The organism is Amycolatopsis sp. ATCC 39116, assembly GCF_000231075.2.
Lineage (GTDB): Bacteria > Actinomycetota > Actinomycetes > Mycobacteriales > Pseudonocardiaceae > Amycolatopsis_E > Amycolatopsis_E tucumanensis.
Map to the genome: position 1 here is coordinate 55,858 of NZ_AFWY03000003.1, position 110,029 is coordinate 165,886.

At 72.4% G+C, this 110,029-nt stretch carries 116 protein-coding genes, 1 tRNA gene and 2 pseudogenes (2 of these 119 running past the window's edge); 76 read left to right on the plus strand and 43 right to left on the minus strand.

The window, feature by feature from the left end:
• From dnaJ to AMY39116_RS0305095, 16 genes are all read left to right on the plus strand, one after another.
• A protein-coding gene (gene dnaJ / locus AMY39116_RS0305020; protein WP_020416603.1) for a molecular chaperone DnaJ crosses the window boundary here: on the plus strand, window positions 1-624 show its 3' portion. Its footprint begins 540 nt before the window's first position; only the last 624 of its 1,164 coding nucleotides appear in the window; the start codon falls outside the window, past its left edge; it ends in the stop codon at window positions 622-624.
• Window positions 624-1,376, plus strand: coding sequence for a 16S rRNA (uracil(1498)-N(3))-methyltransferase (locus AMY39116_RS0305025; RefSeq protein ID WP_020416604.1), 753 nt, complete (start codon window positions 624-626; stop codon window positions 1,374-1,376). Before dnaJ ends, AMY39116_RS0305025 begins: the two co-directional genes overlap by 1 nt.
• A gap of 360 nt (window positions 1,377-1,736) precedes the next feature.
• Window positions 1,737-2,096, plus strand: a complete 360-nt coding sequence (locus tag AMY39116_RS0305030; protein ID WP_020416605.1) for a histidine triad nucleotide-binding protein — start codon at window positions 1,737-1,739, stop codon at window positions 2,094-2,096.
• 90 nt (window positions 2,097-2,186) lie between these two features.
• A complete protein-coding gene (locus AMY39116_RS0305035; protein ID WP_027935652.1) occupies window positions 2,187-3,281 on the plus strand; it encodes a PhoH family protein in 1,095 nt (364 codons plus the stop codon).
• A gap of 2 nt (window positions 3,282-3,283) precedes the next feature.
• Window positions 3,284-3,832, plus strand: a complete 549-nt coding sequence (gene ybeY / locus AMY39116_RS0305040; protein ID WP_017981232.1) for an rRNA maturation RNase YbeY — start codon at window positions 3,284-3,286, stop codon at window positions 3,830-3,832.
• Window positions 3,833-3,843: 11 nt separating this feature from the next.
• The gene (locus AMY39116_RS0305045) at window positions 3,844-5,181 is read left to right on the plus strand and encodes a hemolysin family protein (RefSeq protein ID WP_020416607.1); all 1,338 of its coding nucleotides are present in this window, start codon (window positions 3,844-3,846) and stop codon (window positions 5,179-5,181) included.
• The gene (locus AMY39116_RS0305050) at window positions 5,174-5,506 is read left to right on the plus strand and encodes a hypothetical protein (RefSeq protein WP_020416608.1); all 333 of its coding nucleotides are present in this window, start codon (window positions 5,174-5,176) and stop codon (window positions 5,504-5,506) included. Before AMY39116_RS0305045 ends, AMY39116_RS0305050 begins: the two co-directional genes overlap by 8 nt.
• The gene (era, locus tag AMY39116_RS0305055) at window positions 5,503-6,396 is read left to right on the plus strand and encodes a GTPase Era (protein ID WP_020416609.1); all 894 of its coding nucleotides are present in this window, start codon (window positions 5,503-5,505) and stop codon (window positions 6,394-6,396) included. The genes AMY39116_RS0305050 and era overlap by 4 nt, the downstream gene beginning before the upstream one ends.
• A 73-nt stretch (window positions 6,397-6,469) precedes the next feature.
• On the plus strand, window positions 6,470-7,192 hold the full coding sequence (locus tag AMY39116_RS0305060; RefSeq protein WP_020416610.1) for an RDD family protein: 723 nt from the start codon (window positions 6,470-6,472) through the stop codon (window positions 7,190-7,192).
• A gap of 4 nt (window positions 7,193-7,196) precedes the next feature.
• Entirely contained in the window at window positions 7,197-7,610 is a 414-nt protein-coding gene (locus tag AMY39116_RS0305065; RefSeq protein WP_020416611.1) for a DUF2752 domain-containing protein, read from the plus strand.
• A 12-nt stretch (window positions 7,611-7,622) separates the two neighbouring features.
• A complete protein-coding gene (recO, locus tag AMY39116_RS0305070; protein ID WP_039791214.1) occupies window positions 7,623-8,378 on the plus strand; it encodes a DNA repair protein RecO in 756 nt (251 codons plus the stop codon).
• Between the two features lie 37 nt (window positions 8,379-8,415).
• On the plus strand, window positions 8,416-9,234 hold the full coding sequence (locus AMY39116_RS0305075) for an isoprenyl transferase (RefSeq protein ID WP_020416613.1): 819 nt from the start codon (window positions 8,416-8,418) through the stop codon (window positions 9,232-9,234).
• On the plus strand, window positions 9,231-9,635 hold the full coding sequence (locus AMY39116_RS0305080; RefSeq protein ID WP_017981240.1) for a hypothetical protein: 405 nt from the start codon (window positions 9,231-9,233) through the stop codon (window positions 9,633-9,635). The genes AMY39116_RS0305075 and AMY39116_RS0305080 overlap by 4 nt, the downstream gene beginning before the upstream one ends.
• Before the next feature lie 623 nt (window positions 9,636-10,258).
• Window positions 10,259-11,269, plus strand: coding sequence for a permease (locus AMY39116_RS0305085; protein WP_020416614.1), 1,011 nt, complete (start codon window positions 10,259-10,261; stop codon window positions 11,267-11,269).
• The gene (locus AMY39116_RS0305090) at window positions 11,266-11,625 is read left to right on the plus strand and encodes a hypothetical protein (protein WP_020416615.1); all 360 of its coding nucleotides are present in this window, start codon (window positions 11,266-11,268) and stop codon (window positions 11,623-11,625) included. Before AMY39116_RS0305085 ends, AMY39116_RS0305090 begins: the two co-directional genes overlap by 4 nt.
• A gap of 12 nt (window positions 11,626-11,637) precedes the next feature.
• A complete protein-coding gene (locus tag AMY39116_RS0305095) occupies window positions 11,638-12,360 on the plus strand; it encodes a TIGR03943 family protein (protein WP_020416616.1) in 723 nt (240 codons plus the stop codon).
• Between the two features lie 125 nt (window positions 12,361-12,485).
• Here AMY39116_RS0305095 and AMY39116_RS0305100 read toward each other — a convergent pair whose 3' ends face one another.
• The 4 genes from AMY39116_RS0305100 to AMY39116_RS0305115 all read right to left on the minus strand — a co-directional run bounded on the left by AMY39116_RS0305100 (window position 12,486) and on the right by AMY39116_RS0305115 (window position 14,903).
• A complete protein-coding gene (locus AMY39116_RS0305100; RefSeq protein WP_027935653.1) occupies window positions 12,486-13,454 on the minus strand; it encodes an IS481 family transposase in 969 nt (322 codons plus the stop codon).
• A gap of 123 nt (window positions 13,455-13,577) precedes the next feature.
• Window positions 13,578-13,994 carry a nuclear transport factor 2 family protein gene (locus AMY39116_RS0305105; RefSeq protein ID WP_020416618.1) on the minus strand — a complete coding sequence of 139 codons (417 nt, stop codon included), beginning with the start codon at window positions 13,992-13,994 and terminating at the stop codon, window positions 13,578-13,580.
• Between the two features lie 100 nt (window positions 13,995-14,094).
• Complete coding sequence (locus AMY39116_RS0305110; RefSeq protein ID WP_026152974.1) at window positions 14,095-14,523, minus strand: Fur family transcriptional regulator; 429 nt, start codon at window positions 14,521-14,523, stop codon at window positions 14,095-14,097.
• A complete protein-coding gene (locus AMY39116_RS0305115; RefSeq protein WP_020416619.1) occupies window positions 14,520-14,903 on the minus strand; it encodes a metalloregulator ArsR/SmtB family transcription factor in 384 nt (127 codons plus the stop codon). Before AMY39116_RS0305115 ends, AMY39116_RS0305110 begins: the two co-directional genes overlap by 4 nt.
• Window positions 14,904-15,076: 173 nt before the next feature.
• Between AMY39116_RS0305115 and AMY39116_RS0305120 the strand changes: the two genes are divergently transcribed.
• The gene (locus tag AMY39116_RS0305120) at window positions 15,077-16,462 is read left to right on the plus strand and encodes a glycine--tRNA ligase (RefSeq protein WP_020416620.1); all 1,386 of its coding nucleotides are present in this window, start codon (window positions 15,077-15,079) and stop codon (window positions 16,460-16,462) included.
• Window positions 16,463-16,523: 61 nt separating this feature from the next.
• On the opposite strand, the gene AMY39116_RS42240 is transcribed toward AMY39116_RS0305120, so the two are convergent.
• Both AMY39116_RS42240 and AMY39116_RS0305130 read right to left on the minus strand, forming a co-directional pair.
• Complete coding sequence (locus AMY39116_RS42240; RefSeq protein WP_020416621.1) at window positions 16,524-17,033, minus strand: GNAT family N-acetyltransferase; 510 nt, start codon at window positions 17,031-17,033, stop codon at window positions 16,524-16,526.
• Complete coding sequence (locus tag AMY39116_RS0305130; protein WP_020416622.1) at window positions 17,030-17,578, minus strand: helix-turn-helix domain-containing protein; 549 nt, start codon at window positions 17,576-17,578, stop codon at window positions 17,030-17,032. The genes AMY39116_RS42240 and AMY39116_RS0305130 overlap by 4 nt, the downstream gene beginning before the upstream one ends.
• A gap of 51 nt (window positions 17,579-17,629) precedes the next feature.
• Between AMY39116_RS0305130 and AMY39116_RS0305135 the strand changes: the two genes are divergently transcribed.
• From AMY39116_RS0305135 to AMY39116_RS0305180, 10 genes are all read left to right on the plus strand, one after another.
• Window positions 17,630-18,448, plus strand: a complete 819-nt coding sequence (locus AMY39116_RS0305135) for a hypothetical protein (RefSeq protein ID WP_020416623.1) — start codon at window positions 17,630-17,632, stop codon at window positions 18,446-18,448.
• 68 nt (window positions 18,449-18,516) lie between these two features.
• The gene (locus AMY39116_RS0305140) at window positions 18,517-19,434 is read left to right on the plus strand and encodes an ABC transporter ATP-binding protein (protein ID WP_020416624.1); all 918 of its coding nucleotides are present in this window, start codon (window positions 18,517-18,519) and stop codon (window positions 19,432-19,434) included.
• A complete protein-coding gene (locus AMY39116_RS0305145; protein ID WP_020416625.1) occupies window positions 19,431-20,159 on the plus strand; it encodes an ABC transporter permease in 729 nt (242 codons plus the stop codon). The genes AMY39116_RS0305140 and AMY39116_RS0305145 overlap by 4 nt, the downstream gene beginning before the upstream one ends.
• A 14-nt stretch (window positions 20,160-20,173) precedes the next feature.
• Window positions 20,174-21,289 carry a sensor histidine kinase gene (locus tag AMY39116_RS0305150; RefSeq protein WP_020416626.1) on the plus strand — a complete coding sequence of 372 codons (1,116 nt, stop codon included), beginning with the start codon at window positions 20,174-20,176 and terminating at the stop codon, window positions 21,287-21,289.
• Window positions 21,286-21,891: a DNA-binding response regulator gene (locus AMY39116_RS0305155; RefSeq protein ID WP_020416627.1), complete on the plus strand. Its 606-nt coding sequence runs from the start codon at window positions 21,286-21,288 to the stop codon at window positions 21,889-21,891. The genes AMY39116_RS0305150 and AMY39116_RS0305155 overlap by 4 nt, the downstream gene beginning before the upstream one ends.
• Before the next feature lie 25 nt (window positions 21,892-21,916).
• Complete coding sequence (locus AMY39116_RS0305160) at window positions 21,917-22,549, plus strand: YdcF family protein (protein ID WP_020416628.1); 633 nt, start codon at window positions 21,917-21,919, stop codon at window positions 22,547-22,549.
• A 212-nt stretch (window positions 22,550-22,761) separates the two neighbouring features.
• Window positions 22,762-24,012 (plus strand): deoxyguanosinetriphosphate triphosphohydrolase, encoded by a 1,251-nt coding sequence (locus AMY39116_RS0305165; RefSeq protein WP_020416629.1) that lies wholly within the window; start codon window positions 22,762-22,764, stop codon window positions 24,010-24,012.
• A 397-nt stretch (window positions 24,013-24,409) separates the two neighbouring features.
• Window positions 24,410-24,718: a DUF1963 domain-containing protein gene (locus AMY39116_RS0305170; protein WP_020416630.1), complete on the plus strand. Its 309-nt coding sequence runs from the start codon at window positions 24,410-24,412 to the stop codon at window positions 24,716-24,718.
• 93 nt (window positions 24,719-24,811) lie between these two features.
• Complete coding sequence (locus AMY39116_RS0305175) at window positions 24,812-25,924, plus strand: serpin family protein (protein WP_020416631.1); 1,113 nt, start codon at window positions 24,812-24,814, stop codon at window positions 25,922-25,924.
• Window positions 25,925-25,934: 10 nt separating this feature from the next.
• Entirely contained in the window at window positions 25,935-27,719 is a 1,785-nt protein-coding gene (locus AMY39116_RS0305180; RefSeq protein WP_020416632.1) for a glycosyl transferase, read from the plus strand.
• Here the strand turns inward: AMY39116_RS0305180 and AMY39116_RS0305185 are convergent.
• Window positions 27,716-28,159 carry a MarR family winged helix-turn-helix transcriptional regulator gene (locus AMY39116_RS0305185; protein WP_020416633.1) on the minus strand — a complete coding sequence of 148 codons (444 nt, stop codon included), beginning with the start codon at window positions 28,157-28,159 and terminating at the stop codon, window positions 27,716-27,718. The genes AMY39116_RS0305180 and AMY39116_RS0305185 overlap by 4 nt on opposite strands.
• 65 nt (window positions 28,160-28,224) lie before the next feature.
• Here AMY39116_RS0305185 and AMY39116_RS0305190 point away from each other — a divergent pair, with 65 nt between their 5' ends.
• Together AMY39116_RS0305190 and AMY39116_RS0305195 are read left to right on the plus strand one after the other, a co-directional pair.
• Window positions 28,225-29,403: an MFS transporter gene (locus tag AMY39116_RS0305190; RefSeq protein WP_020416634.1), complete on the plus strand. Its 1,179-nt coding sequence runs from the start codon at window positions 28,225-28,227 to the stop codon at window positions 29,401-29,403.
• Between the two features lie 212 nt (window positions 29,404-29,615).
• Window positions 29,616-30,185: a carboxymuconolactone decarboxylase family protein gene (locus AMY39116_RS0305195; RefSeq protein ID WP_020416635.1), complete on the plus strand. Its 570-nt coding sequence runs from the start codon at window positions 29,616-29,618 to the stop codon at window positions 30,183-30,185.
• Here the strand turns inward: AMY39116_RS0305195 and AMY39116_RS0305200 are convergent.
• Window positions 30,145-31,128, minus strand: a complete 984-nt coding sequence (locus AMY39116_RS0305200) for an RNA polymerase sigma factor SigJ (RefSeq protein ID WP_020416636.1) — start codon at window positions 31,126-31,128, stop codon at window positions 30,145-30,147. The genes AMY39116_RS0305195 and AMY39116_RS0305200 overlap by 41 nt on opposite strands.
• Window positions 31,129-31,141: 13 nt before the next feature.
• Here AMY39116_RS0305200 and dnaG point away from each other — a divergent pair, with 13 nt between their 5' ends.
• From dnaG to lexA, 4 genes are read left to right on the plus strand one after another with little or no spacing between them, the layout of a single operon-like run.
• Window positions 31,142-33,028 carry a DNA primase gene (gene dnaG, locus AMY39116_RS0305205; RefSeq protein ID WP_020416637.1) on the plus strand — a complete coding sequence of 629 codons (1,887 nt, stop codon included), beginning with the start codon at window positions 31,142-31,144 and terminating at the stop codon, window positions 33,026-33,028.
• Window positions 33,029-33,031: 3 nt separating this feature from the next.
• Window positions 33,032-33,553: a hypothetical protein gene (locus AMY39116_RS0305210; protein ID WP_020416638.1), complete on the plus strand. Its 522-nt coding sequence runs from the start codon at window positions 33,032-33,034 to the stop codon at window positions 33,551-33,553.
• 15 nt (window positions 33,554-33,568) lie between these two features.
• Window positions 33,569-34,324, plus strand: a complete 756-nt coding sequence (locus tag AMY39116_RS0305215; RefSeq protein ID WP_020416639.1) for a trans-aconitate 2-methyltransferase — start codon at window positions 33,569-33,571, stop codon at window positions 34,322-34,324.
• 17 nt (window positions 34,325-34,341) lie between these two features.
• Entirely contained in the window at window positions 34,342-35,001 is a 660-nt protein-coding gene (gene lexA, locus AMY39116_RS0305220) for a transcriptional repressor LexA (protein WP_020416640.1), read from the plus strand.
• Window positions 35,002-35,096: 95 nt separating this feature from the next.
• Here the strand turns inward: lexA and AMY39116_RS0305225 are convergent.
• Window positions 35,097-35,169 (minus strand) — tRNA-Asn (locus tag AMY39116_RS0305225).
• Window positions 35,170-35,312: 143 nt separating this feature from the next.
• On the opposite strand from AMY39116_RS0305225, the gene AMY39116_RS0305230 reads away from it, so the two are divergent.
• The 6 genes and pseudogenes from AMY39116_RS0305230 to AMY39116_RS0305255 all read left to right on the plus strand — a co-directional run bounded on the left by AMY39116_RS0305230 (window position 35,313) and on the right by AMY39116_RS0305255 (window position 39,543).
• On the plus strand, window positions 35,313-35,555 hold the full coding sequence (locus AMY39116_RS0305230; protein WP_020416641.1) for a hypothetical protein: 243 nt from the start codon (window positions 35,313-35,315) through the stop codon (window positions 35,553-35,555).
• A gap of 348 nt (window positions 35,556-35,903) precedes the next feature.
• Window positions 35,904-36,317, plus strand: a pseudogene (locus tag AMY39116_RS48045) (FAD/NAD(P)-binding protein); the annotation flags it as partial.
• A 799-nt stretch (window positions 36,318-37,116) separates the two neighbouring features.
• Window positions 37,117-37,707, plus strand: a complete 591-nt coding sequence (locus tag AMY39116_RS47350) for a hypothetical protein (protein WP_020416643.1) — start codon at window positions 37,117-37,119, stop codon at window positions 37,705-37,707.
• Window positions 37,704-38,807 carry a glutamate--cysteine ligase gene (locus AMY39116_RS47355; protein WP_020416644.1) on the plus strand — a complete coding sequence of 368 codons (1,104 nt, stop codon included), beginning with the start codon at window positions 37,704-37,706 and terminating at the stop codon, window positions 38,805-38,807. The genes AMY39116_RS47350 and AMY39116_RS47355 overlap by 4 nt, the downstream gene beginning before the upstream one ends.
• Window positions 38,808-38,818: 11 nt before the next feature.
• Complete coding sequence (locus AMY39116_RS0305250) at window positions 38,819-39,283, plus strand: hypothetical protein (protein WP_157358421.1); 465 nt, start codon at window positions 38,819-38,821, stop codon at window positions 39,281-39,283.
• A 56-nt stretch (window positions 39,284-39,339) separates the two neighbouring features.
• A complete protein-coding gene (locus AMY39116_RS0305255) occupies window positions 39,340-39,543 on the plus strand; it encodes a LuxR C-terminal-related transcriptional regulator (RefSeq protein ID WP_020416646.1) in 204 nt (67 codons plus the stop codon).
• A gap of 382 nt (window positions 39,544-39,925) precedes the next feature.
• Here the strand turns inward: AMY39116_RS0305255 and AMY39116_RS0305260 are convergent, their stop codons facing one another.
• The 8 genes from AMY39116_RS0305260 to AMY39116_RS0305295 all read right to left on the minus strand — a co-directional run bounded on the left by AMY39116_RS0305260 (window position 39,926) and on the right by AMY39116_RS0305295 (window position 49,867).
• Window positions 39,926-40,828, minus strand: a complete 903-nt coding sequence (locus AMY39116_RS0305260; protein ID WP_020416647.1) for a sugar phosphate isomerase/epimerase — start codon at window positions 40,826-40,828, stop codon at window positions 39,926-39,928.
• A gap of 20 nt (window positions 40,829-40,848) precedes the next feature.
• Complete coding sequence (locus AMY39116_RS0305265; protein ID WP_020416648.1) at window positions 40,849-41,769, minus strand: multicopper oxidase domain-containing protein; 921 nt, start codon at window positions 41,767-41,769, stop codon at window positions 40,849-40,851.
• A 25-nt stretch (window positions 41,770-41,794) separates the two neighbouring features.
• Window positions 41,795-43,366 carry a chitobiase/beta-hexosaminidase C-terminal domain-containing protein gene (locus AMY39116_RS0305270; protein ID WP_020416649.1) on the minus strand — a complete coding sequence of 524 codons (1,572 nt, stop codon included), beginning with the start codon at window positions 43,364-43,366 and terminating at the stop codon, window positions 41,795-41,797.
• Between the two features lie 88 nt (window positions 43,367-43,454).
• Window positions 43,455-47,009 (minus strand): ThuA domain-containing protein, encoded by a 3,555-nt coding sequence (locus AMY39116_RS0305275; protein WP_020416650.1) that lies wholly within the window; start codon window positions 47,007-47,009, stop codon window positions 43,455-43,457.
• Window positions 47,010-47,053: 44 nt separating this feature from the next.
• Window positions 47,054-47,272: a response regulator transcription factor gene (locus AMY39116_RS0305280; RefSeq protein ID WP_017981277.1), complete on the minus strand. Its 219-nt coding sequence runs from the start codon at window positions 47,270-47,272 to the stop codon at window positions 47,054-47,056.
• A gap of 770 nt (window positions 47,273-48,042) precedes the next feature.
• Window positions 48,043-48,735 carry a hypothetical protein gene (locus tag AMY39116_RS0305285; protein ID WP_020416651.1) on the minus strand — a complete coding sequence of 231 codons (693 nt, stop codon included), beginning with the start codon at window positions 48,733-48,735 and terminating at the stop codon, window positions 48,043-48,045.
• Complete coding sequence (locus AMY39116_RS0305290) at window positions 48,732-49,532, minus strand: ATP-binding cassette domain-containing protein (protein ID WP_020416652.1); 801 nt, start codon at window positions 49,530-49,532, stop codon at window positions 48,732-48,734. The genes AMY39116_RS0305285 and AMY39116_RS0305290 overlap by 4 nt, the downstream gene beginning before the upstream one ends.
• A complete protein-coding gene (locus AMY39116_RS0305295) occupies window positions 49,529-49,867 on the minus strand; it encodes a PadR family transcriptional regulator (protein WP_027931529.1) in 339 nt (112 codons plus the stop codon). Before AMY39116_RS0305295 ends, AMY39116_RS0305290 begins: the two co-directional genes overlap by 4 nt.
• Before the next feature lie 75 nt (window positions 49,868-49,942).
• Between AMY39116_RS0305295 and AMY39116_RS0305300 the strand changes: the two genes are divergently transcribed.
• Both AMY39116_RS0305300 and AMY39116_RS0305305 read left to right on the plus strand, forming a co-directional pair.
• Entirely contained in the window at window positions 49,943-51,445 is a 1,503-nt protein-coding gene (locus tag AMY39116_RS0305300) for a PAS domain-containing protein (protein WP_020416654.1), read from the plus strand.
• Between the two features lie 5 nt (window positions 51,446-51,450).
• Window positions 51,451-52,071 (plus strand): hypothetical protein, encoded by a 621-nt coding sequence (locus AMY39116_RS0305305; protein WP_020416655.1) that lies wholly within the window; start codon window positions 51,451-51,453, stop codon window positions 52,069-52,071.
• Here AMY39116_RS0305305 and AMY39116_RS0305310 read toward each other — a convergent pair.
• The 4 genes from AMY39116_RS0305310 to AMY39116_RS0305325 are packed head-to-tail and all read right to left on the minus strand — an operon-like array spanning window position 52,058 to window position 55,719.
• Window positions 52,058-52,657 carry an MSMEG_1061 family FMN-dependent PPOX-type flavoprotein gene (locus AMY39116_RS0305310; RefSeq protein WP_020416656.1) on the minus strand — a complete coding sequence of 200 codons (600 nt, stop codon included), beginning with the start codon at window positions 52,655-52,657 and terminating at the stop codon, window positions 52,058-52,060. The two genes, AMY39116_RS0305305 and AMY39116_RS0305310, sit on opposite strands and share 14 nt — an antisense overlap.
• On the minus strand, window positions 52,654-53,676 hold the full coding sequence (locus AMY39116_RS0305315) for an iron chelate uptake ABC transporter family permease subunit (RefSeq protein WP_020416657.1): 1,023 nt from the start codon (window positions 53,674-53,676) through the stop codon (window positions 52,654-52,656). The genes AMY39116_RS0305310 and AMY39116_RS0305315 overlap by 4 nt, the downstream gene beginning before the upstream one ends.
• Window positions 53,673-54,704 (minus strand): iron ABC transporter permease, encoded by a 1,032-nt coding sequence (locus tag AMY39116_RS0305320; protein ID WP_020416658.1) that lies wholly within the window; start codon window positions 54,702-54,704, stop codon window positions 53,673-53,675. The genes AMY39116_RS0305315 and AMY39116_RS0305320 overlap by 4 nt, the downstream gene beginning before the upstream one ends.
• 4 nt (window positions 54,705-54,708) lie before the next feature.
• Window positions 54,709-55,719: an iron-siderophore ABC transporter substrate-binding protein gene (locus AMY39116_RS0305325; RefSeq protein WP_020416659.1), complete on the minus strand. Its 1,011-nt coding sequence runs from the start codon at window positions 55,717-55,719 to the stop codon at window positions 54,709-54,711.
• A 194-nt stretch (window positions 55,720-55,913) separates the two neighbouring features.
• On the opposite strand from AMY39116_RS0305325, the gene AMY39116_RS0305330 reads away from it, so the two are divergent.
• Entirely contained in the window at window positions 55,914-56,321 is a 408-nt protein-coding gene (locus AMY39116_RS0305330) for an ATP-binding protein (RefSeq protein ID WP_020416660.1), read from the plus strand.
• Here the strand turns inward: AMY39116_RS0305330 and AMY39116_RS0305335 are convergent.
• The gene (locus AMY39116_RS0305335; protein WP_020416661.1) at window positions 56,246-57,241 is read right to left on the minus strand and encodes a LysR family transcriptional regulator; all 996 of its coding nucleotides are present in this window, start codon (window positions 57,239-57,241) and stop codon (window positions 56,246-56,248) included. The two genes, AMY39116_RS0305330 and AMY39116_RS0305335, sit on opposite strands and share 76 nt — an antisense overlap.
• 80 nt (window positions 57,242-57,321) lie before the next feature.
• Here AMY39116_RS0305335 and AMY39116_RS0305340 point away from each other — a divergent pair, with 80 nt between their 5' ends.
• From AMY39116_RS0305340 to AMY39116_RS0305355, 4 genes are read left to right on the plus strand one after another with little or no spacing between them, the layout of a single operon-like run.
• Window positions 57,322-58,527 (plus strand): MFS transporter, encoded by a 1,206-nt coding sequence (locus tag AMY39116_RS0305340; protein ID WP_020416662.1) that lies wholly within the window; start codon window positions 57,322-57,324, stop codon window positions 58,525-58,527.
• A gap of 10 nt (window positions 58,528-58,537) precedes the next feature.
• Window positions 58,538-59,140, plus strand: a complete 603-nt coding sequence (locus tag AMY39116_RS42250) for a hypothetical protein (protein WP_063710135.1) — start codon at window positions 58,538-58,540, stop codon at window positions 59,138-59,140.
• 21 nt (window positions 59,141-59,161) lie between these two features.
• Complete coding sequence (locus AMY39116_RS42255; protein ID WP_020416664.1) at window positions 59,162-59,485, plus strand: roadblock/LC7 domain-containing protein; 324 nt, start codon at window positions 59,162-59,164, stop codon at window positions 59,483-59,485.
• Window positions 59,486-59,518: 33 nt separating this feature from the next.
• A complete protein-coding gene (locus AMY39116_RS0305355) occupies window positions 59,519-59,911 on the plus strand; it encodes a hypothetical protein (RefSeq protein WP_027935656.1) in 393 nt (130 codons plus the stop codon).
• Here AMY39116_RS0305355 and AMY39116_RS42260 read toward each other — a convergent pair.
• Both AMY39116_RS42260 and AMY39116_RS0305365 read right to left on the minus strand, forming a co-directional pair.
• Window positions 59,908-61,110: an FAD-binding protein gene (locus tag AMY39116_RS42260; protein WP_020416666.1), complete on the minus strand. Its 1,203-nt coding sequence runs from the start codon at window positions 61,108-61,110 to the stop codon at window positions 59,908-59,910. The genes AMY39116_RS0305355 and AMY39116_RS42260 overlap by 4 nt on opposite strands.
• A complete protein-coding gene (locus AMY39116_RS0305365; protein ID WP_020416667.1) occupies window positions 61,110-63,155 on the minus strand; it encodes a DUF6351 family protein in 2,046 nt (681 codons plus the stop codon). The genes AMY39116_RS42260 and AMY39116_RS0305365 overlap by 1 nt, the downstream gene beginning before the upstream one ends.
• Before the next feature lie 220 nt (window positions 63,156-63,375).
• Here AMY39116_RS0305365 and AMY39116_RS0305370 point away from each other — a divergent pair, with 220 nt between their 5' ends.
• From AMY39116_RS0305370 to AMY39116_RS42265, 7 genes are all read left to right on the plus strand, one after another.
• A complete protein-coding gene (locus AMY39116_RS0305370) occupies window positions 63,376-64,155 on the plus strand; it encodes an ABC transporter ATP-binding protein (RefSeq protein ID WP_027935657.1) in 780 nt (259 codons plus the stop codon).
• Window positions 64,148-64,855 (plus strand): ABC transporter ATP-binding protein, encoded by a 708-nt coding sequence (locus tag AMY39116_RS0305375; protein ID WP_020416669.1) that lies wholly within the window; start codon window positions 64,148-64,150, stop codon window positions 64,853-64,855. The genes AMY39116_RS0305370 and AMY39116_RS0305375 overlap by 8 nt, the downstream gene beginning before the upstream one ends.
• The gene (locus tag AMY39116_RS0305380) at window positions 64,855-65,733 is read left to right on the plus strand and encodes a branched-chain amino acid ABC transporter permease (RefSeq protein WP_020416670.1); all 879 of its coding nucleotides are present in this window, start codon (window positions 64,855-64,857) and stop codon (window positions 65,731-65,733) included. The genes AMY39116_RS0305375 and AMY39116_RS0305380 overlap by 1 nt, the downstream gene beginning before the upstream one ends.
• Complete coding sequence (locus AMY39116_RS0305385; RefSeq protein ID WP_020416671.1) at window positions 65,730-66,788, plus strand: branched-chain amino acid ABC transporter permease; 1,059 nt, start codon at window positions 65,730-65,732, stop codon at window positions 66,786-66,788. Before AMY39116_RS0305380 ends, AMY39116_RS0305385 begins: the two co-directional genes overlap by 4 nt.
• A 10-nt stretch (window positions 66,789-66,798) precedes the next feature.
• A complete protein-coding gene (locus AMY39116_RS0305390) occupies window positions 66,799-68,103 on the plus strand; it encodes an ABC transporter substrate-binding protein (RefSeq protein ID WP_020416672.1) in 1,305 nt (434 codons plus the stop codon).
• Window positions 68,104-68,179: 76 nt separating this feature from the next.
• Window positions 68,180-68,773: a TetR/AcrR family transcriptional regulator gene (locus AMY39116_RS0305395; RefSeq protein ID WP_017981298.1), complete on the plus strand. Its 594-nt coding sequence runs from the start codon at window positions 68,180-68,182 to the stop codon at window positions 68,771-68,773.
• 379 nt (window positions 68,774-69,152) lie between these two features.
• The gene (locus AMY39116_RS42265; RefSeq protein WP_157358422.1) at window positions 69,153-69,557 is read left to right on the plus strand and encodes a hypothetical protein; all 405 of its coding nucleotides are present in this window, start codon (window positions 69,153-69,155) and stop codon (window positions 69,555-69,557) included.
• Between the two features lie 75 nt (window positions 69,558-69,632).
• Here the strand turns inward: AMY39116_RS42265 and AMY39116_RS0305405 are convergent, their stop codons facing one another.
• Window positions 69,633-70,193: a hypothetical protein gene (locus AMY39116_RS0305405; protein ID WP_020416674.1), complete on the minus strand. Its 561-nt coding sequence runs from the start codon at window positions 70,191-70,193 to the stop codon at window positions 69,633-69,635.
• Between the two features lie 85 nt (window positions 70,194-70,278).
• Between AMY39116_RS0305405 and AMY39116_RS0305410 the strand changes: the two genes are divergently transcribed.
• On the plus strand, window positions 70,279-70,701 hold the full coding sequence (locus AMY39116_RS0305410; protein WP_020416675.1) for a PPOX class F420-dependent oxidoreductase: 423 nt from the start codon (window positions 70,279-70,281) through the stop codon (window positions 70,699-70,701).
• Window positions 70,702-70,991: 290 nt separating this feature from the next.
• Here the strand turns inward: AMY39116_RS0305410 and AMY39116_RS42270 are convergent, their stop codons facing one another.
• Together AMY39116_RS42270 and AMY39116_RS0305420 are read right to left on the minus strand one after the other, a co-directional pair.
• Window positions 70,992-71,912 (minus strand): MBL fold metallo-hydrolase, encoded by a 921-nt coding sequence (locus tag AMY39116_RS42270; RefSeq protein WP_051123481.1) that lies wholly within the window; start codon window positions 71,910-71,912, stop codon window positions 70,992-70,994.
• Between the two features lie 92 nt (window positions 71,913-72,004).
• A complete protein-coding gene (locus AMY39116_RS0305420; RefSeq protein WP_020416677.1) occupies window positions 72,005-72,190 on the minus strand; it encodes an antitoxin in 186 nt (61 codons plus the stop codon).
• Window positions 72,191-72,380: 190 nt separating this feature from the next.
• On the opposite strand from AMY39116_RS0305420, the pseudogene AMY39116_RS0305425 reads away from it, so the two are divergent.
• A pseudogene (locus AMY39116_RS0305425) lies at window positions 72,381-73,181 on the plus strand (family 16 glycosylhydrolase); the annotation flags it as partial.
• Window positions 73,182-73,281: 100 nt separating this feature from the next.
• Window positions 73,282-73,902, plus strand: coding sequence for an SDR family NAD(P)-dependent oxidoreductase (locus AMY39116_RS0305430; RefSeq protein ID WP_039791219.1), 621 nt, complete (start codon window positions 73,282-73,284; stop codon window positions 73,900-73,902).
• 9 nt (window positions 73,903-73,911) lie between these two features.
• Here AMY39116_RS0305430 and AMY39116_RS0305435 read toward each other — a convergent pair whose 3' ends face one another.
• On the minus strand, window positions 73,912-74,523 hold the full coding sequence (locus AMY39116_RS0305435; RefSeq protein ID WP_020416680.1) for a pentapeptide repeat-containing protein: 612 nt from the start codon (window positions 74,521-74,523) through the stop codon (window positions 73,912-73,914).
• Window positions 74,524-74,587: 64 nt separating this feature from the next.
• Here AMY39116_RS0305435 and AMY39116_RS0305440 point away from each other — a divergent pair, with 64 nt between their 5' ends.
• Complete coding sequence (locus AMY39116_RS0305440) at window positions 74,588-75,679, plus strand: Tat pathway signal protein (protein ID WP_157358424.1); 1,092 nt, start codon at window positions 74,588-74,590, stop codon at window positions 75,677-75,679.
• Window positions 75,680-75,829: 150 nt separating this feature from the next.
• Window positions 75,830-76,465, plus strand: a complete 636-nt coding sequence (locus AMY39116_RS0305445; protein ID WP_020416682.1) for a GNAT family N-acetyltransferase — start codon at window positions 75,830-75,832, stop codon at window positions 76,463-76,465.
• A gap of 6 nt (window positions 76,466-76,471) precedes the next feature.
• Here AMY39116_RS0305445 and AMY39116_RS0305450 read toward each other — a convergent pair whose 3' ends face one another.
• Window positions 76,472-77,050, minus strand: a complete 579-nt coding sequence (locus tag AMY39116_RS0305450; protein ID WP_020416683.1) for a TetR/AcrR family transcriptional regulator — start codon at window positions 77,048-77,050, stop codon at window positions 76,472-76,474.
• A 91-nt stretch (window positions 77,051-77,141) separates the two neighbouring features.
• Between AMY39116_RS0305450 and AMY39116_RS0305455 the strand changes: the two genes are divergently transcribed.
• Both AMY39116_RS0305455 and AMY39116_RS0305460 read left to right on the plus strand, forming a co-directional pair.
• Entirely contained in the window at window positions 77,142-77,588 is a 447-nt protein-coding gene (locus tag AMY39116_RS0305455; RefSeq protein WP_020416684.1) for a DUF1772 domain-containing protein, read from the plus strand.
• Window positions 77,589-77,614: 26 nt separating this feature from the next.
• Complete coding sequence (locus AMY39116_RS0305460; protein WP_235716062.1) at window positions 77,615-77,995, plus strand: DoxX-like family protein; 381 nt, start codon at window positions 77,615-77,617, stop codon at window positions 77,993-77,995.
• A gap of 40 nt (window positions 77,996-78,035) precedes the next feature.
• On the opposite strand, the gene AMY39116_RS0305465 is transcribed toward AMY39116_RS0305460, so the two are convergent.
• Complete coding sequence (locus AMY39116_RS0305465; protein WP_020416686.1) at window positions 78,036-78,605, minus strand: hypothetical protein; 570 nt, start codon at window positions 78,603-78,605, stop codon at window positions 78,036-78,038.
• Window positions 78,606-78,794: 189 nt separating this feature from the next.
• Between AMY39116_RS0305465 and AMY39116_RS0305470 the strand changes: the two genes are divergently transcribed.
• The 3 genes from AMY39116_RS0305470 to AMY39116_RS42280 are packed head-to-tail and all read left to right on the plus strand — an operon-like array spanning window position 78,795 to window position 80,613.
• The gene (locus tag AMY39116_RS0305470; protein ID WP_020416687.1) at window positions 78,795-79,526 is read left to right on the plus strand and encodes a DUF2071 domain-containing protein; all 732 of its coding nucleotides are present in this window, start codon (window positions 78,795-78,797) and stop codon (window positions 79,524-79,526) included.
• Window positions 79,526-80,212 (plus strand): class I SAM-dependent methyltransferase, encoded by a 687-nt coding sequence (locus tag AMY39116_RS42275; protein WP_020416688.1) that lies wholly within the window; start codon window positions 79,526-79,528, stop codon window positions 80,210-80,212. The genes AMY39116_RS0305470 and AMY39116_RS42275 overlap by 1 nt, the downstream gene beginning before the upstream one ends.
• Before the next feature lie 14 nt (window positions 80,213-80,226).
• Window positions 80,227-80,613 carry a hypothetical protein gene (locus AMY39116_RS42280; RefSeq protein WP_157358428.1) on the plus strand — a complete coding sequence of 129 codons (387 nt, stop codon included), beginning with the start codon at window positions 80,227-80,229 and terminating at the stop codon, window positions 80,611-80,613.
• Here AMY39116_RS42280 and AMY39116_RS0305485 read toward each other — a convergent pair.
• Together AMY39116_RS0305485 and AMY39116_RS42285 are read right to left on the minus strand one after the other, a co-directional pair.
• Window positions 80,576-81,262, minus strand: a complete 687-nt coding sequence (locus AMY39116_RS0305485) for a response regulator transcription factor (RefSeq protein ID WP_039791221.1) — start codon at window positions 81,260-81,262, stop codon at window positions 80,576-80,578. The two genes, AMY39116_RS42280 and AMY39116_RS0305485, sit on opposite strands and share 38 nt — an antisense overlap.
• Window positions 81,255-82,328, minus strand: coding sequence for a sensor histidine kinase (locus tag AMY39116_RS42285; RefSeq protein ID WP_020416691.1), 1,074 nt, complete (start codon window positions 82,326-82,328; stop codon window positions 81,255-81,257). The genes AMY39116_RS0305485 and AMY39116_RS42285 overlap by 8 nt, the downstream gene beginning before the upstream one ends.
• A 132-nt stretch (window positions 82,329-82,460) precedes the next feature.
• On the opposite strand from AMY39116_RS42285, the gene AMY39116_RS0305495 reads away from it, so the two are divergent.
• Together AMY39116_RS0305495 and AMY39116_RS0305500 are read left to right on the plus strand one after the other, a co-directional pair.
• Window positions 82,461-83,138 carry a hypothetical protein gene (locus AMY39116_RS0305495; protein WP_020416692.1) on the plus strand — a complete coding sequence of 226 codons (678 nt, stop codon included), beginning with the start codon at window positions 82,461-82,463 and terminating at the stop codon, window positions 83,136-83,138.
• A gap of 38 nt (window positions 83,139-83,176) precedes the next feature.
• Window positions 83,177-83,839 carry an HAD family hydrolase gene (locus tag AMY39116_RS0305500; protein WP_039791243.1) on the plus strand — a complete coding sequence of 221 codons (663 nt, stop codon included), beginning with the start codon at window positions 83,177-83,179 and terminating at the stop codon, window positions 83,837-83,839.
• Window positions 83,840-83,933: 94 nt separating this feature from the next.
• Here AMY39116_RS0305500 and AMY39116_RS0305505 read toward each other — a convergent pair whose 3' ends face one another.
• Entirely contained in the window at window positions 83,934-84,515 is a 582-nt protein-coding gene (locus AMY39116_RS0305505; protein ID WP_020416694.1) for a hypothetical protein, read from the minus strand.
• Entirely contained in the window at window positions 84,512-85,072 is a 561-nt protein-coding gene (locus tag AMY39116_RS0305510; RefSeq protein ID WP_020416695.1) for a GNAT family N-acetyltransferase, read from the minus strand. The genes AMY39116_RS0305505 and AMY39116_RS0305510 overlap by 4 nt, the downstream gene beginning before the upstream one ends.
• A 263-nt stretch (window positions 85,073-85,335) precedes the next feature.
• On the opposite strand from AMY39116_RS0305510, the gene hisS reads away from it, so the two are divergent.
• Window positions 85,336-86,622 carry a histidine--tRNA ligase gene (hisS, locus tag AMY39116_RS0305515; RefSeq protein WP_020416696.1) on the plus strand — a complete coding sequence of 429 codons (1,287 nt, stop codon included), beginning with the start codon at window positions 85,336-85,338 and terminating at the stop codon, window positions 86,620-86,622.
• Between the two features lie 517 nt (window positions 86,623-87,139).
• Here the strand turns inward: hisS and AMY39116_RS0305520 are convergent.
• From AMY39116_RS0305520 to AMY39116_RS0305545, 6 genes are all read right to left on the minus strand, one after another.
• Window positions 87,140-88,276: an epoxide hydrolase family protein gene (locus AMY39116_RS0305520; RefSeq protein WP_020416697.1), complete on the minus strand. Its 1,137-nt coding sequence runs from the start codon at window positions 88,274-88,276 to the stop codon at window positions 87,140-87,142.
• Window positions 88,277-88,306: 30 nt separating this feature from the next.
• Window positions 88,307-90,379: a xanthine dehydrogenase family protein molybdopterin-binding subunit gene (locus AMY39116_RS0305525; RefSeq protein ID WP_020416698.1), complete on the minus strand. Its 2,073-nt coding sequence runs from the start codon at window positions 90,377-90,379 to the stop codon at window positions 88,307-88,309.
• Entirely contained in the window at window positions 90,376-91,347 is a 972-nt protein-coding gene (locus AMY39116_RS0305530) for a xanthine dehydrogenase family protein subunit M (RefSeq protein ID WP_020416699.1), read from the minus strand. The genes AMY39116_RS0305525 and AMY39116_RS0305530 overlap by 4 nt, the downstream gene beginning before the upstream one ends.
• Window positions 91,344-91,847 carry a 2Fe-2S iron-sulfur cluster-binding protein gene (locus AMY39116_RS0305535; RefSeq protein ID WP_020416700.1) on the minus strand — a complete coding sequence of 168 codons (504 nt, stop codon included), beginning with the start codon at window positions 91,845-91,847 and terminating at the stop codon, window positions 91,344-91,346. Before AMY39116_RS0305535 ends, AMY39116_RS0305530 begins: the two co-directional genes overlap by 4 nt.
• A 41-nt stretch (window positions 91,848-91,888) precedes the next feature.
• Entirely contained in the window at window positions 91,889-92,380 is a 492-nt protein-coding gene (locus tag AMY39116_RS0305540; RefSeq protein ID WP_020416701.1) for an anthrone oxygenase family protein, read from the minus strand.
• Between the two features lie 76 nt (window positions 92,381-92,456).
• A complete protein-coding gene (locus AMY39116_RS0305545; RefSeq protein WP_235716063.1) occupies window positions 92,457-93,068 on the minus strand; it encodes a TetR/AcrR family transcriptional regulator in 612 nt (203 codons plus the stop codon).
• Window positions 93,069-93,124: 56 nt separating this feature from the next.
• Between AMY39116_RS0305545 and AMY39116_RS0305550 the strand changes: the two genes are divergently transcribed.
• The 6 genes from AMY39116_RS0305550 (at window position 93,125) to AMY39116_RS0305575 (ending at window position 101,270) form a co-directional block, all read left to right on the plus strand.
• Window positions 93,125-93,835 (plus strand): GntR family transcriptional regulator, encoded by a 711-nt coding sequence (locus AMY39116_RS0305550; RefSeq protein WP_020416703.1) that lies wholly within the window; start codon window positions 93,125-93,127, stop codon window positions 93,833-93,835.
• Window positions 93,836-93,896: 61 nt separating this feature from the next.
• Window positions 93,897-94,703, plus strand: a complete 807-nt coding sequence (locus AMY39116_RS0305555) for an N-acyl homoserine lactonase family protein (protein ID WP_020416704.1) — start codon at window positions 93,897-93,899, stop codon at window positions 94,701-94,703.
• A gap of 13 nt (window positions 94,704-94,716) precedes the next feature.
• Window positions 94,717-95,994 carry a hydroxyacid-oxoacid transhydrogenase gene (locus tag AMY39116_RS0305560; RefSeq protein WP_020416705.1) on the plus strand — a complete coding sequence of 426 codons (1,278 nt, stop codon included), beginning with the start codon at window positions 94,717-94,719 and terminating at the stop codon, window positions 95,992-95,994.
• A 4-nt stretch (window positions 95,995-95,998) separates the two neighbouring features.
• The gene (locus tag AMY39116_RS42290) at window positions 95,999-96,367 is read left to right on the plus strand and encodes an FmdB family zinc ribbon protein (protein ID WP_020416706.1); all 369 of its coding nucleotides are present in this window, start codon (window positions 95,999-96,001) and stop codon (window positions 96,365-96,367) included.
• Window positions 96,364-99,189 (plus strand): FAD-binding and (Fe-S)-binding domain-containing protein, encoded by a 2,826-nt coding sequence (locus AMY39116_RS0305570; RefSeq protein WP_020416707.1) that lies wholly within the window; start codon window positions 96,364-96,366, stop codon window positions 99,187-99,189. Before AMY39116_RS42290 ends, AMY39116_RS0305570 begins: the two co-directional genes overlap by 4 nt.
• 479 nt (window positions 99,190-99,668) lie before the next feature.
• Window positions 99,669-101,270, plus strand: a complete 1,602-nt coding sequence (locus AMY39116_RS0305575; protein ID WP_020416708.1) for a sigma-54-dependent Fis family transcriptional regulator — start codon at window positions 99,669-99,671, stop codon at window positions 101,268-101,270.
• 87 nt (window positions 101,271-101,357) lie between these two features.
• On the opposite strand, the gene AMY39116_RS0305580 is transcribed toward AMY39116_RS0305575, so the two are convergent.
• Entirely contained in the window at window positions 101,358-101,702 is a 345-nt protein-coding gene (locus tag AMY39116_RS0305580) for a DoxX family protein (RefSeq protein WP_020416709.1), read from the minus strand.
• Window positions 101,703-101,816: 114 nt separating this feature from the next.
• On the opposite strand from AMY39116_RS0305580, the gene AMY39116_RS0305585 reads away from it, so the two are divergent.
• The 3 genes from AMY39116_RS0305585 (at window position 101,817) to AMY39116_RS0305595 (ending at window position 105,710) form a co-directional block, all read left to right on the plus strand.
• Window positions 101,817-103,316 (plus strand): aldehyde dehydrogenase family protein, encoded by a 1,500-nt coding sequence (locus tag AMY39116_RS0305585; protein WP_027935662.1) that lies wholly within the window; start codon window positions 101,817-101,819, stop codon window positions 103,314-103,316.
• A gap of 11 nt (window positions 103,317-103,327) precedes the next feature.
• On the plus strand, window positions 103,328-104,437 hold the full coding sequence (locus AMY39116_RS0305590; RefSeq protein WP_020416711.1) for an NDMA-dependent alcohol dehydrogenase: 1,110 nt from the start codon (window positions 103,328-103,330) through the stop codon (window positions 104,435-104,437).
• Between the two features lie 337 nt (window positions 104,438-104,774).
• Window positions 104,775-105,710: a hydroxymethylglutaryl-CoA lyase gene (locus AMY39116_RS0305595; protein ID WP_039791245.1), complete on the plus strand. Its 936-nt coding sequence runs from the start codon at window positions 104,775-104,777 to the stop codon at window positions 105,708-105,710.
• A gap of 479 nt (window positions 105,711-106,189) precedes the next feature.
• On the opposite strand, the gene AMY39116_RS0305600 is transcribed toward AMY39116_RS0305595, so the two are convergent.
• Together AMY39116_RS0305600 and AMY39116_RS0305605 are read right to left on the minus strand one after the other, a co-directional pair.
• Window positions 106,190-107,734 carry a long-chain-fatty-acid--CoA ligase gene (locus AMY39116_RS0305600; RefSeq protein ID WP_020416713.1) on the minus strand — a complete coding sequence of 515 codons (1,545 nt, stop codon included), beginning with the start codon at window positions 107,732-107,734 and terminating at the stop codon, window positions 106,190-106,192.
• Window positions 107,735-107,846: 112 nt separating this feature from the next.
• Window positions 107,847-108,476, minus strand: coding sequence for a TetR/AcrR family transcriptional regulator (locus AMY39116_RS0305605; RefSeq protein WP_235716064.1), 630 nt, complete (start codon window positions 108,474-108,476; stop codon window positions 107,847-107,849).
• 94 nt (window positions 108,477-108,570) lie between these two features.
• On the opposite strand from AMY39116_RS0305605, the gene AMY39116_RS0305610 reads away from it, so the two are divergent.
• A protein-coding gene (locus AMY39116_RS0305610) for an acyl-CoA synthetase (RefSeq protein ID WP_020416715.1) crosses the window boundary here: on the plus strand, window positions 108,571-110,029 show its 5' portion. Its footprint extends 89 nt past the window's final position; the window shows 1,459 of its 1,548 coding nt (coding positions 1-1,459); it begins with the start codon at window positions 108,571-108,573; its stop codon lies off the right edge, out of view.

Here is a 110,029-nt window from a genome sequence, read left to right on the forward strand (position 1 = left end):
TTCCTCGGCCAGGTCGTCACCTCGCGGCCGTGCCCGGTGTGCCGCGGCTTCGGCGAGGTCATCACCGACCCGTGCCGCCAGTGCGGTGGCGACGGCCGGGTGCGCGCCCGCCGTTCGGTGACCGCGAAGATCCCGGCCGGTGTCGGCGACGGGATGCGGATCCGGCTGTCGGCCCAGGGCGAGGTCGGCCCCGGTGGCGGCCCGGCCGGCGACCTCTACATCGAGGTCGACGAGGAGCCGCACGAGGTGTTCGTGCGCGAGGGCCACGACCTGCACTGCAACCTGCGGATCCCGATGACGGCGGCCGCGCTGGGCGCCACGGTGCCGCTGGAGACCCTGATCGACGGCGAGTACGAGCTGTCGGTGGACCCGGGCACCCAGTCGGGCACCGAGCTGGTGCTGGCGGGGATGGGCATGCCGCGGCTGCGCTCGTCCGGGCGGGTCGACGGGCGAGGTGACCTGCACGTCCACGTGGACGTCGCGGTGCCGACCAAGATCGACGAAGCCCAGCGCGAGCTGTTGCAGCAGCTGGCCCAGCTGCGCGGCGAGGAGGCCGGGGTGACGTCCAACGGGCGGCACCAGGGCGGGCTGTTCTCGAAGCTGCGCGCCAAGAGCCACAAGTAATGCCGTCCACCACGCCGCCGGTGTTCCTGGTCGAGGAGCTGCCGGCGGGTTCGCGGTTCGCGTTGTCCGGCGAGGAGGCCCGCCACGCGGCGACCGTGCGGCGCATGCGCGCGGGGGAGCGGCTGGTCGCCTCCGACGGCCGGGGTTCCGCCGCGGAGTGCGTGATCGCGGAGGTCCGGCCGGGCCGTGAACCGGTGCTGGACCTGGAGGTGTCCCGGCGGTGGACGGAGGCCGCGCCCGCGCTGCGGGTCGTGGTGGCGCAGGCGCTGGCCAAGGGCGACCGCGGCGAGCTGGCCGTGGAGCTGGCGACGGAGGCCGGCGCGGACGAGATCCTGCCGTGGCGGGCCGAGCGCAGTGTGGTGCGCTGGGAGGAGGGCCCGCGCGGGGCGAAGGCGCTGGCCCGCTGGCAGAACACCGCCCGCGCGGCGGCCAAACAGGCCCGGCGGGCGTGGGTGCCGCCGGTGCGCGAGCCGGTGAGCACGGCCGAGCTGGCGGCGGTGGCGGCCAACGCGGCGTGCGCGGTGGTGCTGGAGGGCAGTGCTTCGCGGCGGCTGACCGAGCTGTCGTTGCCCGCCGCCGGTGATCTGCTGCTGGTGGTCGGCCCGGAGGGCGGCATCACTGACGGCGAGGTGGACGCCCTGACGTCGGCGGGCGCGATCGGGGTCCGGCTGGGACCGACGGTGCTGCGCACGTCCAGTGCGGCCGCGGTGGCCCTGGGCGCACTCGGCGCGATGACTTCCCGCTGGGCCTGACCGTCACGCGCTGTCGTCGCCGGACCGGGCGAACCGTGGAACCGGTCACCTCGGCGGAACATCACGGAAACCGCACCGCAAGCGGCTCAACGGCTGATTCGCGTACCGCCCGTCTTCGAAACCTGGAAAAAATTGGGTGTCGACTGTGGCGCGCCGGGCATCGCACCCATTACCCTGACCCACACGACACCTGGGGTCGCCCCCGGGTGCCCAAAGCCCCGCCGGACACCTCCCCCCTCGGTCCGGCGGAGCCGCGGAGGCGGTGGAGCGACCCCCAGGCTCCACCGCCCCGCGGCGTCTACCGCGAGTCGCGACTTCCCTTGCGCCACCGCACTTCCCGCACGCGATAGGGTTCGGCGCATGAGTGATGCCGAGACGCTGTTCGAGCGGATCATCGCCGGTGAGATCCCGAGCGAGAAGGTGTACGAAACTGAAACGACATTCGCGTTTCGGGATATCCAGCCGCAGGCTCGCGTGCACGTGCTCGTGGTGCCGAAGAAGCGTTACCGGAATGTCGCCGAGCTGGCCGCGGCCGATCCGCAACTGCTCTCCGACGTGCTGACGACCGCCGCGAAGGTCGCCGAACTCGAGGGCATCGCCGAGTCCGGCTACCGAGTGGTCTTCAACACGGACAGTGACGCCGGTCAGACCGTCTTCCACGTGCACGCGCACGTCCTCGGCGGAGAACAGCTCGGGTTCTTCGGGCGAGTCGCGAAGTAACCGACTGCGCGCGCCCCGCCCGGCCCGCTAGCATCGATGGGGTAAGCAGGAAGAGAGCAGCGGAAACGCAGAAGGCAGGCCCGAGGACACTTGGCCGGAACCGCACAGGGTGGAGCCGCCCGATCGGACGTTCCCGAGAGCGCCGGGGACGTCACTGAGACCACCGGAACCGCACGGAGCACGCGCAGCGCCCAGTCCCGGTTCCCCATTCCGGACGGCGCGGTGCTGACGCTGCTCGGATCCCGCGACGAGAACCTGCGGGTGGCCGAGGAACTGCTGGCCGCCGACGTCCACGTCCGGGGCAACGAGGTCACCCTCACCGGGGAGCCCGCGGACGTCGCGTTCGGCGAGCGCGTGTTCGCCGAACTGGTCGCGCTGGCCGGGCGCGGCCAGCAGGTCGGCCCGGACACCGTCCGCCGCACCGTCGGCATGCTGTCGGCAGGCGGCGCGGAGTCGCCGGCCGAAGTGCTCAGCATGGACATCCTGTCCAGGCGCGGACGCACCATCCGACCCAAGACGCTGAACCAGAAGCGCTACGTCGACGCCATCGACAAGCACACGATCGTGTTCGGGGTCGGCCCGGCCGGCACCGGCAAGACCTACCTGGCGATGGCGAAGGCCGTGCAGGCGCTGCAGGCCAAGGCGATCACCCGGATCATCCTCACCCGCCCCGCGGTCGAGGCCGGGGAGCGGCTCGGCTTCCTGCCGGGCACGCTGTCCGAGAAGATCGACCCGTACCTGCGGCCGCTGTACGACGCGCTGCACGACATGGTCGACCCGGACTCGATCCCGCGCCTGATCCAGGCGGGCACGATCGAGATCGCGCCGCTGGCCTACATGCGCGGCCGCACCCTCAACGACGCGTTCATCATCCTCGACGAGGCGCAGAACACCACGCCCGAGCAGATGAAGATGTTCCTCACCCGGCTCGGCTTCGGCTCGAAGATCGTGGTGACCGGCGACATCACGCAGGTCGACCTGCCGAGCGGGCAGAAGTCGGGCCTGCGAGTGGTGCGTGAGATCCTGGAAGGCGTGGAAGACTTGCATTTCGCCACGCTGACCAGCTCCGACGTGGTGCGCCACCGGCTGGTCGGGGACATCGTGGACGCCTACGAGAAGTGGCAGGCCGAGCAGGACGCCGAGCGCGGCACCGGCACCGGGAACGGCTGGCGGGGCCGGCACTGAGCATGACCATCGAGATCGCGAACGAGTCCGGCGTCGCGGTGGACGAGACGTCGATCGTCTCGGCCGCGCGCTTCGCGCTGGACCGCATGGAGGTCAGCCCGCTCGCCGAGCTGTCGGTGGTGCTGGTGACCCTGGACGTTATGTCCGACCTGCACGAGCGGTGGATGGACCTGCCCGGTCCCACCGACGTCATGGCCTTCCCGATGGACGAGCTGGACGCCGCCCGCCGCCCCGACGCCGGTGACCCGTCGCCTGCGCTGCTCGGCGACATCGTGCTGTGCCCGGCCTTCGCCAGGGACCAGGCCCGCACCGCCGGTCACTCGCTGCTCGACGAGCTGCACCTGCTGACCGTGCACGGCGTGCTGCACCTGCTCGGCTACGACCACGCCGAGCCCGCCGAGGAACGCGAGATGTTCGGGCTGCAGAAGCGGATCCTCGCCGACTTCCAGGCCGCCGTCGCGGAGGCGAGGCGCCGCGACGCGCAGCGCACGGCCGACGACCGGCTGCTGGGGGCAGCGGGCCTGGACGGCCCCGCCGACGCCGAAAGCTGAGGCTGCCGGAGATGGCGAGTTCGGCCGCTCTCCTGGTGATCGCCGTGGCGCTGGTGCTGCTCGGCGCGGTGCTGGCGGCCGCCGACGCGGCCGTGAGCACCGTGTCCAAGGCCCGCGCGGAGGGGCTGGTCCGGATGGGCCGGCCCGGCGCCCGCCAGCTGGCCATGGTGATCGACGAGCGGCGCAGGCACATCAACCTGCTGGTGCTGCTGCGGCTGGGCTGCGAGCTGACCGCGACGGTCCTGGTCACCGTCGTGTTCCTGCGGTGGATCAAGCCGGAAGCGCTGGCGCTGGTGGTGGCCGCGCTGGTCATGGTGCTGGTCAGCTACGTCCTCATCGGCGTCGGGCCGCGCACCATCGGCCGCCAGTACCCGTACCGCGTCGGCACGGTCATCGCCTGGCCGGTGCGGGTCCTCGGGTCGATCCTCGGGCCGCTGTCCCGGCTGCTGATCATCCTCGGCAACGCGATCACCCCCGGCCAGGGCTTCCGCGAAGGCCCGTTCACCACGGAAATCGAGCTGCGCGAGCTGGTCGACCTTGCCGAGGAACGCGGTGTGGTTGAGCCGGGCGAGCGGCAGATGATCCACTCGGTGTTCGAGCTCGGCGACACGGTGGCGCGCGAGGTGATGGTGCCGCGCACCGAGATCATCTGGATCGAGCAGACCAAGAGCGTCCGGCAGGCGCTCGCGCTGTCGTTGCGCACCGGGTACACGCGGCTGCCGGTGATCGGCGAGTCGGTGGACGACATCGTCGGCGTGGTCAACATCAAGGACCTGGTCCGGGCGCAGCTGGAGGGCGGCGAGGCCAAGCCGGTGTCGGACCTGATGTACCCGGCCAGCTTCGTGCCCGACTCCAAGCGGCTGGACGACCTGCTGCGGGAGATGCAGGTGTCGCACAACCACCTGGCGATCGCGGTCGACGAGTACGGCGGCACCGCCGGCCTGCTGACCATCGAGGACATCCTGGAGGAGATCGTCGGCGAGATCACCGACGAGTCCGACCTGGAGGAACGGCCGCCGGTCGAGCACCTCGACGACCGGACGGTCCGGGTGTCCGCGCGGCTCGGCGTCGGCGACCTCGGCGAGCTGTTCGGACTGGAACTGGAGGACCACGACGTGGAAACGGTCGGCGGTCTGCTCGCCCAGCGGCTCGGGCGCGTGCCGCTGCCCGGCGCCGAAGCCGAAGTGGACGGCCTGCGGCTGCACGCCGAGGGCGGCAAGGACCGCCGCGGCCGGATGCGGATCACGACCGTGGTCGTGCAGGCGGAGAGCGACGAGCTGGCCGGACGTAGGGTGCGTACCGGGAACGGTGACCACGACGAGGCCGACAGGAGTGTGGACCATGCCTGACCTGGACCCGGAGGACGAGAAGATCGTCATCCTCGCCCGATCCGCGCGGGCGCGGAACTCCGCCGCCGAGGGCGCCGCGGTGCGCGACACCGACGGCCGCACCTACGCGGCCACCACGGTCGACCTGCCCTCGTTCAAGATCACCGCGTTGCAGGCGGCGGTCGCGGCGGCGGTGTCCAGCGGGGCGGAAGGCCTGGAGGCGGCCGCGGTCGTCACGGCCGAGCCGTTCGTGGCCGAGGCGTCCGTGCAGGCGGTACGCGATCTGGCGAAGACGGCGACGATCCTGCGGGCCGATCCGTCCGGGACAGTGCGGGAAGTCCTGTGACCCACCGCTCCGGTTTCGCCTGCTTCGTCGGCCGTCCCAACGCCGGCAAGTCCACCCTGACCAACGCGCTGGTCGGCACCAAGGTCGCGATCACCTCGAGCAAGCCGCAGACCACCCGGCACGCCATCCGCGGCATCGTCCACCGCGACGACGCCCAGCTGGTCATCGTGGACACGCCCGGCGTGCACAAGCCGCGGACCCTGCTCGGGCAGCGGCTCAACGACGTCGTGCGCGAGACGTGGTCCGAAGTGGACGTCGTCGGGTTCTGCGTGCCCGCCGACGAGAAGGTCGGCCCCGGCGACCGCTACATCGCGAGCGAGCTGCGCAAGGTCGCCAAGCGCACGCCGGTCATCGGGATCGTCACCAAGACCGACGTCGCCAAGCCGGAGCAGATCGCCGAGCAGCTGCTGGCGCTGCAGGACGTGCTGGACTTCGAAGAGCTGATCCCGGTGTCCGCCGTGGACGGTTTCCAGGTGAAGCAGCTGGAGGACCTGCTGGTCGCGCGGCTGCCGGAGGGTCCGCAGCTCTACCCGGACGGCGACCTGACCGACGAGCCGGAGCAGACGCTCGTGGCGGAGCTGATCCGTGAGGCGGCGCTGGAGGGCGTGCGCGACGAGCTGCCGCACTCCATCGCGGTGACCGTCGAGGAGATGCTGCCGCGCGAGGACAAGCGGGACCTGCTCGACATCTACGCCACGGTGTACGTCGAGCGGCCCAGCCAGAAGGGCATCATCCTGGGCCACCAGGGCGAGCGGATGAAGGCCGTCGGGGCACAGGCGCGGCAGCAGATCCAGAAGCTGCTGGGCACGAAGGTCTACCTCAACCTGCACGTGAAGGTCGCCAAGGACTGGCAGCGCGACCCGAAGCAGTTGCGCCGCTTGGGTTTCTGACGGTTCCGTCTGCCCTCGGAGGGCCACCGGGTACGCTGCCGCCCGACGTGATCCACTCCGAGGGGGAAATCCAGTGACCAATCCCTATGGGCAGCCGCCGGGGCAGCAGCCCTACGGGCAGTACCCGCAGACCGGCCCGCAGCCCTACGGCCAGCCGTCCGGCGGGTTTCAGCAGCCATACCCGCAGCCCGGCTACCCGGCGTACGGGCCGCCGCAGGGCTATCCCGGCCAGCCGCCATATGGCCAGCCCCAGTACGGCGCCATCCCGCCGATGCCGGGCCAGGCGCACATCGTCGTGCCGGGGTCGCAGATCCAGTTCCGGCACACGCCGCCGCTGGTGCTGGCGACGATGGGCAGCCGCTTCCTCGCCCGGCTCGTGGACGGGCTGATCATCGGCGTGCCGCTGACGATCCTCGTGCTGATCCTGCAGCTCGCCGTGCTCGCCGGCGACCCGAGCACGTGGTGGATCTTCCTCCTGTTTCTGCCGCTCACCTCGCTGTCGGTGCTGGTGTACGAGGGCGCGATGCTCGCCACGCGCGGCGCGACGGTCGGCAAGAACGTGGCGGGCATCCGGATCGTCACCGAGCAGTCGGCGGGACAGCCGGGCGCGGGGATCGGCGGCGGGCCCGCGTTCACCCGGCTGGCCACGATGGTGCTGCCGGGCCTGATCCCGTGCGTCGGCGGTCTGGTCGAGCTGCTGGTGGTGCTGTCGCCGTTCTTCGACGAGCAGGCGCGCCAGGGCTGGCACGACAAGGCCGCGAAGACTTACGCGATCTCGACGAAGGCGCTGTACTGAAGGCATGGGCGAACGGTCGTGGCGGAGCGTGCGGGCCACGCCCGCCGTGGCCGCCGCCGGTCTCGCGGCCGGGGTGGCGCTGGGCACCGGCGTGCTCCGGATCCCGTGCTGGTTCCACGCGCTGACCGGCCTGGACTGCCCGTTCTGCGGCGGCAGCCGGGCGCTGGGCGCGTTGTTGCACGGCGATGTGGTCGCGGCCCTGTCGTACAACGCGTTCGCGCTGGTGGTGCTCCTCCCGCTGGCGGTGGCCACGCTGGTCGCGGCGCTCCGGTGGGAGGCCGGGCTGGCGGGCAGGTGGTGGCCGCCCGGAGCGCGGGGACGGTGGCTCACGCTGGCCGTCGCCGGTGCCGCGCTCGTGTGGTGGGCAGGGCGGAACCTGCCGTTCGCGCCGTTCACCGGGTTGTCCGCGTACGCGTGAGACCATGGGGACGTGAGTCTTTATCGCGACACCGGCGTGGTGCTGCGGGTCCACAAGCTGGGTGAGGCGGACCGCATCATCACCTTCCTCACGCGGCGGTACGGCAAGGTCCGGGCCGTCGCGAAGGGGGTGCGCCGCACGACGTCGCGGTTCGGGGCGCGGCTGGAGCCGTTCGGGCACGTCGACGTGCAGTTCTACACCGGGCGCACCCTGGACGTGATCACGCAGGTCCAGACGGTCGACGCGTTCGCGTTGCCGCTGGTGGGCGACTACCAGCGCTACACGGCGGCCAGCGCGATCGCCGAGACCGCCGACCGGCTCACCGTCGAGGAGGGCGAGCCGGCGATGCGGCTGTACCTGCTGGTCGTGGGGGCGTTGCGGGCGCTCGCCGACGGTCAGCGGGACGCCTCGCTGGTGCTGGACGCGTTCCTGCTGCGGGCGATGGCGTTCGCGGGCTGGGCGCCGGCGATCACCGAGTGCGCGCGGTGTGGCCTGCCCGGCCCGCACACCGCGTTCAACGTGCAGGCGGGCGGCCTGCTGTGCGGCAACTGCCGGGTGCCGGGGTCGGTGCATCCGGCGCCCGAGGTGCTGGTGCTGCTGGAGTCGCTCCTGCACGGCGACTGGGACGTCGCGGAGGCCTCGGTCGCCGGGACCAGGCGGGACGCCAGCGGCATCGTGGCCGCTCACCTGCAGTGGCACCTGGAGCGGCAGCTGAAGTCGTTGCCGCTCGTCGAGAGGCGTGCCAGGGAGCTCCAGCCGGGCAAGTAGGGTCGGAAGCCGCAACCCGAGGCAGTGGGAGGATCAGGTGCGGCTCAAGGCACGTGCGGCGCGTTCGGCGGCAGTGGAACTGCGGGCCCCGGACCCGCACCCGTCCGGCGCGAAGCCGCCGGCGATCCCCGCCGAGCTGGTGCCGAACCACGTCGCACTGGTCATGGACGGCAACGGCCGCTGGGCCAACCAGCGCGGCCTGCCGCGAATCGAGGGGCACAAGCGCGGCGAGGCCGTGATGATCGACGTCGCCAGCGGGGCCGTCGAACTGGGCGTCAAGTGGCTGTCGGTGTACGCGTTCTCGACGGAGAACTGGAAGCGAAGTCCCGACGAGGTGCGGTTCCTGATGGGCTTCAACCGGGACACCATCCGCCGCCAGGTCGACTACCTGGGCTCGATCGGCGTCCGGATCCGGTGGGCCGGGCGCGCGCCGCGGCTGTGGCGCAGCGTCATCAAGGAGCTGCAGGCGGCCGAGGAGAAGACCAAGCACAACACGTTGCTGAACATGACGATGTGCGTGAACTACGGCGGGCGCGCGGAGATCGCCGACGCGGCCCGCCAGGTGGCGCGGCTGGCCGCCGAGGGCAAGATCAACCCGGACAAGGTGGACGAGCGGATGCTCGCGAAGTACATGTACCAGCCGGAGATGCCGGACGTGGACCTGTTCCTGCGGCCCTCCGGCGAGCTGCGGACGTCGAACTTCATGCTCTGGCAGTCGGCCTACGCCGAGTTCGTGTTCCAGGACACGCTGTTCCCGGACTTCGACCGGCGCCAGCTGTGGGCGGCGTGCGAGGAGTACGCGCGCCGGGACCGCCGGTTCGGCGCCGCGGTGGACGCGGCGAAGGGGGCGTCGTGAACACGGAGGCGGCGGACACCGCGGAGCTGCTCAGCCGGGCCCGGGAGGCGCTGGAGACGTACCTGGAGGTCCACGTCGACGACGACGGCGCGTTGACGTTTTCGCACAATGGCGTGCCCTGCGTGATCCAGTCGACGCAGCTCGCCGAGGGCCTCACGGTGCTCAGCCTGACCTGCGTGGTCGGCTGGGACCTGCCCGACGACCCGGCCTTCGCGGCGAAGGCGGCCGAACGCGCCGGGCAGGGCCTGTTCGGCACGCTGGGGGTGCAGCACGCGGAGCGTGGGCTGGACCTGACGCTGCGGTACGCGTTCCCCGCGCAGGGGCTGGAGATCTCCGCACTGGGAACCCTGCTGATGCTGGTGGTCTCGACGGCTTCGCAGCTGCGCGCCGAGCTGACGTAGGCCCCGGCTGCGCGGTTGAGTGGTTGCGCGGCTCGGGCGGCTCGGGGTTGGGACATGAGGCTGCGGGAACGCCGGGCGGCGAGAAGGCCGGACCGTGGGACCGCCGGGCGCGGGAACACCGGGCGGCAGGACCACCGGGCGCGGGAACACCCGGCGGCAGGACCACCGGGCGCGGGAACACCCGGCGGCAGGACCACCGGGCGCGGGAACACCCGGCGGCAGGACCGCCGGGTGCGGGAACACCGGGCGGCGGGAAGGCCCGACCGTGGGACCGCCGGGTGGCCGGCCGCCCGGGGTTGGCACGCGGATGGCGCGAACGCAGGGTGGGGGAAGCGCGGTCGGGGTTCGGGCAGTGGAGCGTCGCAGCCTGGGGCTGCGGCATTAGCACCGCAGGGTGGATCCCGGACCGGTGAAAGGGCTGGCTGGGCTGCGCTACTGCACACCGCCCCCGCTCACCACCCGCGACTCACCAACCACCCACCTCCCTCCGCCCCACCCCCACCTCACCAACCCGCCACTCGCACCCGCACGACTGGCCACTTCAAGCGCCTCAGCGCACGAGATGACCCACTCGTCGACCCAACCGAGGCATCCTGTCGCCGGTGCCTGGCAGTATCGGCCCGGTGAGCGAAGTACTGGACCGGACCGAGCCCGAGGGCAAGCGGCGTCGCGGGCGGATCACCTCCATCGAGGTGCTCTGCGCCCTCCTCGTCGTCGCCGTGCTCGGGCAGGGCTGGCTGCGTGACGTGCTCGACGTGCCCGCCCTGCGGACCGGCTCCACGGTGTTCGTCGCGGTGTGCGTGCAGGCCCTGCCGTTCCTCGTGCTCGGCGTGCTGATCAGCGGGGCAATCGCGGCGTTCGTGCCTGCCCGCGTCCTGCGGCGGGTCATCCCGCGCAACCAGGCGGGCGCCGTGGGCGTCGCGGGGCTCGCCGGGGTCGCCCTGCCCGGCTGCGAGTGCGCGTCCGTCCCGGTGGCGCGCCGCCTCATCGGGCAGGGTGTGGCACCTGCCGCCGCGCTCACCTTCCTGCTCGCCGCGCCGGCCGTGAACCCCGTCGTGCTCGTCGCCACCGCGGTCGCCTTCCCGGGGCAGCCCGAGATGGTGCTCGCCCGGTTCCTCGCCTCCTTCGCGACCGCCGTCGTGATGGGCCTGCTCTGGGCGAAGTGGGGCAAGCTCGACTGGATCGTCCAGCGCGCCCTCGAGCGCCTGCCCGAGGGCGGCAACCGGTGGCGCATCTTCACCGAGACCGCCCGCGCCGACCTGGTCGAGTCGGCCGGGTTCCTGGTGCTCGGCGCCCTCATCGCCGCCGCCATGAACGTCCTCGTGCCCGCGGCGTGGTTCGAGGTCCTGAGCAACCAGATCGTGCTGGGCGTGCTCGTCATGGCCGTCCTCGCGGTGGTGCTCGCCCTGTGCAGCGAGGCCGACGCGTTCGTGGCCGCCTCGCTCACCGCGCTGCCGCTGCTGCCGCGGCTGGTGTTCCTGGTGGTCGGCCCGGCCATCGACGTGAAGCTGTTCGCCCTGCAGGCAGGCACCTTCGGGCGGTCTTTCGCGGTACGGTTCGCCCCGGTGACGTTCGTCGTGGCGACCGCCTGCGCGGTGATCGTCGGGGTCCTCGTCCTGGGAGGTGCGAGATGATCCAGCAACAGCCGCGGACCGGCCTCGCCGTCGCGTCGGCCGCGCTCGGCGCCGTCGGGATCGTGATGGCCATGTCGGTGTGGGTCACGTGGGCGTTCGTCCGGCCGCGGGCCGGGGACGCGCTGCCCTCGCCGCTGGCCGTGGTGCTCACGTTGGTGCTCGGCGCGCTGTGGGTCCTGATCCTGGTGCTGGCGGTGCTGGCCGTCCTGTTCGGCGTCCTGGGCCGCGACGCCGCGGGCGGGCTGGCGCGCGCCGGGATCGTGTTCGGGTCGCTCGCCGCGTTGCTCGCGCTGGCCGGCGCCGTCGCGTTCGTGGTGTCCGCGGCCGACTGGCTGACCGTCGTCCCGACACGGTAGGGGAGGAACCAGGTGCGTCGCGAAACGCAGAACATCCTGCTCGTGCTGCTCGGCGGGGCGCTGTTGAAGATCGGCGTCAACGGCGATTACCTGCGCTACGTCAAGCCCGCCCAGCAGCCGTGGGTGGTCGCCGGGGGAGCGGTCATCCTGCTGCTCGGCGCGGTCGCGATCGTGCGGGACGTGCTGGCCGCGCGCCAGGCCAGGACGGTCACCGCGGGCCACGACCACCACCACCCGGCGCGGTCGGCGTGGCTGCTGGTCGTCCCGGTGCTGGCGGTGTTCCTCGTCGCGCCGCCCGCCCTCGGTTCCGACTCGGTCATCCGCACCTCGGCGGGCGCGCCCCGCTCGGCCGTCGCCCAGGACGCCGCCGCCTTCCCACCGCTTCCGGCCGGCGACGTGGTGCCGCTGACCCTCACCGAGTTCGTGACGCGAGCCGGCTGGGATTCCCGCGGCTCCCTCAACGGCCGGACGGTCCGGCTGAGCGGTTTCGTCGTGCACGGCAAGGAAGGCGTGCTGCTGGCGCGAATGGTGATCCGGTGCTGCGCGGCCGACGCGGCGCCGATGACGGTCCGCCTGACCAGCCCCCAGGCGGCCCGCTACCCCGACGACACGTGGCTGGAGGTGACCGGGCAGGTGGTCCCCGGCACGGCCGTCGCCGCGAACGGCTACACGCCGGACGTCACGGTCACCGCACTCCAGCCGATCCCCGCACCCCAGGACGCCTATGAGTACTAGACGAGTGACGCCGAGCTCGATCAGTGGCCGCAGGCGACCAGGGATCGGGCGGCAGGCCGGTGCAGACCAGGTGCATCGATCTCGGCCCGCCGTCACCGTCTCCCCACACCGCCCAGACCGCGGACCTAGCTGTAGTGCCCAGTGAGGTTGTCGACGCGCGTGATGGGTGGTTGGCCGTTGAGGGCGGTGTGGGTGCGGTGGTGGTTGTAGTGGTGGAGGAAGTCGGGTAGTGCGTTGGCTCGTTGTTCTGAGTTGGTGAAGGGTTGGGCGTAGGCCCATTCTTCGGCGAGGGTGCGGTTGAAGCGTTCGGCTTTGCCGTTGGTTTGGGGTCGGTAGGCGCGGGTGAAGCGATGGCTGGCCCCGATGTCGGCCAGCGCGGTGCGGAAGGCGAGCGAGCGCCGGTAAGCCAGGGCGTTGTCAGTCATGACCCGCTCAATGGCGGGGATGCCGTGGGCGGCGAAGGCCTGTGCGGCGCGGCGGAGGAAGGCGGCGCAGGTGGTGGCGGTTTCGTCGGGGTGGATCTCGGCATAGGCCAGCCGGGAGTGATCGTCGACGGCGCAGTGCACGAACTCAAACCCGACCCGGGGTGCGCGGCGGGCGGCCTTGTGCTGATCACTGCCGCGACCGTGAGCCCACCATCCGCCACCTTCGCGGAGCCGTCCGAGTTTTTTCACATCGACATGCACCAGCTCGCCCGGCCGGTCCCGCTCATAATGGCGGATCGGCTCGCCGGTGGGCCGGTCCAGCCAGGCCAGCTTGGGCATGCCGCGCCGCACCAGGATGCGGTGCACCGTCGAGGCAACCATGCCGAGGATTCCCGCGATCCGCGCGGGACCGAGCCGGCGGTCCTGCCGCAGCCGCAGGACCTCCTGCTCCACCTCGGCAGAAACCCGAGTGGGCGAGGTGTGCGGCCGGCTGGTCCGATCGGCCAGCCCGGCCTGGCCCTCCTCGCGGAACCGGCGCACCCACTTATGCCCGGTCGCCCGCGACACCCCCATCTCCGCCGCCACATGCGCCACCGGCCGCCCCGCCGCGACACGCTCGACCAGCAACCGCCGCCCATACTCCGTCAACCGGGCATTACGGTGAGACACGAAGACCTCCGTTCGTGCGGGAAAGGCGTCAAGCACCTTCACCCCACACGGAGGTCTTCACCTTGATCAACCCGACACACCGACCACACCGTCAACAACGTCCATGATCCCTACACCTAGCGTCTAGCCCAGGTCGGGCGGCTCGCCGCCGGTGTGCGCGAACAGCTTGTTCACGATCTTCCAGTTGCCGCCGATGCGCGCCAGCGACAGGTAGTCGAGGAAGGAGACCGTTCCCCAGTAACCTTCCTCGGCCACGGTCACGAACGCCGCGTCGCCGGTCTGCTGCACCGAGAGGATCCGCGAACGGTAGTGCCCGGTGTCCGCCGGTGCGCTCGCGACCATCTCGGCCAGCTCCGAGACCGGAACGTCGTAGCGTTCGCCACCCAAGGAGCCGAACATGCGGGCATCCTCGTGGAAGGACTCCCGCACCTTGTCGGCGTTACCCGTCGCCTCACCGTTCAGGCACAGCTGGACGGCCCGGCAGATCGCGTCGTAGTCGTCGACCGTCGTCGCGGTGGTTTCGCTGATTGCCTGAGCCATGCGTCGTCCTCCTCACCGGAGTCATCAGGAGGCGCAAAGAAAAAACGCTACGCCTCGACGGGCCCGGCACCAGGCCGTCCCCCGGCGGTGTGGCCGGGACCTAACTCCCCAGGCGCTTGGCGCAGTCGGTGCAGGTGCCCACGATCTCGACGGTGTGCCGGATGTCCGAGAAGCCGTTGCCGGAGGCGACCTTCTCCGCCCAGCGCTCCACCGCCGGGCCCTCCACCTCCACCGTGAAGCCGCAGTGGCGGCACACCAGGTGATGGTGGTGGTGCGTCGAGCAGCGGCGGTAGATCGCCTCGCCCGACTCGGTCCGCAGGACGTCGACCTCGCCGGCCTCGGACAGCGACTGCAGCGTCCGGTAGACCGTGGTCAGCCCGATGCCGTCACCACGTTTGCGCAGCTCGTCGTGCAGTTCCTGCGCCGACCGGAAGTCGTCGACCTCCGACAGCAGGTCGACCACGGCCGCGCGCTGCTTCGTCGACCGGCGGCCGGGCACCGGGGCCCGGCGAACGTCGCTACTCGTCATGAACCCTCCTGGACGTGGGCCACCGCGTCCATCACGATGTGCGCAAGATGATCGTCCACGAGCCGGTAGACCACCTCACGGCCCCGGCGCTCACCCCGCACCACCCCGGCCGCCTTCAGCACCCGCAGGTGCTGGCTGATCAACGGCTGCGCCACGTCGAGCGCGTCCACCAGCTCGTGCACGCACCGGTCGGCGTCCCGCAGCTGCAGCACGATCGCGATCCGCACCGGAGCCGACAGCGCCCGCAACAGCTCGCCCGCCTCGGACAACGTCGCCGCGGGCTGGGGCGGCGTGCGTGGCTTCAGCTCGTCGCCGGCGTGGACCTGGTCGGCGTCGTCGGGCAACCCGGGCAGCGCGGCGTCCGGACGAGCCATCGGCATAGCCATCTCCAGCCTCGAGTCGGTCGGTGTCACACCATCCTAGTGGCCAGCCGGTAGTGGTTGCCGTTATCGCCTCCCCGGGGCCCATGTCAAGCCCCGCGCCGGGCCGCGACGACGGCCGGATACGCTGGACGGAACCGATAACCGTCCCCGCATCTGATGGAGAGCGTGGAGTGCCCGCCAACATTGAGACCGTCGTCAGCCTGTGCAAGCGTCGTGGCTTCGTCTTCCCGAGCGGGGAGATCTACGGCGGAACCCGGTCGGCGTGGGACTACGGACCGCTCGGCGTCGAGCTCAAGGAGAACATCAAGCGCCAGTGGTGGCGCACGATGGTCCAGAGCCGTGACGACGTCGTCGGCCTCGACTCCTCCGTGATCCTGCCCCGCCAGGTGTGGGTGGCCTCCGGTCACGTCAACGCCTTCAACGACCCGCTGGTCGAGTGCACCGTCTGCCACCGCCGCTACCGCTCGGACCAGCTGGCCGAGGACTACAGCGCGCGCACCGGCAAGGAGATCTCCGAGGACGACCTGTCCGACGTCCCGTGCCCGAACTGCGGCACCCGCGGCCAGTACACGCCGCCGCGCGAGTTCAACATGATGCTCAAGACCCACCTGGGCCCGGTCGAGTCGGAGGAGGGCCTGGCCTACCTCCGCCCGGAGACCGCGCAGGGCATCTTCGTGAACTTCCTCAACGTGCTGACCACGTCGCGGAAGAAGCCGCCGTTCGGAATCGGCCAGATCGGCAAGTCCTTCCGCAACGAGATCACCCCCGGCAACTTCATCTTCCGCACCCGCGAGTTCGAGCAGATGGAGATGGAGTTCTTCGTCGAGCCGGGCGAGGACGAGCGCTGGCACCAGTACTGGATCGACCTGCGCACCGAGTGGTACACCGACCTCGGCATCAACCGCGACAACCTGCGGCACTACGAGCACCCGAAGGAGAAGCTGTCGCACTACTCGAAGCGCACCGTCGACATCGAGTACCGCTTCGGCTTCTCCGCCGGCCAGGAGTGGGGTGAGCTGGAGGGCATCGCGAACCGCACCGACTTCGACCTCACCACGCACTCCAACCACTCCGGGGTCGACCTGGCCTACTTCGACCAGGCCACGAAGGAGCGCTACCGGCCGTTCGTCATCGAGCCGGCAGCCGGTGTCGGCCGCCCGATGATGGCGTTCCTGCTGGACGCCTACCACGAGGACGAGGTGCCCAACGCCAAGGGCGGTGTCGACAAGCGGACCGTGCTCAAGCTCGACCCGCGGCTCGCGCCGTTCAAGGTCGCGGTGCTGCCGCTGTCCCGCAACGCCGATCTGACGCCGAAGGCGAAGGACCTGGCCGCCGCGCTGCGCCGCAACTGGAACGTCGACTTCGACGACGCCGGCTCCATCGGCAAGCGCTACCGCCGCCAGGAGGAGGTCGGCACCCCGTTCTGCGTCACCGTCGACTTCGACACCCTGGAGGACCAGGCCGTGACGGTGCGGGAGCGGGACAGCATGCAGCAGGAGCGCGTGGCGATCGACAAGGTCGAGGCCTACCTCGCCGCCCGCCTCCCCGGCTGCTGACGGAAAACCCCGGAAAAGCCCTGGTCGCCTCGGTGACCAGGGCTTTTTCATGTCGGCGTCGTCAGATCCGCTTGTAGAAGAACGTCGTCGGTTTCAACGCGCCCGCCGGGTCGGCGGCGTAGTCCGGCACCGTGCCCGCCTCGGTCCAGCCCGCCGCGGCGTACACGCGCGCGGCCGGGCTACCCGTCTCGGTGTCCAGCACCAGCAGCGTGATCCCGGCCGCGCGGGCGCCCCGTTCGGCCTCCGCCAGCAGCGCCCGGCCCAGCCCGCGGCCCCGCGCGTCCCGGTGCACCAGCAGCTTCGCCAGCTCACCGCGGTGCGGCGCGTTGGGCAGCTGCGCCGGCCGGACCTGCACCGTGCCGACCAGCCGTGGGCCGTCCCAGGCCGCCCAGATCAGGACGCGACCCTCGGCCACGTCGCCGGCGAGCCCCTTCCACCAAGCCCCGGCCGACGCGGGGTCGAGCGGGGCCAGAAACCCGACGGACGCGCCGCCGTTCGTGCAGTCCGCGAGCACCTCGCGCAGGGCGGGCACGGCGGCGGCGAAGTCCGCGGTGGACAGTCGCGTGATCACGGCATCACCAGGACCAGCAGGTAGCGGGCCGGTTCCGGGCCGGTACACACGAACCGCGTCGGTCCCCACAGCCGGAACCGCAGGCAGTCGCCGGGTTCGAGCACATGGGTCTCGCCGTCGGCCGTCAGCTCCAGGCGCCCGTCGAGCAGCCACAGGTGCTGCTCCAGGCCCGGCACGGACGGCGCGTCGTACCGGATGTCGGCGCCGGGCCGCAGCGTGCCCTCGACGACCTCCGCCCGCAGCGCCGGGTGCGGCGGCGACACCGACCGCCGCACGAACCCGCTGTCCTCGTCGGTCCACACGCTCTGCGCGGATGCCCGCACCACCTGCGCGCCCTCGGCCTCGACCTCGGTGAGCAGGCGCGACATCGGGCGCTCGTAGACGGTGCACAACTTGCCCAGCAGGGACGCGGTCGGGCTGATTTCGCCGCGTTCCACGCGGGACAGCGTCGAGCGGCTGATCCCCGAGCGGTCGGCGAGGTCGTCGAGCGACCAGCCGCGTTCGGCCCGCAACTCCGCCAGGCGCGCGGCCAGGCGGTCTTCCATGGTTCTCACATCAGAGACTGTATCCCAAATTTGAGAGGAGAGTACTTTGACGTGGTCGCCAGTGACGAGGGGGCGTGGGTGGCAAGCGACGAGCCTCGGCCGGGCCTGGTGCCGGGCCCCAGCCGCAGGGCGGGGACTCTGTTCGCCGCGCTCTACGGTGAGCTGACGCCGCGCCCGGACGGGGTTCCGGTCACCGATCGCGACCCCTACATCCAGTTCCACGACCGGGCGCAGGCGATGGGCTGGCTCGACAACCTGTGGGGCATGAACGACGCCGGCCGCGAGCATCCGCTTGCCGCGCCGGGATCTGCGCTGGTCACCTGGTTCCAGGTGGGAATCGAATCCGTGCCCGGCGACCGGCCCTTACCGGTGCAGCCGTTCCTCCGGTGCGCCGGAGACGTCACGACGCGACTCGGCGAGCTGCGGCTCGATGCGGCACAAGTGCTGCTGCCCGCGAACAGCCTGGACACGTCGGCCCGCGCCGGGCACGCCCGGGCGCCATCGCTGTCCACCGCGGCCTGGTTCGACGACGTGCGGGCAGCGACACCGGTGCTCGTCACCGTGGACAGCGGTCAGAATCCCGTGGTTCCGGTTGTGGCGCAACGGATGCACCGGTGGCTGGGCAGCCTGCCCCAGAACGTCTTCCGGTGCGAGTCCCTGGTCGAGCGGGAACCCGTGCCACCGCCGTTGCCCGACTCGTTCTGGCACGGGCCGCCCCGGCACCGCGTGACGTTCCAGGGGACGCTGGCCGAGTGGTCACTGGACGCGATCGGCTGGCTCGGCGGCTTCCTCGCCGACCTGGCCGCACGGGAGGGCGCGGCTGTTCCCTTGCTGCTCACCGTGAGCGGCGCGACGGCGATCGGACCCTGACACTTGTCACGGCCGGATCATGACGCTCGGCCTGCGAAGCGGGGCCGTGGCGGCGGCACGCTGAGCACATGGACGGAACACAGACCCTGACCCGGGCCGCGGTGCGGCTGACGGGCCTGCGCAAACACTACGGCGAGGTGCGCGCCGTGGACGGTGTCGACCTCACCATCGCGCCCGGCGAGGTCGTCGCGCTGCTCGGCCCGAACGGCGCGGGCAAGTCGACGACCGTCGACATGCTGCTCGGCCTGACCACGCCCGACGCAGGCGAGGTCGCGATCTTCGGCACGACCCCCGCCGAGGCGGTGGCGCGCGGCGCGATCGGCGCCATGCTGCAGGGCGCCGCGCTGCTGGAGGACGCCACCGTCGGCGAGATGGTCGGCATGATCGCGTCGCTGCACCGCAAGCCGATGCCCGTCGCCGAGGCCCTGCGCCGCGCGGGCATCGAGGACCTGGCCAACCGGCGCGGCACCAAGCTCTCCGGCGGTCAGAAGCAGCGCGTGCGGTTCGCCGTCGCCCTGGTCAGCGACCCGGACCTGCTGGTGCTCGACGAGCCGACCGCCGCGATGGACGTCGGCAGCCGCCGCGAGTTCTGGAAATCCATGCACGCCTACACGAACACCGGCCGCACCGTGTTGTTCGCGACGCACTACCTCGAGGAGGCCGAGGAGTTCGCCGACCGGGTCGTGCTCATGCGCGGCGGGCGGATCGTCGCCGACGGCTCGGTCGCCGAGGTCCGCGCGCTGGCGAGCGGGCGGACGCTGCGGGCCGCCGTGCCGGAGGCCACCCCGGCGGCGGTCGCGGAACTGCCCGGCGTCACCGAGTACGAGGTGCGCGGCGGTCGGATCGCGGTGTCCACTTCGGACTCCGACGCCACCCTGCGGGCGCTGCTCGAACGCTTCCCCGGCGCGCACGACGTCGAGATCACCGCGATCGGGCTGGAAGGCGCTTTCCTGACGCTCACCGCCGACGAGGAGAACCACCGATGAGCCTGAAGTTCCTGACCCTGGAGATCCGCCGCGTGCTGCGCGCCCCGCGGTTCCTCATCTTCACCGTGGCGTTCCCCGTCCTGATGTTCCTGCTCTACGTCGGCATCTTCGCGCGCGGCGACCAGGACGCCGTCGCGCCGCTCATGGTCGGCATGACCTCGTTCGGCGCCATGTCGGCGGCGTTGTTCGTCGGCACCCGGGTGGCGGTCGAGCGCAAGGCCGGCTGGCAACGGCAGCTTCGGCTCACCCCGCTGTCCGGTGCCGGTTACCTGAGCGCGAAGGCCGCGACCGGCTTGACGCTCGCGCTCGCGCCGGTGGTCCTCGTACCGCTGGTCGGCGCGCTGACGCAGGGCGTGTCCCTCGGGGCGGGCAGCTGGCTGCGGGTCACCCTGGGGGTGTGGCTCGCCGCGATCCCGTTCGCGCTGATCGGGCTGCTCATCGGCCAGGTCGGCACGGCCGACTCGGTCCAGCCGATCACGCAGCTGGTCATGCTGCCGATGGCCCTGCTCGGCGGCATCTTCATCCCGGTCGAGGCGATGCCGCACTGGCTGCTGCAGATCTCGCACGTGCTGCCCAGCTACTGGATGGCGCAGGTCGGGCGCGGCGCGGTGACCACCGACCTGAGCACGAGCCTCGGGCAGGACGTGCTGTGGCTGGCCGTGTGGACCGCGGCGGTCGGGGTCGCGGTGGTCCGGCGTTACCGTAAGGACTCCGCGCGGGTGTGATGGGGAGAAGCACGGTGGCCGAGGACAGGACGCAGTGGTGGAACGAGCACGCCGCGGGACGGCCCCGCCCGCGGTTCGCGCGCCGCTGGCCGGTCGTCGGGGCCATCTTCTACCTGGCCAGCGCCGTGCCGGTCGGCCAGCGACTCGACCCGCTGCTCGTCGTGCTGCTCGTCGCCTACGGCTTGTGCTACGTGACCTTCCCGTACTTCCTGCTGTCGCACCGGCGGATGCGGGTCCGGCTGCCGTTCGCGGTGCTGATGCTCGTGCTCGGGTGGGCGGTGCTGCTCCAGGGCGCCAGCATCTACATGCTCCTCTACGCCACGCTGGCGATCGCGATGAGCATGCCGGCGGGGTGGGTGCTGGTGTTCGACGGCGCCGCGGTCGCCGGGTGCGGGCTGCTGCTGCTCGTCCACAACGACGTGCGCGGCACGCCGTCGGACATCGGCACGGTCGTCGGCATCACCACGACGATGTTCTTCATGGGACGGCTGGCTCAGACCGTGCGGCGGCTCAGGCGGGCCAACGAAGAGATCGCCGCGCTCGCGGTGAGCGCGGAGCGGGAACGGCTGGCGCGGGATCTGCACGACATCCTCGGCCACAGCCTCACGACCATCGCGGTCAAGGCCGGTCTCGCCCGGCGGCTGATCGAGACCGCGTCCGACGAGGAGCGCGCGGTCACCGAGATCCGCGAGGTCGAGGCGCTGGCACGCAGCGCGCTGACCGACGTGCGCGCGACGGTGTCGGAGTACCGCGAGGTGTCGCTGTCCGCCGAGCTGGTGGGCGCGCGGGCGGCGCTGCGGGCCGCGGAGATCGACGCGGAACTGCCGAGCGCGGTCGACAACGTGCGGCCGGAGCTGCAGAGCGCCTTCGGGTACGTGCTGCGCGAGGCGGTGACGAACGTGCTGCGGCACTCCGGCGCCAGCCGGGTGAAGGTGCGGCTGGGACGGAACTGGCTGGAGATCTCCGACAACGGCCGCGGCACCGAACCGGCCGCGGCGGGCAACGGGTTGCGCGGGTTGACGGAACGGCTGGCCCAGCTGGGTGGCACGCTGCAGGTCCGGGCACGGCCCGGGGAGGGGTTCCAGCTGCGGGCCGAGGTGCCCGCGGCGAAGCCGGTGGAGGTTTCGTGATCCGGGTGCTGCTGGCCGACGACCAGGCGATGGTGCGGGGCGCGCTGGCGACCGTGCTCGGGCTGGAGCCGGACATCGAGGTCGTCGGCCAGGTCGGGTCCGGCGACGAGGTGCTCGCCGCGGCGAAGGAGACCGCGCCGGACGTGGCGCTGCTCGACGTCCAGATGCCCGGCACGGACGGCCTGACCGCGGCCGCCGAGCTGCACGCGGCGCTGCCGTCGTGCCGGATCATCGTGTGCACCACGTTCGGCAGGCCCGGTTACCTGGCGCGGGCGATGGCCGCGGGGGCGGCCGGGTTCGTGGTGAAGGACTCGCCGCCGGAACAGCTCGTCGACGCGGTCCGGCGGGTCCACAACGGACTGCGCGTGGTCGACCCGGCGCTGGCCGCGGAATCGCTGGCGACGGGGGCGAGCCCGCTCACCCCGCGCGAGCACGAGGTGCTGCGCGCGGCCAGCGACGGCGGCACGGTGTCGGACGTCGCGCGGCGGCTGCACCTGTCCGAGGGGACCGTGCGCAACCACCTGTCCGCCGCGATCGGCAAGACCGGCGCCCGCACCAGGGCCGAGGCCGTCCGGTTGGCGGAGGAGCGCGGCTGGCTGTGAGGACCCGTCTGGGAGGATGACCGGGATGGGTGAGCGGGTGAGCTGGGTGCGCCGGGCCGTGCTGGGCACGGTGCTGGTGTTGCTGATGGTGGTCGGTGGGACGGCGTTCCGGGTGTGGCAGGTGGCGCGCGAGGACGACCGCACGCACGCCGACGCGATCGTGGTGCTCGGCGCGGCGCAGTACAACGGGAAGCCGTCGCCGATCTTCCAGGCGCGGCTGCGGCACGCGATGGACCTGTACGAGGAGGGGGTCGCCGACCGGATCGTCACCGCGGGCGGCAACCGGGCCGGTGACGCCTACACGGAGGCCTCGGCGGGGGCGAACTGGCTGGTCGAGCAGGGCGTCCCCCGCGAGGCGACGCTGGCGGTGGGCGAGGGCAGCGACACGCTGGGCAGCCTGCGCGCGGTGGCCGGTGCGTTCGGCGAGCGGGGCTGGCGGACCGCGGTGCTGGTGAGCGACCCGTGGCACTCCCTGCGGGCGCGCACGATGGCCAACGACGCCGGTCTGGAAACCTGGACCTCGCCGACGCACCGCGGGCCGATCGTGCAGACGCGGGAGACGCAGTTCGCCTACATCTACCGCGAGACGGGCGCGCTGCTGTTCTACCGGTTGACCAAGACGCCGGCCGACAACATCGGCGGTACTGGGCTGGGCTGAGGTCCGCGCCCGGCGGTCGCACCGGCTCCGGTCGGCTCCAGGGCTGCCTTGATCCTGTTCTCCCGAAGAGCCCGCAGGCGGGCGCGGCGTCCGCGAGTCCCGTTCCGGCTCATGTTCCAGTCGCCCCCGCACGAGTGGGCATCTCGTGTGTCCTGGTCAGAACCCTGCCCGCGCACCCCGGAAATGTCGGTGGGTGCCCGTAGAGTTGCGGGGTGTACAGCGAGCACGATCAACAGCGGTGGCTCGACGAAGCGCCGAAGCGGGCGGCGCTTCCCGGGTCGCGGCCGGACGGCCGGAGTGCCTTCGCGCGGGACCGGGCCCGCGTGCTGCACTCCGCGGCGCTGCGCCGGCTGGCCGGCAAGACCCAGGTGGTCGGGCCGGGGGAGGGCGCCGAGGTCAGCGGCGTGCCCCGCACGCGGTTGACGCACTCGCTGGAGGTCGCGCAGATCGGGCGCGGCATCGCCGAGGAGCTGGGGGCCGATCCGGACCTGGTGGACACGGCGGGGCTGGCGCACGACATCGGGCACCCGCCGTTCGGGCACAACGGCGAACGGGCGCTCGACGAGGTGGCGCAGTCGTGCGGCGGCTTCGAGGCCAACGCGCAGACGCTGCGCATCCTCACCCGGCTGGAGCCGAAGGTCGACTCGGCTGGGCTGAACCTGACGCGTGCGTGCCTGGACGCGTCCACGAAGTACCCGTGGCCACGGCGGGCGGGCACGGCGAAGTTCGGGGTGTACGCCGACGACCGGGAGGTGTTCGACTGGATGCGGGCGGGCGCGCCGGAGGGCCGCACCTGCCTGGAGGCGCAGATCATGGACTGGGCCGACGACGTGGCGTACTCGGTGCACGACGTCGAGGACGGCGTGCTGTCGGGACGGTTGTCGCTGTCGGTGCTGGCCGACCCGGGGGAGCGGGCGGCCGTGGCGGAGCTGGCGGCCAAGCACTTCTCGCGGTTGTCGGTGTCCGCGCTGGAGGGCGCGGCGCGGGACCTGCTGGACCTGCCCGTGGTGGCGGAGCTGGCGCGCCCCGGGGTCGACTCGACGCCGCACGGGCAGATCGCGCTGAAGCGGATGACGAGCGAGCTGGTCGGCCGGTTCGCGTCCGCCGCGGTCACCGGAACGCGCGCCGAGTACGGCGACGGCCCCCTCACCCGCTACGCCGCGAGCCTGGTGATGCCGGAACGCGTGGCGGCCGAGGTGGCGCTGCTGAAGGCGCTCGCGCTGCGCTACGTGATGAGCGACCCCCGGCGGCTCGCCATGCAGGCCGGCCAGCGCGAACTGCTGGCCGAGCTGGTGACGGTCCTGGCCGAGCGCGCGCCGGAGCCCCTGGAGACCGCGTTCCACCCAGCGTGGCACGCGGCGCCGGACGACCCCGCGAGGCTCCGCGTGGTCATCGACCAGGTCGCCTCCCTGACGGACGCGCAGGCGCACACCTGGCACCGCTGGCACACCGGACGCCACTGATGCCCACCCACGAGGCGCGACTGCGCGCAGTCGCGCGCCGGACACTGCCGCCACCCATCGCCGAACGCTGGACCTCGTTGATCCGGCCTGCCGTACGCCTCCGCCCGGCACAGCGGGGTGACCAGGTGGTCCGCCCTGCCGTCTGCGGGGAAGGCGAGGTCGATCGGCTCGTAGAGCAGTTTCGCGCAGTCGACGGACGCGACGAAGCTCAACGAGCCTTCGCCGGCCCACGCCGGCCACTCGAAGTGGTCGGCGCGGTGGGACAGCCGCCGAGCCGCTGTTGTACTGCCACTTCGCCCCTCCTTCTGTTTCGTCAGCACGTCGGCTCCTTCGAGCCGGGACTTCGGCAAGCGGGACTGGTTCCTTCTTCGACGACCACGCCAACGGCGACACCTTCATGACCGCCCTGGCCGCGACCGTGCCGAGCCCGGCGCACCAGATCGGCGGCTATGCGTTCCCGATCCAGGACGCCGTCGAACTCGACGTCGCCGCGGCGCACCTGCGCGCCGACGTCGTGCGCGACGAGCAGGCGTGGTCGGCGGTGCAGGAGGAGGCCCGCCGCTGGGTCGCGCTCGCCCAGATCGACTCCGACGACGAGACCGGCATGATGTGGGGCGACGCGGGCCGGCTGCACTGGCTGATCCGTCCCGCGGACCTCGCGGCCGGGCGGTTCGACGCGGCGTCGTTCACGTGGCAGTGCGGATGAGTTGTCACCCACCTGCGCCTCCCCGGCCCAGCGCCCCGCACCCGCCCCAGCAGAGCCCCCGGCGCCGCGCTCCGGTCCGGTAGCGTCGGGGTCGTGACCACGCCCGAACGTGACCATCTGCGCTTCAGCCTCGCGGTTCACCGGGTCGTCGCCGGCGCCAGTGGCGACTCGGTGGTCTCGCCGTACTCCATCGCCAGCGCGCTCGGCCTCGCGAGCCAGGCGGCGGACGGCCCCGCCGCCGAGGAGCTGCTCCACCTGCTCACCGGGGGCGACCCGGACATCGCCAAGCAGGCCGACCTCCTCCGCGCCGCCGCCACGCTCGACAACACCACCCGCCAGGAGGACCCGGTCCTCGCCGTCGCCAACACGCTCTGGGCCTGGGACCAGCTGCCGGTCCGCGACACCTTCCTCGCCGACCTCGCGGGCTGGCCGGGCGCGAGCGCGAAGACCGCCCCGTTCGTCAACGACCCCGACCGCGCCCGCCGCGCCATCAACGCAGACGTCGCCGAGACCACCCGCGACCTCATCCCCGAACTGCTGCCCCCGGACTCGGTCGGCGCGGACACCGTCGCCAGCCTCGTCAACGCCCTCTACCTCAAGGCCGCCTGGCAGCACCCGTTCCGCGAGGCCACCACCCGCGACGAGCAGTTCCACAGCCCGGCCGGCCCGCGTCGCGTCCGGATGATGCGCCAGACCGAACGCCTCGGCTACGCGCGCCAGGACGGCTGGCAGGTCGTCGAGCTGCCCGGCGCCGGCGTCACCGCGACCGTCCTGCTGCCAGACGGCGACCTCGCCGCCCAGGAGCCGGACCTCGACGACACCCGGCTGGCCACCCTGCTCGCCGCCCCCAAGCAAGTCCAGGTCGACCTGCGCCTGCCGAAGATCGACCTCGACCGCCCCGCCGACCTCACCGGCGCGCTCAAGCACCTCGGCGTGCGCACCCTGTTCGAGCCCGGCGAAGCCCCGCTCGGCCGCCTCACCCCGGACCCGCGCGCGTTCGTCTCGGCCGTCCAGCACCAGGCGGTCCTCAAGCTCGACGAGCAGGGCCTCGAGGGCGCGGCGGCCACCGCGGTCATGATCCGCACCATGTCCATGGTCACTCCGGTCGACCCGGTCGAGGTGCGCGTCGACCGGCCTTTCCTGCTCCTCGTGCGGCACGCCCGGACGGGTGTGGTCTACTTTTTCGCCCGCGTAGTCGAGCCCTGAGGGTGAAAGAGTGACCGCTTTGCTGCAGGCGCCCGAGACCGTGCCCGAGGTCGGAGAGGAACGGCGCCGGTTCGGCCGCGCCGACGCACTGGTCATCGGCATCTACGTCGTCGCCGCGTTCATCCTCTACGCCGGGTTGTGGGTCAACCTGGGCAGCGGCGGCTACATGTACAACAGCGGCCAGGACCAGAACATGTGGGAGTGGTTCTTCGCGGTCACCGCCCACGCGGTGTTCAACTGGGAGAACCCGCTCGGCACCACCCTGCAGAACTACCCGGACGGCGTGAACCTCATGGCCAACACGGCCATGTTCGGGCTCGGCATCCCGCTGTCGCCGATCACGCAGCTGTTCGGCCCCACCGTGACCTGGGCGATCGCGCTCACCGGCGGCCTGGCAGGCACGTCGATCGCCTGGTACTGGGTGTTCTCGCGGCACCTGGTCACCTCGCGCACGGCCGCCGCGATCGGCGGCGCGTTCTGCGGCTTCGCGCCGGCGATGATCTCGCACGGCAACGCGCACCCGAACTTCGTGGTGCTGTTCCTGATCCCGTTCATCGTGATGCGGCTGATCCGGCTCGCGCAGGGGCACCGGCCCGTGCGCGACGGCATCATCCTCGGCCTGATGCTGGCCTACCAGGTGTTCCTGGGCGAGGAACCGCTGCTGATCATGATGATGGCGTTCGTGTTGTTCGCCGCGGGCTACGCGGTGTCGCGGCCGCGCGAGGCGCTGCGGATGGTCAAGCCCATGGCGGGCGGCCTGACCGTCGCCGCGGTCGTCGCCATCGCCATCGCGATCTTCCCGCTGTGGTGGCAGTTCTTCGGCCCGCAAAGCTACCGCACCCTGGAGCACGGCCCGGTCGGCAACGACACCGCGGCGTTCACCCGGTTCGCGACCGAGTCGATCGCGGGCACCCCCGAGGCCGCCGCCGACGTGTCGATGAACCGCACCGAGGAGAACGCGTTCTTCGGCTGGCCGCTGATCATCCTGATGGTCGTGCTGACCGTGTGGCTGTGGCGCAACGTCGTGGCCCGCGCCATCGCGATCTCGATGTTCCTGATGGCGTGGCTGTCGCTGGGCGTCGAGATGATCGTCAACCACGAGGAGACCGGGATCCCCGGCCCGTGGCGGCTGCTGGCCGAGCTGCCGCTGTTCGACTCGCTGCTCGAATCGCGGCTGGCGATCGGCTGCATCCCGGCCGTCGCGGCGCTGCTCGCGATCGCCACGGACCGCGTGTTCGAGGCGGCGCCGGGCTTCCGCGACCGGAATCTGCCGGTGCGGTTCCTGTGGCTGGGCGCGCTGGCCGCGGTGCTGCTGCCGATCGCGCCGACGCCCTACAAGACCTACATCCGCCCCGAGACCCCGGCCTTCTTCGCCGACGGGGCGTGGCGCCAGTACGTCGGGTCCGGCTCGGTGGTCGTCGTGCCGCTGCCCAACGGCGGCGACGCGCGGGCGCTGCACTGGCAGGTGGAGGCCGACCTGGGCTTCCCGCTCGCCGACGGGTACTTCGTCGGCCCGAGCGGCCCGGACGACAAGCGCGGCCGGTACGGCGCGGTGAACCGCCCGACGGCCGACCTGCTGGCCGAGGTGCGGGACAGCGGCGAGGTGCCGAACGTGACCGTCCAGCAGCGCGCCCAGGCGGTCGAGGACCTGAAGTACTGGAAGGCCGACGCGGTCGTGCTCGCGCCCGTGACCAACGGCAACGCGCTGCACCAGACGGTGGACCAGCTGCTCGGCGGCCAGGCCGTCTACGTGGACGGCGTGTGGGTCTGGGACGTCCGCGCCCTCCGCGGCTAGGAGTCCAGCACCTCACGTGCCAGCCGGTCGAGGTAGCCCGCGAAGCGGCGCCGATCCTCGGCCGGCCAGTGCGCCACCAGCGCCTCGAACACCTGCTCCTGGTGCGCGTGCGACACCGCGAGGAACTCCGCGCCCGCCTCGGTGAGTGACAGCCGCGCGCGGCGGGCGTCCTCGGCGGACGTGTCGCGCCGCAGGTAGCCGTCGCGCACGGCGTCGGCGATCATCCGGCTCGCGACCGAGCGGTCCAGGCCCAGCTGGCGCGCCACGTCGGCGACGGTGACCTCCCCGCGCGGCGCGGCGCTGTGCACGGCTTCCACGACGTACAGGTTCTGCACGGTCGCGGTGCGCGGGGCGGCCTCGTCCAGCCGCTGCGCCACTTCCGGCGCCCAGCGCCGGGACCAGAACCGCACCAGCCGGAACAACGCGCGCCCCGCGGCCATCGAAAACTCCCTCCGTCAGCCGACATCCTTGCATGCGTGCAAAACGCACGCATAATATGTGCGAAATGCACGCAAAGAACCGCGCCTTCGCCGCGCTGCTGCTCGGCATGCTGATGGCCCAGCTCGACACCACCGTCGTCGTCGCGGCGCTGCCCGCCCTGCAGGCCGACCTCGCCGCGGGGACGGCCGTCGCCGGGGTCACCACCGCCTACCTGGTCACGGTCACGTTCGCCACGCTCGTGCTCGGCAGGCTCGGCGACCGCCATGGCCGGCGCGCCGTCTTCACCGGGTCCGTCCTCGTCTTCGCCGCCGCGTCGGCCGCCTGCGCCGTCGCACCGGACATCGCCACGCTCGTCGCCGGGCGAGCCGTCCAGGGCGTCGGCGGCAGCGGGCTCGTCGTCACCGCGATGAGCGCGCTCGGCGAGATGTTCGACCGCGACCAGCTGATCCGCCGCGCCGGGTGGCAGACGGCGGTCTTCGCGCTCGCCTCCGTCGGCGGCCCGCCGCTCGGCGCGCTGCTCGTCGCCGGACCGGGCTGGCGGTGGATCTTCCTGCTCAACCTCCCGCTGTGCCTGATCGCCCTCGCGATCGGTTTCCGCGGCCTGCCGACCGGAACCGGTCGGACCCCGCCGCTGCGACCCGCCGTCCGCGCGATGTTCTCCGATCGCACCACCCGCCGCGCGGTCGTCGTCACCGCGTTGTCCGGGCTCGCGTTGTTCGGGACCTTCACCTACGTCTCCCTGGCCGTCGCGCTGATCGGCGCCACGTCCGCGCTGCTCACCGCGATGACGGCCGGTCAGCTGGTCACCTCGGCGTCCTTCGCGGCGTGGGCGCGCCGGTGGCCGGACCTGCCGGCGTGGGGGCGGCTCGGTTGCGCCAGCGGCGCTGTGGGTCTCGTCCTGCTGGCCCTCGCGCCGCACGCCGGCGTGGCCGTGCTCGTGCCGGGGCTGTTCCTGGCCGGTGCCGCGTTCGGGCTCACCGCGTCGGCGTACACGCTGCTCGTGCAGGCCACCGCGGCGAAGGAAGTGCTGGGCGCGAGCATGGGTGTGCTGGCTTTCGCGCGCCAGGCCGGAGGCGTCGTCGGCACCGCGGGCCTCGGCGCGGTCGCAGTGCTGTGCACCGGCGGTTTCGGCAGCCCGGGGTTGACGATCGCGTTCGCGTGCGCCGCTCTCGCGATGGCCGTGGCGCTCGCCGTCACACCCCGGGAAGCCGTCGACCTGAAGACCTCGAACACGGCGCGGTAGCTCTTGCCGCCGTGGCCGTCCGCGATCGCCCGTGCGGGATCGGAGCCGAGGTACCGGGGCGCCCATGTTCGTCAGCGTTGCCCGGTAGCGCCGGCGGTCGCCGACGATCCGAAGGCCTGTGCCGTCGCCGCGCGGTGACCGGCGCCACCAGCTCGCTGTCACATCTCGCGCGGCCGTCTCGTCCCCTCGGCAGGACCACGAAGGAGGACGACATGCCACGCATCCCCGCGGTGTCCGAAAAGGACGCCGGCCTGCTCACCAAGCTCGTCTACCGCTACGCGCGCAAGCGTTTCGGCGCCGTGCCGGAGCCGTTCGCCGTCGCCGCGCACCGGCCGGCCCTGATGCGCGCCAGCGGGATCCACGAGATGCTCGTCGAGAAGGCGATCAAGCACCTGCCGGTGAACGTGGCCGAGCTCGCCCAGTACCGGACGGCCGTGCGGCTGGGCTGCTCGTGGTGCGTCGACTTCGGCACGATGCTGCAGAAGCACCACGGCCTGGACATCGACCGCCTGAAGAACATCGACGACTACGCCACGTCGGAGCTGTTCACCCGCGCCGAACGCCTCGCCCTCGCCTACGCCGACGCGATGTCCGAGACCCCGGTCGCGGTCACCGACGAGCAGGTCGCCGAGCTGGAGCGCGAGTTCGGCCGGCCCGGGCTGATCGAGCTGACCTACCTGATCGGCCTGGAGAACCAGCGCGCCCGCGTCAACAGCGCACTCGACATCACCGACCAGGGCTTCACGTCGGGGGACGCGTGCCGGGTTCCGCAAGCCGGCTGAGCTTGTCGGGGTTGGCCTGGTCGTAGATCGCGGTGATCAGCCCGTCCCGGACGGTGAACGTCTCCAGGTGCGCGTCCAGCGGCCGGTAGCCGTCGCCGCCCGGGGCGGGCGGCAGGTAGAACCCGAGATCGCCGTTGACCAGCAGCGGACGGCCGCCCGCCAGCGCCTCCGGGCGGTAGAACCGCAGCAGGCCGAGGAAGAAGCGGATGATCTTGTCCGCGCCCACCATGACCTGCACCGTGGTCTTGGCCTTGCCGTCGCTGTCGCCGATGAGCACGACGTCGGGGTGCAGCACCTCGGCCACCGCCCGCACGTCGCCCTTCGCCAATGCCGTCATGAACCGGTCGAGGATCTCCTGCTGCTCGGCCAGTTCCGCGCGCGGCGGCGGCTGCGCGTCGTCCAGCGCACGCCGTCCACGCGACGCGTGCTGCCGCGCCGTCGCCGTGGTGACGCCCAGGATCTCCGCGATCTCGTCGAACGGCACGGCGAACGCGTCGTGCAGCACGAACGCCACCCGCTGCTCGGGCGTGAGCTTGTCGAGCACGATCATCGCCGCCATCCGCACGCCCTCGTCGCGGACGGCGGCCTCCAGCGGGTCGTCCGCGGACGGCGCGCCCAGCGGCGTGACGATCGGCTCCGGCAGCCACTGGCCGACGTACTTCTCCCGCCGCGCGGTCGCCGAGCGCAGCCGGTCCAGGCAGATCCGCCCGACCACCGTGGTCAGCCAGGCCCGCAGCTCGTGGATCTCCGCACGCTTGCGCTCGTCCAGCGCGGCCAGCCGCAGCCACGACTCCTGGACCGCGTCCTCGGCGTCGCTCACCGAGCCGGTCAGCCGGTACGCGACGGCGGTCAGGTGCGCGCGCAGCCCGGCGAACTCCGCGGCGACCCCATCCAGCGTGCTCACACACCCGAGTGTGCCGTACGACCCGGCCCCGCCGGTCACTAGACTGGTCGTCGTGGCAGGCCGGATCCGGGAAAGTGACATCGCGGAGGTGCGCCAGCGCAACCGGATCGACGAGGTCGTGGGCGATTACGTGGCCCTGCGCAACGCCGGCGGGGGAGCGCTGAAGGGGCTGTGCCCGTTCCACGACGAGAAGACCCCGTCGTTCAACGTCCGGCCCACGCACGGCACCTTCCACTGCTTCGGCTGCGGTGAGGGCGGCGACGTCATCAAGTTCCTGATGAAGATCGACCACCTCCCGTTCGTCGAGGCGGTCGAGCGGCTGGCCGACCGCGTCGGGTTCCGGCTCACCTACGAGGGTGGCGGCGGCAGCGTCCAGCGTGACCGCGGCACGCGCAGCCGCATGGTCGAGGCGCACAAGGCCGCCGCCGAGTTCTACGCCGAGCAGCTGCGCACGCCCGAGGCCCAGATCGCCCGCGACTTCCTCGCCGAGCGCGGCTTCGACGAGACCGCGGCCCGCACGTTCACCTGCGGCTACGCACCGGCGGGCTGGGACAAGCTGACGAAGTACCTGCTCAACCGCGGTTTCGAGTTCAGCGAGCTGCTCAAGGCCCAGCTGGTCAAGGAGGGCCGCCAGGGCCCGATCGACCGGTTCCACCGGCGGCTGGTGTGGCCGATCCGCGACCTGTCCGGCGACGTCGTCGGGTTCGGCGCGCGGCGGCTGCACGACGACGACCCGATCCAGGCCAAGTACCTCAACACCAGCGAGAGCCCGATCTACAAGAAGTCGCAGGTGCTGTTCGGGCTCGACCTGGCCAAGCGGGAGATCGCCAAGCGCCACCAGGTGGTCGTCGTCGAGGGCTACACCGACGTGATGGCGATGCACGCCTCCGGCGTGCCCACCGCGGTCGCGTCCTGCGGCACGGCGTTCGGCGAGGAGCACATGAAGGTGCTGCGCCGCCTGCTGATGGACGACGACGCGTTCCGCGGCGAGATCATCTTCACCTTCGACGGCGACGAGGCGGGCCAGAAGGCGGCGCTCAAGGCGTTCGAGGGCGAGCAGACCTTCGCCGGCCAGACCTACATCGCGGTCGCGCCCGACGGCATGGACCCGTGCGACCTGAGGCTCGCCAAGGGCGAGGCCTCGGTGCGCGACCTGGTCGCCCGCCGCACGCCGCTGTTCGAGTTCGCGATCCGCAGCATCCTCAAGGAGTACGACCTCGACTCGGTCGACGGGCAGGTCGCCGCGCTGCAGCGCACCGTGCCGCTGGTCGCGCAGATCAAGGACCGCGCGAAGCGGGACGGCTACGCGACCAAGCTGTCGTGGTGGGTCGGCTGGCAGGACGAGGCCATGGTCGTGCGGCGCGTGCGGGAGAGCGCGGGCGGCGCGGTCCGGACCAACGGGCGCAAGCCGGTGCAGCGGGTCAACGGCGCCCCGGCGGCGGACGTGCCGCGCCCGGACCCGAACGACCCGCGGCTGATGGCGCAGCGCGAGGTGCTCAAGGCCGCGCTGCAGGAGCCGGCGTACGCGGGCCCGGAGTACGACGCGCTGCCCGAGGAGGCCTTCACCCACCCGGCGTACGTGGCGGTCCACCGCGCGGTGCTCAAGGCCGGCGGCACGGGCAGCGGGCTGGCCGGGCCGGCGCTGATCGACGCGGCGACCCCGTACACGCCCGACGGGCCGGTGCGCTCGCTGCTGTCCGAGCTGGCCGTGGAACCGTTGCGCGCCAAGGGCGAGGCCGACGGGCACTACATCGGCAGCATGATCGCCGCGGTGCAGGAGAACCTGGTCGGGCGGCAGATTGCCGAGATCAAGTCGCGGCTGCAGCGGCTGTCGCCGATCGAGGCGGCCGACGACTACCGCGCGTTGTTCGGGGACCTCGTAGCGCTGGAGGAGTACCGGAAGGCGCTCAAGGCGCAGGCCATCGGCGGGCTGGGGTAGGCCGTGCGGTGGCTGCGACGGCTGATCGGCGACCCGCTGCCGGAGGACTTCCCCGGACGCCTGGCCGAGGGGGAGAACGCGATCGGGTCGGCGCCGGTCCGCGGTGGCGGGCACCTGGTGGTCACCGAGCTGGGGCTGTGGATTCCGGTGCCCGATGGCGCCCGGCGGATCGGCTGGCACCTGATCAGCAAGGCGGTCTGGGGTGACGGGGCGCTGACGGTCACCGAGGCCGACGAGACCGGCACGGCAGGCGCCGCGGTGGTGCTGCGCGACCGCGAGCCGGTGCGGTTCGAGCTGCCGCGGCCGGGCAAGGTGCCGTGGCTGGTCCGGCAGCGCGTGGACGGCTCGATCCGGGCGCGCCACCGGGCGGAGCTGACCAGCGGCGGGGTGTGGTTCGTGCAGCGGAAACTGCCCGGGCGCGACGGCGTGGTGCTGCAGGCGCGGCCGGATCCCGGCGTCGACCTCGACGTCGTCGCGGCGATCGCGCGGGAGGCCGCGGAGAAGCTGGCGCCGCCTCAGGCTTAGCAGTACGCTCGTACTGTGTGGGATCCTGCGAAGTACCTCGACTACGCGGACCTGCGGGGACGCCCGTTCTACGACCTGATCGGCCGGATCGACGCGGCTGAGCCTCGGCGGGTCGTGGACCTGGGCTGCGGGCCCGGAAACCTGACGCTGTCGCTGGCCTCGCGCTGGCCAGGGGCGAAGCTGGAAGCGCTGGACAGCTCGCCGGAGATGGTCGAGGCGGCGCGCGCCGCGGGGCTCGATGCGCGGGTGGCCGACGTGCGCGAGTGGTCGCCGGAGCCGGACACGGACGTGGTGGTCACCAACGCGGTGTTGCAGTGGGTGCCGGAGCACCGTTCGTTGCTGCGGCGCTGGGTGGGGGAGCTGCCGTCGGGCGCCTGGTTCGCGATGCAGGTGCCGGGCAACATGGACTCGCCGTCGCACACGCTGGTCCGGGAGGTGGCGGCCCGGCCGGAGTGGTCTGCGCGGGTGGGCGGGCTGCGGGGCGTCGACGCGGTCGACACGCCGGCGGAGTATGCGGAGTTGTTCGCCGACGCGGGGTGTTCGGTGGACGCCTGGGAGACGACGTACGTGCAGCGGTTGAGCGGGCCGGACGCGGTGCTGGAGTGGATCACCGGGACCGCGTTGCGGCCGGTGCGGGCGGCGCTGGACGACGACGAGTGGCAGCGGTTCCGCGCCGAGCTGGCGCCGTTGCTGAACGAGGCCTATCCGCCGCGCGCGGACGGGACGACGTGGTTCCCGTTCCGGCGGGTGTTCGCGGTGGCGCGGGTGTGAGCGTCTAACATCCGCGGGTGGCCTCCTACGACGATCTTTTCGAGCACCTGGACGTGGCGTCACTGCCCGAGCGGCAGCAGCGGATCCTGGTCGCGATCCGCGATTGGGTGAACCGGTACGGGTACGCGCCGAACACGCGGGAGATCGGCGAGGCGGTCGGGCTGCGGTCCTCGTCGTCGGTGTCGAAGCACCTGGCGGCCTTGGAGGAGAAGGGTTTCCTGCGCCGCAGCGCGACGATGTCCCGGCCGATCGACGTGCGGGCGTTCCTGTCCGGTTCGTCGTCGCCTGGTTCCTCGTCGGATGATTCGGTGCCGGTGCCCGTGGTGGGTGACATCGCGGCGGGCACGCCGATCTCGGCGATCGAGCAGCTGGACGACACGCTGACCCTGCCGAGGGAACTGACCGGGCGCGGCACCGTGTTCGGCCTCCGGGTGCGCGGCGACTCGATGATCGACGCGGCAATCTGCGACGGCGACATCGTGGTGGTGCGGCAGCAGTCGGAGGCCCACTCGGGCCAAATCGTCGCGGCGATGATCGACGAGGAGGCGACGGTGAAGGTCTACCGGCGCCGCAACGGCCACGTGTACCTGGAGCCGCGAAACCCAGCGTACGAGGTGATCGACGGCGACCGGGCCGTGATCCTGGGCGCCGTGGTGTCGGTGCTGCGGAGCGTTTGATCTTTTTCTCGGCATGGGGCACGTCACACGCAGGTGGCGTGCCCCTTTTTCGTCGGCCAAGAAAAAACCCCAGGTCGCCTGACCTGGGGTGGAAGCTCCCCCGGCTGGACTCGAACCAGCAACCCTTCGGTTAACAGCCGAATGCTCTGCCAATTGAGCTACAGGGGAACGCTCTGGCCTGCCCGGATCGCTCCGGGCTGACGGGAGAGAACTCTAGCTCATGGGCGATCGCGCTCTGCAAGCACCCCCCGGCAGTTTCGCGCGCCTTGGGGGACAATGAGTGATCGAGCCGGACACACCAGGAGGCGGGCATGAAGACTTTCCTGCTCGGCGCGGCCGTCGGGTACGTGCTCGGGGCGCGGGCGGGGCGTGCGAGGTACGAGCAGATCGTGCGGACCTACCGGGCGGTCGCCGACCACCCCGCGGTCCAGGGCGCGGCTGGCGTCGTGCGCGCCAAGCTCGGCGAGAAGGTGGGTGACAAGCTGCCGTTCGCGCGCTCCCACAGTGGGCCGAACGGCCACCGGGCCCGCGAGCCGAAGGCCACGCAGGCGTAGCGGCTCGTCTGCTGGGTGGCGCGAGGGCTGGGGGCGCCCTGCTGTCACCGGGTCGGGGGGCCGGAGGTCACGCGGGCGTAGCGGGTGGTTGAGGGCCTGGGCGGCGTTCTGTGGTCGCCGGGCCTGCGAGCTGGGGGCTACGCAGGCGTAGCGGCTTGCCTGTCAGGTGGCGCGAGGGCTGGGGGCGCCCTGCTGTCACCGGGTCTGGGATTCGAAGGCTACGCAGGCGTAGCGGCTCGCCCGCCGGGTGAGCTCTGGGCCGACAGCGAGGCCTCACACCTCCACCGAGGAGGGGAGGCTCACCCACCGCTCGGGTTTCGCTCCTGATCGTTTTGGTACCCGGGCCGTATGAGATCACGACGGCCCCTGTCCCTGGCGGTCATCGGCGTCGGGCCTCGGGGGTTGTCCGTGCTGGAACGGCTCGTCGTGCGGCTCGCGGCTGCTCCGCGGCCCGTGACGATCTGGGCGGTCGAGCCGGTCGAGCCAGGGCCGGGACGCGTCTGGCGCACCCGGCAGTCCGGGTGGTACGCCACCAACGCCACGGCCGGTGAACTGACCGCGCACTCCCCGGACAGCCCGTTCCCCGGACGGGACTTCGCGGCGTGGTCGGCCGTCGCGCCGCACGAGTATCCCTCCCGCCGTCACTACGGCGCCTACCTGCGGGAAACGTTCCACCGGCTGTGCGCCGAAGCGCCGGACGGGGTGGAGATCCGGCCTGTCACCACGCAGGTGACCGGCCTGACCCGCACGGCGAGTGGGCTGCGGTTGCGGCTGCCGGACAGGACGATCCTCGCCGACAAGGTCGTTCTGACCACCGGCCACAGCGACCTGGAACCGTCCGAGGAGGACCGGCGGCTCCGGGCGAGCGGCCGGGTCCTGGGGCCGGGCATCGCCGCCGACCTGCCGCTCGACGACATCCTCGCCGGGGAGACCGTCGCGGTTCGCGGGCTCGGCCTCACGTTCTACGACGTCGTCCGGTCGCTGACCCTCGGCCGCGGCGGCCGGTTCACCCGCGCGGACGGAAAGCTGCGGTACGTGCCGAGCGGCGACGAACCGCTGATCGTCGCCGGGTCGCGCAGCGGTCTGCCCTTCCTGGCGCGCGCCCAGGTGCACCGCCCCGACCTCGCCCCGGACCCGGTGCTGCTCACCACCGCCCGCCTGGACCGGTTGCGCACGGCCGCGCTGGACGCGCGCGGCAGCACCAAACTGGACTTCGCCGCCGAGGTCGAACCGCTGATCTGGGCGGAGGTCGAGCACGCTTACTACCGCCGGATCGTCGGCCTCCGCGACGGCGAGGACGAGGCCACGCGCTTCACCGCCGCGTTCCCGGACGTGGTGGACGAGCGCGACCGCGTGGACGAACGCCGCACGGGCAAGGTGCTCGCCGCGTTCGGCCTCACCGACGTGCCGCCCCTGCGACCGGAGGAGCTGGCGCGTCCCTTCGACGGACTGTCCTTTGCGGACCCAGCGGAGTTCCGAGCGCGGCTGCGGGAAGTCCTGGTGCGGGACGTCGCGGAGCAGGCGCGGCCCGGAAGGCAGCCCGGTCAAGGCGGCGCTGGAGATGCTGCGCACCCTGCGGCCCGCGCTGCCCGGGATCGTCGACTTCGGCGGGCTGCTGCCCTCGTCGCACCGCGACTTCCTGTCCCGGTTCGTGCCGGCGAACTTCCTGCTGTCCGCCGGGCCGCCGCCGGACCACGTCGAGCAGCTGGTCGCGCTCCTCGACGCCGGTGTGCTGGACGTCGTCGGCCCGGACGCGCGGATCGACGCCGGGTTCACGATCTCCTCGCCGCGGGTGGCCGGATCGCGGCGGAACGCGGGCACCCTGATCGACGCGCGCGCCCCTGGCCCGGACCTGGCGCGGGACCGCAACCCGCTGCTCCGGCAGATGCTCGCCGACGGGCTGATCAGCGAGTTCGTCAACACCGACCCGGCGACGGGGGAGTTCTTCGCCACCGGCGGGCTCGCGGTCACGCCCGCGCCGTTCCGGGTGGTCGACGCGCGCGGCGAGCCGGCTCCGGACATCCACGCGCTGGGCGTGATCACGCAGAACACCCGGTGGTTCACCCAGGTCGGCACCGGACGGCCCGGCCAGGACAGCCCGTTCTGCCGCGACGCGGACGCGATCGCGGCCGCGATGCTGGGGGCGGCATGACCGTCACCGTGGGCGTCGAGGAGGAGTTCCTGCTGGTCGACCGTCGGAACCGGCTCGCGGCCGCGGCGCCTGCCGTGCTCGCCGGGTCCGACGACGTGGCCGGGGAGCTGCAGCCGGAAATGGTGAGCTGCCAGGTCGAGTCGGTCACGCCGGTGCGCGAGCAGTCCGACGAGCTGCTCGAGTGCCTGCGGGACCAGCGGGCGCGGCTGCGCGACGGCGCGGCAAGCGCCGGTCTGCGGCTGCTGGCCGCCGGGTCCCCGCCGATGAGCGCCGATCCGGTGCGGCTGAGCCCCGGCCGTCGGTACCGGCGGATCGCCGACCACTTCCGCGGGCTGATGAGCACGGCACACGTGTGCGGGTGCCACATCCACCTCGGCGTCCCGGACTCCGACACCGGCGTGCGGGTGATCAACCACGTGCGGCCGTGGCTGCCGGTGCTGCTGGCGGTCAGCGCCAACTCGCCGTTCGCCGAGGGCGCCGACACCGGGTACGCGAGCTGGTGGTACCTGGCGATGTCCCGCTGGCCCAGCGGCGGCCCGCCGCCCTACGCCGCCTCGGCCGGGCAGTACGAGGAGCTGGTCGACGAGATGGCGCGATCGGGCGCGATCATGGACCCGGGGAACCTCTACTGGGACATGCGCCTGTCGCCGCGCCACCCGACGGTCGAGATCCGGGTGTGCGACGTGGCGGCGACGGAACGGGAGGCGGCGCTGCTCGCGGTGCTCGCGCAGGGCCTCGCCGCCACGGCTTTCGCCCGGATCGGGGACGGGGTGGACGCGCCGCGGGTGCCGCAGGAGGTGCTGCGGGCCGACCTGTGGCGCGCGGCGCGGGACGGCCTGGACGGGACCTGCGTCGACCCGGTGGACCGGGTGCTGCGGCCGGTTCCGGTGGTGCTCGCCCGGTTGCTGGACGAGGTGCGGCCGCACCTGGACGGTGGGGCGAAGGAGTTCGCCGAGCAGGCGGTGCCGTCGCTGGTGGCGGCCGGTGGCGGGGCGTCGCGGCAGCGGGCGGCCTTCGAGCGCGGCGGGGTCGGCGCGGTGGTCGAGCTGCTCACCGGTTCCGGGAATTACCCGGAGGTGCCGCGGGGCGGCCCTCGTTAGCCTCGGTGATCGTGTTGTTGCGTACTTTCCAGCCGCTGTCCAGGGTGACCGGCGACCTCGTCGGCGACTGGGACCGCGTGCCGGCCGGGCTGGTGGCGCCGTACCGGGCGATGGTGGCGGCGATGGAGCGAGCCGGGGTCGGCACCGGTGGGCGGCCGCCGGTGTGGGCGTGGCACGGCGAGCTGCGCCTGATCGACGCGATGTTGCTGTTCGACGCCGAGCACGAGCTGAGCCGCGGGTTCGCGACGATCGAGTTCGACGCGCCGGCGGAGCTGGTCGTGGAGTCGGACTACGGGCGGTGGAACGACTTCCTCGCCGCGTCGCTGGAGGGGCGGGAGTGCGCGTGGGAGCTGGGGCCGGTTGTGGGCGAGCCGGTTCAGGTGTGCCTGCCGTACGTGCGGACGTCGTGGGTGCGGGAGGTGCGGCCGCTGCCGACCGGCGGGTGGGACCGGCTCGATCCGGCCGCCGCGGTGTGACGTCTTGTCTTGTTCTGTCATTGACCCGGCGCGGTCCGGGCGATGACGATCGCGGGGTGGCAGAGGTGACCGACCTGCCCCGCGGTGACCTGGTGCTGCTGGGGCTGCTGGCGGAGGGGCTGTCGCCGGAGGAGGTGGGCGGCCGGGTGGGCCTGTCCGGCCGGACCGTGCGACGCCGCATCAGGGCCGTCTGCGACCGCCTCGGCGTGGCGACGCCCATCGAAGCGGTGGTGTGGGCGGTGCGGCGGGAGATGATCTGAGGCGGCGAGCTTGGTGCGGGATGCGGTGGGGGCCCCGTGCTGGGCTGGCGTGGCCGGATGCGCCGGTGTGGGTGGTGCGGCGGGAGATGATCTGAGGCGGCAAGCTTGGTGCGGGGGATGCGGTGGGGGCCCGTGCTGGGCTGGCGTGGCTGGATGCGCCGGTGTGGGTGGTGCGGCGGGAGATGATCTGAGGCGGCGGACTGGGGAGTGGGCCGTGCGGCGGGCGCGGGGGATGCCGTGGGGATCGAACCTCGTGGTGGGGGCCGCGCGGCGCGCGGCTGCCGGCCTTCGTGCCGGGGGCGGCGTGGTCCGGCTCCGGCGGGCCTGCCAAACCCCGCCGGAGCCGGAACCCCCACCGCTGCCGCGGCTACCGCTGCCGCGGTTACCGCAGGCGCAGCGCGGCCAGGTAGTCGTGCATGCGGTCGGCCCGCGAATCGGTCAGCGGGTTGCTCTGGTCGTCGTTCTCGATGATGAACTCGCGCATGCCCAGGCGGGTCGCCCCGCTGAGGATCGTGCGGTAGTCGACCACCCCGGTGCCCAGGTCCGCCAGATTGCCGTTGGCGTCCAGGTCCTTCACGTGCGCCAGCAGCATCCGGCCCCGGTTGGCCCGGATCAGCTCGACGTTCTCCTGCGCGCTCAGCCCCGCCGCGGACGACCACCCCATGTCCAGCTCCAGGTACAGCAACTCGGGATCGGAGCTGTCCAGCAGGATCTGGTAGAAGGTCCGCCCGTCCGGCCCGTGACCGGTGAACTCGCTGGTGTGGTTGTGGTACCCCAGCTTCATCCCCGCCCGGCGGATCCGCTCCCCGGCCCGGTTGAACGCGGGCCCGGCCTCGGCGAAACCCTCCGCCGTGTCTGGCACCCCGCCGGGGCACACGATGTAGCGCTGCCCCAGGATCCGCGCCATCTCGATCAGCTCACCGACCCGCGCCTCGTCGAGGAACTCCGCGTACCCGTGGTGGCTGGACACCGCCCGCAGGCCGTACTTGTCCAGCAGCGGCCGGATCTCCCGCGCGTGCGCCGGATCCGTGCCACCGGGGAATCCGGCGAACTCCAGGTTCCGGTACCCGGCCCGCGCGAGCGCCCGCAGCACCGCCTCCGGCTGGGACATGAACGCGTCCCGCACCGAGTACATCTGCAGCCCGATCCGGCTGTTCGGGATCCGCCGCCCGGGCGATGCGGCTGCCACCGGAGCAGCCCCCACCACCGCCACCCCGGCCGCGGTCGCCGCCACGCCCGCCAGGAACTTGCGCCGGTCGAAGACGACCGGAACTCCACCACACATGACGCTCTCCTTCCCAGAAATCAGTGTTCGTGGACACCGGCCGGCATCGTGCCGTCGGCGTTGCGGACCAGGAACATCCCCGCCATCCCCATGTCCGAGTGGTTCTGGACGTGGCAGTGGTACATCCACATCCCCGGCCCGACCCCCTCACCGGCGATCACCTGGAACCCGAACGACACCCCGGGGTTGAGGTCCTTGATGTCGATCAGCGGGCTCGGGTCGTACTCGCTGGTGCGCATGCCGGTCCGGTTGTCCAGCCAGCGGTGCCCGTGCAGGTGGAAGGTGTGGAAGTTGCTGCCGTGCCCGATCGCGATCCACTCCACCCGCTCGCCGAGGTTCGCCTCGAACGTCGGCGCGTCGTGGTGCGCCCGGTTGTTGATCATCATGTCGTTGAACACCACGGTGAACTGCCGCTTCGGAAGCAGATCGCCCTGCCGCCGCACCACCAGCGCCCCGTACAGGCCCTTGAGCACGCCCTCGGTGCCGTGCTCGGTGCCCATCGCGTGGTCGTGGTAGTGCCAGTAGCCCGCCGTGCCCTCGGCCCACGACCCGTCCGCCCGCCGGTAACCCACGTGACTGCGCCAGGTGTAGCGCCGGGTCTGGCCGGGCATCACCGCGGACCCGTTCATCAGGGTGCCGTCGGAGTTCACGTCGTAGTCGACGCCGTGCGGGTGCAGCGACAGCACCCGGTCGGTCGTGTTGACCAGGTCGATCTCGAGGGTGTCGCCCTCCCACATCTCCAGCACCGGCCCGGGCACCGTCGCCCCGCCGGGCGCGAGCCCGTAGCCGTACAGCTCGTCGGAGATCTTCTCGGCGTACATCGTGATCCGCCGGGTCGTGCCCTGCGCCCGCACCGGGGCGGCCGCCGCGACGCCGGGCACCGACGCGGCCAGCCCGGCCGCCGCGGTGCCGAGCACGGCGCGCCGCGTCATCTTGGCCATGGAAAGGTCCTTTCGTGGAGGGGAGTCACACCATGCGTTCGAACGCCGGGTTCGGCTGCCGCTCCTGCTTCGAGGGGCCGCTCGACGACACGACGGTGAACGTGACGCTGCCGATCTCGCTGGTGTTGCCCGCCTCGTCGGTGGCGCGGTAGCGGACCGTGTGGGTGCCGACGCGGTCGACGACGAACGGCTTGTTGTAGCGGGTGAACACGTTGCCGTCCAAGGAGTACTGGATGCGCGCGACGCCGGAGGCCTCGTCGGTCGCGGCCAGGGTGACCGTCACCGGGCCGACGTAGTCCCACGACCAGTTCTGCGGCCCGGCCAGTTGCACGGTGACCACCGGCGGGGTCAGGTCGCCGGCTTCGGCGATGGTGAACGACAGCATCTGCACGGCGCTGGTGTTGCCGGCCCGGTCGGTCGCGCGGTAGTGCAGCATGTGCGTGCCGACCGCGGTGATGGTCACCGGCTGGCCGTAGCGGACGAAACCGGCGCCGTCCAGGTCGTATTCGATGGAGGCGATCCCGGACTCGGTGTCGGTGGCCGCCAGGACGAGGGTGGCCTTGCCGGCGTAGGAGCCCTCGGTGTTCAGCTCACCGTCCAGGTCGGCGGTCACGAACGGCGCCGTGACGTCGCCGAGCGGATCCACCTTGACCGTCAGGGTTTTCGGCTCGCTGGTGTTGCCGGCCTTGTCGGTGGCGCGGTAGGTCAGGGTGTGCGTGCCGGTGCCCAGCACCAGCGGCTGGCTGTAGGTCGCGTACGCGCCGCCGTCCATTGTGTACTCAATCTTCGCCACGCCGGACTCGCCGTCGGTCGCGGTGAGCGTCACGGTCGCGCTGCCCGCGTAGTTCCCGGCGTCGTTGCGCTCGCCCGCGACGCTGGCGTTCACCACCGGCGCGGTGGTGTCCTCGTTCGGCTGCACGACGTTGATCACCAGCGTCTTGGGGTCGCTGGCGTTGCCCGCCTTGTCGGTGGCGCGGTAGTGCACGGTGTGCGCGCCCGGCGCGGTGATGGTGACCGGGCCGGTGTAGGGGCGGTAGGTGTCGTCGTCGAGCGTGTACTCGACGGTGCCGACGCCGGAGCTGTCGTCCGTCGCGGTCAGGGTGAGGGTGGCGGTGCCGACGTAGTTGCCGTCGGGGTCGGTGGTGCCGTCGACGGTCGCGGTCACCTCCGGTGGCGTGGTGTCCTGCTCGCCGCTCTCGGTGACGATCAGCTCGCCGCTCATCGTGTGCCCGGGCATCGCGCAGTAGTAGCGGTACTTGCCCGGCGTGAGGGTCACCTGCGCCTGGTGCAGCCCGTGCTCGGCGTCCAGGGGGCTGGCGGTGATGTTGAGGTCGACGTCGTGGTTGTAGCCCGGCGTCGAGGTGTCGAAGGTCAGCGTGTGGGTCATGCCGGTGGTGTTGCCGGTCTCGGTGCTGTTCTCGAACACGATGGTCGCCGCGCCCGCGACCGCCGTCGCAGGCGCCGAGGCGTACTCGGTCAGGCTGTCGTCGGCGGTCCAGGTCAGCACCTGTTCCGCCGCCGCGGTGATCGGCACTGGCTCGGCGATCGCGGCGGTGGTCGTGCCGGTGAGCAGGCACAGTCCCGCCGTCGCGGCCACCAGCGCGCCACGCAGAATTCTCATGGGATTCCTCGCAGGGTGGAGCCCGGTGGCGCCGCCGCGGCGGCGCCACCGGGGATCGGGATTGCTAGAGCTGCCGCACCCGGATGTTGCGGAACTCGATCACGTCGCGGTCGCTGTGGTTCTGCAGCCCGATGAACCCGCTGAAGAACTGCCGCAGATCGGTCGGCGGGTCACCGGTGCGCGAGGACTGCTTGCCCGGCGTGTTGTCGAACTCGTTGATCACCACGCCGTTGCGGATGATCGTGTAGTGCTGGCCGGTCACCCGCACCTCGTAGTCGTTCCACACGCCCTTCGGCGTCGGCATCGCCCGGTCCAGCCCCACCTGGGAGAAGTTGTAGACCGAACCGGTCTTCTGCGCATCCCCCGCGGTGTTGTCGTTGATCTGGATCTCCTGTCCACAGTAGATCGCGACCCACGCCTGCGACGTCCGCGCCGAGCCGACCGTGCCGCAGCTGCCCGGCGGGCGTTGCTCCAGCGGGGTCCGCACGTCGGGGAACCGGGTGAACACGCCGCTGTTGGCCCGGTCACCGGCCGGCGCCACGTCGCGGAACTGCAGCCGCACCGAGAAGTCGCCGAACGCCTTGCCGGAGTACCACAGCATGCCCATGCCACCGGCGCTGTGCAGGGTGCCGTCGGGTTGCAGGTCGAACCGGCCGTCCGGCGCCTGGGTCCAGCCGTTCATCGAGGTGCCGTCGAAGAGCCACTCGTAGGCGGTGGACCGGCCCACCTGGGACGCCGAGGCGGCCCGGATCAGCTGGTTGGCCTCCTTGTCGGACAGCAGCCCGAAGCCACGCAGCTTCGTGACCACGTCGGTGGCGTACGTGGTGAACGCGTCGTGGCTCGCCCACGGCCGCTCGTCATCGACCAGGTCGTTGATCGTGCAGCCGAGGCCGATGTTGCGGTTGGGCACCGCGGTTTCGTTGTCCAGGAACCACACCTTCTGCCGGGCGTCCGGCGCCGGGCAGCTGACGGTCACCGGTAGGTTCGCGGTGGCCTTCGTCCCGTCGGCGTAGGTGACCTCCAGCGTCGCGTAGTAGGTGCCGCCGCGCAGGTAGGTGTGCTGGGGGTTGGCCTCGGTGGAGGTGGTGCCGTCCCCGAAGTCCCAGCGCCACGCGACGCCGCCGGCCTTGGCGCTGTTGAACGCCATGGTCATCGGGCCGGCCTGGGTGGTGGTCCCGACGGTCGCCGACTCCGGAGCCGGGGTCGCCGCGCCGCCGTGGTAGGTGATGCGCAGCAGCTTCTGGTTCGGGTCGAGGCTGAAGAAGCCGCCCGCGTAATCCAGCAGGTACAGCGCGCCGTCCGGGCCGAACTTGGCGTCCATCCAGCTCTGCAGGCCGGTGTCGCCACCGCCGCCCTTGATGATCTGCCGCAGGTCCTCGGCGAACGCGGGCGCGCCCTGAGTCGGCACGCGCGCCGGGTCCAGCGTCACCGCGATGCGGTTGTTGCCGTTGGACTCGTCACCGATGAACCACTTGTCCTCCCAGTACGCCGGCCACGCGACGCCGCTGGCGGTGTTCACCTCGGCGCGGTGGTAGGTCGGGCCGGACATCACGGCCTGCCCGCCGCCCTTGAGGTAGGGCTCGGTGTAGGTCGCCTCCGACTCCACATAGGACGGGATGCCGCTGCCGTCCGCGCGCGCCGGGTAGACCGGCCCGCCGCCCTGCGGCGAGTACCAGATCGCGTTGTCCCGCGCGGGCGGGATGTCCACCAGGCCGGTGTTGCGCGGCGAGGTGTTCTTCAGGTTGTCGCAGTCGTACCAGCCGGTGAGCACACTGGCGTCGGTGTTGCTGCGGTCGCGGTAGGGCTGCCGGTTGCCCATGCAGTACGGCCAGCCCTGGTTGCCCGCCGAGGTGATGACGGTGGCCGTCTCGTACTTGGCCGGGCCCAGTTCGGGGTTCGGGGCGCCGGCGTCCGGGCCGACCCAGCCCGCGGTGAGCCAGTCGTGCTGCCGGTCGATCGCCAGGCGGGCGATGTTGCGCACGCCCATCACGTAGATCTCCGGCCGGGTCTTGCCGCCGCCCTCCTCGGCGCCGGTGAACAGGTTGCCCTGCGGGATCGTGTAGGTGCCGTCCGGCTCCGGGTGGATGCGCAGGATCTTGCCGTTGAGGTCGTTGGTGTTGCCCGAGGTGCGGCGCGCGTCCTGGAACGAGACGCCCTGGTACTCGGCGGTCCAGTTGTTGCCGGAGTAGCCGTCGGAGCCGCCGGAGGAGTTGTTGTCGCCGACGCCGATGTAGAGGTTGCCCGCCTCGTCGAAGGCCATGCCGCCGCCGGCGTGGCAGCAGCTGTGGATCTGGGCAGGCCAGTGCAGCAGGTCCTTGCGGGTGGCCTGGTCGATGGTCTGCCGCGCGGCGTCGTAGGTGAAGCGGGACACCGTGCGCTGGCCGATCCGCTTCTCCCGGTCGATGGACTCGTGCGGCATCCAGTAGACGTAGAACCAGCCGTTGCGGGCGAAGTCCGGGTCGAGCGTCATGCCGACGAGGCCTTCCTCGTTCTTGACCAGTTCGTCACCGCTGCCGCGGTTGCCCATCACGGGCAGCGTGGTGAGCAGCTTGACCTGCTTGGTCTTCGGGTCCCACTGGTGGATGGTGCCGCAGCCGAGGCCGACGTTCGAGTCGTTCCAGTCCACGATCGGACCGGACGGGCAGGCGGCCTTGCCGATGTAGAACACCTTGCCGTCGGGGGCGATGGTCAGGCCGTGCGGTTCGCCGATCTGGTCGAGCTGGCCGGGCTGGTTCGGCTTGGTGAGCCGCTCCACGGTGTAGTTCGAGGCGATCGTGGCCTTGCAGTCGCCGCGCACCATGCCGGTGGTCCAGCGGATCGCGCCGAGCAGGTGGCCGCGGAAGAGCTGGTCGGTGGTCCAGCTCTCGACGGTGCGGCCCATGCCGGTGTAGAAGGAGCGGCCGCCGTCGTAGTCGCGGCACCAGGACACCGGGTGGAACGCGCCGTTGCTGCCCTGGCCCGGCTGGTACTTCCACTCCTCGACCTGCGCGATCGTGTGCACCTGGCCGACCGGGTTCGGGCTCCAGTTCAGCCACTGGTCGGAGCGGGTCCAGTTCAGCGGGAGGCCGGCGTTCGCGGGGTGCTGCCGGTCGGTCACGTCGACCACGGCCTGCTGCACCGAATCGGGGCTGGTGGCGGGCCGGGTGCCGATCAGGCCGGTGAACCAGTCCGATGTGGACTGCGCGCGGGCGGCGTCGTGGACGCCGACGAACCCGTTGCCCGCCGCGACGAACGCCTTGAGCGCGTCCTCCTGCGCGGCGCTGAGCGTGACGGAGTTGGCGGACAGGAACACGATCCCGCGGTAACGGGCCAGGTTGGCCGGGGTGAAGACGGCGGGGTCGGCGGCCACGTCGGCCTGGAACCCGCCGGTGCGGCCGAGTTCCTGGACGGCCGCGGCGGCCGTGTTCACGGGGTCGGCCTGGCGGTCGGACGGGCCGTGGAAGACCAGGACCCGGATGGGGTCGGGGGCCTGTTGCTGTTGCTGCGGCGCGGGTGCCGGCGCCGCGAGTGCGGGCAGCACTGGCACGGCGGTGAGCAGGACCAGCCCGCACAACTGGGCCAGCACCCGGCGGAACCGGCGTCTGGACCGGTTCGGTTCGTGGACACGTCGGTAGCGCATACCATCCCTCGCTCGGACTGCGCGGGTTTTCCCCGCGCTCGGGTTCAGATGAGCTTGTGCCGCGCGGCCCAGACCACGGCCTGGATCGGGGCGTGCACGTCCAGCCGGTCGCAGATCCGCCTGATCCGGCGCTGCACCGTGCGTTTGGACAGGTTGAGCCGCCGCGCGACCGCGTCGATCGGCAGGCCGTCGGCGAGCAGGGCGAGGACGGCCAGCTCCTCGCCGGTGAGGACTCTGAGGGGTTGGTCGAGCGTCGCGGTCACTTCACGTCCGCCCGGAGACCGGCCGGCAGCGTGATTCGGGGTCGGATCGACATTGATCTCTGCCCTCCCAGCAGCGGGCTACTGATGCTCTGGGAAACTAACCACTTCTGCGCACGGTAGGAAGATGTCTGTCGCGAACTGGCCACTGGAAGGTCGCGAACAGGAAGAAGTGACTCCGTTCGGACCACAACTTTCGTGGGGCCGAGCGGCGAGGTGGTTCAGTCCTCTCCGCGGACGCCGGTGGCGGAGGGGGAGCGGGCCGAGTGGGGACCAGGGTTCACGGGCGTCGGGCGGGGTGGGCGGGCGGTGGGCGGATTACGGGGCGAACGTCGGCGGTTGCGGCGTCGGGCGGGGTGGGCGGGTGGTGGGCGGATTACGGGGCGAACGTCGGCGGTTGCGGGGTCGGGCGGGGTGGGCGGGTGGTGGGCGGATTACGTGGCGAACGTCGGCGGTCCGGGCGTCGCGCGGGGTGGGCGGGGCGCCGAGGGGTTGACCGGCGAGGTGGTCAGGCCACTTCGTGGGCGGGGCCGGGATGAAGGTGAGGAGTGGGCCGGGTGGCCCGGGCGTCGGGCGGGATGAGTGGGCGCGGGCAGGTTGCGCGGCGAACCGTCGGTGGCCCGGGCGGTCCGGGCCCCGGCACCTCCGGTCGCTCGTCGCGGAACCGCACGAGCGCCGTCACCGGCAGGAGCCGGATGGCCGAATCCGCGCTCGCCCCGGGCGGCCCGGCGTCACGCGGGATGGGCCGGCCACGGTACGCCGGGCCCAGGCCATCAGCGGGGTGCGACGAACTTCAGGTGCGACCGCTGCCGCAGGCGGAGGGATGACGCCACCGCCACCCCGGCCAGCAGCACCACCGCGCACACCACCCCGTGCAGCACCCCGCGCACCAGGTACCCGCTGTCCACGCCGTCGATCGCGTACGTGCCGATCTCCCTGCTGAACCAGAACGGCAGCACGCGCGCCAGTGCGCTGCCCGGGTCGGTCATCATCTGCAGCCCGACCACCACCAGCAGCACCAGCGTCCCCTCGAGTTCGCGGGGCAGGATGGCACTCAGGGCGAGCCCGAAGGGCGCCGAGACGACCACCATGATCGCCATCATCAGCGCCACCGGCCCGTGCCGCACGCCGTCCTGGTCCACCAGGATCAACAGGAAGTACGGCACGGCCAGCGCGACCCCGACCGCCCACAGCGCCGCCAGCCGCCCGACGTACAGGTGGTGGCTGCGGTACCCGGACAACCGCAGGCGCGGCTCGATCTCCCGCGCCGCGCTCCCCGCGAACAACGCCGCCGTGCTCAGCGCCCACCCCAGCCCGAGGCACACGAACCGCACGGACTGGCCCAGGTGGTCGCCCCGCCTGCTGAGGTAGAACGCCAGCGGCAGCACCGCCAGGATGACGAGCACCGACCGGCGCCGCAGCATCTCGCGCAGCGCCATCTCCGCCACGGTGGCGAACCTGGTCATCGGTTCCTCCCGGTCAGGTCGAGCACCAGGTCGACCCGGTCGGCCTGGTTGAGCAGGTGCGTGACCACGACGACGGCCTTCCCGGCGTCGCGCCACCGCCACGCCTGCTCCCAGAAGTCGAGGTAGGTCCCGCGGTCGAACCCCTGGTACGGCTCGTCCAGCAGCAGCACGTCCGGATCGCCCAGACCGGCCAGCACCAGGTTCAGCTTCTGCCGCGTCCCGCCGGACAGGTGCCGTGCCTGCGCCGGCTCGGCCTGCCAGTCGAGCACCGCCGCGCGCGACCGGCCGGACGAGCGCGCCTCCTCCCGCGTCAGGCCGCGGCCCGCGCCGATCAGCACGAAGTGCTCGTCCGGCGTCAGGAAGTCCGCCGTGCCACCGGCCTGCGGGCAGTAGCCCAGCGAGCCGTGCACCCGCACCTCGCCGCCGTCCGCGCCCGCCATGCCCGCACAGATCCGCAGGAACGTGCTCTTGCCGCAGCCGTTGGCGCCCACCACCGCCGCGATCTGCCCGGACCGCACCGTCAGGTCCACATCGGACAGCACGACCCGCTTGCCGTACTTCTTCGTGATCCCCACGGCTTCCAGCAGCACCCGCCCGCCCCGGCGCGGCGCACGGCCGACGCTGTCCACGACCGCCGCCGCGTAGGCTGCGGGCGGGCCGAACACCCGCAGCGGGTGCTCGCCGCTGTCGCGCAGGTGCGTGGCCGCCTCGGCGACCACGTTGCGGCCCACGTCCGGGCTGACACCGTGCCGGTGCAGCTCCCCGGCCAGCGCCGTCAGCCAGTTGTCGACGTTCATCGCGTCGCTCCTTCCCCCAGCACCGCGGCGACGCCGGCGGTGAACTCGCGCCAGTCGGCCCTGGTCAGACGCAGCTTCTCGGCGCCGGCGGCGGTGATCCGGTAGTACTTGCGCGCGGGACCGGCCGAACCCTCCCGCCAGCTCGCGGTGAGCAGCCCGGTCCGCTGCAACCGCAGCAGCACCGGGTACAGCGTGCCGCCCTGGATCGGGCCGAGCCCGGCCGCGTCCAGCGCCTGCGCCAGCTCGTACCCGTAGGACTCGCGCCGCTCGACCAGCGCCAGCACGCACGGGTCCAGCACGCCGCGCAACCACTGGGCCCGCCGCTCCTGATCCACGCCGACAAAGTAGCAGAGCCATCTAGGTTGCGCCGCTACCTACCCGCCCGGCGTCGCGTGAGCTGGAATGTGGAGATGTCGGACCGTGTCGATTTCGAGGCGGTGTTCCGGGCGGGAGCGACGCCGAGTGCGTTGCTGTCCCGGGACTTCGTGATCGTCGCGGTCAACGACGCGTACGAGAAGGTGTCCGGGCGCCCGCGCGCCGAGCTCGTGGGCCACGACGTGTTCGAGGCCTTCCCGGACGACCCGGAGGCCGCCCGCGCGCTGCGCGCCTCGCTGGACCGCGTGCTGGCCACCGCCGAGCGGAACGTGATGGCGCTGCTCAAGTTCGACGTGGCCGTGGCCGGCCGTCCGGACGAGGTCGAGCACCGGTTCTGGAGCCCGGTCAACGTGCCGGTCCTGGACGACGACGGCAGCGTCCGGATGATCCTGCACCGCGTCGAGGAGGTCACCGAGGTCCTCCGCGAACTGGGACTGCCGCGGCAGGACGCGGCCGAGATGCAGGCCGGGCAGGCGGAGGTCTACGCCCGCAGCAAGGAACTGGAGCGCACCAACCAGCGCCTGGCCGCCGCCACGGACATCACCACCGCGATGCTCGCCGACGCGCCACCCGAGGTGGTGCTGCGGCTGATCGCGTTGCGGGCCAAGGAGATCGCCGACGCCGCGAGCGGGGGCGTCCTCCTGCGGGAAGGCGACCGGTTCGCCGTCGCCGCGGAGGCCGGGGACGCCGCCGTGGACCCGGCCGCGCTGGCCGAGGAGGTCCGCCGCACCGGCAGGCCCGGCGTGCGGGTGACCGGCGACGGCGTCGCGGTGGCGGTGCCGCTGCGCCACGAGGAGGAGGTCCGTGGCGTCCTGGTCGTCACGAACCCGCCGGGCCGGAGCGGGCTGGGCAGCCCGGCCATCGTGCCGCTGGAGCCGTTCGCCACGCAGGCCGAGCTGGCGCTGGAACTGGGCGACCGGCGGCGGGACACCGCTCGCCTGCTGCTGCTGGAGGACCGCGACCGGATCGCCCGCGACCTGCAGGGGTCGGTGGTGAGCCGGTTGTTCCAGCTCGGGCTCGAGCTGAGCTCCGCGGCCGAGCTGATCATCCGGGACGAACCGGCGCGGCGCGTGCGCGGTGTGGTCGTCGCCCTGGACGGCGTGGTGCAGGAGCTGCAGAGCGCGGTGTTCCGCACCGCGGGAGTGCGCCCGGACGGGCGGACCTTCCGCGAGCGGATCCAGGACCTCATCGACCACGCCGCCGAGTCGCAGGGGTTCGCCACCACCTCGCGGCTGGACCCCCGCCTCAACGGCGTGCTCGGCGAACGGGCCGAGCAGCACCTGATCGCGGTCCTGTCCGAAGTGCTGGTCGGCGAGGTGCGGGACCGGACTGCGCAGGTGACGGTGTCGGTGGGCGTCCAGCCGCCCCACGTGGTCGGCGAGCTGACGGTCCGCGGGCTCGTCCTGCCCGCCGGCATCGCCGAACTGGGCCTGACCGCGCTGGCCCGGCGCGCGGACCAGCTCGGCGGGTCGCTGACCCTCGACACCGGAGACGGGGAACGGCGCTACACCTGGCGGATGCCGCTCGGGGGATCATGAGTGAGATGAACGCCGACCACCTCGACGACGCCGTCCAGCTCGCGCTCGGCACGCTGCGCACCGCGATCGACGCCGACTGGGACGTTCCCGCGGGCGATCTCGACTGGAGCTGCTGGGAAACCGCCGAGCACCTCTCCGACGACTTCTTCGGCTACGCGGTCCGGCTCGGGCCGCGCACCCCGCCCCGCCACGGGGAGGTGCCCTACCTGTGGCAGCGGCTGCGGCCGGGCGGCCCGTCGAACGCCGTGCACGCGGACCGCTCCGCGGGCCCGGCCGGGCTGCTGCGCGTCGTGGAGGCGAGCGCGGCGCTGCTGACCGCGATGGTGCGCACCACCCCGGCGCACGTGCGGGCCTGGCACGTCTGGGGCGAGGCTGACCCGGCCGGGTTCGCGGCGATGGGGATCGTGGAGACCCTGGTGCACACCCACGACCTGGCGACCGGGCTCGGCCTGGCCTGGGAGCCGCCGGGGGAGCTGTGCGAGCCCGTGCTGCGACGGCTCTTCCCGCACGTCGCCCCGGACGAGCCGTGGCCGACGCTGCTGTGGGCGACCGGCCGGGGCGAGCTGCCGGGACGAGCTCGCCTCAGCGAATGGCGCTGGTACTCCGCGCCACTCACCAGCCCTTGAGCTTCGCCGTCTCCAGCTGGTTCTTCAGCAGCTGACCGCCGGTGGGCAGGTCCGCCTGGTCCGGCCAGGTCGCCGGGTCCCACACGCCGGAGCGGCGGAAGGCGTTGGCGCAGTGCACGAACAGCTCCTCGACCTCGACCACCACGGCCAGCGCCGGCTTCACCCCGCCCTCGGCCAGCTCGCCGAAGAACGGGGCCGAGCGCACGATTGTCGCGCGACCGTTGACCCGCAGCACGTCCTCCTTGCCGGGCACCACGAACAGCATCCCCACGCGCGGGTGCCGCACCAGGTTTCGCATCGTGTCCAGCCGCCGGTTGCCGGGCCGGTCGGCGAAGGCCAGCGCGCGGCTGTCGTCGAAGACCAGGACGCTGCCGGCCGGGTCGCCGCGCGGGGACAGGTCGAGACTGCCGTCCGGCGCGGTCGTCGCGACGAAGTACAGCGTGGCGGCGTCGATGAACTTCCGGCTCAGCCCGTCGATCCCGGCCAGGCCCTTCGCGGCGATCACCGGCGCGGGCGGGCTGACCACCTCGCGCAGTTCCGCCTCGCTGGTGACGACTTCGGCGTCCTCGGGGCGCCAGACGGTCATGAACGTGCTCCTCGGCTCGCGGTGGCCAGCAGGTACAGCAGGTAGGGCGCGCCGACGGCGCCGGTGACGACCCCCACCGGCAGCTGGTGGGCGCCGCTGAGCAGGTGCTGCGCGGCGAAGTCCGCGAGGAGCGTGACCAGCGCGCCGACGAGCGCGGACGGGACCAGCCCGGGACGGCCGGTGCGCAGGACGCGCGTCGCGATCGGCCCGGACAGGAACGCCACGAACGCGATCGGCCCGCCGACCGACGTCGCCACCCCGCACAGCGCGGCCGCCAGCGCCAGCAACGCGAGCCGCACCCGTTCCACCCGCAGGCCCAGCCCCTTGGCGGCGTCGTCGCCGAGCTCCAGCACCGTCAGCGTGCGGCCGAGCAGCAACGCGGCCGGCACGAGCACGACCAGGAACACCGCGGCCATCCGCACCTCGCCCCAGGCGACGCGGTTGAAGCTGCCGGTGATCCACACCAGCGCCTGCGCGGCGATCCGCACGTCCGCGCGGGTCAGCAGGTAGGACATGGCGCTCGCGGCCAGCGCGGCGACCCCGATGCCGACCAGCACGAGCCGGTGCCCGGTGACCCCGCGCCGCCAGGCCAGCGCGTAGATCAGGACCGACGTGGCGAGACCGCCGGTGAGCGCGGCCGCGGGCACGACCAGCCCGGACACGCCGAGGGTGATCAGGCACAGCACCGCGGCCAGCGACGAGCCCGCGGTCACGCCGATGACGTCCGGGCTGGCGAGCGGGTTGCGCAGCAGCCGCTGGAACAGGGCGCCGGACAGGCCGAACGCGAACCCGACCAGCAGGCCGGCGAGCGCGCGCGGCAGGCGCAGCCGCAGCACGATGTAGTCGTCCCGCACGGTGCCGCCGCCGAAGAGCGTGCGCACCACGTCGGGCAGGGCGATCGGGAAGTCCCCGATGGACAGTGCGAGCAGGAAGACCGCGAGCACCGCGACGGCCAGCACGGCGGTGACGGCCGCGGTGCGCCGAGCCGTGCGGCGGTGGACCTCGACGACGCTGGTCATCCACGCACCCGCTTCCGCCGCACCAGCGCGATGAACACCGGCGCGCCGATCGCCGCCGTCACGATGCCGACCTGCAGCTCGCCGGGCTGCGCGAGCACCCGCCCGACGACGTCGGCGGCCAGCAGGACCAGCGGCGCCAGCACCATCGAGTACGGCAGCAACCACCGGTGGTCCGGGCCGGTGATCAGCCGCGCGGCGTGCGGCACCATCAGGCCGACGAAGGCGATCGGGCCTGCCATCGCGGTCGCGGTGCCGCACAGGATCACCACGGCCAGCGCGCACAACGCCCGGCCGGCGTTCACGTGCACCCCGAGCCCGCGGGCCACGTCGTCACCCATCGCCAGCCCGTTGAGGGCGCGCGCGGAGGCCAGCGCCAGCACGAAACCCACGACCAGGAACGGCAGGGCCTGCGTCACGACCGACGAATCGCGGCCGGCCAGCGCGCCCACCTGCCAGAACCGGAACTGCTCGTAGGTGGCGTTGTCGGTGACCAGGATGCCGGTGGTCAGCGACCGGAACGCGGCCTCGCACGCGGCGCCGGTGAGCGCGATCTTCAACGGGGTCGCGCGGTCCCGGCCGAGCGAGCCGATCCCGTAGACCAGGACCGCCGCGAGGCCCGCGCCGAGGAACGCGAACCAGACGTAACCGGTCATCGACTGGATCCCGGCCAGGCTGATGGCGGCGACGATGCACAGCGACGCGCCCGCGTTGACGCCGAGGATCCCGGGATCGGCGAGCGGGTTGCGGGTGACGCCCTGGATGATCGCCCCGGCCAGGCCGAGCGCGGCGCCCGCGAGCACCCCGATCAGGGTGCGCGGGATCCGGACCTCCCACACGATCACGTGATCCGGGTTCGCGGGGTCGTGGTGCAGCAGGGCGTCGACGACAGCCGACGGCGGGAGCCCCTTGGCCCCCACCGCCATGCTGGCCACCACGGCCAGCCCCAGCGCCACCAGCCCGAGGATCAGGCCGAGGCCGAGCGGGGCCCGGCGGCGCTGGGGGAGCGCGGTCGTGGTTTCGCGGAGCACCGGGTCAGCGTGCCAGCGCTTCGGTGATCATCGGCACCACCTTGTCGATCGCGTAGCTCAGGCCCAGCGGGGTCGCGCTGGCGAAGGCCTGCGAGATCGTCTTGTCCGACAGCACGACCACGTGCCCGGCCTTGACCGAGGGCACCGCCTGGAACAGCGGGTCGCTGTCGATCTGGCTCGCGTCGATGCCGATCGGCGAGATCACCGTCAGGTCGGCGTTGAACAGGTCCATCCGCTCCGGCGAGACGGTGATGTAGAAGTCCTTCCCGGCCAGGGCCTGCACCGCGGGCGACTGGGCGAAGCCGAGCCGCTCCATGAACTCGATGCGCGCGCCGCCGTTGACGTAGGCGCCGTAGGAGGTGGCCATCATCGCGCCGACCGCGACGGTCTTGCCCTTGAACTCCGGGTGCGCGTCCGCGGCCTGCTGGAACTTGGCGTCCAGGTCGTTGCGTACCTGCGCGGCCTCGGCGGTCCGGCCGAGCGCCTTGCCGATCATGTCGAGCTGCTGCTGCCAGGTGGTCGCGTAGGCCTCGCCGCCTGCCGGGATGCTCAGCACGGGGACGCCGAGGGCGGACAGCTGGTCGTAGCGGGCCTTGTCGCCGTTGGCGCGGGTGTCCAGGATCAGGTCCGGGTTGAGCGCGGCGACCTGCTCGGCGCTGACCTCCAGCGTGCCGAGCATCGTCGGCGCGGTCGTGTAGTGCTTGTCCTGCGGCATCCACGGCGCGACGCCGTCGCCGCCGATCGGCAGCCAGTCCGCGGCGCCGACCGGCTGCACGCCGAGGGTCAGCGCGACCTCCGCGTCACCCCATCCGAGCGCGACGACCCGTTTGGGCTGCTGCTCGATCGTCACGTCGCCGAACGCGGTCGGGATGGTGACCGGGAACTGACCGCTCGCCGGGGTCGCCGGCTCGGTCGCGCTCTGCTCCGCGGACGAGCCGCAGCCCGCGAGCACGAGGACCGCGCCCAGGAGGAGAGCCAGGAGGGAACCGCGCGCACGCGGCCGGGGGAAACGCATGGGGAAGCCTCTCGGATTAGGTAAGCCGATCCTAAATTAGGTAGGCCTGGGTTCGCAGTCCAGATGGTCGTGATCACAACGGGGGCCAGGGCTGGCGTTTCCGGCCCGGAGGGTGTGCCATGGACACGCCGCGGTTCGGCGAGCGGGGACAATCGCTCGTGACGCTTTGAGCAGACAGGGCGTGGGTGAGCGGGATGGATGACGCGTCGGTGATGGGCGCATTGGTGCTCGACCTGCCGCACACGGTGCCGCCGCTGGTGCGGGTGCGTCAGTGGGTGGCGGCCGAGCTTTCCGACTTGGGCGACGACCGGGTGGTCGCGGTGCAGCTGATCGCGACCGAATTGATCACCAACGTGTACGACCACGGTGGCGGGACCGGCCGGATCCGGCTGTCCCGGGACGCGAACCGCATCCTGGTGGAAGTCGACGACGGTTCCCCGTCGCCGCCCGTGCTGGGGGACGGGGACCCGAGGGCCGTGCGCGGGCGGGGCCTCGTGCTGGTGGACAAGCTGGCCCTGTCGTGGGGCTACCGGCCGCGGGCGGACGGCGGCAAGACGGTCTGGGCGCTCGTCGACTGCGAGACCCTGAGCTGGACTTCCTGACGGATCCAGGACGGGCGCCACACCGGTTCGGGCAGTGGCGCCAGGTTCGCGAAGTGGGCGAGGACCGGCCGCAGACCCGGGTGCGGGTGCGCCGGGACCAGCAGGGAGAGCGGGTAGGCGAGCACCGGGTTCACGACCGGGATGCGGCGCAGGCCGAACCGGGCGGGCCAGGTGTAGCGGTCGCGCGCGCCGACCAGGGTCGCCACCTCGGCGGATTCGGCGAGCGCTTCGAGCAGCACCTCGTCACCGAAGTGCGGTCCCGCCGCGTCGATGCGCAGGCCGAACGCCGTGACCAGCTGGTCGTAGAACTCCGCCCATTCGCTGCGCGGCGCGATGCCGGGCACCCAGATCCGGAGCCCGCGCAGCTCCTCCGGCGTCACCGACGGGGCGTCGGCCAGCGGGTGCCGGGGGCCGGCGAGGAGTTCCAGCGCGGAGTCGAAGACGTGGATCATGCGCACGTCGGCGGGCAGCGCGGCCGGATCGGGGAGGGTGCGGAACGAGGCGTCCACCTCGCCGGACCGCACGGCGGCCGCCGCCACGCGGGGGTCGTCGACCCGCAGCGTCACCACGTCCAGTTCGGTGCCGGGGTGTGATCGCCAGTAGTCGTGCAGGACGACGGCCTGTGCGCTGCGCAGGCCGAGGACGTCGATCCGCAGGGCACGGGAGCCCGGCCGGACGGCGGCGATGCCACGGTCCACGCCCGCGACGACCCCTCGCGCGTGCGGGAGGAACGCCTGGCCGTCCGCGGTCAGCTCCACACCGCGGGCGGTGCGGGTGAACAGGCGGACGCCCAGCTCGCGCTCCAGCGCGGCGATCCGCTTCGAGACCGCCTGCTGGGTCACGCCCAGCTCGTCGGCCGCGTGCTGCAACTGCCCGAGCTCCGCCGCCCGGACGAACGATCGCACTGCCTCGGTGTCCACCGGGCCAGCCTAAGCAGGGTCAACCAACGGTTGTGGCTCGCCGGGCGGCGGTTGTTTGATCCGCATCAGCCCTGCCCGCTGTGATCTGCGGCGTGGAAGCCGATCTTCGCCGGCTGTGGTCGGCCTACGCGATGAGCACGTACGGCACGTGGCTCGCCTTCGGGGCGTTCCCGTTGATCGCGGTGCGGGTGCTGCACGCGCCGGCGTTCGCGGTGTCGTTGCTGGAGGCGGCCGGGCTCGCCGCGGCGGCGGTCTGCGCGCTGCCGCTCGGGTGGTGGGTCGAGCACCGGCCCAAGAGGCCGGTGATGATCGCGACGGACCTGGCCCGGTTCGCCGCGATGGCCAGCGTGCCCGCCGCGTACGCCTTCGATGTGCTGTCCTACGGCCAGTTGCTGGTCGTGTCCGTCGTCGCCGGGACCGCGAACATCGCGTTCACCGCCGCGTCCGGCGCGTACCTGAAACACCTCGTGCCCCGGGCGCGGCTGCTCGCGGCGAACGGGCGGTTCGAGGGCACGAGCTGGGTGGCGACCGCGGCGGGCCCGCCCGTCGGAGGCGCGCTCGTGGCCCTGCTCGGCCCGGTGGTGACGGTGCTGGCCGACGCGCTGAGCTACCTGCTGTCGGCGCTCGGGGTGCTGCGCATCCGCGGCGGTGATGTCGCGGCGCCCCGGGTCGCGCGGTTCCGCGTGGCCGACCTGCTCGCCGGCGCGCGCGTGATCGCACGGGATCCCGTGCTGCGGCGGCTGTTCCTCAATTCGATTCTGGTCAGCGGACTGATCATGGCCACCACGCCGCTCCTGGCGGTCCTCCTGCTCGGCGAGTACCGGTTTTCCGCGTGGGAGTACGGGCTGGCGTTCGGCGTCCCGGCGCTCGGCGGTTTCGCGGGCGCCCGGCTGTCGGCCCGGTTGGCGCGGCGCTACGGGCGGCACCGGGTGCTGACCGCCTCCGGCTGGCTGCGGTCGATCTTCCCGCTGGGGCTGGCGTTCGTGGGCCCTGGCGTGGCGGGGCTCGTCACGGTGATCGTCGTGGAGGGCTTGCTGATCACCTGCATGGGCGTCTTCAACCCGATCCACGCGACGGAACGGCTGCACCGCACGCCGGCGGACCACGCGGCGCGGGTGCTCAGCACGTGGAGCGTGAGCAGCAAGCTGCTGCAGGCCGGGCTGATGGCGGGGTGGGGCGTGCTGGGGACGCTGACGAGCCCGCTGTTCGCGATCACGGTGTCCGGCGTGCTGCTGCTCGGCACGCCACTGCTGTTGCCGCGGCGGGGTTTGGAGTCCGACGAGTAGCGTCGGGATCATGGGGGTAGGGCATTACCTGCGCAACGAGCGCCGTTTGCTCGCGTCCATCGGACTCGCCTTGCGGCGGCGGAAAGCGCTTGCGCCTTGCGCCGTCGCGGCCGGTTATTCGCGGGCGCAGCGGCCGTTGCTCGTCGTGTTCGTCGTGCTGACCGTGGTCGAGGGGCTGCTGTTCGCGCTGGTCGGGTTCGGGATCGTGGTGCACCTCGTCCTGGCGGCGGTCGAGCTGTACTCGCTGTTGCTGGTGGTCGGCCTGCTCTGCTCGATCACCGTGTACCCGCACTCGGTGTCGGCGGACGAGGTCCGCGTGCGGTACGGCGCGTTCCTCGACGTGCGGGTCCCGGTGAGCGCGATCGCGGCGGTGCGCGCACGGACCGAGGACCACTCGGGCAGGCCGGGGTTCGACCTGGATGGCGAGACGTTCACGGTGGCGCTGTCCTGGCAGACGAACGTCGTGCTGGAGCTGAGCCGGCCGGTGCCCTTCACCCGCCCGTTGGGCCGGCCCGGCGAGGCACGGGTGATCAAGTTCTACGCCGACGACCCGCAGGCTGCGGCTGCCGCGATACACCACGCCATGGTGCGTCCGCGGGAAAGGCCTGCGTGAGGGGGCCAGCACGATCGGCACGTGATCATCGAAGGTCTCGTCCGCGAACTCCCACAGGTGCGGCACGCGGTGCTGCTCTCCGCCGACGGTCTGGTGCTGGACCACTCGGCCGGCCTGGACCCCACCGACGCCGAGTACCTGGCCTCGATGGCCGCGGTGCTGCAGAGCCTGGCGCTGCGGGTGAGCAACGTCCTGGACGGCGGGGCGTCCCGGCAGGTCGTCGTGAGGTGCGACCGGATCGCCCTGGTGGTCCTCCCGTGGAACGACCACGAGCGGCTCGCGGTGGCCACCGCGGAGGCGGATCTCGATGAGATCATCGCGAAACTCGACCGCGCCGCGGCTTGACCTTCCAGGTGCTCGAAGGTGCATCGTTGAGACATGTCGAGAGAAGAACTCGCCCTGGCGATGACCAAGGAACCCGCCGAGGCGAAGCGCATCCTGTTGCGGCTCTGGGAGGAGGGCTCGGCGGTCGACCGCTGCGCCGCGGCCCACTTCCTCGCCGACCGGCAGGACGAGCCGCGCGACGAGTTGTTCTGGGACCTCCGCGCGCTCGACGTCGCGCAGGCCGCGGATCCCGCCGAGGTGCACGGCTTCTTCCCCTCCCTGCACCTCAACCTCGCGGACGTCTACCGCCGCCTCGGCGACTTCGCCAAGGCACGCGAGCACCTCGCCGCGGCGGAGGCCGTCATCGACACCCTCCAGGACGACGGCTACGGGCGCATGATCTGCGGCGGCCTCGCGCGGGTGGCGGAAAAACTCGCCGAGAGCTAGAAGATCCCCGGCCCCGGGGTCAGCACGCCGGCCGGGTCGTAACGCGACTTCCACCCGCGCAGCGCGGGCCACCGCGAACCGAAGTGGTGGCGCCAATCCGCCTGCGTGAAGGGGATCGCGCCGACCGGGTAGGTGAACCCACCCAGGTCGCGCGCCTCCTCGTAGAGGCGGCGGTTCTCGGCGACCTGCCTGGCGACCAAATCGGCGTCATCCGGCGGAAAACGCAGGATCGCCACGAGAAAAGCGACCCGATCGGCAGGCAGGCGGACCAGCGGCGCGTGCACCTCACCGGTGAACACCGGGTAGAACAACACGCACCCGGCCGGCCCGAGGTCCGCGGGCGTCAGCCGCTCCACCAGCGCGGTCAGGAAACCCACGGCCCTCGACGCGGGCAGGAAGCAGTTCCACCACGGGTGCGGGTGAAACCACGCCCCGGTCTCGGTCAGCAGCTCCTCGGCGGCGTCCAACCGGTGCTGGAACTCCACATAGGACAAGTCGCCGCCGGAGTACGCGGCCGTTTCCAGGAACACCCGCTTGCCCGCCTCGCCGAAGCGGACCTGGCCCTGCACGAAGTCGAACCGCCCCTCCTCGACGAACCGAAGCTGGTCCGCCGCCGCGGCCGCCACCGTGTCGTAGTCCACCTCGTGCCGGCTGATCCGCGGCGGCGCCCCAGTCAGCCGCAACGTCGCCCGCGTGATGATTCCGCACTGGCCCAGCCCGCCCAGCACCGCGGCGAACAACTCGTCCCCGGGGCCGCACGTCCGCACCACCCCGTCACCGGTGACGACCTCCAGCGCGATCACCGTGTCGGTCTGCAGCCCGTGCCGGAAACTCGTCCCGCCGATCCCGCCCACCGACAACGTGCCGCCCACGGACAACCTCAGGTAGTCGGTCAGCACCGGCGGTGTGCGGCCACGCTCCCACGCCGCCGCGAGCACCGCGTCCCAGCCGGCGCCCGCGTCCACCACGATCCGGTCCTCGGCGACCTCGTGCACCGCGGCCAGCGACGACATGTCGACCACGACACCGTCGGTCAGCGCCTGCCCGTACCCGGAATGGCCCCGTCCCCGCGCCGCGACCGGCACCCCGTCCTCGGCCGCGGTGCGAACGATCTCGCCGACCTCCCCGGCCGAGCGTGGCCGCAGCACCGCGGACGGCCGCCGCCGGACCAGGCGCCCGAAGTCGACGGACGCGGTCATCAGTACCGCTGCCAGACCCCGGCGGGCTTCCGCGCGCCCACCCCGGGCTTGCTCCAGTCGCACACCCCGTCCGGGAACGCCGCCCGCAACCGCCGCTGCTCCTCCCGGGTGAACGTGACCGGCAGGTAGTCGCGGAAGTCCACCGGCTTCAACCGGCACTTCAGCGCGTCCATCGCGAGCCCGGACCCGGCCACGAGACGCGTGTTCGCCGCGACCGGGAACAGCTCACCGCACCGCCCGCTCGACGGGTAGGTCAGCCGCTCCCGCACGCGCTCGGTCGCCGACACGTAGCACCCGTCCCCCAGGTCGGCGGGCCGGTTCGCGACCACCTTCTGCTGCGCGCCGCGCCCCGACCGGTCGTTCCCGATCGCCGTCAGCCAGCGGTCCATCGCGTCCAGCTCGTAAGCCGCCGCGACCGCGGCGTCCGCCGGCCGGCTCGCGATGATCACCTGGTTGTCCGCCGCCCCGCTGCGCCGCAACCGCTCCCGCATCACGAACGACCACTCCGTGGTGTGGATGTCGGCGCCGAACCCGGCCAGGTCGAGGTCCGTCCGCTGGTCGATGATCGGCGTCGTGCGCAACCCGAGCGACGCCGAGTTGAACAACCCGGACCGGTAGGCCGCCGACAACGCCTTCGGGTCGGCCGCGCTCCGCGCCGGAACCGGGGCGCCCGTGTAGTCGAGCCCGCCGATGGCGGCGTTCAGGTCCACGAACTGCGCCGCCGAGATCTGCCCGGCCCGCAGGGCCGACAGGCCGTACTGCACCCCGGTGTTGTCCAGCGTGCTGCGCACGAACCCGGTTCGCGGATCCCGCCCGAGCTGGTTCACCAGCTGCTCGTTGGAGTTGCAGATGACACCGTCCGGATTGGACACCGGGTCCCACCGCTCGGACACCGGCAGCAGCAGGGTGCAGCTGCCGGTCGCCGTCGCGCGGTTGGCGAACGTCTGCTCCCACGAGACGCACGTGCTGTAGGTGTGGAACCCGGCCACCGCGAGCCGCTGCTCCGGTGTGAACGAGCTGCCCGCCCCGGCGAAGTACCGGTTGAGCAGGCGGCAGTCCGTGACCGGCCCGGCCGTGCTCAGCGGGTCCGGGTAGGAGATGCCGGGGATGATGCCGTCCAGGATGCCCGGGTAGTTCTCGGCGATGTCGTACTGCTGGATCGCGCCGCCGGACCCGCCCCAGCCGATCGTGTGCCGCGCCGGCCCATAGGTCTCGGTGAAGTGCTCCTTGACCATCATCGCCGCCTCCGCGGAGATGATCGGGCTGCAGTTGTTGTCCAGCACGTTCAGGCTCGACGAAGCGACCGCGTACCCCTGGGACAGGAACAGGTCGTTCAGCACCCCGCCGGTCGACGCGCCCTGGTGGAACCCGGAGTTGCAGCCACCGCCGAAGGTGTAGACGAGCCGCTCGTTCCAGCCGCGCTCCACAGTGAACGGTGACGGCGCGGTCCCGTCGGTGAGCGCGGCGATCTCGTAGACCGCGCGGTCGATCGTGCCGCGTTCCACCCGCACGATGTAGGGCATCCCGTTGACCGACGCGAGATCGGCGGGCCGGGACGCCGGATCGGCCAGCGGCCGGAACTGCCCGCCGGTCGTGCGGTACTGGTAACTCACCTGGGTGGGCGCGCTGCACAGCGGCGGCGTCGCGGCCGGCAGCCCGTAGGCCTGCGTCTCGCAGTAGAACGGCTCCTGCTGCCGTCCGGAGAACACCGGCCCGGTGATCGGGTGGTTGGTCACCCGCAGGCTCGCGCGTCCCCGGCCCGGCGCGCTCGCGACGATCTCGTTCGTCCCGTCCCGCAGGCCGCCGACCAGGCCGAGCAGGGTGTCGCCGGTCTGCTTGAACTCGCCGGTGACGTCACGGCCGTTGGCCGTCACCCGCACGTCCCGCGCGGCCGGCACCCGCACCAGCACCTGCCCGCCGCTGACCAGGTCGGGGTGCGGGTTGGAGACGGATTCGACGGTCAGCCGCGGCGGCGCCGCGACCGCCGCCGGAACGGTGAGCAGCGACGCCGCACACGCGGCGGTCAGCACCAGTGCACGCAGCAAGGGAGCACCCCCGGGCTCGTGCGCCACCTCGTCGTGGCGCCCGCGTCGGGTATAGCACGCGGTCCGGTCACCGCAAAAGTCCAGAACTGGGTTCTGTTCGATCACGCTTGACCAGATTGTCCGAAGGGTCTGTGCAAGACGCCCCAGGCTGTGTACGGTCCCTCCAAACCGAACCTGATTCTGTTTTTGCACACCTGCGAAGAGGCGGTGGTCGCGAGAAATGGCGCAGCAAGCCCCGTTGCTACGAGTGGACGAGCTGAACGTGTCCTTCGGCGGATTGCGGGTCCTCCAGGCGGTCTCGCTCGAAGTGGCCGAAGGGGAGGTGCTCGGCGTCATCGGTCCCAACGGCGCGGGCAAGACGACCCTGTTCAACACGATCTGCGGGTTCGTCCGCCCGGACTCCGGCGCGCTGTCGTTCGACGGCCGCCGCCTCCTGCCCCGCCCGCACCGGCTCACCCGGCTGGGGATCGCCCGCACCCTGCAGGGCCTCGGGTTGTTCCCCAACCTCAGCGCGCTGGACAACGTCGCCGCCGGCGCGACCCACCGCTCGCGCACCGGCCCGGTCGGCGCGCTGCTGGCCTCGCCGTGGGCCGAGCGGCACGAGCTGCGGCTGCGGGACCAGGCGATGGGCATGCTCGAGCAGTTCGGCATCGCCGACGCCGCGCAGCGGCCGTGCGCGAGCCTGCCCTACGGCATCCGCAAACGGGTCGCGCTGGCCCGCGCGCTGATCAGCGAACCGCGCCTGCTGCTGCTCGACGAGCCCGCGGCGGGCCTGTCCGCCACCGAGATCACCGAGCTCGCCGACATCGTGCGCGGGCTGCGGCAGCGCACCACCGTCATGCTCGTCGAGCACCACATGGAGTTCGTGATGAACCTCTGCGACCGGCTCGTCGTGCTGGACTTCGGCGAGGTGATCGCCACCGGCACGCCCGCCCAGGTGCGGGAGGACCCGGCCGTCCAGCGCGCCTACCTCGGCGAGGCGGTGGCGGCCGATGCTTGAGGTCAGCGGCCTCGTCGCCGAGTACGGGCCGGTGCGCGCGCTGCACGACATCGACCTGACGGTCGAGCGCGGCTCGATCACCGCGGTGCTCGGTGCCAACGGCGCGGGCAAGACGACGCTGCTGCGCTCGTTGTCCGGGCTGCTGCGGCCGAAGTCCGGTTCGGTGCGCCTCGGCGGCCGGGACATCACCCGGCACGGCCCGGAGGACCTGGTCCGGCTGGGCGTGGCGCACGTGCCCGAGGGGCGCGGGGTGATCGTCGAGCTGACGGTCGAGGAGAACCTGCGCCTCGGCGGGCTGTGGCGGCGCGACCGGGCGTGGCTGCGCACCGGCGTGGCGCGCATGTTCGAGCTGTTCCCGCCGCTCGAACAGCGACGGAACCAGCGCGCGGAGACCCTGTCCGGCGGTGAGCGGCAGATGCTCGCGATCGGGCGCGCCCTGATGAGCCGTCCCGACCTGCTGCTGCTGGACGAGCCGTCGCTGGGCCTCGCGCCGCGCACCGCCGCGCAGATCGTCGCGACGCTGCGCCGCCTGCGCGCCGAAACCGGCCTGACCCTGCTGCTGGTCGAGCAGAACGCGGGCACGGCGCTGTCGGTGGCCGACCGCGCCGTCGTGCTCAACGTCGGCCGCAAGGTCGCCGACGACGAAGCCGCCCGGCTGGCCGCCGACGACCGGGTCCGCCGGGCCTACCTGGAGATGTGATGGGACGGTTCCTCGACTTGACGCTCGCCGGGCTGACCAGCGGCGCGGTGTACGCCGCGGTCGCGCTGGCCCTGGTGCTGATCTGGCGCTCCACGCGAATCGTGAACTTCGCGCAGGGCGGGATGATGATGATCACCACGTTCCTCGGCTACACCGTGGTCAGCCACGGCGGGTCCTACTGGCTGGCGCTGGCCGTCGCGATCGCCGCCGGGCTGGTGCTCGGCGCGGTCGTGGAGCGGGTGCTGATCCGGCCGGTCGCGAAGCGGCCGCCGCTGGACGCGGTGGTGGTCACGTTCGGCCTGCTGGTCGGGCTGCAGGGCGTCGCCGGGATGGTGTTCGGCGGCACCCCGCAGTCCTACCCGCCCGCGTTCTCCATCGCCGGGTTCCAGGCCGGCGGGCGCCAGATCCTGTTCTCGCCCAACGACTTGTGGATCGTCGGCGTGGTGCTCGCCGTGATGGTGGTGCTGGCGGTGGTGTTCCGCCGGACCTCGGCAGGCCTGCGGATGCGCGCGACGGCGTTCGCGCCGGAGGTGGCCCGCCTGCTGGGGGTGCGGGTCGGCCGGATGCTGACCGTCGGCTGGGCGCTGGCGGCGGTGGTCGGCGCGGTCGCCGGGGTGCTGATCGCGCCGAGCACGTTCGTCAGCCCGACGGCGTTCGACGCGGTGCTGGTGTTCGGGTTCACCGCCGCCGTGATCGGCGGACTGGACAGCCCGCCGGGCGCGGTCGTCGGCGGGGTCGCGCTGGGCCTGGTGCTCAGCTTCGTCTCGGGCTACCTGGGCCCGGACATCGTGACGCTGGGCGCGCTGGTCGTGCTCATCGTGGTGCTGATGGTGCGGCCGCACGGGTTGTTCGGCGCGGGAGCGAGGCGGCGGGTATGACGATGACGGAAACGCAGGCGCCCCAGCGGGAGGCGTCCACGGCGCCGCTGTGGCGACGGTCCACTTTGCTGCGTCACGCGTGCTGGGCGGTGCTGGGGCTGCTCGGGTTCTGGCTGCTGTCGATCGCGCTGGACCCGTTCGCGAACCTGCAGCTGGCCCAGATCGCCTACACGGCCATCGCCGTCGCCGGGCTCACCGTGCTGTCCGGCCTCAGTGGACAGATCTCGCTCGGGCACGGCGCGTTCGTCGCGGTCGGCGCCTACACGGCCGCGCTGCTGCTGGAGAACGCCGAGTGGAGCCTCGCGCCGGTGCTGATCGTCGCGACCGCGGGCACCGCGCTGGTCGGCACGCTGGTCGGCGTGGCCGCGGCTCGGCTGCGCGGGCCGTACCTGGCGGGGGCGACGCTCGCGCTGGCCGTCGGGCTGCCCTCGCTGGCCGACTACCACGGCCTGCGCGACCTGCTGGGCGGCGCGAACGGCCTGATCGTCAGCCCGCCGGTGCCGCCGCTGTCGCTCGGGGAGACCTTCCCGCTGGAGCGGTGGCAGTCCTGGATCTGCGGCATCTGCCTGGTGGTCGTGTTGTTCCTGCTGGCCAACCTCAGCCGCAGCCGCCTCGGCCGCGACATGCGGCTGGTGCGCGAGGACGAGGACGCCGCGGCCCTGTCCGGCGTGCACGTCGCCCGCACCCAGATCCTCGCGTTCTGCGTCAGCGCCGGGTGCGCCGGGCTGGCCGGCGGCCTGTTCGCGATCGTCAACAACCTGGCCGCGCCGGGGGCGTTCACGCTGGCCCTGTCGTTGTCCCTGCTCACCGCCGCGGTGCTGGGCGGGCTCGGCAGCCTCGCCGGCGCGGTGTACGGCGCGGTGATCGTGACGCTGCTGCCGAACTGGTCGACCGACCTCGCGCAGCAGGCCGACCTGCCGCGCGCGGTCTACGCCAACATCCCGCTGGTCCTTTATGGACTGGTGCTGATCCTGGTCATCCTGGCCTTCCCCGGCGGCATCCAGTCCGGGGTGCGCCGGATCGGCCGCCTGCTCCGCCGTAACCGGAAGAACTGAAGGAGACGAGATGGTCCTGTCCAGACGCCCGCGCGCGGCGGTCGCGATCGCCGCGGCGCTCGCGCTCACCTTGACCGCGTGCGGCGGTGGAGGTTCGGGTAGCGGCAGCACGCCCGGTGTGACCGACACCGAGGTGCTGATCGGCAGCACCCTGCCGCTGACCGGCAACGCGGCGCCCGGCTACAGCGAGCAGGGGCCCGCGGCGAAGGCGATGTTCGACTACATCAACGCCAGCGGCGGCATCCACGGCCGCAAGATCAACCTGAAGTACGTCGACGACGCCTACAACCCGGCGAACACGGTCACCCTGACCAAGCAGCTGGTGCTGGAGGACAAGGTGTTCGCGGTGGTCGGCGCGCTCGGCACGCCGACGCACACCAAGGTCGTGGACTTCCTGAACAGCTCGCGCGTGCCGGACCTGTTCGTCGCGTCCGGCTGCACCTGCTGGGACCAGCCGGACAAGAACCCCTACACCTACGGCTGGCAGCCCGACTACACCGTCGAGGGCAAGATCCTCGGCGACTACGTCGCGAAGAACTTCGCCGGCAAGAAGGTCGCCTACTTCTACCAGGACGACGACTTCGGCGCCGACGGCATGAAGGGGCTGGACAAGTTCATCGACCAGAGCCTGGTCGTGTCGCGGCAGCCCTACCAGCCGGGCAACACCGACGTCGCGGCCCAGGTGTCGGCGATCGCGCGCAGCGGCGCGGAGGTGGTGGTGCTGGAGACGATCCCGGCCTACACCGCGTTGTTCAAGCTGACCGCGCTGAAGCTGGGCTACAACCCGCAGCTGGTCGCCTCCAGCGTGGGCGCGGACCCGGTGACGGTGGCCGGGCTGCTGGAGAACTTCGCCAAGCAGAGCGGCGCGTCGGTCAAGGGCAGCGACCTGGTCGAGGGGCTGGTCAGCAGCGCCTACCTGCCGGCGAGCGGCAACGCGCAGAACTCGTGGATCCAGCTGTTCAAGAAGGTGCACGACACCTACATCCCGAACCTGCCGTTCGACGGCAACGTCATCTACGCGATGTCGTACGCGTACACGTTCGCGCAGGTGCTGCAGGCCGCGGGCAAGGACCTGACGCGGCAGGGGCTGATCGACGCGCTGAACAAGGGCGGGTTCACCGGGCCCGGGCTGGTGCCGTTCCGGTACGGGCCCGACTCGCACGCCGGCTACACCGGCGGGCAGATCTCGACCATCCGCGGCGGGCAGCAGGTGCTGTCCGGCACGCCGCTGACCACCGACGACGGTGACGGACCGGTGGTGCCGTACACGCAGCCGCAACCGGCGGCGCCGGCCAACGGCGTGCCGGCGGCGTGAGGTGGGCGCCGCGTCCCGGCGGGGCTCACGTCACGCCGGGACCGGCGCGAGCCGTGCGGTCCGGCACAATCGGGGTATGACCGAGGCCACCACCGGGAGCACGCGGGCGCAGATCACGCGCGCCGCCCTGCTCGACGCAGCCCGCGAGGTGTTCGTCGCCTCCGGTTACGAGGACGCCAAGCTCGTCGACATCGCCGACCGGGCGGGTGCCAGCATCGGCAGCCTCTACCACCACTTCACCGCGAAGTCGGACCTGTGGATCACGCTGTACGACGAGTACACGCGGCGGCAGCAGCACCGGTCGGCGCGCGCGTTCCGGACCGCGCTGGCCGCGGGGGAGGAGGACGCGCTGCGGCTGTTCATCGCCGGCACCCGCGCGTACCTCGAGGGGTGCTGGGAGGAGCGGCAGCTGGCGCGGATCTTCCTGTCCGGCAGCGGGCCCGCCGGGTTCGGCCTGCTGACGCGGCAGCGGTTCCGCGAGTGGCTGCACGCGAACTCGACGCTGGTGAACGGCCATACGCGGCCGCTGTCGGACATGCTGGTGCTGTGCCTGACGGCGATGGCCACGGAGGCGGGGCGCGAGGTGGCGGCCGCGTCGTCGAAGGCGAAGGCGCGCCGGATGATCGACGAGGTCCTCGAACTGATGGGACGCCTGTACCCGGCCTCGTAGCGATGGTGCCGAGGCAGCAGGCTGTCGCCGAGCGTGCGCAGGTTGCCCCGGGCTGACCTGCAGCCTGCCCTGGCCGGTGATGGTGCCGAGGGCAGCAGGCCGAACACGGAGCACGTGCTCGCAGTGCAGATAGCCCAGGCTCGCCGCCCCTGCCGCGGATAGCCCAGGCTCGCCACACCTGCCGCAGATAGCCCAGGCTCGCCCATACCCGCCCCAGTCCCGATGCCCCAGTCCCGGCGCCCCAGTCCCGATGCCGCAGTCCAGACCCTTCTGCGGCTCGACCCTGAACTCCGCCAGCAATTGTTGAACGATCCTCTTGTCGTCTCGATCAACGTCGCGCTAGGCTGCGCCATCGCTTCCGGCAGGAGAGGAAAAACCAATGAAGGCCCACAGGGGAATTCGCGCCGCGGTGGCTCTGTCGTCCGGTGTACTTGCGGTACTGGCCTTCCAGGGCACGGCTTCGGCCGCCCCGGTGCCGCCCGGCGACGGCTGGGACCACGTCTGGTCCGGCGCGTCCGGCGATTTCAAGGTGTACGTGGAGGAACACGGCGACCTGATCTCCGCCTGCGACACGAAGGCGGACGGCAAGACCCCGACAGTGTGGGTCGGCCCCGGCACCGGGGAGACGACGCGGTACTCGTTCCGGGTGACCGGCGGGAGCGGCAGCTGCGTCTCGAAGAGCGCTTCGCTCGGCGGTGTCTACAACCTGCCCGAGGGGCAGAAGTTCACCGTCACGGCGTGCAGCTACGGCTGCGGCGCCTGGCCGTTCGTGAACGACCACTGACGCCCCGGCAGCGCGCGTCGGCCCTCACGCGGGGTGCTCATGACGCTGATCGCAGGCCAGACCTGCCACCGGGCGTCAGCGGAGCAGGTCCGGCCGGACTCTGGCGATCTCCTGGGTCAGCTGCCGGACCGTGGCGAAGTTCGGCAGTCTCAGTTGCACGTCCGGGCCGGCGTCCGGCAGGGGTTTCACCAGCGCGCTGTGGCGGGTCGCGAAACGGCCGTCCGCGGGGGTGAACACGAGGGCCGGCAGCACGGGCTTCGAGTTCGGGTCGCCCTTGACCGGCGGGCGCGGTTCCCGTCCGCGCACGGCGCGCAACTCCTCCCACGCGATCAGGTCGGATTTGCGACCGGCTCCCCACCACAGTCCACGCTGATCGACGACGAAGCGGTGCATGCGGGGGACGGAGCCGATCATGATCAGCAGGCCGCCCAGCGCGAGCGCGCCGAAGAGGAACGACGCGGCGGTCGGAGTGAGGTTCTTCGACTTCGACGAACCTGAGGCATGCCCGACGTCCGGGAAGAGGGCGACCAACCCGAAGACGACGAACATGGCCAGCCCCCCGATGAACACCCATCGGCCGGACCGGTACTCGACGACGGGCGTCTCGGGATCGGGGGACCACGTCTGTTCGGGCACGGACGGCAGCGTAGCCGAAGGCGGCTCCAGCAGGAGCGGGCGCGCGATTGACCCTCACATCAGTGTGAGGGTGCATGATCGGAGCATGACCTTCGATCCGCACGACCTGCTCGCCGACGCCAGGATCGCCGTACTGGCCACGATCAAGGCCAACGGCCTGCCGCAGCTGTCGCCCGTCACGCCGTACTACGACCGCGACGCCGGGGTGATCTACGTGTCCATGACGGAGGGCCGGGCCAAGACCCGCAACCTCCGCCGCGATCCGCGCGCCGCGCTGGAGGTCACCAGCTCCGACGGCTGGGCGTGGGCGACCGCGGAGGGCCCGGTCACCCTCACCGGTCCCGGCACCGACCCGCACGGCCCCGAGGTCGAGGCGCTGGTCGACTACTACCGCAAGGCCGCGGGCGAGCACCCGGACTGGGCCGAGTACCGCGAGGTCATGGTGTCCGACCGCCGGGTGCTCATGACGCTGAAGGTCGAGCGCGTCTACGGCGAGAAGATCCGCTGACCGCACTGGCTCGAACGCGGAACTCGCGCCCGCGAGGGCGCGACTCGCGGCCGTGAGGCTCGCGCCGCGAGCGTCGGGCTCGCACCCGCGGGACTCGCGGGCGTGTGCGCGGAACTCGCGCACACGAGCGCAGGCCTCGCGCACACGAGCGCAGGCCTCGCGCCCGTGTGCGCGGAACTCGCGCCCGCGAGTGCGGAACTCGCGCCCACGAGCGCAGGCCTCGCGCCCACGAGTGCGGAACTCGCGCCTGCGACTGCGGAACTCGCGCACGCGGGCGTGAGGCCCGCGGGTCAGATGTCGAGGCGGATCAGGCCCGTCTCGGTCATCCGCTCCCCGTGGGCGGCGGCGCTGGTGAGCAGGTCCTTGACCCCGGCCGGGAAGTCCAGCTCGGTCCCGTGCGCCTGCGCGTACGCGATTCGAGCGTTGACGCCGTGCCGCTCGCCGGCGCCCCACTCCGGACAGCGCGCCCTGGCGGCCTCCTCGATCGCCGCGTAGTCCGCCGACGCGGCGACGGCCTCCTGCAGCCACTCGAAGTACTCGCGCACGTCCGCGACCGGGTTCTCGGCCGCGGCCGTCACCGGGCCGTGCCCGGGCACGTACGTGGCCGCGCCGAAGGTTTCCAGCCAGGTCAGCGCTTCCAGCCACCCGGCGATGGACCCGGAGATCGCCAGCGGCGTCACCCCGAGGAACAGCAGGTCGCCGGTGAACAGCGTGCCCGACTCCTCGTGCCACACCACCAGATCGCCGTGCGTGTGCGCGGGCCCGGGCACCGGCACGACCGCCACCGACGTGCCGCCGAGGTCGAGGGTCCGCGGCTCGGTGACGGGGGAGATGTCCGCGGGCGGGTCGATGGTGCCCCAGTCGCAGCTGAAGAGCATGTCGTAGGTGTGCGGGCCGGACAGCACCTCGCCCGCGGCGGGCGGGGTGGCCAGCACCGTCGCGCCTGCCGCGGCCAGGCGGCCGGCTCCGTGGGCGTGGTCGCCGTGCGCGTGGGTCAGCGCGACCGTGCGGGGCGTGCCGGGCGCGAGGTAGGCGTCGATCGCGGTCTCCAGCCGCCGGTTCAGCGGCTCGGTCGCGAACGTGTCGACCTGCAAGGCCGCGTCACGGCCCACGACGAGCCCCGCGTTGCTGACGAACCAGCCGCCCGGCGGCTGGTGGAAGGCGATGACGCCGGGGCGCAGGGCCACCGGGTTCAGGTCGGGTCTGGACACGCGGCCCAGCATCCTCCTCGGCGTGCGATGAGGGGAAGAGTCCTTCGGGACGAAGACCTCGCCCCGAAGGACTCATTCCACTGTGGACTTCCTCACTGCGGCGGTGGCTGCTCCTGCTGCCCGCGCGCGAAGTCCTTGGCCTTCTGCGACGCCTGGTCGATCTTGTCGGCGTGCTCGCCGAACCGGCCCTTGGCGGCCTCGGCGGCCTTGTCGATCCCTTGGTCCGTCTTGTCCGGGTTCTTGCCCATTGCGTCCTTGGCCTTGTCGAACATGTTCATGGCTCACCTCCTAGGCGCCCCGGCTACCCGGCCCGGAACTGCGGAAACGCCGGATCCCCCGCACGCGGGTCACTCACGCGAGGGGATCCGGGTGGAAAGTTCCCACCCGGACGCCTTGTCGGAATGGTCTAGTCCACGCTACTTTGTTCTTCCCCACAACAAACGGCCGGAAGGCGTGATGTCGATGAAGATGTCGAGCTGGCTCCGTTTCCTCCTCCCCGCACTGGTCGCCGCCGCCACCCTCACCGCGCCGCAGGCGCAGGCGGCCACGGTGACGTTCAACGACGACTTCAACGGCCCCGCGGGCAGCGCGGTCGACCCGGCGAAGTGGCAGCTGGAGACCGGGGACAACGTCAACAACCACGAGCGGCAGTACTACACGGCCGGCGCCGCCAACGCGGCGCTCGACGGCCAGGGCAACCTCGTGATCACCGCCCGTCGCGAGAACCCCGGCGGCTACAACTGCTGGTATGGACCGTGCGAGTACACCTCGGCGCGGCTGAACACCGCGGGCCGGTTCACCCAGACCTACGGCCACTTCGAAGCCCGCATGAAGCTGCCGCGCGGGCAGGGCATGTGGCCGGCGTTCTGGGCGCTGGGCAACGACATCGGCACCAACGGCTGGCCGAACTGCGGCGAGATCGACTTCATGGAGAACGTCGGGTTCGAGCCGAACACCGTGCACGGCACCATCCACAGCCCCGGCTACTCGGGCGCGGAGGGCATCGGCGCCGCCTACTCCGGCCCGAACTTCTCCGACGGCTTCCACACCTTCGCCGTCGACTGGGCGCCGAACCAGATCCGCTGGTACGTCGACGGCGTGCTCTACCAGACCAGGACGCCCGCCGACCTCGGCGGCGACCGGTGGGTGTTCGACCACCCGTTCTTCCTGATCCTCAACCTCGCCGTGGGCGGCTACTGGCCGGGCGACCCGGACGGCGGCACCCAGTTCCCGCAGCAGCTCGTCGTCGACTACGTGCGCGTGACGAACTGACCGCACGGCCCGGACCGGCTCGCGTCCGCGTCAGGTCGTGAGCCGGTCCCGGCGCAGCTTGACCTTGTCACCGTGTCAGGCTTCTACCGTCGCCCGCATGAGTGGAGTGGTGATCATCGGGGCGGGCCCGGGCATCGGGCAGGCGGTGGCGCGGCGGTTCGCGCGCGAGGGCCTGCCGATCGCGCTCGTGGCACGCACGGAACGGACCATGCCCGGGGCGCGGAGCTTCGTCGCCGACAGCACGGACGAGGACGCGCTGCGGGCCGCACTGGACGCGGCGGCCGCCGAGTTCGGCACGCCGGACGTGCTCGTCTACAACGCGGCGCTCATCCAGCCGGACGCGCCGGGCGAACTCCCGGCGCGGGCGCAGCTGGACGCGTGGGCGGTGAACGTCGTCGGCGCGCTGACCGCCGCGGCGCACGTCGCCCCGGCGATGGCCGACCGGGGCAGCGGCACGATCCTCGTCACCGGCGGGATGCCCGAACCCAAGCCGGAGTACGTGAGCCTGTCCCTGGGCAAGGCCGGGGTCCGCACGCTCGTCGCCCTGCTCGACGCGCGGTACGGGCCGGCCGGGGTGCACGTCGCGTCGGTGACCGTCGCCGGGCCGGTCGCGCCCGGCACCGCGTTCGACCCGGACGACATCGCCGAGCACTACTGGGACCTGCACACGCAGCAGCGGCCGTGGTCGATCGAGGTCGTCCACGACGGCCGTGGGTGAGCGCGGGGGTCAGCGGATCCGCACGCCGAGCGCGCCGGCCAGCACGAGGGCCTGCTCGGGGTCGATCGTCGCGCCGGCGAGCTTGGTCTCCAGCGGGTTCAGCCCGGTGATCTCGCTGCCCCGCAGGTCGCAACCGGACAGATCGGCGGCGTGCAGCCAGGCGCCGGACAGGTCGCACCGGTGCACCGTGCCGCCGATCCGGGCGCCGGTCAGGTCGGCCTCGCGCAGGCGCACACCGCTGAACGACGCGCGCCGCAGGTCGGCGCCGGGCAGGCCGGTGAACGACCAGTCGCCGCCCTCGGCGGTCAGCAGGTCGAAGGTGCAGCGGTCGAACATCGAGCCGGTGGTCTTGCAGTCGGTGAAGGTGGCGTCGAAGAACGAGCAGCCGGTGAACGTGCAGTTCAGGAACGCGGCGCCGGTGTGCCGGGAGGCGTTGAACCGGCTGTCCCGGAAGGTGCACTCCGTGAAGACCGCGCCCTCGGTGACCGCCTCGCTCAGGTCGGCCCGGACGAACGCGACGCGCTCGTGCCGTTCGCCGCTGAGGTGCGCGCCTTCCCAGTCCTGACCGGTGACCGTCGAGCCGGTCGCGGGAGCCGGGGTGCCGTGCCTGCGTTCCGCCACCGTGCGAACCTACCCGGGTTTTTCCCGGATGCCGTGCCGGGCGCGGCCGAGCAGCATGATCGGCATGATCCGGAGATCCTTCGTGCTCGCCGTGGCGGTGCTACTCGCGTCGGTGGTGCCCGCGTCCGCGGCGACCGACCTCGCGCTGCCGCGGCCCACCGGCCCGTACCGGGTGGGGCAGACCGAGTTGCACCTCGTGGACGCGTCGCGGACCGATCCGTGGCGCGGCGGGCCGCGGGAGCTGATGGTCAGCCTGCACTACCCGGCGTTGCCCGGCCCGGGGCGCGCGGCGCCGTACATGCTGCCCGGCGCCGCCGCGCACTTCGACGCCGTCACCGCGAACGGTCTGCTGGGACTGGGCGTGCCGTCCGCGGACTGGGCGGGCGTGCGGACCAACGCGCGGCGCGACGCCGTGCCGCTGCCCGGGCGGCGGCCGGTGGTCGTGTACTCGCCGGGGCTGGGGGAGCCGCGCACGTGGGGCACCGCGACGGCCGAGGACCTGGCGAGCCGCGGGTACGTCGTGATCAGCATCGACCACACGTGGGAGTCGCCGGAAGTGGAGTTCCCCGACGGCTCGGTGCGGACCATGGTCGACCCCGGCGATCCCGACGCGTTCCTGCGCAAGGCGCTCGACGTGCGGGTCGCGGACACGCGGTTCGTGCTGGACGCGCTGGCCGGGCGGCTGGACGTGAGCCGGGTCGGCATGATCGGGCACTCGATGGGCGGGGCGGCCGCGGCGCTGACGATGGCCGCCGACCCGCGCGTGGTGGCCGGGGTGAACCTGGACGGGAACCTGACGTGGTTCGACGGCAGCCTGATGCCGCCGGCCGCGGAGGGGCTGCGGGGGCCGTTCCTGCTGGTCGGCAAGGACGGCGAGACCGACACGGGCCCCGGCTGGAAAGCCTTCCGTGCGGCGACGCACGGCTGGACGGCGCAGCTGCGGTTGCTCGGCTCGAGACACGCGACGTTCACCGATGCCGCGGCGCTGGTGCCGCAGCTGGGCGTCCCGCTGGGCACCCTCGACCCGGCGACCGCGGTGCGCACGCAGCGCGCGTACGTGGCGTCGTTCTTCGACCGGTGGCTGCGCGACCGGAACGACCACCTGCTGGACGGCCCGTCGCCGCGCTACCCGGAGATGGTCTTCGTGGGGGAGTGACAGGTCGTCGCAGTACTGTCGCCGCGCATTCGTCTCGGGTGGTCGCGACCTCTCGCTGATGCCGCACGGTGTCGCGTCCGGCATCCCACCACCGGCGGGACAACCTGGCCGTCGGTGGTCACGTCGGTGCTCGTGGGCCAGGATGGGCCGATGCTGGCCGATCACTTCCCTCTGCTCGCGCTGCGGGTGCGGACCCCGCGGCTCGAACTGCGCCTGCCTGCGCCGGAGGAGCTCGCCGCGCTGGCTGAGCTCGCCTCGGAGGGGGTGCACGAGCCGGGCAGCATGCCGTTCCTCGTTCCGTGGACCGACCAGGAACCGGCGCTCGTGGCGCGGTCGCTCGTGCAGTTCCACTGGCTCCGGCTGGGCCGGTGGAGCCCGGACGACTGGGGCCTCGACCTCGTCGTCTTCCGGGACGGCGAGGTGGTCGGCCAGCAGAGCGTCAGCGCGAAGCGGTTCGCCATCACCCGCGAGGTCCACACCGGCTCGTGGGTGGGCCGCCGGTACCAGGGCCAGGGCATCGGCACGGAGATGCGCCGCGCGGTGCTGCACCTCGCCTTCGCGGGCCTCGGCGCGGAAGAGGCCGCGTCCGGCGCGTTCGAGGACAACGCCGCCTCCCTGGCGGTCTCCCGCAAGCTCGGTTACCGCCCGGACGGCGTCGCGCGGCACGTGGTTCGCGACGCGCTCGCCGTCGAGCACCGGCTGCGCCTCGGCCGCGACGCGTGGCGCGACGACATCCCGGTGACGATCGAGGGCCTGCCGCCCTGTCTGCCGCTCTTCGGGATCTGACCGGCGTCAGAACACGGCGAGCCGGTCCACCAGCAGTTCCGTCCGCCGCTCGGCGTCCGCCGGCGGCAGCCGTCCCGCCCGGGTCAGCGTCGCCAGCCCGTGCAGGGCCGCCCAGAACACCTCGGTGAACAGCCCCGGGTGCACGCCGTCGCCGGCGACCTCGCCGAGGTTCTCCAGCAGCGCGGCGAAGCCGTCCTTCAGCGGTTCCGGTGTGTCGTCCCGCGCGAACGCCAGGCCGCCGTCGAGTTGGAACATCGCGTCGTAGACCGCCGGGTGGCGGGCCGCGAAGTCGAGGTAGGCGCGGGCGATCGCGGTGACCCGGGCCCGCGGCCCGTCCGCGGCGGCGGCCGCGGCCCGCAACGCCGTCGCCAGCTCGGTGGCGCCTTCCAGCGCGACGGCTCCGATGATCTCGCGTTTGCCGCGGAAGTGGCTGTAGAGAACCGGCTGGCTGTATTCGATGCGCTCGGCGAGTCTGCGGGTGGTGACCGCGTCCCAGCCCTGCTGCTCGGCGAGTTCGCGGGCCGTCGCCAAGATCAGGCGTTCCCGGTTCGCCCGCTCGCGCTCCTTGCGTTCCTGTACCGACACAAGTCGATCCTAGCACTGCTAGACAAGCGAGCAATGGTTGCGCTAGCGTCGCCACATCAGCTAGCAACGCTAGATTCTCGGAGGAGTAGTCATGCTCAACGCACTCGAGGTGCTCACCACCGTCGTCGTCGGCGTGATGGTGGGGGTCGAGTTCTCGGTCGCCTTCGTCATCAACCCGATCCTCGCCCGCCTGCCGGACGAGAGCACCCTGCTCGGCCGCGCCCATGGCGGCCGGATGCTCGGCGCCGTGATGCCGGTCTGGTACCTCACCTCGCTCGCCCTCGTCGCGGTCTGGGCGATCGCCGGGTGGAGTCAGGACGGCACCGGCCTCGTCATCACCGCCGGCGCGCTGCTGATCGTCAGCGTGATCATGTCGGTCCTGCTGCTCGTCCCGATCAACAACCAGAGCAAGACGTGGACCCCGGAGAACCGGCCCGCGGACTGGAAGCAGCAGTCGCAGCGCTGGGACCGCTTCCACTACATCCGCGTCGCCGTCATCATCGGCGCCTTCGCCCTGCTGGCCGCCGCGCTCGCCTGAGCCCGAGCGAGATCTAGAGTCGACCCGTGCGCGTGGGGGAGTGGGCGGCCCGATGGGTGCCGCCGGGGGCGGTGGCCGCCGTGTGGATCTACGAAGGGCTCGTCGCCAAGGTGCTGGGCGCCCGGCCGGACGAGCGGGCGATCGTCGAGTCCGTGCCGGTGCTCGGCGGGGCCGCCGGGGTCGTCCTCCTGTTGATCGGCCTCGCCGAGGTCGCCCTCGGCGCGTGGGTGCTGACCGGCTGGGCGCCACGCACCGCCGCGGCCGTGCAGACCGCGTTGCTCGCCGGGTTCAACGCCGGTGGCCTCGCCTTCGGCGGCGGGCACATCGCCGAACCGCTGAACCTGGTGCTGCACAACGTCGTCCTGCTCGTCCTGGCCTGGCTCGTCGCACTCCGGCGGCACCGGTGAACCCCTGGGCGGGCCGGCGGGGCCTGCTGTTCGGCTGGGGCTACGAGGACCCGGACGTCGAACTCCGCGCCCTGCCCCGCGGGCGCGTCCTCGCGATCGCGGCCGCCGGGGAGACCGTGTCCGCCTCGCGCGCGCCGGGTACGACGTCACTGCCGTGGACATCAACCCCGCGCAACTGGCCTACTGCCGGGACCGCCTCGCCGGCACCCCCGCGGCCACCGGCCGGGCGGAACGCCTGCTCGCCGCCGGGCGCGCCGCCCTCCGCGTGCTCGACCCCCGCTGGCGCCACGTCGACGAGGTCCTCCGCGACGGCGATCCCGTCGCGCTCCTGGAATCCCGCCGCCTCCAGTGCCTGCTCGCGACCGGGCTCGCGCCGCTGGGCCTCCTGCTGCCCGCCTTCCGGCACGCGATCCCGCCGCGTCTCGACCGTGTGCTGCTCGCCCGCCTCCGCCGGGGCCTCGCACACGCCCCTGCGGACAACCCGTGGGCGTGGCGGCTGCTCGCCGGACACGACGAACTCGCCCGCGACACCCGCGCCGCCGCCACGCTCGTCCACGCCGACGTCGCCGAGCACCTCGAACAGGCGCCCCGCGGCTGCTACCGACGGCATCTCCCTGTCGAACGTCCTCGACGGCCCCGACGCGCGGTACGCGGCCCGGCTCGCCGCCGCCGTGCGGCACGCCCTGCGGCCAGGGGGCGTGGTGGTGTCCCGCTCGTTCCGCGAACCACGTCCCGGCGAGGATCCCGGCCCGCCCGACCGCGCGATGCTCTGGGGCGTAGTGGAAGTACGGAGGTGTCCATGACCGCGCTGAACCGGCACCCGTTGCCCATGCGCACCAGGTTCGACCACTCGCTCGTCCTCACCTACGCCGTCGATCCCTCGCAGGTCGCGCCGCTGCTGCCGGAACCGCTGACGCTGGACACCTACACCGGCCCGGACGGCGCCGAGCACGCCTTCGTGGCGGTCGCCCTGGTCGCGCTGCGGCACTTGCGGCCGTCGGTCCTGCCCGCGCCGCTCGGGTTCCGCTCGGTGATGACCGGCTACCGCATCCTCGCCCGGCTGCGCACCCCGGGCGGGAAGACCATGCGCGGCTTGCGGATCCTGCGCAGCGACACCGACCGCGCCCTGCTCGCGCTCGGCGGGAACGTCCTCACCGGCTACCACTACCACCGCAGCGCGGCCCGGGTTTCCCGGCAGGACGACACGCTGCGGTTCACCGTGCGGTCGCGGGACGGGCAGGGCGATCTCGACGTCACCGCCGATCTCGGCGAGCGGGAACCGTTGTGGGACAGGGTGTTCGCCACCCCGGCCGACGCGCGGCGGTTCGCCGGGCCGCTGCCGTACACGTTCTCGCCGGACAAGGAGGGCATCGTGGTGGTCAAGGCGTTCCGCAGCAGCTGGCGGCCCGAACCCGTCGGCATCCCGCGGCACGAGGTCGCCTTCCTGGGGCGTTTCGGCGGAGCCGTGCTGGCCAACGCTTTTCACGTGTCCGATGTGGACTACGGCTGGCACCGGGGTGAGCTCCGGTGATGCGCGGGGTCGCGCAGGTCCTGGCGTTCAACTGGCCGAAGGTGCTCGCCGGCGCGGTGGTCGCAGCGGCGCCGCTGCCGAAACCGGCACGGGCCGGGGCGGCGTGGTTCACGGTCGCGAGCCTGGCGGCGTCCTGGTGGGTCTACGACGTCTCCGGCCTCTACCGGTGGACGTGGCTGCGGCCGGTGCTGCCCGCGCGGGTGCGCCGGCACGTGCTGGTCACCGCCGGGTTCGACGAGGTCTCGCCCACGCTGCCCGCCCTGCTGCCGGAGTCCGCCGGCGTGGTGCTGGACGTGCTCGATCCGCGCGGCCCGGTCGAGGCGTCGATCCGGCGGGCTCGCCGGCGCTACCCGGCGAGGGCGCTGCCGGTGCGGCCGGAGGCGCTCCCGCTGGCGACCGGCGGGGTCGACGTCGTGCTGGCGGTGCTCGCCGCGCACGAGCTGCGCACCCCGGCCGGGCGGGAGGCGTTGTTCCGCGAGGCGCGCCGCGTGCTGCGGCCGGGCGGCCGGCTGGTGCTGGTGGAGCACCACCGCGACCTGCCGAACGTGCTGGCCTTCGGGCCGGGCGCGTGGCACTTCTACCCGCGCGCGGAGTGGGAGCGCGTCGCGGCGCGGGCCGGTCTCACGCCTGTCGCGCTCGTGCGGCGGACGCCCCTGGTCACCGCGACGGCGTTCGAGGCGGCGTGATGCTGGAGTTGCAGATGCGTGTGGCATGTGTGGTCGCGATAGTGCTGGGGCTCGCGCACCTCGTGCTGCCGCGGCTGCTCGGGTGGCCCGCCGGTCTCGTCGCGGTCAGCCCCCTGTCCCGGCTCGTCGTCGGCTTGCACACCGGGTTCATCGGGCTGACCTGCGTGGTCCTCGGCGCGCTGCTGTGGCCGGTCGACGAGCTGCTCGCGCCGGGCGCGCTGGCCACGACCGTGCTGGCGGCGCAGACGGTGTTCTGGGGCGCGCGGTGGCTGTGCGAGCTGCTGCTGGTGGGCCGCGTGGTGCGGGCCGCGCCGCTCGCCTGGCGGGCCGCGCACGTGGTCGGCCTCGGCGGCTGGGCGTGGCTCACCGCGGTTCCGCTGACCGCGCTCCTGACGCGGTGACGAGCCCGGTTTCGTAGGCGATGACCACCAGTTGCGCCCGGTCCCTGGCGTGCAGTTTCGCCAGCAGCCGCCCGATGTAGGTCTTCACCGTCGCCAGGGAGAGGTGCAGGCGCTCGGCGAGTTCGGTGTTCGACAACCCGTGCGCGATCAGCGTCAGCACCTCGGTCTCCCGCGGTGTGAGGACGTCGAGGTCGCGGCTCAGGGCCGGGCGGGGCGCGGTGGTCCGGGCGAACTCGGCGATCAGCCGTCGCGTGACGGCGGGCGCCAGCAGCGCTTCACCGGACGCGACCACGCGGATGGCGGCGCACAGGTCCGCGGGCCGGGTGTCCTTCAGCAGGAATCCGGCCGCGCCCGCGCGCAGCGCGTCGAAGACGTGCGAGTCCAGGTCGAACATCGTGAGGATCAGGACCCGCGCGGACGGCACCCGCTCGGTGAGCAGCCGCGTGGCCGCGATGCCGTCCATGCCCGGCATCCGCACGTCCATCAGCACCACGTCCGGCCGCGCCGCCTGCACGACCTCGACCGCCTCCGCGCCGGTCGCCGCCTCGCCGACCACCGCCATGTCCGGTTCGCTGTCCACCAGCAACCGGAAACTGCCGCGCAGCAGCGCCTGGTCGTCGGCGATCACCACCCGCAGCGGCTCAGGCAACGGGCACCTCCGCCGACGCGCGCAGCCACGCCGCGACGCGGAAACCGCCGCCCGGCAACGGTTCCGCGGTCACCTCGCCGCCGTACAGCGCGGCGCGCTCGGACATGCCCACGATGCCGTGGCCCGGCCGCACCGGTCCGCGTTGCCGGGCGCCGTCGTCGGTGACCTCGATCCGCACCTCGCCGGCGTGCGCCCGCACGACCACCCGGCACCGCGCGGGTGCGGCGTGCTTCACCACGTTCGTGACCGCCTCCTGCACGATCCGGAACGCCGCCAGCTCCACCGGCCGCGGCAGGTCCGGCGCGTCGACGTCCAGCTCCACCGCGACCCCCGCGGGCGCCGCCCGTTCGGCCAGCCGCGGCAGATCGGCGAGCTCGCCCGGCGGCTCGGTGTCGTCCCGCAGCGCGCTGAGCAACCGCCGCATCTCACCGAGCGCTTCGCGGCTGGTCTCCTCGATGATCCGGAGCGCTTCGCGGGCTTCGTCCGGCCGGGACTCAGCCACGTGGTTGGCCACGCCCGCCTTCACCGCGATCAGGCCCATGCCGTGGGTGACGACGTCGTGCAGCTCCCTGGCGATGCGCAGGCGCTCGTCGGTGCGGATCTGGTGCTGCCGCTGCAGTTCCAGCCGCTCGGCCTGGGTCCGGTGCGCGTGCGCCGCCCGCCCGGCCGCCCACGCCGCGACCAGCAGCGGCACCCCGAGGACATACCACCAGGCGGCGAAGCCGGCGACCGCGGCGACGGCGCACGCGCCCAGCAGGGGCAGCAGCGGGTCCCGGCCGAGCGCGACGACGTGCAGCACCAGCGCGGCGCCCGCGAAGGGATCCCAGAGCACGCCGAGGAACGCGGCCGCCACCGACACGGCCAGCACGAACACCAGCACCGGGACCGGCCACCGCCGCCGGACCAGCACGGCCAGCCCGATCACGACCGCCACGGCCACCGAGCCGCCCAGCCGCCAGCCGGTGTCGTCGCGCAGGAGGTTCCCGCCGACGGCGACGTCCACCGCGATCAGGAGCACGGCCGGCAGCACGGCGGCGGCGCGCGAACGCCATGGCGAGGGGCCCATTCGTCGCACGATATCCGGGTACCGCGCCCGCCGCGTCCGTCCACGGCGGTCATACCAGGGTCTGATGTCCGCGGCCGGAGTGTCCGCCGCGGTCCGATCCGCCGCGGTCCGGGCACTGGCAGGTTCGGCCGCATGACTCGTGAACCGCGCTGGATCGCCGGCCTGGCGATGATCGCCGCACCGCTGCTGTTGCTCACCGGGATGTTGTTGCGCCTCCCGGTCCCCTTCTTCTTCCCGCACCAGCTCACCGCGGCCGCCGACCACCCCGGCCGGATGAGCGCCGCCTACACCTGCGTGCTCGCCGGGACGCTCCTGCTGTGCCCGGCAGTGCTCGCGCTCGCCGCGCGGATCAGGTTCCGGTGGGGTTTCTGGGGCGCGGTTCTCGTCGTGACCGGGCTGTTCGCGCGGGTCTTCCACGCCGGGTTCGACCAGGCCGCCCTCGCGCTGGCCCGCCACCGCGGGGCCGGGTTCGCCACCGCGTTCGTCGGCGACGCCTACGGCGATCCGCACCTGTTCAGCTACCTGTCGTTCACGATCCTGCTCGGCTGGCCGGTGCTCGCGTTCGCCGCTTGGCGGGCGCGCGTGCTGCACGCGGTCCAGGCGGTGGGGCTGGCGGCGATGGCGGCCCTGCCGCTCGGCGTGCTCAAGGGGACGACCGTGCTGTCCCTCGTGGCGGTGGCGGGCGTGGCCGTGGCGCTCGTGCCCGAGGGGGTGCGCCTGATCCGCGTCGCGCCGCGGCCGGACTTCCGGCTGGTGGCCGTCGCGGTGCCGGTGGTGGGGCTGCTCGCCTACGTCAGCACGCTCGGGTGAGCGTTTCCGGGCCGGGCGCGGTGGGCAATCTGCCGGGCATGGCCAAGGTTCTCGTGCTCGATGTGGACGGCACGCTGGTGGACACCAACTACCACCACGCGCTCGCGTGGTTCCGCGCCTTCCGCGGCCACGGTGTGACGGTGCCCGTGTGGCGCCTGCACCGCGCCATCGGCATGGGCGGCGACCAGCTGGTGCCCGAGGTCGCCGGGCAGGAGGTCGAGGACGCCTGCGGCGACGACGTCCGGGCCAAGTGGAAGGAACTGGTCGACGGGATGCTGCCGGAGGTCTGCGCGCTCGACGGCGCCCACGAGCTGCTCCAGGCCGCCGACGACGCCGGCTACCGCGTGGTGCTGGCCAGCTCCGGCAAGCCCGACCACGTCGACCACTACCTCGACCTGATCGACGGCCGCGAGCTGGCGGCCGACTGGACCAGCTCGAAGGACGTCGAGGCCACCAAACCGGAGCCGGACCTGCTGGAGGTCGCGCTGGAGAAGGTGCGGGGCGAGGAGGCCGTGGTGATCGGCGACTCGGTGTGGGACTGCGTCGCCGCCCGGCGCATCGGCCTGCCGTCCGTCGGGCTGCTCACCGGCGGGTTCTCCGCGGCGGAGCTCACCGACGCCGGCGCCGCCCGGACGTTCACCGACCTGCGTGAACTCCGGGCGAGCCTGGACGAGCTGCCGTTCGGGGCGTCGCCGCGTTGAGGCTTGGTCGCTGCTGGCCCGAGTGCGGCGCCGATGACCAGGCACCGCGACCCCGCGTGCCCTCAGCCGTCGTGGCCCAGTTGTCCTGGCCGGGTCATTCCGCATCGTGCGGCGGCCGCGGAGAGGCGTCGATCTCCCGTCGTGCCGAGGCGCCGCCCGTGAGCTGCCGTTCGTGGGTGACCGTCCGGTCGAGCTGCTTCGCCAGGTGCGGGATGGTCGTCGACGGCAGGTAGGTCGTGGCGCCGGCGTCGAGCAAGCGCCGGACCGGGCCGTGGTAGCTGACGCCGAGCTCCGCGTCGTCGATCTCGGCCACCACCACCCGCGCCTTCGGGAACGACCGGCGGAGGTTGCCGATCAGCTGCGGGCTCACCGGCGGCACCAGCAGCACGTCCGCCGTGGCCGGCGCCGCGTGCATGTCGATCACGATGTAGTCGGTGCCGAGTTCGGCCGACAGCTTTCCCCGCGCCGATTCCGACAACCGCATCGCCGTGGCGACCACCGTGACGTCGTCGGCGATCTCCGGCCCTGCCGCCCGGGGCGCGCCGCCCGTGCTGGAGATCGTCGCGATGACCTCGCCGTCCCGCGTGACCACGAGGTCCTCACCGGGCGGCAGGGCGTCGATGAGTTCCGCGACCTCCCGGGGCAGGCGCGACACGTCGACCCGGCGGCCGGTCATGACGCCCCGAACGCCCGCAGCGCGGCGACGGCGATCACCTGCCGCGCGCCGTGCTCCTCGAAGGCGCCGGTCTCCGCGAAGCCGAGTCGGTCCGCCAGCCTTCGCGCGCGCTCGTTCGCGGCCTGGGTGACGACCACGACCGGCTGGTCCGGCAGTTCGGCAGCGGCGGCACGCAACACGGCGGCCGCGGCCTCGAACGCCAGCCCTGCTCCCCAGGCGCCACGCCGCAGCACGTAGGACAGCTCCAGCTCCCCGCCCTCCGGGGTGACGTGACCCGGCCGGCCGGCCGCGCGAGGCGCGAGCCCGAGGACGCCGACGAACCGGTCCGTTTGCTTGTCCGCGATGACGTAGCTGCCCGGCTCAGCGGTCGTGGCGGCCGCTCCGGCCTGGTCGAGGAACCGTTCGACGTCCGCACGCGGCCGCGGGCCACCCAGGTGAGCCCTGACCTCGGGATCGGTGAACACCTCCACGAACCCTTCGCGGTCGGCGTCCCGCGCCTTGCGCAGCACCAAGCGGTCCGACTCGATGATCGCGGCGGACAGGGTCGGCGTCGTCATGGAACCCGATCATCCCAGACCGCGCCCGCACCCCGCCGGAGATTTTTTTCCGCATCCGTGGTTTACCGCCCGGCGGCCGGGGTAGTCAGGCGCACGAGTCGCAAATCCGGTGGACGCGCAGGGGTGCCGTCGGATGGAGCAGGAAGCCTCGGCCCACCTCCCCCTCGGCGGGCCGGGGCTTCCGTCTGTCCAGGGGTAGTGCACACCCGCCCGCACCGGCGCGGGACAATGGCAGGCGCACCCGACCAGCAAAGGACCGATTCATGGCGAAGGCCGCCGAGCCACCTTCAGGTACCCGCGACTTCCTGGCCGACGACGTGCGTCGCCGGAAGGCCGCGTTCGACACCGTCAGCGCGGTCTTCGAGCGCTACGGCTTCGACCCCCTGGAGACCCCGGCCTTCGAACGCCTCGAGGTGTTCGCGGGCAAGCTCGGCGACGACGCGTCCGCCCTGATCTTCAAGATCCTCAAGCGCGGGGTGCACGAGGCCAGCGGCGAGGCCGACCTGGCGCTGCGCTACGACCACACCGTGCCGCTCGCCCGCGTGATCGGCACCTACGGCAGCAAACTGCCCTCACCCTACAAGCGCTACGCCATCGGCCCGGTGTGGCGCGCCGACCGCCCCGCGCAGGGCAGGTTCCGCGAGTTCGTCCAGTGCGACCTCGACACCGTCGGCTCGTCGTCCCCGCTCGCCGACGCCGAGACGCTGTGGGCGATCAACGACGCGCTGACCGCGCTGGGCGTCGAGGACTTCCGCTTTCTGGTCAACAGCCGCCAGGCGCTGCACGGCCTGCTGGAGGCCTACGGCATCCCCGAGGAGGCGGGCGCGAAGGTGCTCGGCAGCCTCGACAAGCTGGACAAGGCCACCCCGGACGCGGTGATCGCCGAGCTGGCCGACCGCGGCCTGGACACCCAGACCGCGGAGAGCCTGGTCGGGGACGTCGTCGCCACCGACACCGACCGCATCCGCAAGCAGCTCGACACCACCGAGCGCGGCCGCGCCGGCCTCGCCGAGGTCGACAAGCTCGTGGAGCTGACCGCGGGGCTGCCGTCCGGGCGGGTCGTGTTCACGCCGCGGATGGTGCGCGGCCTGGACTACTACACCGGCCCGATCTTCGAGGTCACCGCCGCCGGCTACCCGGGGTCGATCTCCTCCGGCGGCCGCTACGACGGGCTGGTCGCGAAGCTCGGCGGCCCGGACATGCCCGCGTGCGGCGGGTCGATCGGCCTGGAGCGGATCCTCGCCGGGCAGGCCGCGGCCGACGCCGAGGCCGGTGGCCTGGACGTGGCGCTCACCGTGCTCGGCGCCGAGGACGAGGTGCTGCGGCTGGCGAACCGGCTGCGCGCGCAGGGCCTGCGCACGGGCGTCTACCTGGGCACGTCCGGCAAGCTGGCGCGCCAGTTGAAGTGGGCGAACGACCAGCGGGCCCGCACGGTGCTGATCTACGGCCCGGCCGAGCAGGAGGCCGGCGAGGTGACGGTGCGGGACATGACGTCGGGCGAGCAGACCCGCGTCCCGGTCGACGAGGTGCCCGCGCACCTGCAGCGATAACGACTCGCCGGAGAACGCAGCCAGCAGTCTCGCGGGGGGCGTGCTCGGCGCCTCAGCGCGGGGACGCCCAACGGCGACGGGTGACTCTCTCGTGGCTCGAGGGCTGGGTGTGCGCCCGGTGGGGTTTGCGGTGCCTGGTCGGTGCGGCGCGGCGCCCCCGGCGGGCGCGGTTGCTGGTTGCCGGGGGTGGTGCTGCCGTGGACACGACCGAGTGGCGACCTTTGCCGTGCGGTGGGGCTCGCGGGCGGCTGATGGGTGTGGCGCTTGACTCCGGTGGGGGCGGTTGCCGGGGTGGTGCCGCGGTGGGATGGGCCGGGTGCGCGTCGGTGGGGTTTGCCGTTGGCTGTCGGCGCGGCGGCGCGCGCCGGCGGGAGCGGGTGCCAATCGCCGGGGGCGCTGCCGCCGTGAACGTGGCTGACAGGGGCAGCCCTCCCGAGCTGAGGGCACACCGCCAAGCGACACGCGGCTCGTCAGCGCATCGTCGCGCCGCTCGGCAGCTGGTGGCGATCTCTGCCGATCAGCGCACCAGGCGGAAGAAGTTGCGGATCTCCTCCACCCACACCTCCGGCTCTTCGAGCGCCGCGAAGTGGCCGCCGCGCTCGGGTTCGTTCCAGTAGCGGATGTCGGTGTACCGGCGGGCCGCCCAGCGGCGCGACGGGCGCGGCACCTCGCGCGGGAACACCGAGCACCCCGTCGGCACCGGGACCGTGTCCGAAGTGGACTTGCTGAACCACTCGGACACCTGCTTGAAGCTCTCCCAGTACAACCGCGCCGAGGACGCGCCGCTGCGGGTGAACCAGTACACGCTCACGTTGTCGAGCAGCTGGTCGCGCGTCAGGACGCTTCCGGTGTCCACCCACGAGTGGTACTTCTCCACGATCCACGCGCACAACGCCACCGGCGAGTCCACCAACCCGTACCCGACGGTCTGCGGCTTCGTCGACTGCTCCGCCGAGTAGCCCGACTCCCGCGACTCCGCCTCGGCCAGCGCGTCCAGCGCCTCCTGTTCCCGCGGCGACAGGTCGGAGAACGTCGCCGGGTCGGGTGCGGCGATCGGCGGCTGCACGTGGATCCCGGCCAGCACGTCCGGGTGCTGCTGCCCCATCGCGGTGGTGATGCTGTTGCCCCAGTCGCTGCCGTGCGCCCCGTAGCGCGTATACCCCAGCGAGGCCATCAGCGAGGCCCACGCGTCCGCGATCCGCTGCACACCCCAGCCCGGCGACGCGGGCTTGTCGCTGAAGCCGTAGCCGGGCAGCGTCGGCAGCACCACGTCAAACGCGTCCGCGGCCGACCCGCCGTGTGCGACCGGGTCGGTCAGCGGCCCGATCACGTCCAGGTACTCCACGATCGACCCCGGCCACCCGTTGGTCAGCACCAGCGGCAACGCGCCGGGGTGCGGCGAGCGCACGTGCGCGAAGTGGATGCCAACCCCGTCGATCGTCGTCCGGTACTGCGGCAGCGCGTTGACCCGCTTCTCGAACGCGCGCCAGTCGTACCCGTCCGCCCAGTACGCGCACAGCGACCGCAGGTACTCCAGCGGCACCCCCTGCGACCAGTCGTCCACCGTCTCGGCGTCCGGCCAGCGCGTGCGCTCCAGGCGGTCCCTCAGGTCCGCCAGTTCACGGTCGTCGACAGCGATCCGAAAGTTCTCCACGCGCCGACCATAACGAGACCCACCGACAATTCACGGCAACGCGGGCAGCACCTTGTCGAGCGTGATCGGCAGGTCCCGGATCCGCGCCCCGGTCGCGTGGAACACCGCGTTCGCCACCGCCGCGGCCGTGCCCACGATCCCGATCTCACCGATCCCCTTGACCCCGAGCGGGTTCACGTGCGGGTCGTGCTCGTCGAGCCAGTGCGCCTGGATGTCGTCGACGTCGGCGTTCACCGTGATGTGGTACTCGGCCAGGTCGTGGTTGACCACCTGCCCGAACCGCGGGTCCCACACGCTCTCCTCGTGCAGCGCCATCGACAGCCCCATCGTCATGCCGCCGAGGAACTGCGACCGCGCGGTCCGCGGGTTGACGATCCGCCCGGCGGCGAACACCCCGAGCAGCCGCGGCACCCGGATCTCCCCGGTGTCCGCGTGCACCCGCGCCTCGGCGAACTGCGCGCCGAACGCGTACATCGCGTACTCCTTGCGCGCCGGGTTGTCCCCGGTCGTCGCGTCGGCCTCGGCGCCGTCGGCCGGGTCGCGGCCGTACTTGTCGCGGAACGTGCGCGCGGCCTCGAACACCGCCGAACCCCAGGTCGCCGTGCCCGCCGAACCGCCGGCCACCGCCGCCTTCGGGTACGCGGTGTCGCCGAGCCGCATGTCGATCTCCTCGGCCGGCACCTCCAGCGCCTCCGCGGCGATCTGCGGCAGCACCGTCCACGCTCCGGTCCCCAGGTCCGCCGCGCCGATCTCCACGACGTACCGGCCGCCCTCGAACCGCACCACCGCGGTCGACCCCGGCCGCGTCGACGACGGGTACACCGAGGACGCCACTCCGGTGCCGACCAGCCAGCCGTCCTCCAGCCGCACGCCGGGCCGCGGGTCGCGCGAGTCCCAGCCGAACCGCCTGGCGCCCTCGCGCAGGCACTCCACCAGGTGCCTGCTGGAGAACGGGTTGCCCGACTCCGGGTCCACCTCCGGCTCGTTGCGGATCCGCAGCTCGACCGGGTCGATGCCCAGCTCGTGCGCCAGCTCGTCCATCGCCACCTCGGGCCCGAACATGCCGGGGCACTCGCCGGGCGCGCGCATCCACGACGGCACCGGCACGTCCAGCGCGGCCAGCCGGTGCGTGGTGCGCCGGTTCGGCGCGGCGTACATCATGCGGGACGGCAACGCCGTCTGCTCCGCGAACTCCTTGATGCGCGAGGTCTGCTCGACCACGTCGAGCCCGATCGCGGTCAGCCTGCCGTCGCGGGTCGCGCCGAGCCGCATCCGCTGGATCGTCGGCGTCCGGTACCCGGCGAGCGAGAACATCTGCTGCCGCGTCAGCGCGAGCTTCACCGGCCGTCCCGGGTGGGCGCGCGCGGCCATCGCGGCCAGCACCACGTTCGCGTGCGGCAGGCCCTTCGACCCGAACCCGCCGCCGACGTACGGGCACACCACCCGCACCCGTTCCTCGGGCAGGCCGAACACCTTCGCGATGGCCTTGCGCGACGGGTGCACGCCCTGCGTCGAGTCCCACAGCGTCAGCAAGTCGTTGTCCCACAACGCCGTCGTCGCGTGCGGCTCCAGCGGGTTGTTGTGGTACATCGCGGTGCGATAGGTCCGCTCGACCGTCACGTCGGCGGACGCCATCGCCGCGTCGACGTCGCCGGTCGCGCTGTCCGTGGGGAACGCCGGGTTGACCTTCTCCGGTTTGTACAGGTCGTCGCGGTCCGCGGCAAGCTCGGTGTCGTGCTCGCGTTCGTCGTAGGTCGCGAACACCAGCTCCGCGCCGTGCCGCGCGGCCTCGGAGGTCTCCGCGATCACCAGCCCGATCACCTGTCCGCGGAAGGCGACCTCGCGGTCCTGCAGCACGGCCAGTTCGGCGTCCTCTGTGGACGCCAGCCGCTCGGCGCCGCGGTAGGTGATCACGTCCAGCACGCCGTCGAGCACCTCGGCCTCGGCGGTGTGGATCGCGGCGATCCGGCCCCGCGCCACGGTGGCCTGCACGGGGTGGCAGAACACCGGCGTGCCGGCCGGCGTCTCGTAGGCGTAGGTGGCGGTGCCGGTGACCTTGCGTGCGCCGTCCCGCCGCACCAGCGGTTCGCCGATCGCGGTCATGACAGCTCCCGGAGCACGGAGACCAGGGTCCGGGGCAGCAGCGGGACCTTGAACTCGTTGCCGGGCAACGGCCGCGCCTGCGCCAGCTCCTCATCGGCCGCGGCGCGGAACGTCGCGTCGGTGGCCGGCGCGCCGCGCAGCACGTCCTCGGCCTGCCAGGCGCGCCACGGTTTGTGCGCGACCCCGCCGAACGCGATGCGCGCGTCGACGACCGTGCCGTCCTCGACGGCCAGCACCGCCGCCACCGACACCAGCGCGAACGCGTAGGAGGCCCGGTCGCGGACCTTCCGGTAGCGCTGCTTCCCGGCGGGCGGCGCCGGCAGGTCGATCGAGGTGATCAGGTCGCCGTGCGCCAGCACGGTGTCCCGCTCCGGGGTGTCGCCGGGCAGGCGGTGCAGTTCGGTGAACGGGATCGTGCGCTCGCCGTCCGGTCCGAGCACGCACACCTCGGCGTCCAGCGCGGCCAGCGCGACCGCCAGGTCGGACGGGTGCGTCGCCACGCAGTGCTCGGACGCGCCGAGGATCGCGTGGTAGCGGGTGTAGCCACCGATCGCGGAGCAGCCGGAGCCGGGCTGGCGCTTGTTGCACGGGGTCGTGACGTCCTGGAAGTACACGCACCGCGTGCGCTGCAAGGGGTTCCCGCCGGTGGTGGCCATGTTGCGCAGCTGCCCGGACGCGCCGGCGAGCAGCGATTCGGCGAGCACCGGGTAGCGCGACCGGATCCGCGGGTCGGCGGCCAGGTCGCTGTTGCGCACCCCGGCGCCGATCGACAGGAGGCCGTCGCGCTCGGTGATCTCGGCGGAGGTCAGGTTCGTGATGTCGACGAGACGGCCGGGGCGGGCGACGCCGAGCTTGAGGTGGTCGACCAGGTTCGTGCCGCCGGCCAGGAACACCGCGGACGGGTCGGCGGCGACGGTGCGGACGGCGGTGTCCGCGTCGGCGGGGGAGTCGTAGGTGAACGGCTTCATCCGGCGGCCTCCTCGATCGCGCTGACGATGCCGTCGTAGGCGGCGCACCGGCACAGGTTGCCGCTCATCCGCTCAGCGATCTCGGCGCGGGTCAGCGCGGGGCGGTCGCTCACCGCCGGGGTCGCGTGGCTCGGCCAGCCCTGCTTGACCTCGTCCAGCGCGCCGACCGCGGAGCAGATCTGGCCCGGCGTGCAGTAGCCGCACTGGAACCCGTCGTGCTCCAGGAACGCGCGCTGCACCGGGTGCAGCTCACCGTCCGGCGCGAGCCCCGCGGCGGTGGTGACCTCGGCCCCGTTCTGCGCGACGGCCAGCGACAGGCAGGACAGGATCCGGCGGCCGCCGACCAGGACCGTGCAGGCCCCGCACTGGCCGTGGTCGCAGCCCTTCTTCGGGCTGGTGACGCCGAGGCGTTCGCGCAGGGCGTCCAGGAGGGTGGTGCGGCTGTCGAGCGTCAGCCGGTGGGTGGCGCCGTCGACACGCAAGGTGATCTCCGCGTCCATGACGTGGGGCGTACCCGGCGGGACAGCCGCGAAACCGGCGATCAGGCCGGAACGGCAACCACGCGCTCTGCCTGCCGGGTCCGGGCCACCAGCACTCCGACCGCGATGATCAGGGCGAACGCGACGAGCGCGGTCAGCGTGCGCGCGACGTTGAACGCCTCCCACCGCTGCAGGACCGCCGCGTGGTCGGCCGGCGCTCCGGACACCGCCCACACCTTGATCCGCCCGTTGATCGGCACGTTGCCGAACCGCGTGATCAGGAACGACGCCAGCGCCAGCGCACCGGCCGTGCCCGCCAGGTACCGCGCCGTGCCGCGGCTCAACACGGCCAGCGCGAGCGAGCTCAGGACCGCCAAGGCCATCGTCGTCTGCATGACCACGCCGTTCATGTGCATCAGCGCGGTGTGGAAGGTCAGGCGCACGTCGAGCGGCACCGCGCCGAACGCGGACACCAGGTTGACGGCGCCGTAGCCGAAGGCCCCGGCCAGCAGGCCGGTGGCCAGCAACGCGAAGGCGGTGACGAACCGGACCACGAGGCCTCCTATTACTGAGTCGTGACTCAGTAAATGTAGCGTGCTCGGCCGCGGGTGGTCCAGTGGACGCGCGGGTTCAGTCCGGGAGCAGGCCGGGCAGGAGGGTGTCCACCACCTGCGCGGCGCCCGCGACGGCGGGAGTGCCCAGCGAGCGGAGCACGGCCCGCTGGTGGGCGACGCCGAGGATGACCAGGGCGGCCGCGTCCAAGTCGAGGCCGGCGCGTACCCGGCCGAGGTCCCGTTCCCGGCCGAGGTAGGCCGCGATGGGCGCGAGCCCCCGCTGCGGGCCGATGTCCGCTTCCGCGCTGCGCTGGGTGAACAGCTCACGGAGTTCGCTGTCGGCCTGGACGGCGGCCAGGACCGGCGTGATGCGCGTGTAGTAGGCCTCCAGGCTGCCGAGCAGTTCGACGAGGTTGTCCCGCACGGTGCCGTGCCCGGCCCGCCGCCCGAGCTCCTCGGCCACTTCCTTGTAGCGCGGGAGGTGCAGGTGGACCACGGCGCGCAGCAGCCCGAGCCGGTCTCGGAAGTGGTAGAAGATGCTCGACTCGGCCACGCCGGCGCGCCGCGCGACCTCCTTCGTCGACAGGCGGGCGACACCGGCTTCGGCGAGGATCTCCTCGGCCGCGGCCAGCACCGCCTCCCGCACCCCCGTCCTGGGGCGGCCCGGCCGCCGAGCGTCGTTCACCACGCCGACATCCTGCCAGCGGCACCGCCGGGACCGCGCCGCCGTGGGAAAATGCGCGGATGCGGCAGATCGGGAACGACGCCAACCTCGCCGGGAAGATCCTCGACGAGCTCAAGAGCGCCATCGTCAACGGCGAGCTCGTCGCGGGCAGCCTGTACTCGGTGCACGACCTCGCGGAGCGGCTCGGCGTGTCCCGGACGCCGGTGCGGGAGGCGCTGATCCAGCTGGCCGAGCGCGGCATGGTGCGGTTCGAGCGCAACCGCGGCGTGCGGATCCTCCAGACATCCCTGCACGACCTGGAGGAGGTCTTCGCGATCCGGCTGCTGCTGGAGGTCCCGGCCACCCACCGCGCCGTCACGCAGCGGACCGCCGCGTGGGTCAAGGAGCTGGGCGCCCAGCTCAAGGCGATGCGCGCCGCCGCCGAGAAACGCGACGAGGCCACGTTCATGGCCGCCGACCGGCGCTTCCACGAGATCATCAACGAGGCGTCCGGCAACGTGCGGCTCGCCCGCTACATCGACTCGTTGCGCGACATGGTCCTGCTGCGCGGCGCCTCGACCGTCGACACCTCGCGCAGCCTGTCCGACATCCTCGCCGAGCACGAGGAGATCTTCGCGCTCATCGAAGCGGGCAAGGCCGACGAAGCCGCCGAGTCCATGCGCGCGCACCTGCTCAACACCGCCCGGCTGCTGATCGGCCAGGAAGCCGCGGCCAGTGGCGACCCGGTCCCGCCGGTCTCGTTGGAGTGGACCGGCTACCCACGTCGTTGACGAGTAGCATGCTACATGCCACTCTGTGCTCGGCTCTGTCCTGACGCGCAAGGAGGCGCAGATGACGGCACCGAGCAAGGTTCACCTGCTCAAGACCGGAACCATGGAGTGCGACCAGACCTGGCTGCTGCTCAAGCCGGGTGCGACCATCACCGACCGCTCGAACACCCGCAAGGAAGCGGTGTGGACGACGTGCCCGACCCACGCGGTGCTCATCGAGCACCCGGACGGGCGAATCCTGTGGGACACCGGCGTTCCGCAGGACTGGGAGACCCGCTGGGCGCCCACCGGGCTGCAGGAGTTCTTCCCCGTCCAGGAGGGCACCAGCTACCTGCAGGACTCGCTGGCCGCGCTGGAGCTGACGCCGGACGACATCGACGTGCTCGTGCTGTCCCACCTGCACTTCGACCACGCCGCGAACGCGAAGCTGTTCGCAGGCGGCAAGACGCGCATCATCGTCAACGCCAACGAGCACGAGGGCGCGCTCGGCATCGACGGGCCGTTCAAGGGCGCGCACCTCAAGGCCGACTACGAGGGCATCGACTACGAACTCGTCTCCGGTGACGCCGAAATCGCGCCGGGCGTCAGCGTCATCGAGACACCGGGCCACACCTGGGGGACGATGTCACTGCGGGTGGACCTGCCGGAGGCGGGCACCAAGATCTTCACCTCCGACGCGGTCTACCTCGGCGAGAGCTGGGGCCCGCCGGCCGTCGGCGCCGCGATCGTCTGGGACAGCGTGCGCTGGCTGGAGTCGGTGGAGAAGCTGCGCCGCATCGCCGAGGAGACCAACGCCGAGGTGATCTTCGGGCACGACCCGGAGCAGGCCGCCAAGCTCCCGTTCGCCCCCGACGGGTACTTCGGCTGAAAGGCACACGGGCATGACCGAATACCTCAACGAGACCGTCTTCACCTGGGGCGCGACGCCGCTGAAGTTCGGCGCCGGCGCCGTCGACGAGATCGGCTGGGACCTCGCGCAGATGGGCGCGGAACGGGTCCTCATCGTCACCGACCCGGGCGTCGCCGCCACCGGCGTGCCGCAGCGCGTCGCCGACGCCGCCAAGGCGGGCGGGCTGACCGTCGAGGTCTACGACCAGGTGCACGTCGAACCGACCGACGTCAGCATCCAGGCCGCGGTGGACTTCGCGAAGCAGTCCGAGTGGGACGGGTTCATCGCCGTCGGCGGCGGCTCGTCGATCGACACCGCCAAGGCCATCAACCTGATGACCACCTACCCGGCCGACCTCTACGACTACGTCAACAAGCCGATCGGGCAGGGCAAGGCGCCTGCCGGGCCGCTCAAGCCGCTGGTCGCGGTGCCGACCACCGCGGGCACCGGGTCGGAGACGACGCCGGTGTGCATCATGGACTTCCTCGACCTCAAGGTGAAGTCCGGCATCAGCCACCCGCGGCTGCGGCCGTCGATGGCGGTGGTCGACCCGCTGCTGACGCTGAGCATGCCGCCCGAGGTGACCGCGGCCAGCGGGATGGACGTGCTGTGCCACGCGCTGGAGTCCTACACGGCCAAGCCGTTCGACTCCTTCCCGCGGCACCGCGCGGAAACCCGGGTCGCCTACTGCGGGTCGAACCCGATCTCGGACGCCTGGACCGAGCAGGCGCTGACCCTGCTGGCCCGCTCGTTCCGCAAGGCCGTGCTGAACGGCGGCGACCTCGCGGCGCGGACGGACATGATGCTGGCGGCGACGTTCGCCGGCATGGGGTTCGGCAACGCGGGCGTGCACATCCCGCACGCCTGCGCGTACCCGATCGCCGGGCAGGTCAAGGAGTACCGGCCGAAGAACTACCCGCAGGACGAGGCGATGGTCCCGCACGGCGAGTCGGTGTCGCTGACCGCGCCCGCGGCGTTCCGGTTCACCTTCCCGACGAACCCCGAGAAGCACCTGCGGGCCGCGCGGATCCTCGACCCGCACGCGCCGAAGCAGCACGACGCGGTGGACCAGCTGCCGTTCGTGCTGTCCTCGCTGATGCGCGACATCGGCACGCCGAACGGGATCGGCGGCGTCGGCTACGACGAGAGCGACATCGGCGACCTGGTCGAGGGCACCCTCAAGCAGGAACGGCTGCTGACCATCTCGCCGCGGCCGGTGCGCGGCGAAGACCTGGAGGCGATCTTCGCCCAGTCGATCGAGAACTGGTGATCGGATGCCCATCTACGACTACGCGTGCGAGTGCGGGAACCGGTTCGAGGCGCTCGTGCCCTCGTCCGCCAGCCCCGCGCCGAGCTGTGCGTGCGGTTCGTCGCCACGCCGCCTGCCACCCGCGGTGCGGCTCGGCGGCGTCGCCTCGGCCGGGCCCAGCCGGGACGACGCGCCGAAGAGCTGGCGCGGCACCGGCAACGGCGACCGGGAGACGGTGCGGCACTGGCACCAGCAGATGACCCGGCGGGAGAAGCTGGAGCAGAAGTACCCGGAGCTGGCGGGCGACCGCCGTCCGGTGCTCGCCCACGAGGGGCGCTTCGCCGCGGCGCCGCTGCGCGCAGGCGATCCGGTGCCGGGAGAATCGGGTTCATGACGGTGGTCGCGGACGAGCGCGTGGCCCGGTTCCTCGCGGAGCTGGGCCGCGCGCTCACCGGTGAGGTCGAGTCCGGCACGACGGCGCGCGCGACCTACAGCATGGACGCGTCGAACTACCGGCACGTGCCGCTGGCCGTCGTGTTCCCGTCCACTGTGGAGGATCTGGAGACGACGGTCCGGCTGTGCCGGGAGTTCCGGATCCCCATCACCGCGCGCGGCGCCGGAACGAGCATCGGCGGGCAGGCGCTCGGCGAGGGTGTCGTAGTCGACTACAGCAGGCACCTGAACCGGGTGCTGGAGATCGACCCGGAGGCGGGGACCGCCCGCGTGCAGCCCGGCGTGGTGCTGGACGCGTTGCGCGCGGCCGCCGCCCCGCACGGGCTGACGTTCGGGCCGGACCCGTCGACCCACAGCCGCTGCACGATCGGCGGCATGGTGGGCAACGACGCGTGCGGCTCGCACTCGGTGGCGTGGGGGCGGACCGCGGACAACGTGGTCGCGCTGGACGTGCTGACCGCGGACGGGACGCGGCTGGCGATCGGGGAGTCGCTGCCGGACGATCCGCGGGTCGCCGAGTCGAAGCAGCTCGCGCTGGACAACCTGGCGCTGCTGCGCACGTCGTTCCCGTCGATCCCACGGCGCGTGTCGGGGTACGCGCTGGACCAGCTGTTGCCGGAGAACGGGACGAACCTGGTCCGCGCCCTGGTCGGCACCGAGGGCACGTGCGTGCTGCTGACCGAGATCACCGTGCGGCTGGTGCCCGCGCCTGCGGCCCGGGCGCTGGTCGTCGCGGGCTACGCGGACGACATCGCGGCCGCCGACGCCGTGCCGTCGGTGCTGCCGCTGAAGCCGTTGACCGTCGAGGGCATGGGCCGCGACCTCATCGACTCGCTGTTGATGCGGCGGTCGCACCCGGCCGTCGACCTGCTGCCGGCGGGGCGCGGCTGGCTGTTCGTCGAGGTCGGGGGAGCGGACCCGGCGGAGGCGGCGGCGCGGGCTGCCGAAGTCGCGGCTGCCCTGGAGCGGGACACCGGCGCCGCGACCGTGGTGGAGACGCGGCCGGCGGACCAGCGGATGCTGTGGTCGGTGCGGGAGGCCGCGGCCGGGATCGTGACCCGCATGGCGGACGGTTCCGAGGCGTGGCCGGGCTGGGAGGACTCCGCGGTGCCGCCCGCTCATCTTGGGGCCTATCTACGGGATTTCCGGGCTCTGCTGGGGAAGTACGGGCTGCGGGGTGTCCCGTATGGACACTTCGGCGAGGGGTGCGTGCACGTGCGCATCAACTTCGGCCTGACCAGCGACGAGGGCCGGCGGCAGTTCCGGGCGTTCATGGAGGACGCGGCGGACCTGGTGGTGCAGCACGGCGGGTCGCTGTCCGGCGAGCACGGCGACGGGCAGGCGCGGGCGGAGCTGTTGTCGCGGATGTACCCGCCGGAGATCCTGGCGCTGTTCGAGCGGTTCAAGGTCATCTGGGACCCCGCGGACCTGCTCAACCCGGGCAACCTGGTGCGGCCCCGGAAGCTGGACGCGGACCTGCGGTTCGACGGGCCGGTGCGGTCGCTGCCGGTGACGTTGAAGTACCCGCACGACGGCGGCAGCCTGGCGACCGCGACCCGCCGGTGCGTCGGCGTCGGGGCGTGTGTCGACAAGTCGTCCGGCGTGATGTGCCCGAGCTACATGGTCACCGGGCGCGAGGAGCACTCGACGCGCGGGCGGTCGCGGCTGCTGTTCGAGATGATGCGCGGCGAGACGGTCACCGACGGCTGGCGCTCCGGCGAGGTGCTGGAGGCGCTGGACCTGTGCCTGGCGTGCAAGGGTTGTCTGTCCGACTGCCCGGTCAACGTGGACATGGCGTCGTACAAGGCGGAGTTCCTGCACCAGCACTACGCGGGGCGGCTGCGCCCGGCGAGCCACTACACGCTCGGGTTCCTGCCGGTGCTGGCGCGGCTGGCGTCGGGCGCGCCGCGGCTGGCGAACCGCGTGCTGGGCGGTCGGTTGTCCGGGCTGGTGAAGAAGGCGGGCGGGATCACGCCGGAGCGGTCGCTGCCGCGGTTCGCGCCGCGGACGTTCCGGCGCGGGTTCCGGGCGCGGGAGCGGGGGCGGCCGCGGGTGGTGTTGTGGCCGGACACGTTCACGAACTTCCTGTCGCCCGAGGTCGGGCACGACGCGGTGCGGGTGCTGGAGCACGCCGGGTTCGACGTGGTGCTGCCGTCGTCGTCGGTGTGCTGCGGGCTGACCTGGATCTCGACCGGGCAGCTCGGGGTGGCGCGCCGCGTGCTGCGGCGGACGTTGCGGGTGCTGCGGCCGGAACTGGAGGCGGGGACGCCGATCGTGGGCCTGGAGCCGAGCTGCCTGGCGGTGTTCCGGCACGACTCGCGGGAGCTGCTGGACGACTCCGAGCTGCACGGGTTGCCGTCGCAGGCGTTCACACTGGCGGAGTTCCTGGAGAAGTACGCGCCGGACGTGTCGTTCCCGGAGGTCGAGGCGACGGCCATTACGCAGCAGCACTGCCACCAGCACGCGGTGATGGGCAACGCGGCGGACGAGCGGTTGCTCCGCCGGGTGGGTGTGCGGAACCGGACGCTGGACTCGGGGTGTTGCGGGCTGGCGGGCAACTTCGGGGTCGAGAAGGGGCACTACGAGGTGTCGGTCGCCGCGGCGAACCGGGTGCTGGTGCCCGAGGTGGAGGCCGCGCCCCCGGACACGATGGTCCTCGCGGACGGCTTCAGCTGCCGCACCCAGATCGACGACCTCACCGGACGGCAGGCGCTGCACCTGGCGCAGGTGCTCGCGCGGGCGCTGGACACCCCTGGCGCCTGAGCGGCGAGTTCCCCTCCGGCGCGCGAGTTCCACGTTCGGCGCGGGGAGTTCCACACTCGGCGCGGGAGCGGCATCCGCGGTTTTGCTTCCGGGGTGAGGTGCCCTCGCAGGGTGCGTGGGCGCGGGCTCACGCGCTGTCGGCCGGACACACCCCCGACGCCTGAGCGGCGAGTCCACGCTCCGACGCGCGGGTCCCCGCTCCGGCGCGGTGAATTTCACGTTCCGTGGGGTGAGCGGTATCCGGTTTCGCTTCCCGGGTGAGGTGCCCTCGGAGGGTGCGCGGGCGCGGGGCTCTCGCTCCGTCGGTTGGACACCCCCGGCTGAGCGGCGAGTCCACGCTCCGGCGCGCGGGCCCCCCATCCAGCGCGGCGAGTCCACACTCGGCGGGGGAGCGGCACCCCCGGACGGGGGCAAGCGCTCGACCCGTGGCGTTAACCGTTGCTAACGTGGCTCGGGCATCGGCGCCAAGGGAGGCGAGGATGGACAGCGCAGCGTTGCGGCCCGAGATCGCCAAGTCGTGGCGGCGGGCGGAGCTGTCCGGGCTCCGGCCGGACGCCGCGGTCGACCGGCTCACCGTCGCGGACATCGATCGCCGCAGCAGGCTCGTTCTCGCCGCCGAACCCGTTCTCGACCAGGCCACCCGCGAGCTCGCCGACACCGCGTTCAGCCTCATCCTCGCCGACCGCGACGCCTGGATCGTCGACCGGCGGTTCGGCGAGCGCCGGCTGGAATCGACCCTCGACCGGCTCGGCGTCGTCCCCGGCAGGCGCTTCACCGAGGAGAACACCGGCACCAACTCGATCGCCACCGTCTTCGAGCTGCGCCAGGGCCTCGCCGTGCACGGGCACGAGCACTTCATCGACAGCTTCAAGGCCTTCGCCTGCTACGGCCACCCGATCACGCACCCGGTGACCCGCCGCCTGGAGGGCGTCCTCGACATCACCTGCCCGGCCGACCACGCCAGCCCGCTGCTCGGCCCGTTCCTGCGCCGCGCGGTCGCCGACATCGAGCAGCGCCTGCTGGAGGGCTCCCGCGCGGCCGAGCAGCGCATGCTCGCCGCCTACCAGGCCGCCGCCCTCAACCGCCTGCGCCCGGTCCTGGTGCTGGGCGACGACGTCGTCCTCGCCAACGCCGCCGCCACCGACCTGCTCGACGCCCCCGACCACGCGATCCTCCGCGGGCTCGCCATGGACGCCCCGTTCGGCGTCCGGCAGGCCCGCAGCGTCCGGCTGTCCTCCGGTCGCGTCGCGGACGTGTCCTTCGAGCGCATCACCGGCGCGTCCGGCGTGCTGTTCGAGCTGGAACCGCCCGCGGTGCAGGCGATCCCGCGGCGCGCCACCCCGCGGCCGGTGCAGCGGGACTTCACCACCTACCGCGAACAACGCACGCACGTCCTCATCAGCGGCGAGCCCGGCACCGGCCGTTCGACGGTGGCCCGCGAGCTGGCGGGGGAGTCCGCGCTGGCCGTGCTCGACGCGGTGGACGCCCAGCACTGGGCCCCCACTCTGGACCAGCTCGTCGCGTCGCACACCGGGCTGCTGGTGATCGAGAACATCGCCCTGCTGCCCGCCGGGGCGGCTGCCCGGGTCGGGGCCGCCATGGACCGCGGCTGGTTCGCGTTCACCGGCCCGCCGCCGTCCGAGCTGACCGGCCCCGCCGCCGACCTCGCCAGCCGCTGCATCGCCCGCCGGGAGCTGTCTCCACTCCGCTCCCGACGGGACGAACTGCCCGCACTGGTCGCGGCGATGCTGGCCGACCTCGGCTCGACCCTCCGGTTCGTGCCCCGCACGCTGGAGGTCCTCGCCGCGCAGCCGTGGCCGGGCAACCTGCGCGAGCTGAAGGCGCTGCTGCGGCACGTCGCGGCCGGCCACGCGTGCGGTGACGTGTTGCCGCGTGACCTGCCGGAGGCCTACCAGGGCAGTCCCCGGGCACGCCACCTCACGCCGATCGAGCAGCTCGAACACGACGCGATCGCCGCCGCGCTGCGGGACTGCGGCGGCAACAAGGCCCACGCCGCGAAGCTGCTCGGCATCAGCCGCTCGACGCTGCACCGGCGGGTGCGGAGCCTCGGGCTGAGCTGACCTTGCCCGGCAGGGGTGTCTCGTCGCGGGCGGGATGCGCCAGCGGCCGCCCGCCGTGAGCAGGGACGCGAGCATCCTCGAACGCGGTCACGCGAACCACCCCCAGGCCACGACGGCGGCCAGCACGAGCAGCACCACGGGCACCGCCACGACTTTCGTTTCGCGGCGGCGGACGTGCTGCACGACCGCCCCGGCCATCAGCACCACCAGCCCGGTGGCCGCGACCGGCGACAGCACCGGCGCGATGTCCAGCGCGGCGGGCAGGATCAGCCCCGCCGCGGCGAGCACCTCCAGCACCCCGATGGTCTTGCCGAGGCCCACGCTGAGCCCGGTGGCGGCCAGCTTTTCGGCCGGCTGCGCCAGTTTCACGGCCCCACTGGCCAGGAAGACGGCCGCCAGCGCGGCCGCGATGATCCACAACGCGATGTCCATGCCGGTCCGACGACGCAGCCCCGCGCGGTGTGAGGTCACTGTGTCAACTTGACACGGTTAGCCCGCTGTTGCGCAGGTCACCATTACCGCCACGTCCACGACGAGGAGGTTGGTGTGACTGCGGTAGCGGAGCAGGCGGTGCGGCCGGCGGTTCGGGAGTTCGTGTCCGGGACCAAGCAGCTGCTGATCGGCGGGCAGTGCGTGAACGCGGCGTCGGGCCGGACGTTCCCCACCTTCGACCCCGCCACGGGGGAGAAGATCACCGAGGTGGCGCACGGCGCCGCCGAGGACGTCGACCGCGCGGCGGCCGCGGCGCGGCGCGCGTTCGAGGACGGTCCGTGGTCCCGCACCACGCCGTCGGAGCGGCAGCGGCTGATCTGGCGGATCGGCGACCTGCTGCTGGAGCGCGCCGAGCAGTTCGCGCAGCTGGAGGCGCTGGACAACGGCAAGTCCGTGGCGGTCGCGCAGGGCGTCGACGTCGCCTGGGCGGCCGACATCTTCCACTACTACGCCGGGTGGGCGACCAAGATCGAGGGCCGCACGATCACCCCGTCGGTGCCGTGGATCCCGGGCAGCCAGTGGCACGCCTACACGTTGCGGGAACCGGTCGGCGTGTGCGCGCAGATCATCCCGTGGAACTTCCCGCTGGTGATGGCCGCGTTCAAGCTGGCGCCGGCGCTCGCGGCCGGCAACACCGTCATCCTGAAGCCGGCCGAGCAGACTCCGCTGACGGCGTTGCTGCTCGGCGAGCTGTTCTGCGAAGCCGGGTTCCCGGACGGAGTGGTCAACATCCTCACCGGGTTCGGGGACGCGGGCGCCGCGCTGGCCGCGCACGACGACGTCGACAAGGTCGCGTTCACCGGTTCCACCGAGGTGGGCAAGAAGATCGTGGACGCGGCCAAGGGCAACCTGAAGAAGGTGTCGCTGGAGCTGGGCGGCAAGAGCCCCAACATCGTGTTCGCCGACGCCGACTTGGAGGCCGCGATCCCCGGTTCGGCCAACGCCTGGCTGTTCAACCACGGCCAGTGCTGCGTGGCGGGCACGCGGTTGTTCGTCGAGGAGTCCATCTTCGACGAGTTCACCCAGGGTGTCGCGGAGTTCGCGAGCCAGGTCAAGATCGGCCCCGGCCTGGACCCGACGACGCAGCTGGGCCCGCTCGTGTCGCAGGAGCAGCTCGACCGCGTCACCAGCTACCTGCGGCAGGGCATCGCGGACGGCGCCCGTGCCCTGACCGGCGGCGGCCGTCACGGCGACTCCGGTTACTACGTCGAGCCGACGGTGCTGGTGGACGTGCGCGACGACATGAGCGTGGTGCGCGAGGAGATCTTCGGCCCGGTCGTGGCCGCGATCCCGTTCTCGGCCGAGGACGGTCTCGCCGCGGCCGCGAACAACACCGAATACGGCCTGGCGGCGGGGATCTGGACGCGGGACATCTCGCGCGCCCACCGGGTGGCGAAGCAGATCAAGGCCGGTTCGGTGTGGGTCAACTGCTACAACGGCTTCGACACCGCGATCCCGTTCGGCGGGTACAAGCAGTCCGGCTGGGGCCGCGAGCTCGGCGCCGAGGCCATCGACCTCTACACCCAGACCAAAGCCGTCAACGTCGCGCTCTGAGGAGAATCCGCATGAAGGTCAAGGCAGCTGTACTCACCGATTTCAAGACCCCGTTCGAGATCACCGAGCTGGACCTGGACGGCCCGCGGGAGGGCGAGGTCCTGATCCGCTACGTCGCGGCCGGCTTGTGCCACTCCGACCTGCACCTGTCCGATGGAGATTTGCCGCCGCGGTTCCCGATCGTGGGCGGGCACGAGGGCGCCGGGATCATCGAGGAGGTCGGGCCGGGGGTCACGAAGGTCAAGCCCGGTGACCACGTCGTGTGCTCGTTCATCCCGAACTGCGGCACGTGCCGTTACTGCGCCACGGGGCATCAGAGCTTGTGCGACATGGGTGCGACGATCCTGGAAGGCAGCTTCCCGGACGGCAGTTTCCGGTTCCACAAGGGCGGGGTCGACTACGGGCAGATGTGCATGCTCGGCACTTTCGCCGAGTATTCGACGATCTCGCAGCACTCGGTGGTCAAAGTGGACGAAAGCGTGCCGCTGGAGACCGCGGTGCTCGTCGGCTGCGGTGTCCCGACCGGGTGGGGCACGGCCGTGTACGCGGGTGACGTGCGGCCGGGTGAGACCGTGGTGATCTACGGGATCGGCGGGATCGGCATCAACTCGGTGCAGGGAGCGGCGCACGCCGGGGCGAAGAACGTCGTGGTGGTCGACCCGCTGGCGTTCAAGCGGGACGCCGCGCTGAAGCTGGGAGCCACCCACGCCTTCGCGACGGCGGGGGAGGCGCACGAGGTGGTCACCGAGCTGACCCGGGGACAGGGCGCGGACAAGGCGCTGGTCACGGTCGGGGTGGTGGACGAAGAGGTGATGTCGGCGGCGTTCGACGTCGTCGGCAAGGGCGGGGTCGTCGTGGTGACCGGTTTGGCGGACCCCGCGAAGGCGACGATCCACGTCTCCGGCGCGGTGCTCACCCTGTGGGAGAAGACGATCAAGGGGAGCCTGTTCGGCAGTGGCAACCCGCAGCGGGACATCCTGAAGATGCTGGACCTCTACCAGGCGGGCACGCTGAAGCTGGACGAGCTGGTCACCAACCGGTACCGCCTGGAAGACGTCAACCAGGGCTACGAGGACCTGGTGGCAGGCAAGAACATCCGAGGCGTCGTCGTCCACGGCTAACCCCAACCGCCACCCGGCGACGAGAAGCAAGCGACCAACCCAACCAGACCTCCCCCGCCCCCGATCCACAGCCGATCTTTAGTCGCCGACCAGCGGGGTCAAGGCACGCTTTCCCGCCTTGACGCCGCTGCTCGGCGACTGAAACACAATCAGGCATCGGGGGCGGGGGTGGTCGGAAGGTGACCTTTCAGCGCCGTAAGGCGCCTTTCCCGTGCGTAAGCGCGGCTCTAAAGATCAAAGAGTCCTCGCCGGACGGCAGGCTCCGGGATGACCACCCAGCACGGGTGGGGTGAGCCCACTGGACGGCTGCGTTAGTCAGCGTTAACCTGGGGTCGTGGTGAGTGTGCGTGAGCTGGGGCTGCCCCAGCGGGAGGCGTCCAGCGGGGACCTGCCGGAGCGGGTGACGATCTGGGAGGTCGGCCCGCGTGACGGGCTGCAGAACGAGCAGACGGTCGTCGGCCTGGAGACGAAGCTCGAGTTCCTCCGGCGGCTCGCCGGGGCGGGTCTGACGACCCTCGAAGCGACCAGTTTCGTCCACCCGAAGTGGGTTCCGCAGCTCGCCGACGCCGATGACCTCCTCGCCAAGCTCGACCGGCGCCCGGGCGTGAAGTACCCGGTGCTGGTGCCCAACGAGCGCGGCCTCGACCGGGCGCTCGCGCTGGGTGTGGAGTCGATCGCCGTCTTCGGCAGCGCCACCGAGACCTTCGCGCGCAAGAACCTCAACCGCTCCTACGACGAGCAGTTCGCGATGTTCGAGCCGGTCGTGCGGCGGGCCCGGCACGAAGGGCTCGAGGTGCGCGCCTACCTCTCGATGTGCTTCGGCGACCCGTGGGAGGGCGCCGTGCCCGTCGAGCAGGTCGCGAACGCCGGCCGCAGGCTGCTCGACATGGGCTGCTTCCAGCTCTCCCTGGGCGACACGATCGGTGTCGCCACCCCGGGGCACGTCGAGGCGGTCGTCGGCGCGTTCGGCGACGTCACCAAGCTCGCCGTGCACTTCCACGACACCTACGGTCAGGCGCTGTCCAACACGCTGGCCGCGCTCAGGGCCGGAGTGACCACAGTGGACTCCTCGGCGGGCGGCCTCGGCGGGTGCCCCTACGCGAAGGCGGCCACCGGCAACCTCGCGACCGAAGACCTGGTGTGGATGCTCGACGGCTTGGGCATCGAACACGGCGTGGACCTCGACGCGCTGGTGCGGACGAGCGCCTGGATGGCGCAGCAGCTCGGCCGCCCCAGCCCGTCGCGCGTGGTGAAGGCCCTGACCGGCGGCTAAGTTTCTCGGTCGACGGCCAGGCCGCCGCGATCGGTCGCCCGGCCCGTCGCGGGTGGTGGCCGTGACGGACGGCCGCGTTCCTCGGCGGCTGGCTAGGCCTCGTGGTCGGCCGGTTCCCGGTCGCCCCGGCTCGTCGTGCGTGGTGAAGGCCCCGCCTGGCGGTCAGGCTTCCTCCGTCGGCAACTTGCTGCCCGCTCCGGCCCGTCGCGGGTGGTGGCCGTGACGGACGGCTGGGTTCCTCGGCGGCTGGCTAGGCCTCGTGGTCGGCCGGTTCCCGGTCGCCCCGGCTCGTCGCGCGTGGTCAAGGCCCCGACCGGCGGTGGGCTGCTCGGCTCGCGGCCAGGCTTCCTTCATCGGCAACTTGCCGGTCGCCCGGCCCGTCGCGGGTGGTGGCCCTGACCGGAGGTCAGGTCCCTCGGTCGGCGGCCAAGCCGCAGCTCCCCGGCCGCGCCAGCCCATCGCGCGTCGAGAACCGGCGGTCAGGCCTCCTCGATCGGGAGCTTCCCGGCTTCCCGGTCGGCGCGCAGCTGCGTCTTCAGCACCTTGCCGCTCGGGTTCCGGGGCAGCGCCGCCACCACCGCGATCTTCCGCGGCCGCTTGTACCGCGCCAGCCGGTCGAGGCACCACTCCTCCAGCTCCGCCGCCGTGGGCGCGTCGCCGGGCGAACGCGGTGAGATCACCGCCAGCGGCGTCTCGCCCCACTTCTCGTCCGGCACGCCGATCAACGCGACCTCGCCGATCTTCGGGTGCGCCGCCAGCACGTTCTCCACCTCGGCGCAGTAGATGTTCTCGCCACCCGAGATGATCATGTCCTTCTTGCGGTCCACCACGAAGTAGTAGCCGTCCTCGTCCTGCCGCACCAGGTCGCCGGAGTGGAACCAGCCGCCGCGGAAGGCCTCCGCCGTTTCGGCCGGCTTGTTCCAGTACTCCTTCATCACCATCGGGCTGCGGTAGACGATCTCGCCGACCTCACCGGGCTCGACGTCGTTCATGTCGTCGTCGACCACGCGCACCTCGACGTTGAGCATCGGCGTGCCGACCGAACCGATCTTGCGGATCGAGTCCTCCCCGCGCAGCAACGTGGTCACCGGGCTGCACTCGGTCTGCCCGAACGCCGTCGTCACCTCCGCCTGCGGGAACGTGTCGATCATCGTGCGCAGCAACGTCGTCGACGCGGGCGCCGCGCCCCACGAGATCTTCGACAGCGACGACAGATCCCGCGAAGCGATGTCCGGCACGTTCACGATCGCCTGCCACTGCGCCGGCACCAGGAACACCGACGACACCCGCTCGCGCTCCATCAGGTCCACCACGGCCACCGGGTCGAACTGGCCGCTCGGCAGCAGCACCGTCCGCCCGCCGAGCAGCAGGTTCGGCAGCATCCCGGACAGCCCGGCGATGTGGAACAGCGGCGCCGCGGCCAGCCACACCTTGTCACCCGGCCCGGTGTCCAGCGAGGCCATGTTGCTGAAGGCGTGCATGAGCAGGTTGTGGTGCGTGAGCACCGCGCCCTTCGGCCGCCCGGTGGTGCCCGAGGTGTACATGATGAACGCGGCGTCCTGCTCGTCCACCGCGATCTCGTCGAACTCCGGCGACGCCGCGGCCAGCGCCTCCTCGTAGGCCTCCATGCCGTCGAACGCGCCGCCGAACACCAGGCACGGGCCCGGCTCGTCGAGCTGCTCGCGTGCCTTGGCCAGCGCCGGGGCGAGCGGGGCGTGCACCACGCTGGCGCGCGCCCCGCTGTCGCTCAGCACGTAGGCGATCTCGTCGGCCACGAGCCGGAAGTTCACCGGCACGCAGATCGCGCCGAGGCGCGTCGACGCGAAGTAGACCTCGAGCACTTCCAGCGTGTTCAGGCCGAGCACCACGACCCGGTCGCCGTAGTGCACGCCCCGGTCCCGCAGCGCGTTCGCCAGCCGGCTCACACGCTGGTCGAACCGGCGGTAGGTGAGGGTGGTGCCCTCGAACGAGAAGGCGGGCTCGTCGCCCTGCTTGCGTGCGTGGCGGGCGAGTTGGTCGCCCATGGTCATCCCTCGCCCGAGGAGGCGGGGCACTTCGACAGCTCGGGACATCGGCAACCTCGGCGATCCGGAGGGTCAGGGTAACCGCGTTTCTACCGTGCGCCGAGGGAAACAGTCAACACTGACCGTCAGTGAAGAGCAGCCGGTGCGCCAGCGACTTCCACAGCGCGACGTGCGGGTCGTTCGACGGCTGCCGCCGCCGTTCGAAGGTGTAGGGCAGCGCCGCGCCACGCATGCTCGTGAACAGCAGGCCCCACAGCTCCGGGTAGCTCGGGTGCGCGCACACCGCCGGGCCCCAGATCCGGTCGCCGACCCGGCGGATCGCGTCGCGCAGCGCCCGCTCCTCCGGCCGCAGCGCCGCGGCCAGCGCCTCGTTCGTCCGCGCCGCGGTCCACAGCTCGACGGCCGCCCAGAACACCGGCTCGTGGAAGGTCATCCACAGCAGCTCGATGCACCGCTCGACCCGCCGCGGGCCCTCCGGTTCGCCGGCGAGCTGCTCCGCGACCTGGCCCTCGAGCTGCGCGAGCCGGGTCGCGGTGAGGTGCTGCGTCGCCGCCACCAGCAGCTCGTCCCGGGACGGGAAGTGGTGCAGCAGGCGGCCCCGCGACACCCCCGCCTTGGCCTGGATGGCCAAAGTGGACGCGCCCGCGTAGCCCAGTTCGACCAGGCACTCGACGGCCGCGTCCAGGATCAACGTGCGCGTGCTCGCCGCGCGGTCCTGCCGGGTCCGGGTTTCGGTCACCACGCCGATCACCATAACCCGATAACAGTCGGTGTTGACTGTTACGCCGATTCCTTGCACTCTCGCAGGGGAGTTCAACGGTTCGAGGAGGAGCCGCATGTACCCGGGTACCCACGCCGACACCGACCCCGACAAGCCGGCCGTGATCATGGCCGGCTCGGGGGAGCGGCTGACCTACGGCGAGCTCGACGAGCGGTCCACCCGCCTCGCCGACGCCCTGACCAGCGCCGGACTCGGCGTGGGCGACACTGTCGCCCTGCTCAGCGACAACTCGGTCCGCGCCTACGAGGTCTACTGGGCCGCCATGCGCTCCGGCCGCTACCTGGCCGCGGTGAACAGCCACCTGTCGCCCGCCGAGGTCGCCTACATCGTCACCGACTCCGGCGCGAAGGCGCTGGTCGTCTCCGCCGCGCTCGGCCCGCTGGCCACCGCGGTGGCCGAGCTGGTCTCGGACGTCCCGGTCAAGCTGATCTACGGCGGCGCGGCCGACGGCTACCGCGACTTCGACGAGTTCCTCGCCACCGGCTCGCCCGAGCGGCCGGCGCACCAGCCCGCGGGCGCCGACATGCTCTACTCGTCCGGCACCACGGGCCGTCCGAAGGGCATCAAGGTCGACCTGCCCGACCGCCAGGTGGACGAGCCGGGCGACGTGCTCACCCCGGTGCTGCAGCACATGTACGGCTTCGGCCCGGACACGGTGTACCTGTCCCCGGCGCCGGTGTACCACGCCGCGCCGCTGCGGTTCGGCGCGACCGCGCAGCGCCTCGGCGGCACCGTGGTGATGGTGGAGCGCTTCGACGCCGAGGCCGCGTTGCGCGCGATCGAGACCTACCGCGTCACGCACAGCCAGTGGGTGCCGACGATGTTCGTGCGGATGCTGAAGCTGCCGGAGGAGGTGCGCGGCCGCTACGACCTGTCCAGCCACCGGGTCGCGGTGCACGCCGCGGCGCCCTGCCCGGTCGAGGTCAAGCAGGCGATGATCGGCTGGTGGGGGCCGGTCCTCTACGAGTACTACGCGTCCACCGAGGGCGCCGGGATGACGTTCATCGACAGCGAGCAGTGGCTCGCCAAGCCCGGCTCGGTGGGCCGCGCGGTGGTCGGGGTCGCGCACATCTGCGACGACGCGGGCAAGGAGCTGCCGACGGGCGAGGTCGGCACCGTCTACTTCGAACGCGACGAGGTCCCGTTCACCTACCACAACGACCCGGCCAAGACCCGCGAGGCGCAGCACCCCGAGCACGAGACCTGGACGACCACCGGCGACGTCGGCTACCTCGACGAGGACGGCTTCCTCTACCTGACCGACCGCAAGGCGTTCATGATCATCTCCGGCGGGGTGAACATCTACCCACAGGAGGTCGAGGACGCGCTCGCCCTGCACCCGGCGGTGTTCGACGTCGGCGTGATCGGCGTGCCGGACGAGGAGATGGGCGAGGCGGTCAAGGCCGTCGTCCAGCCCGCGCCCGGCGTCACGCCCGGCCCGGAGCTGGCAGCCGAGCTGCTGGCCTACGTCCGCGACCGGATCGCCCACTACAAGGCGCCGCGCAGCGTGGACT

Coding starts and splice junctions, on each gene's coding strand:
- AMY39116_RS0305025 (WP_020416604.1), top strand. CDS start 624: ATGCCGTCCACCACGCCGCCGGTGTTCCTGGTCGAGGAGCTGCCGGCG.
- AMY39116_RS0305030 (WP_020416605.1), top strand. CDS start 1,737: ATGAGTGATGCCGAGACGCTGTTCGAGCGGATCATCGCCGGTGAGATC.
- ybeY (WP_017981232.1), top strand. CDS start 3,284: ATGACCATCGAGATCGCGAACGAGTCCGGCGTCGCGGTGGACGAGACG.
- AMY39116_RS0305045 (WP_020416607.1), top strand. CDS start 3,844: ATGGCGAGTTCGGCCGCTCTCCTGGTGATCGCCGTGGCGCTGGTGCTG.
- AMY39116_RS0305050 (WP_020416608.1), top strand. CDS start 5,174: ATGCCTGACCTGGACCCGGAGGACGAGAAGATCGTCATCCTCGCCCGA.
- AMY39116_RS0305065 (WP_020416611.1), top strand. CDS start 7,197: ATGGGCGAACGGTCGTGGCGGAGCGTGCGGGCCACGCCCGCCGTGGCC.
- AMY39116_RS0305090 (WP_020416615.1), top strand. CDS start 11,266: ATGATCCAGCAACAGCCGCGGACCGGCCTCGCCGTCGCGTCGGCCGCG.
- AMY39116_RS0305105 (WP_020416618.1), bottom strand. CDS start 13,994: ATGGCTCAGGCAATCAGCGAAACCACCGCGACGACGGTCGACGACTAC.
- AMY39116_RS0305110 (WP_026152974.1), bottom strand. CDS start 14,523: ATGACGAGTAGCGACGTTCGCCGGGCCCCGGTGCCCGGCCGCCGGTCG.
- AMY39116_RS0305115 (WP_020416619.1), bottom strand. CDS start 14,903: ATGCCGATGGCTCGTCCGGACGCCGCGCTGCCCGGGTTGCCCGACGAC.
- AMY39116_RS0305130 (WP_020416622.1), bottom strand. CDS start 17,578: ATGGAAGACCGCCTGGCCGCGCGCCTGGCGGAGTTGCGGGCCGAACGC.
- AMY39116_RS0305140 (WP_020416624.1), top strand. CDS start 18,517: ATGGACGGAACACAGACCCTGACCCGGGCCGCGGTGCGGCTGACGGGC.
- AMY39116_RS0305145 (WP_020416625.1), top strand. CDS start 19,431: ATGAGCCTGAAGTTCCTGACCCTGGAGATCCGCCGCGTGCTGCGCGCC.
- AMY39116_RS0305160 (WP_020416628.1), top strand. CDS start 21,917: ATGGGTGAGCGGGTGAGCTGGGTGCGCCGGGCCGTGCTGGGCACGGTG.
- AMY39116_RS0305170 (WP_020416630.1), top strand. CDS start 24,410: ATGACCGCCCTGGCCGCGACCGTGCCGAGCCCGGCGCACCAGATCGGC.
- AMY39116_RS0305185 (WP_020416633.1), bottom strand. CDS start 28,159: ATGGCCGCGGGGCGCGCGTTGTTCCGGCTGGTGCGGTTCTGGTCCCGG.
- AMY39116_RS0305190 (WP_020416634.1), top strand. CDS start 28,225: ATGCACGCAAAGAACCGCGCCTTCGCCGCGCTGCTGCTCGGCATGCTG.
- AMY39116_RS0305195 (WP_020416635.1), top strand. CDS start 29,616: ATGCCACGCATCCCCGCGGTGTCCGAAAAGGACGCCGGCCTGCTCACC.
- AMY39116_RS0305230 (WP_020416641.1), top strand. CDS start 35,313: ATGAAGACTTTCCTGCTCGGCGCGGCCGTCGGGTACGTGCTCGGGGCG.
- AMY39116_RS47350 (WP_020416643.1), top strand. CDS start 37,117: ATGCTGCGCACCCTGCGGCCCGCGCTGCCCGGGATCGTCGACTTCGGC.
- AMY39116_RS47355 (WP_020416644.1), top strand. CDS start 37,704: ATGACCGTCACCGTGGGCGTCGAGGAGGAGTTCCTGCTGGTCGACCGT.
- AMY39116_RS0305260 (WP_020416647.1), bottom strand. CDS start 40,828: ATGTGTGGTGGAGTTCCGGTCGTCTTCGACCGGCGCAAGTTCCTGGCG.
- AMY39116_RS0305265 (WP_020416648.1), bottom strand. CDS start 41,769: ATGGCCAAGATGACGCGGCGCGCCGTGCTCGGCACCGCGGCGGCCGGG.
- AMY39116_RS0305275 (WP_020416650.1), bottom strand. CDS start 47,009: ATGCGCTACCGACGTGTCCACGAACCGAACCGGTCCAGACGCCGGTTC.
- AMY39116_RS0305285 (WP_020416651.1), bottom strand. CDS start 48,735: ATGACCAGGTTCGCCACCGTGGCGGAGATGGCGCTGCGCGAGATGCTG.
- AMY39116_RS0305290 (WP_020416652.1), bottom strand. CDS start 49,532: ATGAACGTCGACAACTGGCTGACGGCGCTGGCCGGGGAGCTGCACCGG.
- AMY39116_RS0305300 (WP_020416654.1), top strand. CDS start 49,943: ATGTCGGACCGTGTCGATTTCGAGGCGGTGTTCCGGGCGGGAGCGACG.
- AMY39116_RS0305305 (WP_020416655.1), top strand. CDS start 51,451: ATGAACGCCGACCACCTCGACGACGCCGTCCAGCTCGCGCTCGGCACG.
- AMY39116_RS0305310 (WP_020416656.1), bottom strand. CDS start 52,657: ATGACCGTCTGGCGCCCCGAGGACGCCGAAGTCGTCACCAGCGAGGCG.
- AMY39116_RS0305315 (WP_020416657.1), bottom strand. CDS start 53,676: ATGACCAGCGTCGTCGAGGTCCACCGCCGCACGGCTCGGCGCACCGCG.
- AMY39116_RS0305325 (WP_020416659.1), bottom strand. CDS start 55,719: ATGCGTTTCCCCCGGCCGCGTGCGCGCGGTTCCCTCCTGGCTCTCCTC.
- AMY39116_RS0305330 (WP_020416660.1), top strand. CDS start 55,914: ATGGATGACGCGTCGGTGATGGGCGCATTGGTGCTCGACCTGCCGCAC.
- AMY39116_RS42250 (WP_063710135.1), top strand. CDS start 58,538: ATGGGGGTAGGGCATTACCTGCGCAACGAGCGCCGTTTGCTCGCGTCC.
- AMY39116_RS0305355 (WP_027935656.1), top strand. CDS start 59,519: ATGTCGAGAGAAGAACTCGCCCTGGCGATGACCAAGGAACCCGCCGAG.
- AMY39116_RS42260 (WP_020416666.1), bottom strand. CDS start 61,110: ATGACCGCGTCCGTCGACTTCGGGCGCCTGGTCCGGCGGCGGCCGTCC.
- AMY39116_RS0305370 (WP_027935657.1), top strand. CDS start 63,376: ATGGCGCAGCAAGCCCCGTTGCTACGAGTGGACGAGCTGAACGTGTCC.
- AMY39116_RS0305375 (WP_020416669.1), top strand. CDS start 64,148: ATGCTTGAGGTCAGCGGCCTCGTCGCCGAGTACGGGCCGGTGCGCGCG.
- AMY39116_RS0305380 (WP_020416670.1), top strand. CDS start 64,855: ATGGGACGGTTCCTCGACTTGACGCTCGCCGGGCTGACCAGCGGCGCG.
- AMY39116_RS0305385 (WP_020416671.1), top strand. CDS start 65,730: ATGACGATGACGGAAACGCAGGCGCCCCAGCGGGAGGCGTCCACGGCG.
- AMY39116_RS0305390 (WP_020416672.1), top strand. CDS start 66,799: ATGGTCCTGTCCAGACGCCCGCGCGCGGCGGTCGCGATCGCCGCGGCG.
- AMY39116_RS0305395 (WP_017981298.1), top strand. CDS start 68,180: ATGACCGAGGCCACCACCGGGAGCACGCGGGCGCAGATCACGCGCGCC.
- AMY39116_RS42265 (WP_157358422.1), top strand. CDS start 69,153: ATGAAGGCCCACAGGGGAATTCGCGCCGCGGTGGCTCTGTCGTCCGGT.
- AMY39116_RS0305410 (WP_020416675.1), top strand. CDS start 70,279: ATGACCTTCGATCCGCACGACCTGCTCGCCGACGCCAGGATCGCCGTA.
- AMY39116_RS0305420 (WP_020416677.1), bottom strand. CDS start 72,190: ATGAACATGTTCGACAAGGCCAAGGACGCAATGGGCAAGAACCCGGAC.
- AMY39116_RS0305430 (WP_039791219.1), top strand. CDS start 73,282: ATGAGTGGAGTGGTGATCATCGGGGCGGGCCCGGGCATCGGGCAGGCG.
- AMY39116_RS0305440 (WP_157358424.1), top strand. CDS start 74,588: ATGATCCGGAGATCCTTCGTGCTCGCCGTGGCGGTGCTACTCGCGTCG.
- AMY39116_RS0305445 (WP_020416682.1), top strand. CDS start 75,830: ATGCTGGCCGATCACTTCCCTCTGCTCGCGCTGCGGGTGCGGACCCCG.
- AMY39116_RS0305455 (WP_020416684.1), top strand. CDS start 77,142: ATGCTCAACGCACTCGAGGTGCTCACCACCGTCGTCGTCGGCGTGATG.
- AMY39116_RS0305465 (WP_020416686.1), bottom strand. CDS start 78,605: ATGCCGTCGGTAGCAGCCGCGGGGCGCCTGTTCGAGGTGCTCGGCGAC.
- AMY39116_RS0305470 (WP_020416687.1), top strand. CDS start 78,795: ATGACCGCGCTGAACCGGCACCCGTTGCCCATGCGCACCAGGTTCGAC.
- AMY39116_RS42275 (WP_020416688.1), top strand. CDS start 79,526: ATGCGCGGGGTCGCGCAGGTCCTGGCGTTCAACTGGCCGAAGGTGCTC.
- AMY39116_RS42280 (WP_157358428.1), top strand. CDS start 80,227: ATGCGTGTGGCATGTGTGGTCGCGATAGTGCTGGGGCTCGCGCACCTC.
- AMY39116_RS42285 (WP_020416691.1), bottom strand. CDS start 82,328: ATGGGCCCCTCGCCATGGCGTTCGCGCGCCGCCGCCGTGCTGCCGGCC.
- AMY39116_RS0305495 (WP_020416692.1), top strand. CDS start 82,461: ATGACTCGTGAACCGCGCTGGATCGCCGGCCTGGCGATGATCGCCGCA.
- AMY39116_RS0305500 (WP_039791243.1), top strand. CDS start 83,177: ATGGCCAAGGTTCTCGTGCTCGATGTGGACGGCACGCTGGTGGACACC.
- AMY39116_RS0305505 (WP_020416694.1), bottom strand. CDS start 84,515: ATGACCGGCCGCCGGGTCGACGTGTCGCGCCTGCCCCGGGAGGTCGCG.
- AMY39116_RS0305510 (WP_020416695.1), bottom strand. CDS start 85,072: ATGACGACGCCGACCCTGTCCGCCGCGATCATCGAGTCGGACCGCTTG.
- hisS (WP_020416696.1), top strand. CDS start 85,336: ATGGCGAAGGCCGCCGAGCCACCTTCAGGTACCCGCGACTTCCTGGCC.
- AMY39116_RS0305525 (WP_020416698.1), bottom strand. CDS start 90,379: ATGACCGCGATCGGCGAACCGCTGGTGCGGCGGGACGGCGCACGCAAG.
- AMY39116_RS0305530 (WP_020416699.1), bottom strand. CDS start 91,347: ATGAAGCCGTTCACCTACGACTCCCCCGCCGACGCGGACACCGCCGTC.
- AMY39116_RS0305535 (WP_020416700.1), bottom strand. CDS start 91,847: ATGGACGCGGAGATCACCTTGCGTGTCGACGGCGCCACCCACCGGCTG.
- AMY39116_RS0305550 (WP_020416703.1), top strand. CDS start 93,125: ATGCGGCAGATCGGGAACGACGCCAACCTCGCCGGGAAGATCCTCGAC.
- AMY39116_RS0305555 (WP_020416704.1), top strand. CDS start 93,897: ATGACGGCACCGAGCAAGGTTCACCTGCTCAAGACCGGAACCATGGAG.
- AMY39116_RS0305560 (WP_020416705.1), top strand. CDS start 94,717: ATGACCGAATACCTCAACGAGACCGTCTTCACCTGGGGCGCGACGCCG.
- AMY39116_RS42290 (WP_020416706.1), top strand. CDS start 95,999: ATGCCCATCTACGACTACGCGTGCGAGTGCGGGAACCGGTTCGAGGCG.
- AMY39116_RS0305570 (WP_020416707.1), top strand. CDS start 96,364: ATGACGGTGGTCGCGGACGAGCGCGTGGCCCGGTTCCTCGCGGAGCTG.
- AMY39116_RS0305575 (WP_020416708.1), top strand. CDS start 99,669: ATGGACAGCGCAGCGTTGCGGCCCGAGATCGCCAAGTCGTGGCGGCGG.
- AMY39116_RS0305580 (WP_020416709.1), bottom strand. CDS start 101,702: ATGGACATCGCGTTGTGGATCATCGCGGCCGCGCTGGCGGCCGTCTTC.
- AMY39116_RS0305590 (WP_020416711.1), top strand. CDS start 103,328: ATGAAGGTCAAGGCAGCTGTACTCACCGATTTCAAGACCCCGTTCGAG.
- AMY39116_RS0305600 (WP_020416713.1), bottom strand. CDS start 107,734: ATGGGCGACCAACTCGCCCGCCACGCACGCAAGCAGGGCGACGAGCCC.